We start from the raw sequence: 115343 nt of genomic DNA on the forward strand, positions 1-115343 counted from the left end.
GTTACCTCTGTTAAAAGAAGATCTAGAGTCACCTCTTCCAGAGTCACGTCTGTCGCTACCTCTGTCATAAGAAGGTCTAGAGTCACCTCTTCCAGAGTCACGTCTGTCGCTACCTCTGTCATAAGAAGGTCTAGCATCACCTCTTCCAGAGTCACGTCTGTCGCTACCTCTGTCATAAGAAGGTCTAGCATCACCTCTTCCAGAGTCACGTCTGTCGTTACCTCTGTTAAAAGAAGATCTAGAGTCACCTCTTCCAGAGTCACGTCTGTCGTTACCTCTGTTAAAAGAAGGTCTAGAGTCACCTCTTCCAGAGTCGCGTCTATCGTCTCCTCTGTCCACTCTACTGAATGAAGCTTTGTCGTCTCTGTTAAATTTTCTGTTGGAATCGCCTCTGTCTCTGTCGTTAGATGGACGAGAATCTGGTCTGTCGGTTCTATTTTCTCTAGAACCCTCATTATCGGATTTACCGAATTTTCTAAAATTTGCCATTGCTTTGCAACATCGCTGCTGTAATTATTTGATATTCTGAATATAAGCAAAGGTAATTCTATTTTATCAATACTTTTAAGAAATGCTTAATATGGCTGAGTTTTGACATGCTAATACTTGTTTTAAGACAATTTATCTTAAGATATGAGGTCTTTATTTTCCGTTTGACCTTTATTTCTCACCATTCCTCAGACCAAGGATTTATTTATACCAATTGCCTTGCTAAACCAAGGGTATAAAGCTAATTTGCTTATAAGATTTAAGTCAATTTAAACTTAGGTCAAAACAAAACTATAATACATATATGATAATTGTATCCGCTGTTGTTCTTCTGGTCATCGTAGTGGTGATGATGGGTGTTAAGGTGGTGCCACAACAAAGAGCTTACATCGCCGAACGTTTGGGGAAGTATTATGCCACACTTCAGCCAGGAATAAATTTTTTAATTCCTTTTGTAGACCGTGTAGCTTATAAGCATGGTCTTAAAGAACAAGCTTATGATATTCATGAGCAGGTGTGTATCACACGAGACAATGTTCAGGTTAGGGTAGATGGTGTGATTTTTTTACAAGTAATAGATGCTCATAAAGCTTCTTACGGGGTAAATGATTACGTTTTTGCGGTAACGCAATTGGCTCAAACCACTATGCGTTCAGAAATTGGTAAAATTGATTTGGACAAAACATTTGTGGAAAGAATGGCTATAAATCAAGCAGTGGTGCAAGCCATTGACGAAGCAGCCATTAGCTGGGGTGTTAAAGTTTTACGTTATGAAATAAAGAATATTTCGCCGCCTCAAACGGTACTAATGGCTATGGAAAAGCAGATGCAAGCCGAACGTGAAAAACGTGCAGTAATTCTAGAGTCTGAAGGAAAGCAACAGTTTGCAATAAACACAGCCGAAGGTCAAAAAGCACGCGTAGTATTAGAGTCTGAAGCAGAGAAATTAAGACAAATTAATAGAGCAGAGGGTGAAGCAGCAGCAATTTTGTCTGTAGCTGATGCCACAGCGGAATCAGTAAGGAAGGTAGCAGCTGCCATCAGTGAAAAAGGTGGAATGGAAGCCGTACAGCTACAAGTGGCCGAACTCTACATTGAACAGTTTGGTAACCTTGCTAAAGAAGGGAATACCTTGATTTTGCCTGCCAATTTGGGCGATATGGGTTCCATGATTGCTTCTGCCATGACCGTAATTAAAGAAACAACACCTAAAAAGTAATGGAATATGGAATTATCAAGTTTAGAAATATGGGTTATTCTCGGCGTGATTTTTCTTATTGTTGAGATTTTCTCGGTTTCATTTTTTGCTGTTTTCTTTGGCGTGGGTGCTTTAGTCACGGCATTGTTAACTTACCTAGAATTGACCAATGATTTGATTACCCAAGTAATCGCCTTCTTGGTAGTTTCTGCGGGTTCGCTTGTTGTTTTTAGAAAACAAATTTTAACGGCTTTTAATAAAAGTGGAGAAAATTATACAGAGCTGGTAAATGAAAGAGCAAATGTTTCTGCTGCTATTCCTGCCAAAGGAGAAGGGAAAGTTTTTTACAGAGGCTCTGACTGGATAGCGGAAGCCGTTACGGACATTGCTATTCCCAAAGGTGCCAAAGTTTTGATTAAGAAAGTAGACGGTATTCGTCTAATAGTAGAGGCCGAATAGGTTTATATTTTCGCAAAGTCTTTTGTGTTATTCAGCTTGCTCTGAATACTAAAAGGCTTTGCGTTTTTTTTGCGTAGCTTGTCAATCTTTAATTCAACCCTTACTTATTTATGATGTTCAAAAGAATAATTCTACTAGTTCTATTATTGCCAGTTCTGGTCAAAGCCCAAGAAAGTCCGAAAGTCATTCACTTATGGGAGAACGGTGCTCCGGGTTTTGAGCATTTGGAAAATGAACAAGAAGAAGCAAAAGAGTATTGGGTTAAAAATGTCCATAATCCATCTATAACAGTTTATGCCCCTGAAAAGGGTAAAGCTAATGGCGTAGGTGTTTTAATATTTCCGGGTGGTGGTCATAGACTTTTGGTGATTGATGCCGAAGGCATTGATGCCGCCAAGTTCCTTAATCAATATGGCATTACGGCTTTTGTACTAAAATATAGAATGGCAAGAGAACCAGATTCTCCATATGAATTAGGCGTACACGCCAAAGAAGATGCACAAAGGGCTATGCGATTGATTCGGTCAAAATCAAAGGAATTTGGAGTTCATGAGGCTCTTTTAGGTGTCATGGGCTTTTCGGCAGGTGGTGAAGTAGTGCACTGGATGGCCTACGAAGATGGCAAAAGTATCATGAACGAGGTGGATGAAATAGATAGCCAAAATGCCAAACCAACTTTTCAAATATGTATTTATCCTGGACCTCTAGGTGTACCTGAAGTTGTTCCTACTGACGCCCCACCGGCTTTCGTTTTAGCTGCCAATGATGATGAATGCTGCTCAGAACCCACTTTTAAATTACTTCAAGGCTATAGAAAAGCAGGAGTACCTATAGAAGCACATTTTTATACGGCAGGTGGTCATGGTTTTAATATGGGAAACAGAAGCGATTTGAAAAGTATAAGTAAATGGCCAGAAAGGTTAGGCGATTGGTTAGTTGATACTGGTTTGGGGATGGAAGTGGATTAAAGGGTTCTTTATTTAAAAATGTCTATTGAAAACACTCATTTTCAGATTCACAAAATACTTGTTGATTCAAAACGTTTCTATTATTAACAATAAGCCTTAAATTAGGGCAAATTCCTTAAGCTGAAGCCGATTTACGAATGAGAAAAAGCTACCTTTTACTAATATTTCTGTCCATTTTTTCCCTTGCGGCCTCTGCCCAATTGCAAGCTTATAAAAAAGGTTTGGCAAGTTTTGAGAAGGGTTATTATGATTTGGCAGTAAACGACCTTCTAAAGGTTAAAGAGATTGATGCTTCACAAGAAGCTAAACTTAACTATACCATTGCGGAGTCTTACAGGCTGTCTAACAGGTGGATTGAATCCATTTCATATTACGCGGAGGCTATAGCCAAAGGAGTAGATGACCCAGACGCAGTTTTTCATTATGCTTATGCTCTCAAAGCAAACGAGCAATATGATTTGGCTTTAGCCCAATATAGAAAATACATAGGTCTAAAGACTTCAAATAAGACGTATAATGAGTGGGCAAACAGAGAAGTTAATACGCTTCAAATAGTTGACTTGCTTAAAGAGAAGAATACTGAATTAAACTTCAGAAACCTAAAAGAGATAAATACTGAAGGTTCAGAGTTTTCACCACTTGTTTATAAAGGTAAACTAGTTTTTTCGGCTTCTAGAAAACAAAAGACTTATTCAAATGGCCTTCCATTCTTAGGGATTTATGGAGCTCAGGTTAATGCTGATTTGACCAGTATTGGTGATGTGAGTTTATTTAGCGATGCCATTTTTGATTCTGAAAGAAACGAAGGAACACCCGCTTTTTCGCCTGATGGTAAAACGGTGATTTTTGCTAGAAGTAACTCTGGAAAACGAAAGGATGTTTCGCCTGATGTAGATTTGTATATAAGTAGATTGGCACCGAGCACAGGTTGGACAGAGCCTATTTTAGTTTCGGCTTCAGATTCTGCCAGTTGGGATGGTTGCCCAGCTTTTTCAGGTGATGGTAAAACACTTTATTTCGCTTCCAATAGGGCAGGGGGCTCGGGAGGAATGGACCTTTATAGGGTTAATATGGATGCATCTGGAAGGTTTGGTAATCCTGCTAATATGGGTAAAGCACTAAACACACCTGGTGATGAAATGTTTCCTTATGTATCAAGAGATGGGAAATTGTTCTTTGCTTCTGATGGCCATCCAGGCTTAGGTAAGTTAGACTTGTTTGTGGCAGAAAGAAGGTCGGGTAAAATTTCGGTAGAAAATATGGGACTTCCTTATAACTCATCTATGGATGATTTTGGGCTGTCTTCTGATGATAATGGCAATGTGTTTTTCTCTTCAAATAGGAGAGGAGGTATGGGAGATGATGATATTTATTTTTATCAAGCTCCGCCAAAAGAGGAATTGGCTGAAAACGTAGATCCATTAAAAGGAGGTTCTGACGAAGAAAACGGAGAGAATGAAATTACCATGAAAACGGTCAATTACTTCTTAGAAGGAACTATTAAAGAAAAGGAAGCTTCATTAGTGGCAGATGCCAAAATATCTATTTATAAAATTAGTGGAGGTTTTGAAGAATTAGATACGGAAACAAAAAGCGACGCTACGGGTACTTTTGGGCCAATACGTTTATCTGAAGATACCGACTACCTAATTATAGTGGAGAAGCCTGAATATTTGACGAAGAGAGAGGGCTTTACCATGTATGGAAGAACTATTCCTCAAATATTATTAAGAAAACCTGTAACAGATACCACGTTCACTACCGAGATAATAGTGGATAAGCTATTCATTGGCAAAACCTTTGTTTTGGAAAATATCTATTACGATTTAAATAAAGCAGATATTAGAGCGGATGCTGCTGTGGAATTAGACAAACTAGTTCAAATTCTAATTGATAATCCTAAGATAAAGGTTGAGTTAGGGTCGCATACAGATGTGAGGGGAACAGATATGTATAACTTACGTTTATCTCAAAGAAGAGCAGATTCGGCGATAGAATACATTATATCTAGAGGTATAGAAAGAGGGAGGTTGACCGCTCAAGGATATGGGGAAGAAGAACTTATAGTGGAGTTTGCGAAAACCGAGGAAGAACATCAGGTGAATAGAAGAACTGAATTTAAAGTGACAGACCTAGGTACTTCTACCGAAGAAGTGAACTAATTCTATTTAAAATATTGTAAATTGAGCCTGATTAAATCAGGCTTTTTTTATGCAAAAAATATTCATTCTATTATTATTAATTTCAATTCAAGGTTACGGACAATCTATGGAAGTACTGTTATATCCTGATGGGGTACCGGGAGCTATTGCAGGCCATGGTCTCAAAGAGGCCGATGTTTCAGAAAGAGATGATGGTGTAATAAGATTAAGAAACGTTACAGACCCAAGTCTTACTATTTATCCGGCAAAGAAAAACAAGAGTAAAGGTGCTGCAGTTATAATATGTCCAGGTGGAGGTTATCATATTTTAGCCATTAATAAAGAAGGCTATAAAATAGGGGAGTGGTTTGCCGAAAGAGGTATTACGGCTTTTGTCTTAAAAAGTAGGTTGCCACAGCCTGAAATGTTTACCGAAAAACAAATAAGACCACTGGAAGATGCTCAGTCGGCCATAAAGTATGTAAGAAAGCATGCTAGTAAATATGGCGTTAATCCTGAAATGATAGGTATAATGGGTTTTTCTGCTGGAGGTCATTTGGCCGCTTCGGCCTCTACGCATTTTGACAAAGGTGTGGGCGTAAATGAAAATAGTGAAGTTAGTCTAAGACCTGACTTTAGTATTTTAATGTATCCTGTTATATCATTTAGCGATAAGTTATCTCATTCGGGTTCTAGGGCAAATTTGATTGGTCCAGAGTTAAGAATTGAGGAAATGGAACATTTTTCTAATGAGCTTCAGGTAACGCCAAATACACCGCCTGCGTTTTTAGTACATGCATATGACGATGGCGTAATTATGGAAAATAGTTTAGCTTATGTTAAGGCCTTACGCCAATTCAAAATACCAGCAGAGCTACATTTATATGAAAAAGGTGGACATGGCTTTGGATTGGCCTACGACCAAGAAAATCCTGTTTCTACTTGGTCTAACAGACTTCAAGATTGGCTAAAAAATAATGAGCTATTAAAATAAAGTAGACTTCGAGCGTAAAAAGGTATGATAATTGTGTTTTGCAATATTGCTTTACATACCAAACCATTTAATAAAAAAGGTGATTAGCAGTTTCTGATGTCAATAACTCTCGTTACTTTTATATCAGGAAAACAAATAAATACTACATTCTTATGAAGAAAGTAATCTATACATTAAGTGCCGCCCTTATAGCCGGTTCTGTTTCAGCACAAATGGTGAGTGGAACACAAATTCATGTTTCAGAAGGAGCTGTCCTTAGCATAGGTCAGGATTTTCAGAACAATGGAGAATTGACAAACAAAGGTCAATTACATTTACGTCAAAACCTTACTAACGATGGTACATTATCATCAGATGGTAATGTTGTTTTTGACGGTTACACAAAACAGACTGTTTCTGGAACGAACGATGTAGTTCTTTCTAAGGCTGTTATTGAAAACGATGTTGATTTGAACACAGCATTAGTTATCAATAAAGAGCTAAACTATAATCAAGGTATAGTTTCTTCTTCAGAAAATAACCCTTTAGTTTTTACTGAAGATGCACGTTATAACGGTGCTTCTGACTTTTCTCACTCTAGAGGTGTAGTAACTAAAGTAGATGCTAACAATTTTGAGTTTCCAGTAGGAGATGGTACTAACTACAGAGGTTTTGTAGCTACAAGTAATAAAAGAAGTGCTCTTTCTGCAGAGTATAAATCTCAAAATCCATCAGAAGTTTCTGGTGAATTAGCGAATGGTGTAGAATCAGTTAATAATAACGAGTACTGGGTAGTAAAAAGCTCAGACGAAAATGATATAGCTAGCGTAAGGCTTCAAGGTACTTACGAAAGCAACGTTGCTTACTTAAAAAAAGGAACATGGAATATTTCTGAAGATGCTGCTTTTGACAAGAAAAGTGGTATTGAGAAAGGTGTAATGTTCACATCGGGTAGAGGTCAGTTTGTTAAAAAGGACATTGGCGTATGGCCAAACCCTACGCAGGGTGACTTCAACCTGAAACTTACAGGTATGAATGACAGTGATGCTGTAACAGTAGATGTTACTAATCAAGATGGTCGTAGAGTATTGAGCATGAAAGGTTCAGTTAACGACTTAAGAAAAGTTTATTCGCTTCCTACTAGTTTAGTAACTACAGAGCTTACTGTTAGAGTAATTAACGGTGACGAAGTGATGACTGAGAAATTAATCCTTAACAGATAAGGATTTAGAATATAGTATTTGAAAAAGGCTTCCAAACGGAAGCCTTTTTTTATGCCATTTTTTCTAAATAAATCATGATAGGATTCGGAGGTAGACTTTCTCTTTTGAATTCGGTATAGCCTAGCTTTTGATACAAATAGAGGTTCACTTTTGTATGCAGTAAATAGCCAGAATCGGTTGGCCTTAGGGAATCTACTTTCTATGTCTAGCATGAGCCTAGAACCGAGTCCTTTATTTTGGAAGTCTGGATGAACAATCAATTTACCCACTAACACACTACCGTTCTCTTCAAAGCCTTTTATAGAGCCAATTATCTTAGAATTGAAAGTCGCTTTTATGAAAGTGTTTGTCTTAAAATCTGCTTGTAGCTCTTCTATGCTTTGTGTGAGTGGCGTTATCTCATAATTATTATAAATCTCTGCTTCTTGGATATACGCTAGTTTTTGAAGTGTTAGGATTTCTTCTAGATCTTTTTCTTGGGCTATTTCGATTTTAAAATTCACTAAACTTTCTTTTTAGATTAAATCATCTTTGCACTTTCAATGGAATCCACACCTTTCCTAGAAAGAGCCTTCACACCTTCTATCAATCCTGCAAAACGCGGGTCTTTGGTTAGGCCTTTTTTATATCTGGCGTAAATCTGCTGAATAATCACGGCATTTTTAAATAAGCCAAAAACATAGTAAAAAAGAATGTTTGAAATATCTCTTCCTGATTTTTCAGCATAGAGGTTGGCGTATTCTTGTCTGGTCAAGTTTCCTGGCAACCAAGAAAGGTTAAAAGCTTTGCCGAAGTCGGCGTCGCCAAACTCTACCCAATAGGCCAGGGTGGTTCCCAAGTCCATCAAAGGGTCTCCAACAGTGCACATTTCCCAGTCTAAAATAGCGAGTATCTCTTCTGGTTTTTCAGGATTCAATATGAGGTTGTCATACTTATAGTCGTTATGTATTAATGTGGCCTCAGCAGGTTCAGGGATGTTAGTATCTAGCCATGCTGCCACAGAAATCATATCTGGTAAATCATCCGTTTGCGAAGCTAAATAACGCTTATGCCAACCTTTAACTTGCCGGGTTACATAAGCTTCTGGCTTGCCAATATTTACCAAGCCTGTAGTATTAATATCAATACTATGAAGTGCTACCTGATTTAAACAGATTGCCTGAGAGAGCGTTTTGAATAAGGCACTATTATCTTCCTTTAAGAATGTTCTGGCGTCCGCTGCTCTAAGGATACTTCCTTTAACTCGTTCCATTACATAGAAAATAGAACCAATTACGGCTTCATCTTCACAGAGCAAAAGCGGTTTAGGGATTTGTTTAAAACCAGCCTTATCAAGAGCATCCAGAATCCCGAATTCACGAGCCATATCATGGCCGCCTTTTATGTCTTTCGCTCCTTTTGGTGGTTTGCGTAATACATAAGATGTATTCTTAGCCTCTAGTAGATAAGTGAGGTTTGAGTAACCACCTGAAAATTGTTTGACACTAATAATTTTGGCTAAACTGTTTTCTTGTAAATGTTTATTTAGAGCCGATAAGGGTAGTTCTTCTTCGTTTCTAACCTGATTGGCTTGGTCAAAATCAAGCATTTCTATAAGGTTTTAAGATTTGTTTCGCTAAGGAGGCTTTGTGCACTTCGTCTGCTCCGTCATAAATTCTAGAGGCTCTCTCATGAGCGTACCAGTAAGACAGAATGATGTCATTTGTCATTCCCAAGGCTCCATGTGTTTGAATGGCTCTGTCAATTACGCGAAGCATCATGTTTGCGGTGAAAAACTTAATGCCTGATATTTCTGCTCTGGCGGCTTTGCTGCCAACTTTATCTATTTTGGTGGCAGTGCTTAAAACCATCAGACGGCAAGCGTCAATTTCCACTCTACTTTCCGCTATGAATGTTTGAATGCTTTGTTGGTCGGCAAGCGTTACGCCATCTTTTAATTCTCTATTTACGGCATATTTGCACATCAAGTCAAAAGAACGCTCTGCTATACCTATGAAACGCATACAGTGGTGAATTCTACCTGGCCCAAGTCTTTCTTGAGCTAGAAGAAAACCTTCGCCTTCTGTACCAATTAGGTTACTCTGCGGCACGCGTACATTATTGTATTTAACTTCGGCATGACTAGCCCAGCTGTCACCAGAATGTCCCATGATTGGAATATTACGTACAAACTCGTAACCTGGAGTATCCAGTGGAACTAAGATTTGTGAAGCTCTTTTATGAGGTGCGGCATCAGGATTGGTTACCGCCATAACCACAGCAAATGCTGCCCCATCAGCAGAGGAGGTAAACCATTTATGCCCGTTTATGACATAATCGTTACCGTCTTTTACTGCGGTGGTTCCCATTCTGGTAGGATTAGAACCTGCATAAGCTGGCTCTGTCATAGAGAAACAGCTTCTTATCTCTCCTTTTGTCAGCGGTTCTAAGAATTCTGGATGAAGGCTTTTGTCGGCATGCCTGTGTAAAAGCTCCATGTTGCCAATGTCTGGTGCTTGGGAATTAAAAACAAAGTGGCCAAATGGAGAACTTGCTAATATTTCACTTACCTGTCCGAACTCACAAAGTGTCAGCCCTTTTCCCCCTAAACTTTCAGGGAGGGCTAGTCCCCATAAATCCATTTGTTTAACTTCCTCTCTTAATTTGTTTAGGGTAGGTTCTATCTCAGAAAAATTACCATTTAAAGTCTCTGGACTTTCAAGCGGATAAAGCTTGGTTTCTATAAATTCCTTGATGACCGGAAGCAGTTTTCTGGTCTTATCTGTAGTGAATAGGGTTTCCATTATTTTTTATTGATGAATGTGAAATATTATAGGATGTAAGTTAATAATCCTATTTCATAAGACGTCAATAATTAGCGAATGCTTCGTGAAAATAATTGGATCTGTTCTTTAAAATAGACATAGTAGAGGATGGTTTGTCATGATTTTGATTGAAAATCACGCCAAATGAATTGTGTTTTCTTCTTTGTAGGAGGTGTTTTCACCCCTCCCTAGCAATATGTTGCTCCTTTGGAGCTTGCGGTGTCTTTCTAAGGGTTTGACTTAGATATTATAAAATCGTTGGGCGTTTAACCCAAAGATGTCATCTTGCTCGTTTTGGCTAAGTTTAGAGAAATAAGACTGTACTATGTCTAGCTGTTCTTCGTATTCTCCTGCTACCAAACAGACAGGCCAATCTGAGCCATAAACTATTCTCTTTGTACCGAAAGAGCTCAATACATTGTCCAAATAGATAGAAAAATCTTCTTTTTTCCAGTTTTGTGGATCTGCTTCGGTGACCATACCTGATACTTTGACATATACATTTTCATGTTCAGAAATGGCATTCATATAATTACTCCATTTGTTTATAGACTGATTTTTAATATCAGGCTTGGCTATATGGTCTATGATTAATTTGTTATCGGGTAGCTTTCTGATGAATTTTAGGGCTGCATTTAGTTGCCTTTCGAAAATGAGAATGTCATACGTGAAGTCTAATGGAGCCAGTTTAGCTACACCCTTGGTAAAGGTTTCATCTAGAAGGAAATCATCAGGTTCGCCCTGCACTATATGTCTAAAGCCTTTGAGTTTTGGACTGGTGGAATAGTAGTGCAATCTGTTTTTAAGATCAGGAGACTTTAAGTCGACCCAAGATACCACCGCTTTTATGAAATCATTTTCATCAGCATATTGAAGGAATTCAATATTTTCTTCTTCGTTTTGATTTACCTGAATTAATACGGAACCATCAAAGCCATTTTGCTTCAAAATTGGTTCTAAATCGGCCGGAAGGAAGCTCTGTCTGATTTTAGACATAGAATCATCAATCCATGCATAATCTTTATCATTATAATTCCAGAAGTGTTGATGGGCGTCTATTCTCATTTTTCGCTTTTATTTCGAGGGTTTTGGACTCATACGAAGATATAAAGCTTTTAAGGAATAGCCTGCTTTTTATTTGGCAATAAGCAATACTATTTCTTCAGCCTAGAAGTTTATTACTATTTTTCCTTTATGTTTTCCCTCTCCAAAATACTGAATTAAACCAGGTATTTCTTCTGGTTTATAGGGGCCATCAATGTATGATTTGATGCTAAATCGGCTGTTTAATTCTTCTAAGCCTTGATTAGGTTTTAATGCGAGTATCTCGAGCTTCTTTTTATTGAATAAAGAAAGAACTTTACCCCAAAATAGTATGCCGATTAACTTCGTCAAATCTCCACCAACACTTACATAAGTACCTTTTGGCTTAAGTGCTTTTAAATAAGAGAATGCCGATTTTTTACTTTTACAGTCTAAAATGAAATCATATTGTTCACCAGTTTTCGTGAAATCGGTTTGTTTGTAATCTATGACATGGTGAAAACCTAAATCTTTCATCATCTGTGATTTTGCTTGGGAGTCAACGCCAGTTACAAAACAATTATGATGTTTGGCTATCTGTAAGGCAATAGTACCTACGCCACCCCCTGCACCATTAATTAATACTTTTTGGTTTTCTTCTAATTTGTCAAGTGCTTGATAAGCCAAAAGTCCTGCATGAGGTATGGCAGCGGCTTGTTCAAAGCTTAGTTCTGGAGGTTTTACCTTGACCGTTTTTTCATTTACAGCTATGAATTCAGCAAACGTTCCGAAACCCAATTCCGAGATATCACCGTACACATGGTCGCCAACTTTTAGCATTGTTACCTTAGAACCAATTTCCTCTACTATGCCAGATAGTTCCATGCCAGGAATAGTATGTTTTGGTTTAAAGAGACCGAACATGAGTTGGTAAAGTTTGGGTCGCCCTCTCACCAAGCTCCAGTCATAGTCGTTAATAGTGGTCGACTTTACTTTAATCAGAACTTCGTTTTCCTTGGGTATTGGTTTTTCAATTTCAGTGAATTTTAAAACCTCTTTAGGGTTTCCGTATGTAGTAAAGACAAGGGCTTTCATAGCTTTCAAATGGTGTTACATCTTAAAAATAGATGGCTAAACTGATTATTTGAAATTCTAGTGAAGAATACTCATTGAGTATTTTATATGTGGTTTTTAGGGCAGATGGATGGAAATGAAAAGGGTCTTAGTATGAATTATGGCTTTAATTTAGCTCCAGCGGAGCGGAATATTAATAGCGAAGCTTAATAAGCCCCACTAATTTATGTATTCCGTATAAGAGGTCTGGTAATCTCCTACAACTTCCCCTTCAAAAAGTCAGCAGTATAATTCCCCTCAATTTTAACCATTTCTTCGGGTGTGCCTTCAAAACATAGGTTTCCACCACTTTCACCACCTTCTGGACCCAGGTCTATAATCCAGTCGGCAGACTTAATCACCTCCATATTATGCTCAATGATAATGACCGAATCGCCCTGTTCTATCAAGGCGTTCATAGCTTTCAATAATTTCTGAATATCATGAAAGTGTAGCCCTGTGGTGGGTTCATCGAAAATAAAGAGGGTTTTTCCTTTGTCGGAATTTCCTTTGCCTAAGAAGAAAGCAAGCTTGACACGTTGTGCTTCACCACCAGAAAGCGTGTTTGAAGATTGTCCTAGTTTGATATAGCCTAAGCCCACATCCTGTAGCGGAAGCAGTCTTTCATAAAGCTTCTTTTGGTTATCCTCAAAAAAGGCAAGAGCTTCGTCAATGGTCATATTCAGAATGTCAGAAATATCCTTTTCCTGATACTTTACTTCTAAAACCTCTTGTTTGAAACGTCTTCCTTTACAGCTTTCACAGGTGAGTTTGACGTCGGCCATAAACTGCATTTCTATGGTTTGCTCTCCTTCTCCGGCACAGGCTTCGCATCTTCCTCCGTCTACATTAAAAGAGAAAAAAGCAGGTTTATAATCACGCTGTTTTGCCAAAGGCTGGTCTGCCATTAGGGCTCTTATGGCATCATAGGCCTTAATGTAAGTTACTGGGTTTGACCTGCTGGACTTCCCAATAGGGTTTTGGTCTACCATTTCCACCTGATTTATTCTGCTCAAGCTTCCAGTCAATGATTCATATTTTCCGCCATCTTGCGAGTATTCCCCTTTTTGTCTTGAAATAGCAGGATAAAGAATTTTTCTTATCAGTGTTGACTTCCCTGAGCCACTAACGCCTGTTACCACGCATAATACGCCAAGTGGGAATTTAACATCAACATTTTTAAGGTTGTTTTCTGTTGCTCCAGATAGCTTTAAAAAGTCAATTGCTTTTCTTCTTCTTTCAGGTACTAAAATATTGTCTTGACCTGAAAGGAAATTGATGGTGTGAGATTTGCTGCTTTTTCCTTTATGGGCTTTAATGCTTTCAAATGTTCCTTGAAAAACTAATTCGCCACCTAGATTTCCTGCATTTGGGCCAATGTCAATAATCTCATCGGCTTCTTGCATGACCTCTTCTTCATGCTCTACCACTATAACGGTATTGCCAATGTCGCGTAGCGACTTTAATACCGAAATAAGTTTCTGTGTATCTCTTGGGTGCAAACCAATGCTAGGCTCATCCAAAATGTACATGGAGCCTACTAAAGCGGAACCCAAAGAGGTAGCCAACTTTATACGTTGAAACTCACCACCAGAAAGGGTAGAGGTTAATCTATTTAAGGTAAGATATCCTAAACCCACTCTGTCAAGGTACTCTAAACGGTTTTTTATCTCTATTAGAATTCTTTTTGAAATCTCTACTTTGTTGCCTTCTAATTTGAGTTTGTCAAAAAGTGTTCTAGCCTTGTTTATTGGCATTAGCACCAAATCGGTAATAGAGTAACCATCTATTTTGACATACGAGGCGTCTTTTCTAAGCCTAGAGCCACGGCAGTCCGGGCAAACTGTTCTGCCTCGATACCTACTAAGCATAACACGGTACTGTACTTTGTAAGTCTTAGTTTCTAGGTCTTTAAAGAATGCGTTAAGTCCTTGAAAGTGCTCATTTCCTGTCCATACTAATTGCTGTTCTTCTTCCGTAAGGTCTTTGAACGCTCGGTGAATAGGGAAGTCGAAGTGGATGCCATTTCTTAATAAGGGAGCAAGCCAATCACTCATTCTTTCTGAACGCCAAGGGGCTATGGCTCCTTCAAAAAGTGAAAGAGATTTGTCTGGAATTACGAGGTCTTCATCTATTCCTAAAACCTTTCCAAAGCCTTCACAAACTCTACAAGCCCCATAGGGATTATTGAAAGTGAAGAGGTTGACACTAGGCTCTTCAAAAACAATTTCATCTAGTTCAAATTTATCAGAAAAGTACTTTTGCTCTTTCCCCATGATTTGAACAATACAAACTCCATTACTCTCAAAAAAAGCTGTTTGGATAGAATCTGACATTCTAAAAAGATTGTCTTCGTCAGGTTCTCCGTTTTCGTCAAACTTTACAGCGGCTCTGTCAATTAATATCAGAACATTTTCATGAGCTGCTTTTAATAAGGCCTCACTTTCTAAAACATCTTCTATCTGATGAATATCTTGATTTATCGAAACTCTGTTAAAGCCTTTTTTTAGAAGTAAATCAAGCTCAATAGGTAGGTTTCGGCCTTCAGCAATATTTAGTGGAGACAGAATCATTAATTTCTGACCTGCATCAAAACTGTGTATAAAATTACTTACGTCATGCACGCTGTCTTTTTTGACCTCTTTTCCTGAAACAGGGGAGTAGGTGGTTCCAGCACGGGCAAAGAGTAATTTCAAGTAATCATAAATCTCGGTAGTGGTTCCTACAGTAGAGCGAGGGTTTTTAGTACTTACTCGCTGTTCAATGGCAATGGCCGGAGAAACGCCTTTGATATAATCTACCTCAGGTTTTTCCATTCTGCCCAAAAACTGTCTGGCATAGCTACTGAGGCTTTCCACGTACATTCTTTGGCCTTCTGCATACAAAGTGTCAAAAGCCAATGAGGACTTTCCACTTCCAGATAAGCCAGTAACTACGGTAAGCTTATTCCTTTTAAAGGCTACATTAACGTTCTTTAGGTTATTAACTCGAGCTCCTTTGATGATAATATGCGTTCTAGGATCTAAGGCTTCAATATCTTGAAATTCAGGCATGCTTTTTTTGCAATAAAAATGAGGTCATTACCTATCTTTTGACAGGATTTGCAAATATAGGGATAACAAAAACTTGAAGTAAGGTATTGCTAATTATCTCCTCTACATTTAAACTATTAATTTACTTTTGTGACATGGAAAACAAAGCAGTTATTTTTGACATGGACGGTGTCATTTGCCACACAAACCCTTTTCATTCTAAAGCTTTTAGAGTGTTTTTTGAAAAAAGAGGCCTAAATCCTACTGATGAAGAGTTTGCCGAGCACATGTTTGGTAAAAGCAATAGCTATATTTTAAAGCACTTTCTTGGCAGAACTATAGAGGGAGAAGAGTTTACTCAAATGGAAGAAGAGAAAGAAGGTCTCTTTAGAGAAATATATGCAGACCACATAGAAACTATTTCAGGTTATATGGACTGGTTAAAAATGCTGAAAGCCGAAGGTTTTAAAACTGGGGTGGCTACTTCTGCACCAAAAGCAAACCTTGAATTAATAATGGGAAGGCTCGGCTTTGAACCTATGATGGAGTCAATTTTAGCTTCAGAAGATGTGACAGCTCATAAACCAGACCCACAGGTTTATTTAAAATCAGCAAACAATTTAGGCGTTGAACCAACGAACTGTGTTGTTTTTGAAGATTCATTTTCAGGGGTTTCGGCAGCTATAAATGCAGGAATGAAAGTGGTGGGCGTTTTAAGCAGCCATACCAAAGAAGAATTACCTCCATGTGATTTTCATATCAATGATTATTCAGAAATCAGTCTTGATATTTTAAATAAAATACGCTAATGCCTTCTATCCAACACATAGCTTTATACTGTTCTGACATTGAAAAAATGAGGGCTTTCTACCAAAAGTATTTTGATGCCAAAAGCAATGAAAAATACATCAATGCTAAAAAGGGATTCGAATCTTACTTTTTGAGTTTTGAGGAAGGTGCTAGTTTAGAAATTATGACAAAGGTGGGAATAGCTTCTGCCAATGAAGTGCCAGCTGAATATCTAGGTCTTACACATTTTGCTTTTTCTGTAGGTTCAGAAGAAAAGGTCAATGACTTGACCGAAACTTTACGTAAAGATGGTTTTGAAGTAGCGGGAGAGGTGAGATGGACAGGTGATGGCTTTTACGAAAGTGTAGTTTTAGATCCTGAAGGAAATAGATTAGAGATTACGATTTAAGTATCGATTAAGAAAAACAGTTTGCTAAACCACCTTACAAAAGACTTTTTTGGAAACCGACAAAGCCGAGCTATAGCTGTTGCTTTTATAGCAGTAGGGCTTTTGTTTGGTACTTGGGCTACTTTTATTCCCTTTATAAAAGAGAAATTTGCTCTCAACGATGCCGACTTAGGTTTGATTTTACTGAGTATGCCAATAGGCTCTGTCACCATGAATTTGGTAGGAGCGTGGTTGGTAGCTAAAATTGGTATGAAAACCACCACTATTTTAGGAATGATAGCCATGAGTTTAGCCTTTCTTATTCCATTAAATAGTTCGTCGGTTTATATGCTGCCTATCGGGTTATACTTGTGTGGTTCGGGTATTTCTATCACTAATATCGCCATGAATATGGGCGTAACCTGTATTGAAGCACATCATGATGTTAAAATTATGAGCACTTGCCATGGTATGTTTAGTGTGGGTTTGATGTTGGGCTCTATGTGTGCCAGTTTGGCCAGAGGTTTTGAATGGAACCCTGGTTTATATATGATAGGATTTTCTGGCATGATTATCATCTTCGCATTGTTGATTCGCCCTACTATTTTCAAAATTCAAGACGAAGTGGTTTCAGAAACAGCTATGCAATCAAAGTTTGTATTACCAAAAGGGACTTTCCTAGTCATGATTTTGATAGGTGTTTGTGGTAATATATCAGAAGGCACCATGGCCGATTGGTCTTCTGTTTTTATGAAAAATGTAGTGAATAGTAGTCCTTACTTTGTAGGTTGGGGTCTGGCTGGATATTCACTTTTTATGGCTTTGGGTAGGTTTTTTGGAGATAGTTTAATTCCAAAATTTGGAGCTAATAAAATTCTAATATATGGAGGTTTTATGGCTTCATTTGGAGTGGTAATTGCCATACTTTTCCCTACCACTTTATTTACAATTATTGGTTTTTCTATAGTAGGTGCGGGGGTTTCTTGTGCTGCACCTATTCTTTATGGAGCTTCTGCCAGAGTACCAGGGGTTTCTAAAGGTACTGGGTTAGCGGTGATGAACACTTTTGCTATGGGCGGCTTTATGGCAGGTCCGGTTTTAATAGGTTTTGTATCCCAAGCCACCAGTTTAAGTTGGGCTTTTTCTATTGTGATAATATTATCACTTGTTTCTGCCTATTTATCTTCGAAAATTAAGTTTTTCTAATTAGCGTAATTCAGTGTAAGCAAATTGATAACCTTGCTTTATTACCTCTTTAATATCATGCGAGTTGAAACCCGTTAGGTTGATATTGATAGGCTCTACAGGTCTAATCACTTTAAGTGATATTTTCTTATTGAGGGTGAAACCCGCAATAGAAACTAAACTTTCATTATAGTTTTCAGCCCACTCTATGTCGTTGTTTTCAAACTGATTGACAGAAATATCTTTGATTCTTTCAATCATAGAAAAGAAAGAACGATAGTTAATCGGCTCTAATTCTCGTGTTTTTGGGTGCGTTGCAATTGCATAAATCTCTGTAGCACCATCTTCAATTGCCTTTTTTAAAGGAACTACTTCACGCAGGCCTCCATCGAGGTAGGCTTGTCTGTGGTCACCACCAATCTGAATGGCGGGCATCATAATGGGAATGGAACTGCTGGCTCTTAGGTAATCTAAGAAATGCTGCTCCATGGGGTCGGCATAGTGCATTTTGCCCGTATTTACATTAACAGCACCTACTTTAAGATTTACTGGGCTACGTCGGAGGGTTGTTAAATTAATGTATTTTCTGAGCTTCTCGTGAAGCGGGTTTGTATCTAAAAGTCCGTCAAAACGACTTAAGAGCGTATCAATTCCTAACTGAAACCTAGACTTTAAAAGACCAATGTCGTCCGGCTTTGTAATATTTTCAATCCAGAACTGAATCAATTTTTTGTTTACTATATCCCAGTCAATTGTGCTAGTGTCAATATGCTGGCGTCCTGCTTCGTTAACTATAAACCCAGCGTTAAGAGCTCCTGCGGAAATGCCGTAAATCATCTCCGGTTTAAAGCCAGTTTCTAAAACAGCTTGGATAGCTCCTGCCTGCCAAGCCCCTTTTAATGACCCTCCACCAAGTACCAATGCCCTCATATTATAACTTTGCTATTAATAGGATTAAGAGAAGAAAAAATTGTACCAATTGACTGCTGTCTGTTTAAAAAATAAGTCTACCCGTAAAATTAGACTTTTGAATTGTAAAATTGCAATGCATTGACTTATATCGAACCATCCCATTCCGTTGAAATCTCATAAATGTCTATAAACATCAAAGACATCCAGGCCCCTATTGCTAGCGAAATGAAGGAATTTGAAAGCAAATTCCGGAATTCGATGAAGACCGACGTGATGCTTCTTGATCAAATCATGAAGTACATCATTCATAGAAAAGGCAAGCAAATAAGGCCAATGTTTGTATTCCTGACTGCAGGAATGTGTGGTGGTATTCAAGAAGCCACTTACAGAGGAGCCTCTTTAATAGAACTTTTGCATACAGCCACTTTGGTACACGACGATGTGGTGGACGACTCTAACTACAGACGTGGTTTTTTCTCTATAAATGCACTTTGGAAAAATAAGATAGCGGTGTTGGTAGGTGATTACCTATTATCTAGAGGTTTGCTTTTAAGTGTTGATAATGGGGATTTTGATTTGTTAAAGTTGGTTTCTACAGCTGTCAAAGAAATGAGTGAGGGAGAACTGCTTCAAATTGAAAAGGCTAGGAAATTAGATATATCAGAAGAAATTTATTTTGATGTAATACGTCAAAAGACGGCCTCACTTATAGCTTCCTGCTGTGCTGTAGGTGCTGCTTCTGCCGGTAGTTCATCAGAGGTAGTAGAAAAGTGCAGACTTTTAGGTGAGAAAATTGGTATGGCCTTTCAAATTAAAGATGACCTTTTTGATTACGGAAATGCTGAAATAGGTAAACCAACAGGTATTGATATCAAGGAAAAGAAAATGACGCTTCCGCTCATTTATGCTTTAAATCATGCTGATAGAAGTACTAAGAATAAGATTATCAATTTAGTAAAAAGACACTCAAATAAACCCGCTAAGGTGAGTGAGGTTATAGAATTTGTGAAACAAAGTGGCGGAATAAGCTATACGCAAAATGCCATGATGAATTATATGAATGAAGCCAATGATATTTTAGCTTCTTTTCCCGATTCTGACTATAAAACCGCTTTAATTGGTCTAGTTAGATTTACAATTGAAAGAACTAAATAAATTGGTAGTTTTGAACTTTCAATAATTAATGAAAGATATGTCTACACATTTAAGCCTATCAATTACTTAATAGATATAGTCACGGTGTTTTTTTTACATTTGCAGAAAAAAATAATCATCCGTGAACAAACTAGTTACCCTTTTCGCATTCCTTGTTTTGAGTAGTTGTGCTGCTCAATCTCCTAAGATATCCTCAGCTGAAAATTCTAAACCAAAGTTGGTAGTAGGAATTGTGGTTGATCAAATGAGGTATGAATACCTCTATAGATTTCAAAAGCAATACGGAGAAGGCGGTTTTAAACGATTAATGGCAGAGGGTTTTAACTGCAAAAACAATAATTATCATTATGCATCTACTGTAACGGGTCCAGGTCACGCTCATGTTTACACAGGTAGCGTACCAGCTGTTTCTGGAATAGTTGGTAATGATTGGTTTGATAAAGCAAGTGGTAAAGACATGTATGTAGCTGCTGATAGTACTGCTTCTACTGTGGGAGAGGGTTCAGAAAGAGCGGGGAAGATGTCTCCTAATAATTTAAAAGTTACTACGGTTACAGACCAATTAAGGATATCAAATCAGTTTCAGTCTAAAGTAGTGGGAGTAGCTATAAAAGATAGGGGAGCTATTCTGCCAGCTGGCCATACAGGTGATGCTTATTGGTACGATTCTTCCACTGGAAACTGGATTACGAGTACACATTACGGAAATAAATTACCAGCTTGGGTACAGGCCTTCAATGATAAAAATGTGGCAGAAGAGTATGCCACTAAAACATGGGAAACATTATATCCGATAGAAACTTATACAGACTCTGAGGAAGATAAGCAGCCTTATGAAAACCGTTTAAATGGTCAAAAGGAAGCTATTTTCCCTCATACTTTTACGGTGGGTTCTATAGCTTCTACGCCATGGGGAAACACCATGACTCTTGATATTGCTTTAGAGGCATTAAAAAATGAGTCGCTTGGGCAAGATGAGATTACAGATTTCTTGGCTATTAGTTTTTCTTCACCAGATTACGCTGGACACGCTTTTGGACCTCAGTCAAAAGAAATTCAGGATATGTATATCAGGTTAGACTTAGAAATGGAACGTTTGCTTAACACTTTAGATGCCGAGGTGGGGAAGGGGGCATATACTTTATTCCTTTCTGCTGACCATGCGGTGGCTGAAATTCCTGCATTTATGAAAAAGCATGATGTACCTGCTGGTTTATTTTTAGGTGGTGAAGTTACTAAAGAGGCTAATGCTATAATTTCAAAAGCTTACGGAGAAGGGGAGTGGATTTTGAGTTTGAAAAACTATGAATTCTACCTTAATAGAGTTTTAATGGCGGAAAAAAATATTACGGTAGACCAAATTAAGAATTTGATAGCTCCAGTGTTAAGCATGCAAGAGGGTATTTACTCTGTAATTAACTTAGAAAGTTTAGGTAATGATAATATTCCTCCTTTTTATAAAGAGAAAATTCAAAACATCTACAACCCAAAAAGAAGCGGTGAGATTATGGTTTTGGTAGAGCCAGGTTGGTTTCACGGTTACGGAACGCGTGGAACTACCCACGGAACTATGTGGGCTTATGATACGCACGTGCCTTTATTATTTTTTGGGAATGGTATTAAACATGGAGAAACTACAGACCCTACTTATATTTCCGATATAGCACCTACAGTTAGTCAGTTATTAAATATTCAGGAGCCAAACGGTTCTGTAGGAACACCTCTGAAGGCGGTTTTAAAATAAATGGGCGTTTCTTTAAATCAAATAGCATTGGTAGTGGCTGATTATGATGACGCCATTCAATACTATACAAATGTTTTAGACTTTGAACTTTTGGAAGATACAGTCCTATCTGAAACTAAAAGATGGGTAACTGTTTCTCCAAAAGGGGAGAACTCGTGTAGATTGTTGCTAGCTAAAGCTTCTAATGAGGAACAATTAAAGGCTATTGGAAATCAAACTGGAGGAAGAGTGTTTCTGTTTCTTTACACCGATAATTTTGAGGTGCAATACGAAAAGCTAATGAAGCATCAAGTCAAAATCACTAGAGGACCTATTGAAGAGCCGTATGGCAAAGTATTGGTCTTTGAAGATGTTTATGGCAACCTTTGGGATTTGATAGAGCCTATTGAACGGAATTGATTTTACACAGTTTCTGCATCTTCCTAAATTTAGCAACTATGACTTGGATATACTTTTTAGATTTATTTGGTACTTGTGTTTTTGCTATTTCAGGAGTTTTAATGGCCATCGAAAAGCGTTTTGACTTAGTTGGTACACTTATCATTGGTTTTGTGACCGCGGTTGGTGGAGGTACACTCAGAGATTTGTTGATAGGACGCTCGCCAGTGGGGTGGCTTAATGACCGGAATTACATGCTAGCCATATTGATAGGTTATGTTATTGCCTATGTTTTTTATAAACGAGTCTTAAGGTTGAAAAAAGGGATGTTTCTATTTGACACCTTGGGAATAGGTGTATTCACTATTATAGGTGTTAAAATAGCTGCCGAGTATAACCTCAGAGTAGAAACTTGTATTATGATGGGCGTAATTTCTGCTTGTTTTGGTGGTGTTATTAGAGACGTTTTGACTAACGAGATTCCATTGATTTTCAGAAAAGAGATTTACGCTGCGGCTTGTTTACTTGGGGCCGTTATTTACATCATTATGCAGCAATTCTGTCCTATTGAGAACGTGAATGTCATGGTTTCTATGGCCATCGTTTTTATAGTTAGATATTTATCCTTTAAAAACGGTTGGACTTTAAACTTAAAAAAGTTTGATGATTTAAATGGTTTTGGAAGTGGCGATAAATAGTTAGTCAAAAAAGGGTTGTGTTCTTTCTATCATTATTTTTTTATCTCTTATATGAGATCTGTGTTCTATCAGAAAATCGCGGAAACTTTCCATCTCTAAGATCATACTGTCAAAATCATAGGTGGAAGCTTGGTAGGTTTCCACGTATATGTTTTCAAAATCACAGATGATATATTCCATGCTCTTAAATCCTGCGTCAATCAAACTGTAGAGGTAAAGCGTTTGATAATTGAAATCATGCCTGCCAGCTTTATGATTCGCTGTAGACTTTAGGTCAATCACCCTCGCTTCCCCCAGTACATCGGCATAGCCATAAAATTTGATGTTTTTATGCTGGAAAGATAGTAATTGTTGCGTTTTGCGTCTTTTTGGAAGCAAAGAGGCAGCTTCTTCTATGAGCTGTGGCTCAAAATTTCCTGGTTTATTTTTAACCACAGCACTCTCAAAAGAAATACCTTTTTTGAACTTTGCCAATATAATAGGGTCAGTTTCTGGAACTCTATTGATTCTGTTCAGAAGCTTCGTTTTATTTTCTTCTGATGGGTATTTAAGATATCTGTGATACTCGTTTAAAAGCGTGGGGTAAAAGTTGAAGTTAAGCATTATCGAACTAGCTCAGCGGCTCCAAAAACACCCGCACTGTCGCCTAGTTTAGGTTTTAAGAAAACCGTTTCTACCTTTCTTTTATTAAAAATGAAATTCTCAATCTCCTTTACACCTTCCGTATAAATTTCTTCAATGTTACTAACACCACCACCTAGTACCACCACATCTGGGTCAAGTACATTTATAATATAGTGAATAGCCTTACCAAAGGACTTAAAGAGCCTTTGAAGCGTAGCTGTGGCATGTTCATCAGTATTTGCTCTATACCTATCTACTATCTCTTTTAAGCCCCTTTTCTCACCAGAAATACTGGCATAAAACCTTTCTAAGGCTGGGCCAGAAAAAATATTTTCATTACAGCCCACTTTACCACAGTAGCACGGTGTTTGGTCATCTCCTAAAACGTTATGTCCCCATTCCCCACCAATACCATGCTTGCCACCAATGATTTTTCCATTGACCACCACGCCACCGCCAACTCCCGTACCCATAATTACACCAAAAACTACTTGAGCATCTGGATATTTATCAGGCACTATACCCATGGTAGCTTCTGCCAGGGCAAAACAGTTGGCGTCATTTGCCATTTCTATTTTTACGCCTAGTAGAGCGGCTAAATCCTTTTTCATAGGCTGTTCATTCATGCAAGTGGTGTTGCAGTTTTTCATGGTTTGAAGGCCAGGGTCTAAGGTGCCGGGTGTACTGAAACCAATAGCTTCAGGGTTTACGCCAGTTTTTTTACTTAAACCATCTATAAGCTTTTTGATTTGAGATAAAATATGGTCGTACCCTTGGTTGGCTTCTGTAGGAACTCGTTCTCTAATTAGAATTTCGTCTGTTTTAGCATTTATCACAATGCCCTCTATTTTAGTACCTCCAAGGTCAACACCCCATACATATCTTTCCATCTCCTTATTTTTCGTCTGTTTTTGAATAAACAAACATAATATTAATCTTCTAAAATCTAAGGTTTATGTATGCTGCAAATAAGATTTTACTTGAGGGTAGGGCGTTTTTGTTTCGAAGAAAGGCAGGGTGTTATTCCAAATACCTAAGAATAATGAATGAAATCTAGGAGAAAATAATTGTAGACTTTGAAATGATTAAAAACATTTCAATCTTTAGCCACGATAAAAATAAACCCAATGAAACGAATAGCTTTTTTTCCTGGTTCTTTTGACCCGTTTACTAAAGGTCACGCAGATATTGTTGAAAGAGGATTGAAGCTTTTTGATGAAATTGTTATTGGCATTGGCTATAATCCTGCAAAGAAACGGTATTTTCCTTTGGATGTAATGGTGGGCGTTATAAAGGGTGCTTTTAATAATGATGAACGTATAAAGGTTATTAACTATAATGACCTTACGGCTAAAGTTGCCAAAAACTATGGAGCCCAGTACTTAATAAGGGGTTTGAGAAATACCACCGATTTTGAGTATGAGAATACTATAGCACAAGTTAATAGACAAATAGTAAACGGTTTGGAAACTGTTTTCCTTATTACCTCACCTGAGTTGGCTCCTATTAGTTCTAGTATTGTGAGAGAGCTACATTCCTTTGGAGTAGATGTAAGTAATTATGTTCCCTATCCTTTAGAAAAGCTCAACTCCTGAGAAAGCATGTTTTTTGCCACATTCAAGATAGAAGGGTAGCTTTTGAAAAGTGCCTTGTACATTTCAGAGGCATTCATCCATTTGACATCGTCTATTCCCTCATTTTCTTGGGGAGCCATATGTGCATCAGAAATTAAACGCATTTCATACCAATAGGTACGTTTTAATACACGTTGATTTTTATGTAAGTATGTGTGATAAGAAATGTAGTATTTATCTATTAAGGCCACTTTAACGTTGCATTCTTCTTCTACTTCTCTTAAAGCAGTTTCTCTTATAGTTTCACCTTTTTCAGCTTTGCCTTTAGGAAAGTCCCATTTTCCAAGTCTGTGGATCATTAGGATTTTATTTTCCTTATTAAGGACTAGACCACCAGCAGCGTTAACTATTTTGTATTCGGCAAAAATAGTCTCTTTAGCATCTTCTATATTGTTGACAAGAAAGGTTACACTTTTAAAGTCGAATTTTTTTATTTCTTTAATTGCTCTAAAGAAAGCAGTTAGTATTTCCGCTTTGGCATCAGGAATTAGCACTTTTTTTCGCCATTCTTTTAGGCCGCTTATCATGCCGATATCGCTAATAATTGTGTCAAACTTCTTGTTGACACCCTCTTGACCGTCTACTAAATGTATTGGTCTGTCATTGATAAATATGACCATTGTTCCTTTTTGTTTGGGTGCAAAAATAGGGTTTGGTATATTAGTGCAAGCTTTATTTCTAAAATATTTAATTTATATCTAGTAAAGCGGTTCACATTTGTATTATTTTGCAATTCAATAACAGAGCATTACGCCCCCAAAGGGCTTCATGAAGCTTAATGGAAATAGTAATTTTATTAATTCTGATTTTAATCAATGGGGTATTTTCGATGTCGGAAATTGCCTTGATTTCTTCCCGAAAAACTAAATTAGAAATAGCCGCAAAAAATGGTGATAAAAGGGCAGAATCTGCCCTGAATCTTGCTAGCTCACCAAATAAATTCTTAAGTACAGTTCAGATAGGCATCACCTTGATCAGTATCTTCACTGGTATTTATTCTGGTGATAGGTTAGGTGCTTATATTTTACCTGTATTAGAGCAGATACCGGGAGTAGCTACTTATGCAGATACCATTGCAGTAGTAATAATTACCATATTGGTAACCTTTCTTTCTCTAATTTTAGGGGAATTAGTGCCTAAGAGAATTGGATTAGCAGCCCCGGAAAGTATTTCTATGACAATGGCTGCTCCTATGATAGCTCTTTCTAGAGTGACCTCTCCATTTATTTGGTTACTTAGCAAAACATCTAAATTCCTTTTTGGTCTTATCGGAATAAAGGAATCAGATAATTCTATCACTGAAGAAGAGATCAAGTCAATGGCTAAAGAAGGTGCCACAGGTGGTTCTATTGAAGAAATAGAGCATGAGTTGGTTCAAAATGTTTTTCATCTTGGCGACAGAAAGATTACTTCTTTAATGACAAATACCAATGAGGTGACCTTTTTAGACTTAGATGATACACCACATGAGAACAGAAAGAAAATTATAGCTTCTCGTCATTCGGTTTATCCTGTGTGCAATGATGGTATAAACAATATGGTAGGTCTACTTTATGTGAAGGACTTATTAGGGAAATCATTAAGCACAGAGCTTAAGAATTTAGAATCAAGCCTTAGAGAGTGTCTTTTTATACCTGAGAATAATCTGGGTTATCAAGTTTTAGAAAAATTCCAGCAAGAAAGACGTCATTTTGGGGTGATTGTAGACGAATACGGTAATGTTCAAGGTGTGGTCACGATGAATGATATTTTGGACGCATTAGTAGGAGATATATCAGAAACAAACGAGTTTGAATTTGAGATCTTTAAAAGAGATGATGGTACTTTTTTAATTGATGCCTCACTGCCATTTGATGAATTCTTACAAGAGTTTGAGGTGGAGATAAATAATAGGAAAGACTACCAAGGTTTCGATACCATGGGTGGTTTTGCTTTGGAAATATTACAAGAAATTCCAGAAACGGGAGACCATTTCGATTGGGAAAACTTCCGTTTTGAAATTGTTGACATGGATAAAAACCGAGTTGACAAGATTCTTGTCACTTTAATAGACGAAATAGAATAGAACTACTGAATGACTACTGCTAGAAAAATTGCCAATATCTTATTAGAAACAGAAGCTGTAAAACTTAGCCCGAATGCACCATTCACATGGAGCTCAGGGTGGAAATCACCAATTTACTGTGACAACCGTATAACGCTTTCTGATGTAGAAGGACGTACTTTTATTAAGAAAGCATTAGCTAAAGCCATTAAAAAGCATTTTCCTGAAGTGGATTTGGTAGCTGGTGTGGCTACAGCGGGTATTGCTCAAGGTGCTTTAGTGGCAGATTATTTAAAAATTCCTTTTGCCTATGTTAGGCCAAAACCTAAAGAGCATGGCATGGGAAATCAGATAGAAGGGAAGATAGTTAAGGGACAAAAAGTAGTAGTCTTAGAAGATTTAATATCAACGGGTGGCAGTTCGCTAAAAGCGGTAGAAGCTTTAAGAGCGGCGGGTATTGAAGTAATAGGAATGATTTCTGTATTTACCTATGGCTTAAAAATAGCTGGGGTAAACTTCCAAGAAGCTGATGTACCGTTAATAACATTGAGTAATTATAACTTCTTAATAGACGAAGCTCGCAAGCAGCAGTATGTTAAAGAAGAAGACATAGCTTCTCTAAAAAAGTGGAAACGTAGTCCTGAAAAGTGGGGTAACTAATTCTTAGAGTTTTAGTACAAACTCTTCGGCTAACTTCTTTAAACCTTCAAAAGTATCGTTTCTAAGCCTCAAGCCAGACTTCATTTGCTCTGTTTTAAGGGTTAGTCCTCTTTCGCCTGGCATTCTTACGGGCTGATTGGGGTGTGCAGCTTTGCTTGCCAAAGATTGTTCTTTTAAATGCTCCATTTCTCGTTTGAAATAACTGTCGCCTGAAAATTTCTTTGGGTTAATAACCTGAATAAAGGCTGATGCACCCCATCTACCAGGTTCGCTGCTTCTTCCATGTCCGCCAAGGGCCGATGTCATGGCTTCTATCATTATTCCTAAAGCAAATCCTTTATAGCCAGAGTCTAGTCCGCCTAAAGGTAATATAGTGGACGGTTCATCTTCAAAGAATGTTTTGGCATCTGTAGTGGCTTTACCATCTGCTGTGATAAGCCATGGATACTCTAAAGGCTCATTAGTTTTGTTTTTTTGATGAATTAAGCCGTTTGAAGTGGCAGACATACTTACATCAATAATAAGTGGCTGCGTTTCGGTAGGAATGCCAAGAGCTAAAGGATTTGGACTATAAACACCTGTGGTTCCACCAAAAGGAGCAACGGTTTTATTATCTGGGTCAGAGCAGGCTATAATAGCCATATTGCCGTTTTGGGTAGCCTCTTCTAAATATGCTGCCAAACATCCAATGTGAGAAGATTTTTGAATAACCACGGTACCTACACCATTTTCTTCAGCCATTAAATCGGCTTTCTGAATTCCTTTTTCTATCAACCAAGGACCTGTTAAATATTTTCCATCCCAAAGTTCAGAACTCGCTGCACTATTAAGTATATCATAACTACCATTTATTTCCATGCTTCCACTTTTAATGTGCTCTATGTAGGGCATAGTAAGCTGTAAACCGTGCGTTCTATGACCTAAAAGCTCTCCTTCTAAGAGTATTTTAGTCGTAGTTAATGCTTTGTCGTTTGGAAGGTTTACCTTTTTGAAAAGGCTTAGTAGGAAGTTCTCTGCTTGGGTATAGGTCAGGGTTGAATTCATAGCCCGAAATTATAAATAAGTAAGCAAAAGGCACAAAAAAAGTCAGCCGATAATCGACTGACTTTAATTTTATAAGATAATTATCTTACTTATTTCGCAACTTCAATGGCCGCTTGACGAGCATTGATAGTTTTGCCGTCCATGCCAGAGATAACTTTATTTACATCTCTTTCTGGTACTTCCACAAAACTGAATTTGTCATACATATCAATTTGACCAATCACTCTACCAGGTATTTTTGCTTCGGCTGCTAAGGCTCCCACTATGTGGTTTGGTGATACATGGTCTTTCTTTCCAAGGTTGATGAACAAACGAACCATTCCTGGCTCTCCAGAACCATTAGCACCTCTGTGAGGTCTACGGCCACCTTCTCTTTCACCTCTATCTCTATTTCTTCCACCACGGTCTCTGCTTTCAAAATCACGCTCACGACCGCCTCTTCTTTCAAAACGTCCGCCGCCTCTTCTGTCGCCGCCACGGTCACCTCTGTCTCTGTCTCTTCCGCCTCTGCCACGTCCGTCAGAAAGGTCATCGCCTCCTTGGGTTGTTTTGCTAAGGTCTAATTGCATTTTCATTAAGGCAGTAACTACCTCAGCCGTGCTATGTCCGTTTTCTGTAAGTGCATCTATAATAGCTTCGTATTCTTGATTTCCTTCTTCAGAAATATGAGAAACTATTTTCTCCATGAAATTCTTCGTTTGAATTTCTTTCATGTCTTGCTTCGTAGGCACTTTACCTTCTGTAATAGGCACTTTAGTGTATCTTTCTAGCTCTCTTAGTTTATTTCTGTCTCTGTTAGAAACAAATAAGAAGGCTTTACCTTTATTACCCGCACGACCTGTTCTACCAATACGGTGAACATAGTATTCTGTATCTAAGGGAACGTCATAGTTAAAAACGGCATCCACATCATTTACATCAATACCTCTGGCTGCTACATCAGTAGCACAAAGGATAGTGCAATTTTTGTTTCTGAATTTATTCATAACCTGATTTCTAGCCGATTGGCTCAAATCTCCATGAATAGCTTCAGCTTTATAACCTCTGTCTTGAAGTTCCATAGTTACTCTGTCTACCATCGCTTTGGTATTACAGAAAACCAACATCAATTGCAGGTCATTTACATCAATCAAACGACACATTAACTCAGTTTTTGAGTCACGTCTTACGTTATAGTAAGTTTGCTCAATATTATCGTTTGTAACCTCTTTTTTAGTTATCTTGATAATTTCAGGATTGTTCTGAAATCTCTTTGTAATGCTCATGATATCACGAGACATGGTAGCAGAGAATAAAACAGTTTGTCTTTCTTCTGGAGCAAAAGATAATATTTTTTCTATATCATCTCTAAAACCCATGTTAAGCATCTCATCTGCTTCATCTAAGATAAGCATTTTCAATGTTTCCAACTTAAGCGTTTTACGCTCAATGTGGTCCATGATTCTACCAGGAGTACCTACTACTATATGTGCACCTTTTTTTAGGTCACGAAATTGTCTTTCATAAGACTCGCCACCGTAGATAGAGGTTACTAAAAGTCCTTTCTTGTATTTTGATAATTGATAAATCTGCTCCTTAACTTGCAGTGCAAGTTCTCTAGTAGGACACATGATCAATACTTGTGTGAATCTATCTTCAACATCAATGGCTTCAATAGCCGGAATACCAAAGGCAGCTGTTTTACCAGTACCTGTTTGTGCCTGACCTATCATGTCAGTACCTTTCATTACCACCTCAATGGCGGCTGATTGAATTGGGGAGGCTTCTGTCCATCCCATTTCTTCCACTGCCTTTAATATATAATCAGACACAGGAAGTTCGTTAAACTTTACAGTTTGCATACGCTTTTTGCATGACTGCCCAGCTAGCAGCCTATATTTTTAATTGTTTTTTGGAGACGATTGCGACACGCCCTTTCGTGAACATCACGGTTAAACCCGTTGCCTGCTCTGAAAGGAATTTTTGGACGAAAATAGGTACATTAAATGTGTACTGCCGCTGTCAGAGAACTCGAACGAGTCTTAAATCGAGTGCAAAAGTAAGGTTTTAATTTTTCTCTTGCAAACCTGTAGTGAAAGACCTTGCTTTAGTGCAGTTCTTTTATTTTTTAATCCAATTAAAACCATTTTCTGGTAAATTGGTGAAGTTGATATGCTCTAAAGACTTAGTTTCTAATGTGAAACCTTTTAAAACCATAGCATCGCTGTTATAGTAGCTTTCTTCATTTAATTTGACCGCTAGGCTTTCAAAATAATTATTTCCATCAAGCTGAATATTGCAAAGCCCCTTATTAAGTATGTCTAGGTTTTGGATTCTACAATTATATAGTCTTAAAGCATTGCTGTTATTCTCAATGGTCATGTCTCTTTGTTCAAAGTCAGCCATGATTATTTGAGAAACATTACTTCTTATATACTTCAGAGAAGGTAAAAAGAGGTTGATGTTTTTCCTGACACGTAATTCGTCTGTGGTACGAGGCGTTTTATCTGTATAAATAAAGAGTGTATCTTCTCTAGGCTCAAGGTGTACGTATTTCTGATAGGTTTTATGAATTTCAATGCTAGGCTTAATGTACTGTCTGATATTGACTTTCATTCTTCCTAAATCACACTTTATAACTACGGCTTTAATATCTTCCAAGTCAAATTTAGTGTAGGGCTCTACCAATTTGACCGGAGGCTTTTGACCAGTTTCGGGTTGTTCTAATCTTCCACATGCCTGTAGTGACAGAATTAGGAGAAAAAGTGCAGACTTTGAAAAAAAAAGTTTCATATAGAATAGATGCGTTTCCAAAGCTAAGGATTTAAAAAGTAAGATGCCTACATTTGCTGCCTATTGATACATTTATAATTGCATGCAAAAAGTACTATTTATTGACCGTGACGGTACCATCATAAAGGAACCGATAACTGATTTTCAAGTGGACTCGCTAGAAAAGCTTGAGTTTCTCCCTAAATCACTTTCTAATTTAAGAAAAATCGCAAATGAGACCGATTTTGAATTGGTGATGATTACCAATCAAGACGGCTTAGGAACGGATTCTTTTCCAGAAGATACCTTTTGGCCAGCACATCAAAAAATGATGACCACTTTAGAGGGTGAAGAAATCCACTTCAAAGAAGTTTTCATCGACAGAACTTTTGAGCATGAAAATGCTGAAACTCGCAAGCCAAGAACTGGGCTTTTGACGCAGTATATTGATAATCCTGATTATGATTTGGCGAATAGCTACGTGCTAGGCGATAGACTATCTGATATTCAATTAGCCGTAAACCTAGGTGCAAAAGGTATTTTGATAGCGGATGAGGCGAAAGAAGAAGCTACGGATGGTCAAAAGAATGCTATAGCTTTAATAAGTAGCGACTGGGATAAAATTCATGAGTTTTTGAGACTGCCTCAGAGGAAAGCAGTTATACAGAGAGATACTAAAGAGACTAAAATTTATGTCAATCTGAACCTAGACGGAACAGGTAAGGCTAAGATGGATACAGGCTTAGGTTTCTTTGACCATATGTTAGACCAGCTGGCGAAGCACTCAGGTGCCGACATTGAAATTACTGTAAAAGGAGATTTACATATTGATGAGCATCATACCATAGAAGATACGGCTTTGGCTTTAGGAGAAGCTTATTTAGAGGCACTAAAAGATAAAAGAGGTACTAACCGTTATGGTTTCTTATTACCTATGGATGAGGCCTTAGCTCAGGTAGCTATTGATTTTTCAGGAAGACCATGGCTGGTTTGGGATGCTGACTTTAAAAGAGAAAAAGTAGGTGAAATGCCTACGGAGATGTTTATGCATTTCTTTAAGTCTTTTTCCGATGCATCTAAATGTAACCTAAATATTAAATGTGAGGGTGATAATGAGCATCACAAAATTGAAGCTATCTTTAAAGGATGGGCAAAGGCCATAAAGATGGCGGTAAAAAGAGATATTAATGCCATGGATAGCCTGCCAAGTACTAAAGGTGTATTGTAAGAATTAGTCAATTAAATCATAAAGTAAAAATGGAATTATTTAAGATACTGACCATGCTGGTGGTTATTTCAGCACTTTTCGGTTACATCAATGTTCGTTTTTTGAAGTTGCCTACTACCATCGGATTGATGATAATGGCTTTGGTATTTTCATTAATTATGATTTTGCTTCAGTTTATTTATCCTGATTTGGTTCATTATGCACGAGACATCATGGCCGAAATTGACTTTACTACCGTCCTCATGGATGTCATGCTTTCCTTCCTGCTTTTTGCAGGAGCACTGCATACTAATGTAGGCATGATAAAACAGGAGAAGGGAACCATTGGGATGTTTGCTTTAGTGGGAGTTTTTATCTCTACTTTCTTAATCGGAGGTGCCGTATATTACCTGTCAATGGCTTTAGGTTTACACACTGATTTGGTCTATTGTTTGCTTTTTGGAGCTTTAATTTCGCCTACAGACCCAATTGCGGTTTTAGGAATTATGACAAAAGCCAACGTGCCTAAAAAGATAGAAATCAACATAGTAGGGGAGTCGCTTTTTAATGATGGTGTAGGTGTAGTGATATTTTTTACCATATTAGAAATTGCAAGACTTGGGGTAGATAATGTTACCGCAATGGATGTGGCTACGCTATTTGTTCAAGAGGCCGTTGGTGGTATATTGTTTGGGTTGGGCTTAGGTTTCCTAATGTTTAAATTGCTGAAAAGTATTGACGATTATGAGGTAGAAGTAATGATTACACTTGCCTTAGTGATGGGTGGCTATTTCTTAGCTCAGCAGCTCCATACTTCTGGACCTCTTGCTATGGTAGTGGCAGGTTTGTTTATGGGTAGTAGCGGAATGAAACAAGATTCTATGAGTGAGACTACAGAGCTTTATGTTGACAAATTTTGGGAGTTGGTCGATGTTTTGATGAACGCCGTTCTTTTTGTTTTGATAGGTTTAGAGATATTGATTTTAGAATTCCATACTAACTATTTTATTGCAGGAGCAGCTTCTATTGTTATTGTACTTTTAGCTAGGTATCTTATTATTACAGTTTTATTGAAATTCTCAAAAAACTGGGTCTCAGTAGATAAAGCTCCCTTATTGCTTACTTGGGGAGGCTTACGTGGTGGCTTGTCTATAGCTATGGCACTATCTTTACCTTCAGAATGGGAGGCCAAACCGTATATTGTTTTCATAACTTATTGCGTTGTATTATTCTCGATTATAGTGCAAGGGCTAACCCTTGAAAAGCTTGTGAAAAGAATCTACAAAGCGTAAAAGTTTGTATTTTGCATAATAATTATTGAAAGTAACCAGTTAGTAAACCAACTCTTAAAAATCCTTTTTAAATGCTGAAAATGCTTTTACTTCAAATTCCGGCGGAAGTAGGAATGGACTCTACACTTACGGCTTCTGTCGATAGTATCAATTATTTTGAATTACTTCTAAAAGGTGGGGTAGTTATCTATCCTATTATGATATTGCTTTTTGCTACTTTTTATCTGATGGCAGAGCGATATTTATTTATCAAAAGTGCCTCCAAGATAGACTTTGGTTTTTTGAGGTCGCTTAAAGATAATATACTTAGAGGCGATATGCGTTCAGGTATTTCTCTTTGCAAAAGTACTAATCTACCTATTTCTAGAATTTTAGAAAAAGGAATGTCGAGAATAGGAAGACCTGTTAAGGATATCGAAAGTGCGATGGAAATTCAATCAAACTTAGAGATTTCTAAAATGGAGAAAAACATGGGCTATTTAGGACTTATAGCTGGTGTGGCTCCTACCTTAGGTTTTGTGGGTACTATCTCTGGTATTATTAGAATTTTCTACGAAATATCTGTTACAGGAAATTTCTCTATTGAAACCATATCAAATGGTCTTTATGAGAAAATGATTTCAAGTTTCTCTGGATTGGTGGTAGGTTTAATAGCCTATGCTGCTTATCACAGTATTAACATGATGACAGATAAATTCAGTATTAACCTTCAGGCTACCGTAATGGATTTCTTGGATACACTGAACGAGCCTGCATCTTAAAACACTGACAACATGAAACTAAAAAGACAGCGAAGATTTCATGCCGAGGTTCAAACTTCTGCATTAAATGATATCATGTTCTTCTTGTTATTGTTCTTTTTAATTGTGGCCACATTGGGTAGTCCTAATGTAATTAAGCTTATGCTTCCGCAATCCGACGATTCTACGCATGATGTAAGTAAAGCACCCGTAAATCTGTCAATAACAGAAGATAAATTATATTATATAGACCGACGGGCCGTTCCGTTTCCTGCTCTAGAGCAAGCTCTTTTAGAGTCAACCGAAGGAATGGAAGAACCAACCGTAATCTTAAGAGCGGCATCAAGCCTTACTATTCAAGACTTGGTAGATGTTATGGGAATGGGAGCGAGGCTCCGGATAAGGATGGTACTAGCAACAGAGCAGAATTAGCGAGCCAATTAGAATATATTAAAAAACCGAATCGTCTCTGATTCGGTTTTTGTGTTTTGCGAACTCACATTTAAATAAGTTTACTCCTTTATTAAAGGCTCATCAAATCCTTAAACTTAATAGCCTGCCTTCTTGAAATCTCTATTTTTTCCCCACCTGGGCCTATTTCTCCTCCTTTTAAGTTGACCAGTAAACCTCCAGAAAACCAAGGTTCTATTTTGTCAATATAATTGAGGTTAATAATATGTTTTCTGTTTGCTCTGAAATAGACTTTAGAATCAAGGCGTTCTTCTAGACTATTTAGTGATTTGAGAATCATAGGTTTTTGGTCATCAAAGTGTAATCTGACGTAATTCCCCATAGACTCAAAAAGTCTCACCTTTCCCAATCTTACAAACCAGCATTTTTCACCATCTTTAACAAAAACTTGGTCGTGTACAGTTAATTCAGCCTCCGTTTCTCTAGAATCTTCCTTTTTACTCTTTTCTATAACCTCTTCAATCTTTTGAATAGCCTCTGCCAACCTTGGGCTGTCAATAGGTTTCATGATATAGTCTAAGGCATTAAATTCAAAAGCTTTTAATGCATACTCGTCATAAGCGGTGGTGAAAATAACTTCGGGAACGCTGTCTTCAAGGGCTTCCAAAAGTTCAAAACCGTTTTTACCAGGCATCTGAATATCTAAGAATAATAAGTCAGGATGCATTTCTTCTATCATAGGAATAGCCTCGTCGGCATTCGCTGCTTCACCTATTACAGTGATTCGCGGAAACTCTTCTAGTAACCTTTTTAGCTCGTTACGTGCTAGTCTTTCGTCATCTACTACTATTGCCCTCATATTTTTTATAATTGATGGTCTAACGGAATCCTTATTTCGGCATTCACCGTCAAATGGTTTTCTTGAAATATTTTAAAGTCGCTTTTGTTACCGTAAAGCAAATGAAGCCTTCTTTTGGTGTTTTCCAAACCAAAACCTCCTGAAGAAGATTTTGAATCTGTTCCTTCTAGCTTACCGGTATTTCTAATTCTAATGATTAATACTTTTCCTTCTAATTGAGATGAAATTTCTATAAAACCCCATCTTAGAGCCTTTTGAACTCCATGCTTAATCGCATTTTCTACCAATGTCTGAAGCATCATGGGTGGTACCTGTATACCCTCGGTTTCTTTGGCAATATCCCATTTTATTTGAAGTCTTTCTTCATACCTGATTTTCTCTAGACTCAGATAGTCTTGAATAGTTTTTATTTCTTCTTTTAGACTCACGGTGGTTTTTCTATGTGAAACTAAAGAGCTTCTAAGCAAATTTGAAAGCTGCGTAATGCCAGACATGGCTTTTTTAGGATCCTCGGTAATTAAGGCTCTAATGCTGTTTAGTGCATTAAAAATGAAATGAGGATTCATTTGGGCTCTTAGAATTTTAGCTTCAGTTTCTTTAACAGAAGCTTCTAGCCTAACACGTTCTACGGCATCGTTTTTACGAAGATCGGCTACACTGTAAAAAACGTATAAAAGCACCCAGATTAATACAGGTTTGGTAAGGTTAGTTAGGTAAGAAATATCTCTTAAAGCCCAGTTCATCTTTTCTGTATTGATAATGTCTCTATCCATTGGGATATTGATAGCGGCCAATACAAAAGTGATTATTCCTACTACGGCGGCACATCTAATAATTAGCTGAGTTACCGGAAGTTTAATCCACTCGTATCTCTTAAAAATTATTCTAAAAATATGTGTTAGAGAAATACCAGCTGCTACATTGACTATTAAGTTGCCAATGAGTTTATTGAACTCCTCAAAATCAAATGAAAAAATAGTAAAATAATTGAGGAGATCGGAGAAGAAATAGAGCGACCACCCTAAAATTTGATAAATCCAATACGACTTTTTTGTTTCCATTTCTTAGAATTGAAAATTAAGGTATATGAAATTGGCCACAAAAAGTAATTAATTACACCATTGGAATTATCTCTTCATGAAAGGATTATTCTTTATGCAGAAATTAAAGCAAGATGGTCGGTTAGGTTATGCTCCAAGATCTTAAAACGTTTTGTAAGATAAGAATACTCTAATTTATAAAGGCAGAGGTTTGAATGTTTGAAATTATCCATTTCTGATACAGGAATTTCAGTTAATAGAGTTAGCAAAATTCTTATAGCTCTGCCATGCATGGCTACTAAAATGAGGTCTTCGTGATCTTGATTAATAATGTGCTCAAAAGCAATTTTTTGTCTCCGAATAACATCTTCTGGACTCTCTCCACCTTCCATAGCTAGGTGTGTTTCGCCACTTTTCCATTTTTTGATAACATCCCAGTAAAAGCTATCTTCTACAGGGTTAGGCTTTTTACCTTCTGTTTTACCCCAAGAAATTTCATTTAAACCAGGTAATATTTTATGCGGAATCCCATCTTTAATGAAATTCGCAACACTTTGATGCGTTCTTTGGAGAGCTGAGGTGTAAACTTTGTCAAAAGGAGTATTAGCATATCTTTTATAGAAAGCTGCTGCCTGACTGTGTCCATTTTCATTTAATTCAGAATCTATGCCGCTACCTTGTACTATACCCTGCTTATTATAGTCGGTTTCGCCGTGTCTTATTAAATAGATAGTTTTACTTTTCATTTAAATACCTTTGTCCTCGTTTCAAAAATCGACCAAAAATAGAATATTCAGTATGAAATTGACAGCTAAACCTGAAAACTTAAATAAAATGGGGCAAAACACCCTTAGTGAGCATTTGGGAATTGAAATAACGGAAGTTGGCGATGATTACATAAAAGGTACAATGCCTGTTGATAAAAGAACGAAACAGCCAGCCGGTATTCTTCACGGTGGTGCTTCTGTGGCCTTCGCAGAAACTTTAGGGAGCGTAGCTTCATACTCTATGGTGGCATCTTCAGGAAAACAAATAGTAGGTTTAGAAATTAACGCTAATCACTTAAGACCAGTTACGGAGGGATTGGTTTACGGTATGGCGAAGGCAATTCACCTAGGAAGGAAAACACATATATGGCAAATTGATATTACAAATGAGTCAAAGAAACTGGTATGTGTTTGCCGATTTACGGTTATGATAATAGAGCCTTTGGCTTAATTTTTGAAACAAAATTTGGGATGAAAAACTTACTTACTTTAATATTCTTTTGCTCATTTTTAGCGGTGAAAGGACAAATCATGGAGGCAGATACTGTGGATAGTAAACCTGCAATTCCAATAGATAAATCACTTTATAAAAAGAATAGGTTTCAATTTTCTTGGGGAGTAAGGGGCGGTATAAGTAAAACTAGAATAAATACCACCAGCGGAGATGTAATTCAAATAACCGCTAGTGGTACACCATTAATAGCTAATGGTAGTGTAGTTAGGGATGGATTAGTGTCAAATTCGGCCTTTGGGAATGGTTATCAAGGAGCCATATTTGGAAGGTTTATTAGTGGGTCGTTTTATTTGCAGCCTGAAGTAGTTTATGGTTTGAAAGGAGGTAAGTTTGATTTCCTTGATAAGACTGGAAACTTATTAAACAGGGTTGATGCAAAATTTACAGCGATAGATTTTCCTGTTTTACTGGGGATAAGGTTTAGAGATGCAAGGCTTTTTGCAGGGCCAGTGGTTTCTTATGCACTAAATAAAAATGATGCTTTCGAAACAGGATTAGCACCTTATACCAATGAGAACCTTTCAAAGGATTTTCTTGAAAAACCTATTGTCAATGGCATAGTGGGTTTAGGGTTTGAGTTCAAGTATTTTTTCTTTGACTTTAGGTATGAGGCAGGTATTCAAAACTATGCCCAAACAAAATTAGGACCATCTAATAATCCGAAAGTTTTCAATTTCACCACAGACCAGTTTATACTCTCTATTGGATTAATTAAATAATATACTGTATTTATTAACTAATTGTTAAAGTGGGGTTTAAAAGATTTAAATAGTCTCTTATCTTCTTTCTTTCGGTTCTTTTTGCATATTTTGTGGCTTTGAAACTTTAAACCAATAAAAATGGCTGGAATATTAGATTTATTAGGTAGTGATTTAGGCAAGCAGATTATTTCTGGAGTAAGTGGACAAACTGGTGCACCTACAAATAAAACTGCGGATGTCTTAGGAATGGCATTACCTGTTTTAATGGGTGCTATGCAAAGAAATGCAAACACACCTGACGGGGCTGCTGGCCTTTTAAGTGCTGTGACAGGCAAACACAATGGCGGAATTTTAGACAACCTTGGAGGTCTTTTTCAAGGGGGTGTAGATGATAGCGTAGTGAATGACGGTGCTGGAATTTTAGGACACGTTTTAGGAGGAAAGCAAGCTGGAGTAGAAAGTGCATTAAGCCAAAAATCAGGTTTAGATATGGGAACTGTTTCTCAAATCTTAAAAGTAGCTGCTCCAATTTTAATGGGCGTTGTAGGAAAGCAAGTAAGTCAATCAAACGTTCAAGACAGTAATGGCCTTGGAAACGTACTTGGTGGTTTATTAGGCGGCGGTACTGGTAGTAAGCAGCAAAGCCTTATTGAGTCTTTCTTAGATGCTGATGGAGACGGTAGCATTGTAGATGATTTAGCAGGAATGCTTCTTAGTGGTGCTAGTGGACAGAAGAAAGGTGGCCTAGGCGGATTGCTTGGTGGTCTTTTCGGTAAGTAAAACCCCAATATTTATCATTAAAAAAGCCGATGTCGTTTAAAACGCATCGGCTTTTTCAATTTAAGACTAACAGAATTTTAGTTTTTCAACTCTTCTGTTTCATCTGACTTAAGGTCTGTGGTAGAAGTGCTTCCATTTGCACTAAGAGCTGTTTCAATATTCTCTGTAATAACCTCAGGTGCATCCCCTTTGTCCATATACTCTTGATAAGTAGTTAAGGTTTCAAAAGGTCTTTCTCCAATTAAGCCTACTAAGTCACTTTGGAAGATAATTTCTCTTTCTAATAAAGCCTTAGCCAATATGTCTAACTCTTTACGCTTAGAGCTAAGTAATTCCCTAGTCATTTTATATGCTCTATCTACTAGTTTCTTAACTTCTTGGTCAATCTTTTGAGCAGTATACTCAGAGTAAGGCTTAGTAAATGCATAGTCAGATTGTTTTGAATCATGGAAAGAGATATTTCCAATTTCTTCATTAAGGCCATAAACAGTTACCATGCCATAAGCCATTTTGGTAATTTTCTCTAAATCACTTAATGCTCCTGTAGAAATTTTTCCAAAAACAATATCTTCAGCCACTCTACCACCAAGAGACATACACATTTCTTCAAAAAGCTGCTCTGTTCTATACAAGAACTGCTCTTTTGGTAAATATTGGGCATAACCCAATGCCGCTGCTCCTCTAGGTACTATACTCACTTTCACGAGTGGATTAGCATGTTCTAAGAACCAACCAGCTACTGCGTGACCTGCTTCATGATATGCTACTATTTCTTTCTCTTCAGGAGAAATCAATTTGTTTTTCTTTTCTAGCCCTCCAATCTCTCTATCGATAGCATCCATGAAATCTTGCATTTCAATGGCTTTTTTGCCCCTTCGTGCGGCTAGAAGAGCTGCTTCATTACAAACGTTCGCTATTTCAGCTCCTGCAAAGCCAGGAGTTTGGGTAGCTAGTTTTTTAGCATCTACTTCGTCGGCAAGTTTTAAAGGACGCATGTGCACTTTGAAAATAGCCTCACGACCATTAATGTCAGGAGCATCTACGCTTATTTGTCTGTCAAAACGACCTGGTCTAAGTAAAGCTTGGTCTAACACATCAGGCCTGTTGGTAGCGGCTATAATAATAATACCAGCATCAGAACCAAAGCCGTCCATCTCTACTAATAATGAATTCAGAGTATTTTCACGCTCGTCGTTTCCGCCTGGCATGCCACCTTTTCCTCTTGAGCGACCTACTGCGTCAATTTCATCAATAAAAATGATACAAGGTGCTTTTTCCTTAGCCTGTTTGAAAAGGTCACGTACTCTAGCAGCACCTACACCCACAAACATTTCTACGAAGTCTGAACCCGATAATGAAAAGAAAGGAACACTCGCTTCTCCTGCTACAGCCTTCGCCATAAGGGTTTTTCCAGTACCTGGAGGGCCCACTAAAAGAGCACCTTTAGGTATTTTACCTCCTAGTTCGGTGAACTTCTCTGGCTTTTTTAGGAACTCAACTATTTCTGTAAGCTCTTCTTTTGCTTCTTCTAAACCCGCTACATCTTTAAAGCTAATTTTTACCTTATTATCTGTATCAAATAACGATGCTCTTGATTTTCCAATATTAAAAAGCTGACCACCTGGGCCACCACCACCAGCCATTCTGGTCATTAAGAAATACATTAGACCAAAGAAAAGTATCAAGGGTAGCCAGTTGAATAAAGAATTCAAAATGTCTTCTCTGTGAATAGGCTCTGGATAAAGAGCAGCTTTCTTTTTAGCGTCTAAAGTCGAGTTTTTAAGAAAGTTAGTGAACTCGTCCATGAAGGCGTATTCAGAAACTATATCCACTTTCATGTGTGGACCTGACGTAAATCGGTTATTTCCTAAAAGGTTTTTGTATTCATCTTTTTGGAGAGCTTCGCTAGATAAGGTTACCTCGGCCACATTGGCGTCAGTTACCACTGATACGGTCTCTACTTCTCCTTTAAGAACCATTTCTTCTAGGTTCTTATATTTGATTGGAGAAAGCGATTTGTTGTTAGAAAAATACATTACTCCAACGATTCCTAGAATCAAGGCGGCTATTATCCAACCTTGAAAACCTGGACCGTTTCCAATCGGTAATTTTTTCTTTTGTTTAGGTAAAGGACTCTTTTCCTCTGGCATATTGATAAGGTTAATTCTTTAATTTCTATTAATTGACCAATTCTTTGGTCGGTTTCATGTCGTCACCAAAATACGTGATGTCTGCATCGCCCCAGAGTGATTCAATATCATAAAAGCCTCTTTTATCACTTTTAAAAACATGAACTACTACATCCACGTAATCTAAAAGAATCCACTCTCTTTGAGTTTTTCCTTCTCTATTCCATGGGTCTTGACCGGTTTTTTGATAAACTAGTCCTTCTACAGATTTGGCGATAGCGTCAATCTGCGTGTCGGAATTACCCGAACAGAGGACAAAAAAATCGGTTACGGCGTTGTTGATTTTACGTAAATCCATTAAGACAACTTCATTTGCCTTCTTTTCGTGCATCCCTTCAATTATAAATTGACTTAGTTCAGTGCTTGAAAGTTGCTTAGTTTTTTTCATTCAGTATATTTTACGATAGTTTTGCATTCCTTTAAAATGCTCTTTAACAAGCCATTTAGTAATTGCGTTTTTCAAACAGCTAAATTATAATATTTTGAACAAAATTCAGCCCAAAACACTTTTTACGGGCAAAAATGCCATTTACCTGCCAACTTGTCACTCAACTAACGAAACCGCAGCTGAAATAATTCAGAAAGGCGAGATTATGGAGGGTACCATTGTCATAACTGACAATCAAACAAGGGGTAAAGGGCAGAGAGGTAACACTTGGATTTCAGAAAAAGGGAAAAATTTAACGTTTACTTTAATTTTAAAGCCAGACTTTATTCCTGTGAATGAACAATTTAGGTTAAATATGGCTGTATCTTTAGCGGTATACCATACACTTAATGAATTCTTAGATGAAAAACTAAAAATTAAATGGCCAAATGATATTCTTTATGGGAGTCAAAAGCTTGGAGGGATTTTAATTGAAAGTTTAATAGCTAATAGAATTATTAACTATAGTTTTATAGGTATAGGTTTAAATGTAAACCAAAGAAATTTTGAATTGGCAAATGCCACTTCGCTTTCTAATTTGACAGAAAATGGCCTTTTTGACCGAGAGGAGTTATTAACAAGTTTGCTAGAAAACCTTGAGGAGCAATATTTGAAGATAAAGCAAGGAAAAGACGTATTTTTAAAAGATAAATACACCGAAAACTTATTTAGAAGAGACGTTTGGAGTGAATATAAAGACTCGGAAGGCGTGTTTGAAGGTAAAATAGTAGGGGTTAATGAGGCTGGTAACTTAATAATGGATACCAAATTTGGACTAAAGCAATTTGGAACAAAAGAATTTGAATATATCTATTAAAAAGTGAAACCTTATAGAAAGCTAGGTAAGTGAATTGGATATTTTTGCGAAGGACCTAATTGTAGTTTATGCAAGATACTTTAGAGAAGAAAAGACTGGAAGAAAGGCCAGATAATAGAGGTTGGAAAAAATGGGGTCCATATCTTTCTGGTCGTCAGTGGGGTACTGTAAGAGAAGATTACAGTGTTTACGGTGATAGTTGGAATTACGTAAGTCATGATATTTCAAGAAGCCGAACCTATAGATGGGGGGAAGATGGCATTGGTGGAATTTCTGATAATAAGCAACATATATGTTTCGCTTTTTCTTTTTGGAATCATGCAGATCCCATTTTAAAGGAAAGGTATTTTGGTCTCACAGGGGCTGAGGGTAACCACGGTGAAGATGTGAAAGAGCTTTATTACTATTTAGATAGTACGCCTACGCACTCTTACATGAAAATGCTTTACAAATATCCTATCAAACTTTTCCCCTATGAGGAAATTCTTCAAGGAAATCGTGAAAGAGGAAAAAAAGATAAGGAATTTGAAATTCTCAATACCGAAGCGTTTAATGATAATCAATACTTTGATATTTATATTGAATATGCTAAAAAGTCGGAGAATGATATTCTAATTAAGCTGACGGCTCATAATAGGTCTGGTGCGGCAGCTAAATTAGCGGTTTTGCCTACACTTTGGTTTAGAAATACATGGTCATGGGGTTATGAAGATTTTGCTCAAAAACCTATGTTGACAGGTATAGCTGGTAGTCAAGTAGAAGTAAGGCATAAACTTTTTGATAACATGAAGTTGTACCTAGAGGGTGCAGATGAACTGTTGTTCTCTGAGAATGAGACAAACATGAAACGTGTTTTTGGAAAGAAGAATGACACTCCTTTTGTAAAAGATAGTATCAATGATTACGTAGTTGATGGTGTCAAAAAAGCCGTTAATAAGAATAATATAGGGACTAAAATGGCAGGCCTCTATGATAAAGAGATTCCTGCTGAAAGTAGCGTAGAGATAAGGTTGAGGTTTTCTAATGAAACGCATTTAGCCGATGCCTTTGCAGACTTTGATGAAATTTTCGAGCAATCAAAAAATGATGCGAACGATTTTTATGGTGAGGTTCAAAAAGAAGTAAAATCAGAAGAGCAAAAGGAAATTCAGCGTCAAGCATTCGCTGGTATGATGTGGAACAAACAATTCTACTATTATAATATAGACCAGTGGGCAAATGGTGACCCTAAAATGCCTTTCAAATTCACCGGTAGAGCATTCACTAGAAACGACACGTGGAAGCATGCTTACATGCATAATATACTTTCTATGCCTGATAAGTGGGAATACCCATGGTTTGCAGCTTGGGATTTAGCTTTTCATACGGTCACATTAGCCAGAATTGATACGGACTTTGCAAAAAGACAATTAGCTGTAGTGTTGAGGGAGTATTACATGCACCCGAACGGTCAAATCCCTGCGTATGAGTGGAATTTTTCAGATGTAAATCCTCCAGTTCATGCATGGGCTACTTGGAAAGTGTATGAGATTGATAAAGAGCAGCGTGGAGGTAAAGGTGATGTGGTTTTCTTGGAAAGGATTTTCCATAAGCTACTTTTAAATTTCACTTGGTGGGTAAATCAGAAAGACGAAGAAGGTAATAATATCTTTGGTGGTGGTTTTTTAGGTTTAGATAATATTGGTGTTTTTGACAGAAATGCTCAAATTCCAGGAATTCAACTTCAACAAGCCGATGCTACTGGCTGGATGGCGATATTTACCTTAAATATGCTTCGGATTTCTTGTGAAATAGCTCTGGAAAGACCGGTTTATCAAGACATGGCATCCAAGTTTTTTGAGCATTTTCTTCATATTGCGGCGGCTATTAATAATAACCTCGAAGATGGGAATATGGGACTTTGGGATGAAGAAGATCAGTTTTACTATGATAAGATTCAGACTCCAGATGCCAGAACTATTTTCCTTAAGGTTCGTTCGTTAGTAGGTTTAATTCCGCTTTGTGCAGTAGAGGTGATTAATCAAGACCTGCTAGATAAACTACCAGAGTTTAAGAAAAGATTGGAGTGGGTTTTAAATAACAGGCCAGATTTAGCTTCTTTGATTTCTAGATGGCATGAGCCGGGTAAAGGTGAAACACATTTACTTTCTCTATTAAGAGGGCACAGGATGAAGATGGTTTTGAAAAAACTCTTTAATGAGGCAGAGTTTCTCTCAGACTATGGCATAAGGTCGCTTTCAAAATATCATAAAGAGCATCCATTTTCTTTTGACTTGAATGGCGAGCAATTAGAGGTGGCTTACAGCCCTGCAGAGACAGAGCTTTCTATCATGGGGGGAAATAGTAACTGGCGTGGGCCTATTTGGTTTCCGCTTAATTATCTCATAATTGATGCTTTGCATAAGTATTCGCAGTATTACGGGGATGATTATGAGGTAGAGTACCCTACAGGCTCTGGAAAAATTACGACGATTGCGAATGCCGCAAATGAAATTTCAAAACGTCTGATTTCTATTTTTAAAGAAGATGAAGAGGGGAATAGACCCGCACTTCAGATAAATGAACAGTATGATAAAGATGCAAACTTTAAAAATTTCCATCTCTTTTATGAGTACTTCAATGGTGACAACGGTGAAGGCTGTGGTGCCGCCCACCAAACTGGCTGGACTGGCCTTGTAGCTGATTTGATTGCGGAGGTAAATGTGTTTGAGAAGTAAGTTTATAAAGTAGCAAGTTTAATGTAAAAGGCTATCTCGTTCAAATGAGATAGCCTTTTTCGTTTTATTTCGGAGAAGTCATTAGTTCATCAAAGGTATAAGTGATGCCATTTTTGATGACATATTCTACATTTAATGCATCTGTGATTTCACTAAGAGGGTCGCCGTTTACAATGACTAAATCGGCTAGTTTACCTTTTTCTATTGAACCCAAGTCTTTGCTGACACCAACTGCTGTTGCCGCTCCAATGGTCGCCGCTTTTAAGGTGACATAAGGAGATATTCCTGAGTCGACCCAGCTATGAAGTTCAGCGTGTAAGCTATAGCCGTAAGGTATAAATGGGCTATCAGTTCCTGCGGTTACACTTGCTCCTTCGTTTATCAGTTTTTTAAGTGTCACTTGAATATTGGAGAAATTAGAAAGGTAGCCTGGGAAAATATTGGCTATTTGGCTAGCTCTAGCTTCCATATTATCTACATAACTCTGACCAAAGAAATTAATCAATTGCTTATTTTTATAGTACCACGGGTATTTAGCAGCCATGGCATAAAAACCACCTTGTAGGGAGGCAGTTGGCGTGATGTTCATTTGAGATTTAACCAATAATTGAATCACATCATCATAAGTGTGATTCATTTTAGTGATTTTTGGAGAGTAACCTCTTCGGCTAGTACCACCTATATGCTCCACTGCATCCACAGCATATCGCATAGCAGGGAAAATCTCATGTGAAGAAACCGGAATTCCATTTTTGTGTGCAAAGGCTGTGATTTTCCTTTGTAAAATGTCTGGCATTCTTACGTATGTTTTGATCAAATCATAACCTAATTCTACAGCTCTATCAAGTTCCAAATCAAGTTGGGCAGACGACTGAATACTGTTCGCTAAACCATAGTAAATTCTAGTTCCGTCGGTTAATCCACCGGTGAAAAACTCTCTTGGCCCCGTCAGCTTTCCTGTATTCCAAGACTCCTTCCTTTCTATAGCGTCATAAGGGTCAGAACCTGTTTCTCTTAAAGAGGTTATACCGTAAGAAAGCCATAAGCGTCCCAGTTTTTCGCCTGTCATAGCATGTTGATGCGTATGCATTTCGAATAAGCCTGGAATCACCGTTTTGTCAGATGCATCAATTAATTTTCCAGTTCGGCCGTCTTCGTGCTGCAAAATGGCTTCAATTCTGTTTTCATTTATTATAATGTCAACATCGGTGAGATATTTTTCAGAAATTCCGTCAAAAACTTTACCTGCATGAATTACCGTTTTGCCAGCTGGTTGGCTATAATCCCAGTTGAAATCCATAGGTATTTCTTCTATTAACATATCTTCTAGGCTCACTTTTTTTATATTATCGGTTGCCAAGTAAACTATGCTTTTAGAGTCTGAAGTCCAGCTTGGCACTTCGGACAGCTCGTTTGTCAATCTTACGGGAGGTCCTATTATGTTTCCTTTTTTGTCAACATTTATAACCCAAAGGAGGCCGTCCAAAACATAAGCTATCCACTTTCCATTCGGAGACCAAAGTGGGCCGTTTTTGGCTCGCATTCCTAATGAACGTTCCTCTACAGGAGAGATGAATTTTTCGGATTTGTCTTCCAGAGATATTAGCAAGATTTTGTTAATACCTTCCCTAAATCTGGTAGAATATACATCAAGTGCAGATAGGGCTATAGTTTTTCCGTCAGGAGACCAGCTAGGTTGGCTCGGTACAAAAAGTGCTTCATGTAGTTTTTCTACTTTCTTGCTTTTTAAATCTATAGCCTGTAAGGTTCCTTTGCCCCAGATATTTCTGGCATCTGCTAAGTAAAAGGCAATTTTTTGACCGTCAGGTGACCAGCTAGGGTAATTGATGTCTTCATCCAGTTTTAGGATTTGGGTACTTGTTGCGGTAGCAATATCGAATATCCATAAGTTCATATTTCCTGACTTATCGGTCAAATAAGCAATTTGCTTTCCGTCTGGCGACCAAACAGGATCGGAACAAATAAATGGAGATTCAAATAAGGGTTCAGGTTTTGACTTTCCGTCTTCTAAAATGTAGATATCACTAAAGGCGGTAAATAGATATTTTTTGCCATCAGGCGAAACCGATAAACCCTTTATTCCTTTAACTTTTTCTGGAGTTCCACTATCAAAGTCATAAGGCTTTCTGGTGTAAGTTGGTGTTACTACCATGAGTTCTGCCTCAAATTCTATGTTTGACGTAGATTTCATGCCTTTTGTGGCTTTTTTTATTTTTCCATTTGAGGTATAGATATATTCCTTTGAGTCTAGCCAACTTGTTCTGAAAGGAAATACATCAATTTCTGTCGTGGTTATTATGGTGGTTTCACCACTTTTTAAATCAATTTCGCCAAGACCACTATAAGAACCAGTGAATTCGGTGAAGTACATAAAGTCTCCTTTGAAATTCCAAGAAGGTGCAGAGAGGGCACCTTTACGTGTTGAAATCAATATTGATTTTCCTGCCTCATTTAGTTTGTAAATACCTGGTGCATCTTTCTGCTCCGACACGTAGGCAATTTCTTTACCATCAGGAGAATAGGCTGGGCAGTATTCATTGGCCTCGTTGCTAGTAAGTTGCGTGACCTCACTGGATTCTATATTTATTTTGAAGAGGTCGTAGTTCTTATAAACGTCACTAGAATATACTATAAATTTTCCATCCGGAGACCAGTCTGGCTCTCTTTCATCAAAAGCCCCAGAGGTAACTTGCTTTAAGCCGGTACCGTCTTTGTTTATCATCCAAATGTGATAATAACCATCCCTGAATGATTGAAAAGCTATTTTTGAGCCATCAGGCGACCATGTTGGTTGCCTGTCGTCTCCCATTCCGTCAGTAACTTTAATAGCCTTCCCACCAGTTGCGGGTAAGGTCCAAATAGTACCTTGTAAATCAATGGTAATAGTTTTCTTATCAGGTGATAATTCTGCCGCCATGTTAGTGCCCTCATTGATACTTACTATGGTGGTGTCACCTAATATTGAAGCTTTTGTTAAAGAGCTTGTTATAAGTACTAGAAGGAATGCCGAATAGAGCTTTAGTTTGATTGAATAATTCGTGGAGCAGGACTTTTGCTCCACGAATTTGTGATTTTTGTACATCAATTGTTTTTATTTTATGTATGTTATTTCAACTTATTGATTAACTGGAGTTGGCACAAATACCCCAGGTACTGGACTTGGTGCACTGGTGTTTGAGTTGATTTCGGCCTCACTATAAATCATTCTTTCTGGTAATACATCGCCAGAAGTAGGAGTAAGGCTTACACCAATAGCCTCATTTCTGGTTCTTCTAAGGTCATTGAACCCTAAAATTTGACCATTAAAGGATATATACCTTTCGGTCAGAATTTCTTTAAGTAAGGCGTCATTGGTACTTAATCCTGTGCTATTTAATATTCCTCCCGAAGCTAAATCATCAAGGTTATATGGCTCGTATTTATATGTAAAGCCACTAGAAAGGTAAGAGGGGTGTAAGCCACCACCGCTGTTTAGGTAAGCTCTGTAGGTATTTAGAATTTCCAAGCCTTCATCAGTTTTACCCTGTCTAGCTTTTGATTCAGCTATGGTTAGCATGTTTTCTTCAAAAGTTATTAAAGGGTACGAAGCCGTTTGCCCAAATAAACCTACCAAGTTACCAGTGGAATATACATTAGGCATTAAAACGTCATTTAGGGTAGCGTAATGATAATTATAACGTGCTGTTTCATCGGTTTTTAGGTTTCCCTTATATGTAGGTGATGCTGGGTCTAGCAAAGTAGGTGCTAGAGCACTCATAGCATTTACATCGCCCACCCTATTTCTTCCAATAAAGGCATACATTAAGTTCTCATTTACGTTTAGGGAGTTACCGTGTGGCATCACAAAAGAAGATGCTGAACTAGAAATCCCATTAAGGCTAGCAGCTTCTGCTAGAGCATATTCTTTAGTTTCCATGTAGAATCTGGACTTCAAAGTATAGGCTGTCTGAAGCCACTTACTTGCATCTCCATTAAAATGAATATCGGCTGCACCTGGGGAAGAACCAACTCCGCTTTCTAGGTCTGAAATGGCTTCATCAAGTAAAGTTTGTAAGCTAGCATAAACACTTACCTGTGACTCAAAAGCTGGATTTGGGTAAATGTCTATATTTGAGGCTTCTGTAAAAGGAATATCTCCGAAACAGGCAGCTGCAGTTCCTAGAGCATTAGCTTTGGTTATTTTGGCGATAGCTTGAATCAAGCGATTATTGTTTTGTTCTGATTTTTCAATAATTAGCTTGGTTTGTTCTACCACACCTTGATACACAAAGCCCCAAACATTGTTAAAGTCTGAACCTGTTACATTATAGCTGGCCATGTCTTTGTATTGCCTATCGCTTCCTGTGAAATAGCCAGACCACATGGAGGCTAATCTGGCCAAATGACCTTCTTGGACAGAAACGTTACCTAATTGGGCCGCTGTTAGTAGCAATGTAGCTGAGGCATCTGTAGGATTGTTTGGGTCTGTATTTAAATCGTCAACGAGTTTTTCACAAGAGAAACTGATTGATAATAAGCAAAGCAAAAGCGTTTTGATGTATATATTCTTTTTCATCTCTAATTTCTTGATTAATAGTTAACTCTTAATGAGAATATGAAAGATCGTGTTCCTGGAGAATTAAAGTAATCCATGTTTCTTCCAGCTGGAACACCCGAAATGTTAGTGTCAGGGTCAATACCCACCACTTTGGTCCATAAAAGCAGATTACGGCCAGTGAGTGTAAATTCTAATGATTGTAGTTTGGTTTTTTCTTTGAATTTGGCAGAGTTTAATGCGTAAGAAACGGATGCCTGTCTAAGTCTTGTCCAGCTGCCGTCATCCACAAATTGCTCTTTTAAAGAGCCAAAACCACTACCCAATGTAGTGTACCATGCTTGATCCAGTAAAACATTTCCTGCTCCAAAATCTTCTAAATTACCCCTAACAGTGCTTCCTGCTGGAATAATTTGCCCTGCATAATTTTTAGTGTCTTCTGTTAGTGTAACTTCATTACCGGTGTCTGCATGTGTTCCAAAAGTATACATGACACCTCTAGTTCCATTGAAATAATCTGCTCCTTGAGATGTCTCAAAAAGCACATTAAGTGATAAGTTTTTCCATTTGACACTTGTTCCTAATCCTCCTATCCAATCTGGGTTTGGGTTGCCTACCACTCCTGTTACGGGGTCAGCTGTTGGAAATCCGTTGGCATCTAAAACTCTTTCACCTGACTCATCTACGGCGTATTTGCTGCTCCAAAAAACACCTACAGGCTCTCCTACAACTGCTCTGGCATCGAAGAAGTTATTGATACCGCCTTGTAGAAAAAGAGATTGGGTTCCTGCTAAGTCAAGTACCAAGCTTCTGTTTCTTGTGAAATTGGCATTCATACTCCAGTCAAAACTTCCTTTTTGAAGGATGTCATAACCCAATTCCATTTCAAGGCCTTTGTTTTGAAGTGAAGCTGCATTTGTATACTTGGTAGAGAAACCAGTGGTGGGGGCAAGGGTTACCGGCACAAGTACGTCTTCCACTTTATTGTAGTAATATGTGGCAGACATTTTTAGTTTACTCTTTAACAATCTTAGGTCAATTCCTACTTCATATTCTGTTTTTCTTTCAGGCTTTAAATATTGGTCTCCCAATGAACTGCCTTGGCTAAATGCACCATTCCCAAACTGAGAGCCAACCAAGTTATCTCCCCAAGGGCTAGCAGAGAAAGACGTGGAGGAGAAGATTGTATTTGATAAGTAAGGTAATGGTTGCACGCCTACAATTCCGTAGGATGCTCTTAGTTTTCCAAAGTTGAGAAAGGGTACGCTTTTGGCGAAGTCATGGTTTGTAAATAACCAAGCCACATCAGCAGATGGATAATAAAAAGTTTTATCGGCCAATTTGCCAAAAGTGGAAGCAGATTCGGCTGCTGCAGAAAGGTTTAAGAAAAGATAATCTTTGTAACCTAAATTGGCTGTGGCGTATGCACGGGCTGTTTTAACAGTACTTCTACTATTTATAGGAGCCTTATTTGTGGCTACTGCATTTGAAAAATTAGGAGGGGCGTCTGCTATTAGGAAGTTTGATATAGTAGCACCAATGTTAAAGTAATCGCGACTATTATAATTGGCTCCAACAATTAATGTTGAAAACAAATCTGGAGTAAGTTCTCCTGATATTCTGGCTAAAAGGTCTGTGTTTAACTGTGTTTCTTTTGTGATTTGGTCTTGATAAGAACCATTTCCAGCACCTCTAATCTCATTTACCGGGAAGTATCCTATCTGGTTGTCGGTATAGGTGTCAATTCCCATTCGGGCTATTAAATTTAACCACTTTACAGGTTCATAATTTAACTCTGCACTGTTGATAAACCTGTCTACATCAGTTGAGTTAGTTTGTTCATATAATGCCCATAGAGCATTGTTATTTGCTGGACTCGCAAGTGCACCTAAGTAACTTCTGTATCCTCTTTGTCTATTTTCTATTGGGGAGGCTAAAGGGCTTGAGTAATAGCTCCCTTTGTAATCAGAAATGTCAAAGTCAGGTGAATTTCTTGCTAGGCCTACCATACCACCCGAAAGGTTGTTTCCTCTCTGAACTCTGTCAGAAAAGCTTTTAACATAAGATGCGTTTACGCTTAGCTTAAGTTGGTCAGTAAATTGACGTTCGGTGTTTAATCTAATTGATGTTCTGTTATAGTTGCTGTTACCTCTTTGGATACCTTTTTGGCGTACATCACCTATACTAAAGAAAAATGTTCCTCTTTGGTCACCTCCACTTATACTTATAGCATTATCCCAGTAAGTACCTGTCCTGAAAACCTCATTAAAATTGGCTTCGTTATAGGTTTCGGTTGAGTTTTTTGTGATTATGGGGTAATACAAAGTGCCATCTTCGGCTTCGAAAAACTCTCCACTGGTATCTACCTCATCTGCTCCGCCTGCTCTATCAGATATTTTATCTCCCCAGGATAATGAAGTGTTAGGGTTGGCAACACCAGAGGAACCTTGACCAAAGGTTTCTTGGAAAGGATGGTACTTATTTATTTTATCTAAAGACATGGTAGAACTAAATGAAACAGACATTTTACCTTCATCTTTTCCTTTTTTAGTTGTTATAATGATTACGCCGTTAGCTGCCCTAGAACCCCATAAGGCCGCAGCAGAGGCACCTTTTAAAATCTGCATAGATTCTATATCACTAGGGTTTATGTCGTTTAGCCTTGACTGAGGTACCACGCCTCCGGAGCTTCCACCTTCTGTGGTGCTGCTAATGGGTACGCCATCCACTACTACCAATGGCTGCGAGTTTCCCGTAAGGGTGTTTTGACCTCTAATTTGAATAAATGATGCAGCTCCTGGGTCACCAGCTGCCCTAGAAATTTGAACCCCCGAAGCCTTTCCTGCTAAGCCGTTTATAAAGCTTGATTCACCAGATTTGACTATTTTATCACCACTAACTTTACTACTAGTAGAGCCCACTCTGTCTGCTTTTTCTTTAAAGCCCAAAGCTGTAACCACTACTTCTGATAATGTTTTATTAGATTCTCTTAATTTAACATCTAGAATTGTTTGGCTTCCTATACTTACTTCTTGAGTTTCATAGCCAATAGATGAGAAAACTAGAATGCCAGCATCTACATTAATGTTTAGTTGATATTTTCCTTCGGCATCTGTTAGGGTACCTACAGAAGTACCTTTTAAAACCACACTGACACCGGGAACTCCAAAGTTGGAGTCTCCATCCAGTACTTTTCCAGAAATTGATTTGACATTTAATTTCTGTTTAGTTTTTGAAAAGTCTTCCTTTTCAAGGTTTGGGTGTCTTCTTTCTGATGCAAACACTCCAGGACTGGAACCCAGAAATGATATCGCAAATACGATAGCGTAAATTTTTTTCATACTCAGTTTAACTTTTACGGTTTAGAATTAAAGAATTTTCATGTAATGCCTGACAAATGGTAAAAGCTATGCGGAATATGCTCACTAATGCCTCTGGAAGAGAACACTGTAGCGGTCCAGTATTTTTCCGTAGGTCTGAAGTATAAATACGTGGTAAATGAAGAATATTAAGTTATTATAATCCAATATTGTAAATTATAATATCGCTTTTTATTTAAAACTTAAAATAAAAACACAGTATAAGTCAATTTGTGCAAACTAATATTCTGTCGCGTCGTATTGTGTGATAATGACGCTTGAAAGACTTTCAGGAATGGTGTAAGAAAAAAAGCCTTGAGGGAATCAAGGCTTTCTGGGAAGAGTTTAAAAGAAAGAGTATGATTTTATTCCAACAGTTTTTTTAGCTCATTAAGCTTTAGTAAAGCCTCAATCGGGGATAAAGTATTAACATCAATACTCTCCATTTTCTCTTTCAATTCCTGCATTTTTGGGTCAGGAGCGTCAAAGAAACTAAGTTGAAAATTATCTTTAGGAGCCTCTCTTATTTTCTCTTTATTTTTTTCTTTGATATTATCTTTTTCTAAGTGTAGTAAGATTTCGCTAGCTCGTAGCACAATAGATTGCGGCATTCCCGCTATTTGAGCCACATGAATACCAAAACTGTGTTCGCTACCGCCTTCTTTTAGTTTCCGTAGAAAAACAACCTTCCCATTAACTTCTTTAACCGCCACATTAAAATTCTTGATTCTATCAAAGTCTTCGGTGAGTTGGTTTAATTCATGATAATGCGTGGCAAATAAGGTTCGTGGCTTGAACTTTTGATTGTTATGTAGGTATTCAGAAATGCTCCAAGCTATACTTACACCGTCATAAGTACTAGTTCCACGGCCTATTTCGTCCATGATTACCAAGCTTTTTTCACTTAAATTATTAAGAATAGAAGCCGTTTCGGTCATTTCCACCATAAAGGTAGATTCCCCCCTTGAGAGGTTGTCGCTAGCACCTACGCGTGTAAATATTTTATCAACTAATCCTATTCGGGCTGCCTCGGCAGGAACAAAACTTCCTATTTGAGCCATTAACACTATTAAAGCTGTCTGTCTTAGTAGAGCCGACTTACCTGCCATATTAGGTCCCGTTACTATGATGATTTGTTGGTCATCGTCATTAAGTATCAAATCATTGGGTACATAGCTTTCCCCAGGAGGAAGCTGTTTTTCAATAACTGGATGACGCCCGTCTTTAATGTTAATAATACTGCTTTCTTCTAAATCAGGTTTGCAATAGTGGTTTTGATTTGCAATTACCGCAAATGAAGCCAAAGCGTCTAAAGCAGAAATAACTCTGGCGTTTTGTTGAATTTGCGATACAAATTCGCCCGCCGCAATAACAAGTTCATTATAGATCTTAAACTCGATATCAAAAATCTTACTCTCGGCAGTTAAGATTTTTTCTTCGTAAACCTTTAATTCTTCTGTAATGTACCTTTCGGCGTTTACTAAGGTCTGCTTTCTAATCCACTCGGCTGGAACTTTATCTTTATGAGCGTTTGAAACCTCTAAATAGTATCCAAAAACTTTATTATAGGCTATTTTTAGAGATGTGATTCCTGTATTGCCAGATTCTCTTCTTTGAATACCGAGTAAGAAGTCTTTGCCAGAAAATGCTATTTCATGGTATTCATCTAGTACAGGGTCAACCCCAGTTTTAATCATGCCGCCTTTGTTACTAACATGAGGAGCATCGTCTTTAATCTGGGTAGAAATTAAATCAACTAAGAATTTACAGTCGGCTAGTTGGTCTGCGTATTTTTTGAAAATAGGATTTTCTTTGCTGAGTTTTTCTAAAACTTCTTTTAGCGGAGCCATTTGTTTAAGAGCTCTGTTGAGCTGCACTATTTCACGAGGGCTAATTCTGCGTACAGCTACTTTAGAAATTAGTCTTTCTAAATCGCCAATGGGCTTTAGAAGAGCCTGAATTTCTTCTAGTTGCTCTGGCTCTTTCACAAAAACCTCTACCGTGTCTTGCCTATCTTGAATCGGTTTTAGTTCTTTTAACGGTAAGACTACCCACTTTCTGAGGCAACGAGCACCCATAGGGGTTATAGTTTGATCTAAAATGTCAATCAAAGGAACACCGCCTTCGTGCTGTGGAAAGACCAACTCTAGATTTCTTATGGTAAACTTATCAAGCCAAACGAACTTGTCTTCATCAAGCCTCGCTAAGCTAGAAATGTGATTGATTTCTCGGTGTTCTGTGTCTTCTAGGTATTGTAATATTACTCCAGCTGCCGTTACGCCATCTTTAAGGTTTTCAATTCCAAAACCCTTTAAAGTAGTCGTTTTAAAATGTTTGGTCAGAATAGGGAAGGCGAAATCATATGTATAGGCCCAGTCATCAAAAGTGTAGGTGTTAAATCTATCACCAAAAGTTTCTTTGAATTTTGCATTATTTTGCTTGCAATAAAGAACTTCGGCGGGTGCGAAGCTTTGCAATAGTTTATCAATATATGAAGCTGAACCTTCGGTACATGAAAACTCTCCTGTGGAGATATCTAAGAAAGAGATACCAAAGTTATCTTTTGAGCCAAAATGAATAGAAGCTAGGTAATTATTCTGTTTGGTTTCTAGTACGTTATCATTATAAGAAACTCCAGGTGTAACTAGTTCAGTAACACCACGTTTTACTATCCCTTTAACGGTTTTTGGGTCTTCTAGTTGGTCACAGATGGCAACTCTCTCACCTGCACGGACCAACTTTGGCAAGTAGGTGTCTAAGGAATGATGCGGGAAACCAGCCAACTCTTGATTCGCACCGCCGTTATTTCGTTTCGTTAAAACTATTCCTAAAATCTTAGAAGCTTTTATGGCGTCTTCGCCAAAGGTCTCGTAAAAATCGCCTACCCTAAAGAGCAGTAAGGCACCTGGGTATTTGACCTTTATTTGATTGTATTGCTTGTTTAATGGAGTTTCCTTTTTTGGTTTGGATTTGGCCATTTAGATTTTGAAAACAAATGTTTTATAGATTCACTAAGTTTCCAAAATTAGCTAAATTTTGATGGAATTGATATCAATTATTCTTCTTTTAAGGATTGACATAGCTCAATAAATCCTTGAAAGCTTTATTTGTCCATCAGTAAATATTTCTGAGCAAATCGCTTTCCCATTTCACGCTGTCCTTCTGAATTAAAGTGAATGAAATCGCCTTTGTGATTAAGGTCTTGGGTGTGAATGAAATCAGTATATTTGGCTGCAGCGGAATAGCGGTGAATTTTAGAGTTTATCTTTTGCCAATATTCGTTTGATTTTGAGTAGCTACCTATTTCACCCATAATAATCGGAATTTTTTTATTGCCAATTTCCTTTCTGAATTGTTTAAAAAGATTTTCAATCCTGCTACTATAATCAGGGAGGAAACCTTCATTGGCATCACTTTCGCCTTGGTGCCATATAATACCTTTGATGTTTCCATAGTTTTTTGCGAAAGCTACTTTTTCTTTGAAATTGGTAAAAAGCTGAACTCCTCTATAGGTTGAGTCGCCGAGCCATTGTGTAGTAGAGCTACCGCCAATAGCTACTGGAAGTATTAGAATGCTAACATCTTCCGGGATATTTGGAAGTAAGTTTTTTGCAAATGACATTCCGCAGTCAAGTCCAGTCAAATTAGGTTCGTACCAGTGAAGGGGTTCTTTGGCTTTAATTAACTGCCTATTTTTATTCAGGGTGAGAATTCTAGCATTACTTATAGTGTCTTGTGGTTCTACAAAACCCCTCCCTGCCATATTGGACTGACCAGCCATGATAAATACCCAGACTTTACTTTTGTTGGGTATTTTAGATACTTTTTCTTCCAGCTTTGGGAAGTTTTGTTTCCTATTATCCTGTGAAAAACAGTTTATAGAAAGTGTAAATAGGAGTAAGGTAAATGTCTTTTTCATTTAATATGGGTTGAGCTTATAAATGTAAGACAAATCAACTTTAAAGTCTAGCTATAAAAAAAGGAGAGCGGTTAAACTCTCCTTTCAAATATATGTTTTGAAAATAGCTTACACTCGAACTATTTCAGCACCGATAGCATTTAGACGGTCGTCAATGTTTTGATATCCTCGGTCAATCTGCTCTATATTGTCAATAATACTAGTTCCGTCAGCAGAAAGTGCAGCTATTAAAAGAGCAACACCTGCTCTAATATCAGGTGAAGTCATTCTGATTCCCTTTAGGTTATGAGAGCGATTTAAGCCAACAACAGTTGCTCTGTGTGGGTCACAAAGAATAATTTGCCCACCCATGTCAATAAGCTTATCCACGAAAAATAAACGGCTTTCAAACATCTTCTGATGTACTAGGAGTGTTCCTTTTGACTGTATGGCAGTGACTAAGATTATAGATATTAAGTCAGGTGTAAAGCCTGGCCAAGGAGCATCATAAATAGTTAATATCGAGCCGTCAATCAAAGTGTTGATTTCGTAGTTCTCTTGAGCAGGAATATAAATATCATCACCTCTAAATTCCATTTCAATACCTAATTTTTTGAAAGTGGCAGGTATGATTCCAAGTTCTTTTATTTGACAGTTTTTGATGGTGATTTCTGACTTTGTCATTGCCGCTAGGCCAATGAAACTACCAATCTCAATCATATCTGGAAGCATGGTGTGCTCACAGCCACTCATTTCTTCTACACCTTCAATAGTCAAAAGATTAGAACCCACACCAGAGATTTTAGCTCCCATGCGATTCAGCATTTTGCAAAGCTGCTGTAAATATGGCTCACATGCCGCGTTATAAACGGTGGTAGTGCCTTTGGTCATAACTGCGGCCATAACCACGTTGGCAGTACCGGTAACAGATATTTCATCCATCCATACATAACCACCTTCCATGTTTTCTCCTTCTACCGTATAGAAAGCGTCATCGGCTTCATACGTAAAAGTGGCTCCTAGCTTTTGGAAGCCTACAAAGTGCGTATCAAGAGGTCTTCTACCGATCTTGTCTCCGCCTGGTCTTGGTGCTTTTCCTTTAGAAAAACGAGCCAACATAGGTCCTAAAAGCATGATAGAGCCTCTTAAAGAAGAAGCTTTTTCTTTATAAGCATCAGTTTCGAAGTAATCAAAGTTAACCTCAGATGCTTCAAACCTATAAGAGCCTTCTCCTAGTTTTGTACGTTTTACACCCATGTCTTCTAAAAGCTCCATGAGTTTATTTACATCCCTAATATTAGGAATGTTATGAATTTCTACCGCTTCTTTGGTAAGAATGACGGCACAAAGAATTTGAAGAGCTTCGTTTTTTGCTCCTTGTGGTGTTAATTCTCCTTGAAGTTTTTTGCCACCTGTTATTTTAAATGAAGACATTAATTAGGAAAGATTAGTTAGCGATTAGTATCTACGGCGTTGTTTATACTTACCGCTTTTGTTTTTGTTGTTTTTGTATCTTTTACCACCGTTAGAGTTTCCGCCAGATTGATTTTTACGGAAAGTTTGGGCATTGTTAAACCTATTTGGAACGCGGTTGCCATCCTTAGGGTTTGCGTCAGGTACCAGACCATCTTTTCTTATGGCATCTACTTCGGCTTGAAGTTTAAAACCAGACATTTGGAGAATTTGCTGTAAAACAGTCTCCGTTTGAATATTGTCTTTATTCCATGCTAAGAAAGAGTTTTGCATCAACTTTACCAAGTAAGAAACAAAAGCTTTACGCTCGTCAAAAGACTCCGTAGCTACTGCTTTAAGCACTAATAGCTCAATATTTCTTCCGTAATATTTGTGTTTCAGATTGCTTTGTCTATAAGGCATTTTAGGTGGTCTTTTACCTAAAATTTCTTTTGGAGGAGGAGGAAAAGGGCTGTCCACATCAAGGTCAAAGTTTGCCATGATATAGAGGTCATCCCACAATTTTTTAGAATAGTCATTTCCATCTCTCATTTGAGGATGAATCTGACGCATTAGTTCTATTAATATATGTGCGTGTTTGGTGCGTTTGTCCTTGTCTGGTACAGAAATTACATGCTCCACCAGCTTTTGGATATTGCTTCCGTATTCTTTCATACTTTACTGTTGGGAAATTTTCGTTTGTTTAAAACGATAAAACTTTTTAGAGAGTTTGCTCTCTTATGTTAACGAAGCAAATGTAGCAAAAAATACTTTAATCATTCTTTTTGTGGTATTTTTAAGCCGAAATAAATAGTGCAATTGATGCCAAAACTGCTTGCTTCGGCTACATTACTCATCGTTTTATTTTATTCTTGTTCAAAAAAGCCTCTAGAATCATTTCAAAAAGAAGTGGAGGTACCTGAATTTAAGGCTGTCAATGTTAAAACCAGTATTCCTAAAAGAGAGTTTAGAGGTGCTTGGGTAGCCACTATTGCTAATATTGACTGGCCTAGTCAGAAAGGGCTTAGTTCAGAAGTTCAGAAAAAGGAGTTTCGGGATATTGTAAAACACCATAAAGGAAGGGGAATAAATGCTTTGATTGTTCAGGTTAGAGCAGCTTCAGATGCGTTTTATGCTAAAAGTAAGGAACCGTGGTCTGAATGGCTTATGGGTGAGCAGGGTAAAGGTCCTCAACCGTTTTATGACCCATTAGAGTTTATGATTGAGGAGGCTCATCAAGAGGGTTTGGAATTTCATGCATGGTTAAACTTAAATAGAGGAAAGCACCGTTTGGCGGGTTCGGTGATGAATAATCATTTGATTTATACCAAGCCAGAGTGGTTTATAGGTTATGGAGATTACCAACTTTATAACTTTGGATTGCCGGAAGTGCGATCATACATTATAGATGTAGTCATGAATATTGTAAGGGAATATGATGTGGACGGGATTCACTTTGATGATTATTTTTACCCTTATAAAGTCACTGGTTTAGAGCTAGAAGATCATGCCGCTTTTGCGAAGTATCCTAATGGTTTTAGAAATATAGAGGATTGGCGAAGAAATAATATTGACTTGATTATCAAGGGGATATCCGATGCTATAAAGCGTGAGAAGAGTTGGGTTAGCTTTGGGATAAGCCCTTTTGGTGTTTGGCGAAATAGGTCGGATGATCCTCTGGGCTCAGAAACTAAGGGTGGGCAGCCATCCTATGATTTACTATTTGCAGATACTAGAAAATGGGCCATAGAGGGTTGGATTGATTATATAGCTCCGCAAATCTATTTTCCTTTTGAACATAATTTAGTGCCTTATGGTACTTTGACGGATTGGTGGACTAAAAACCACGGAAAAGCCAAACTATATATAGGGCATGGGGTTTATAGAGTTGAGGGAAATTCTAGCACTAAAGCCTGGAAAGACCCAAATCAAATTCCACGACAAGTTGACTATAATAGGTATAGTTCAGGTGTAGACGGGAGTATATTTTACAATACAAATACTTTCATTAAGAATAACCTTGGTTTGGCAGACTCTATAGCCACCCGATATAAATATCCTGCATTGGTACCTGAAGTTAATGGCTTGGGTAAAGGGCAAGTTCAAACACCGAAAGGCTTATTACTGACTAATATTAAGGAAGGTGTAAAACTTTCATGGGAAAATGAAAAGCCTGTAGGGTTTAAAAATGTAGTTTATAGATTTAAAGAAGGGGAGGCTTTAAATGCGGGTGACCCTAAACATATTTTGGCAATAACTTTAAGTAGCGAATATATTGACAAAACAAGACGCACAAATACAGTTTATATTTATATGGTAACTACCGTCAATAGATGGAATAAGGAAAGCGAACCTATTTTTATTAGACATTAAGTCATTATGAAAGATAAATTAATTGAAAGCTTTAAGTCATATATTGAAAGTTTAGATTCATATTCTGACGAGGAATTTGCGTTTAAGTATTCGCCTGATATTTGGTCACTAGCCCAAATGTATGAGCACCTTCAAGTGACGGGGTTTGTGTTCTTTTTGGCCAATATAAATAGGTGTTTGGAACATCGCAAAGGACAATTAGGTGGAACGCCGAGTGAATCAGGTAATTTCGTTTTGAAAAATAATGGTTTTCCTCTAAAACAGAAGTTTAAAAGACCTGATGCCGAGATAAATCCTGTAATAACAGGACAAAGTATTGCTCATTATAAAGAAGGTTTTAAGAAGTTACAGGGAGCTCTTCTGGCTACTATAGAAGCTGTAGAGCAAGATGCCGGGGAGTATAGAACCAATCACTTTTATTTTGGCATGCTCAATGCGAAAGAGTGGTTATTGAATACTGAGTTTCATTTACGGCATCATTTAACTCAAAAAGAAGAACTGGAGTCTTATTTGAGATAGAATTGTTTATTTCATTTTTGCTCTGCGAGTCAAAAATGCAGCCATTACTTGATCAAAGCCTTGATTAATATCGGCCTCTACGAAGTCAATTTTATATTGGCCGCATTTTAATCTTAAGTCCTTATAAAAACTTTGAACGGCCGTTTTGTATTGGTCTTTTACTTGGGAAGGTTGTGCTCTTACTTTTTCACCAGTTTCTACATCAATAAATTCGTAAGGGCGTTCATCAAAGTTAAAGTCACGTTCTGTACTTTGCTCTGTTACATGGAAAATAAGCACTTCATGTTTGTTGTGTTTGAGATGTTGTAAGGCAGAAAAGATGGTAGTTAAGTCATCCATTTTTTCAAACATATCACTGAATATAACTACCAGAGAGCGTTTATGAATGGAGTCGGCTATTAGGTGCAAGGTATCTGCTACAGCGGAGGTTTTATTGGTCTGCTCCTGCGTCATGAGTTTTTCTAACTCCACATAAATCTGATGAATATGCCCACCCGTAGACTTTACTGCAGTTTGCACCTCAATTTTATCAGAAAATGCCGTTAAACTTACCGCGTCACGCTGCTTTTTCATGAGGTTTGCCAAGGTGGCAGCCGCCAAACAGCTGAAGGTTAGTTTGCCATTGTTTTTGGCTGGGTAATACATAGAAGAAGAGCTGTCAATTAGAAGGTGACATCTTAAATTAGTCTCTTCTTCATATCGTTTAACGAAGAGTCTGTCAGTTTTGCCAAATACCTTCCAGTCAATGTGTTTTGTACTTTCACCTGAGTTGTAAAGCCGATGTTCAGCAAATTCTACCGAGAAGCCATGAAATGGAGACTTATGTAAGCCGGTAATAAAACCTTCCACCATTTGTCTGGCTAAAAGCTCCAGATTACCATATTCTCTTACTTTTCCTAAATCTAGTTTCTCCATGTTATTATTTGAGCCAGTCAGCCACTTCTTCCATTACTTCCGAATTCAAAATTCTTGAAAATGGACTTGTAGACTTTATATATACTTTGCCGTTTTCACCCACCACAGTGGCCTCTATATCAATTACGCCACTATCTCTCATTTTTAAAGCTTTGGCGGCTCCGGCCGAAACGTCTAAAACTCTTCCTTTAACAAAAGGGCCGCGGTCATTAACTCTAACTACTACTTGCATTCCATTTTCAGGATTTCGGACTTCTAACATTGTACCGAAAGGTAGATTTTTATGAGCACAGGTAAATGCATTTTGGTCCATTTTTTCACCGTTTGCCGTTGTTTTTCCATGAAATCTTGGTCCGTAAAAAGAGGCCTTGCCCTTAAATTCGGTTCCTAAGAAAGGTTCATAGTTAACTGTCTCTGGTTCACCAGGAGAAAATAAGCTGAGTATGAAAATAAATGAAATGATTTTCACATTGTTAGGCATTGTTCCAAATACAAAGTTAAATAAATTGAGGGCGGTGGTTAATTATGGGTGCTAATATTTGTTAAAATGATTATTGAAAAATAAGTAATAGATTCTATAATGGCTATAAAAACGCCGATTATGAGTTTAGTTTGATGTTGTAGAATCTAATCTTGTCGTTGTTTTTTTTGGGTATATCGAATAAAAAACTATTTTTGACTTCAATATTAACCTTCAAACCCTACTTATAAAGTGCAAAACGAAGAGAGAGAAATGATATACTCAAAGCGAGTACGTGCAGGGAAACGCACCTATTTTTTTGATGTAAGAGCAACAAGAGCAAATGATTATTACTTAACGGTTACGGAAAGTAGAAGACAGCAGCGAGACGGAGACTTTTTTTACGAGAAAAGTAAAATGTTTATTTATAAGGAGGACTTTAACAAGTTTGTTGATGCTCTTCAAGAAACAGTAGATCACATCAAAACTGAATTATTGCCTGATTTTGATTTTGAACAGTTTGATAATAAAGAAGAAACTGAAAAAGTGGTAGAAATTGCTCCAGCCGTGGAAAAAGTAAAAGAAGATACAGTTATAGATTCAGATGCCTTTGGGGATTCTGAATTAAAGTGGGAATAGATTAATACATTTTGTCAGATTCAATTTCAGAAAGACCCTCTTTGGGTCTTTTTGCATATTCAAGCATTGCTAAGGCTACTTTGTCAACATGAATGGCTTTGTATTTCTTTGGGATAAGGAAATCGAAAACCTTCATAAATATTTGTCCTATTTTTTCTCCAATTCTACTTTCTTTTCTATTTCCTACTAGCATTGAAGGTCTAAAAATTCCAATATGTTGAAAATTAATATTTTTTAGTTCTTCTTCAAGCTCGCCTTTCACCTGATTATAGAAAAAACTGGAATTTTTATTTGAGCCCATAGAAGTTACTATGGCAAATAGTCTTGCACCATTATTAAAAGACTGGTTTGCTATTTGGAGCGGATATTCTTTGTCTACACGTTTAAAGGCCTCTTTAGATCCGGCGGTCTTTATGGTCGTACCTAATGTGCAGAATATATCATCAGCTTTTAACTCTAAGGTGCCTATTTTATCAAAGTTTATAACTTTTTGTTCTAACAACGGGTGTTGTAATTCTAATGGGCGTCTTACTAAAATTGTGATTTTGCTATATTCATTACTATTTAGGAGCTGTTGTAGTAGAGTTTGGCCGATGAGGCCCGAAGCACCTGCAAGTAAAGCTGTTTTTTTATCTGTTGACATATTGATTTAACTTAAGGGGTATTACTATTTAACTCCGAAGCTTGGTTTTTAGTTTGGCAAATAATGTAGAAAGCTAGTTTAGAGTTAGTTTAAGTCATTTTATCTTATATTTGTCTTAATAAAGACTTTCCATAAAAAAACCGAATTTGACACGTAACGCTATACGTCTGATCATAATTACTGGTAGTTTAGCTATTGCCGCCATAATTGGGATCCAAATATTTTGGGTCAAGCGGGCATATGATATTGAAAATGACCGTTTTAGGCAGTCAGCTGTGGAGGCCTTAAATGAGGTCGCGAATAATATCTCCAGAATTTACGAACTGAAAGAAATTGAGACTCCAGTAGAGAGGCTTGAAGATGATTATTATGTAGTTAATTTAAGAACTCCATTAGATGCTCCTGTTTTAGAACATTATTTGAGGCAAGAGTTCAAAAAACATGATGTGAATACTAGTTTTGAGTATGGTATTTATGACTGTGATACTGATGAGATAAGATATGGAGGGAGTGTAAATGCCAACTTTGAAATAGATCATATAGAGCCAACTATCTTACCAAAGACAGATAAATTTTTGAATTACTTTGGTGTTAGATTTCCTTCGAAAGGGAGTTTTTTGTTCCAAAATCTAGATTTTTGGATCTTGTCTTCGTTTATAACTTTATTGATTACTGGTTTCTTCGTTTATGCCATGTTTGTGATTTTAAGGCAGAAGAAGCTGAGTGAAGTTCAGCGTGATTTTGTAAATAACATGACGCATGAGTTTCAAACGCCTATCTCTACCATAAGGGTAGCTACAGATGTGCTGGCACAAGATAAGATTATGGAACAGCCCGAAAGAATGAAGAGGTATGTTCAGATAATCAAACAAGAGAATCTACGATTAAAAAACCAAGTTGAAACAGTTTTGACCACAGCCAAAGTGGGTAAAGGAAAGTTGGAACTTAACATACAGTTACAAGAACTTCACTTGCTGTTATCGGAGGTATTAGAGAGTGTTAAATTAGAAATAGGTAATGGTTTGACTTTAAAATTGAATGCCGTGCAGACTTCTATTTATGCGGATAAGGTTCACCTTTTGAGTGTTGTGCGAAACTTGGTAGAAAACGCTATTAAGTATTCTAAAAAGCCAGCCGACATAACTGTGGTTACGAGGAATGATGATACTGGTGTAGTACTTGAGGTTAGGGACATGGGTATAGGAATTCCAGAGGAATATTTAGGAAAAATATTTAATAAGTTTTATAGAGTACCAACGGGCAATGTACACAATGTGAAGGGTTTTGGGCTTGGTCTAAATTATGTAGAGCAAATAGTTAAAGCTCACAAATGGAAAATTAACGTAGAAAGTGAATACGGTGTGGGCACCGTATTCAGAATTAATATACCCCAAGAGAAATAATGGCAAAGATACTGTATGTAGAAGATGACCAAAACTTAAGTTATGTTATCAAAGATAATTTAGAGGAAGAGGGTTTTGAGATTTCGCATTATGCGGATGGAAAAGAGGCCTTGAAGAACTTTCAAAAAGAGAAATTTGATTTATGCCTTTTAGACGTCATGCTTCCAGAATTGGATGGCTTTTCTTTGGCTGAAAAGATTAGGGAACAAAATGAGCAAATACCTATTATTTTCTTGACAGCAAAGGTTTTACAAGAAGATAAAATAGAAGGGCTTAAAATTGGAGGCGATGACTATATAACAAAGCCCTTTAGCATAGAAGAACTTATGCTAAGAATTAAAGTGTTTTTAAAAAGGAGCACGGTTTCTGATATTGAAGATGAACAAAATGAGTATAAAATTGGAAAGTATAATTTTAGCTTTTCGCAACTGATTTTAGATTCTGACGATGGTATAAAAAAACTAACACACAGAGAAGCGGAAGTGCTTAAATACCTTTGTGATAGGAGAGATTCTGTTATTAAGAGAGAAGATATATTGACCAAAATTTGGGGTAGAGATGATTATTTCTTAGGAAGAAGTTTAGATGTTTTTATTACTAGATTAAGAAAAATGCTGGCACCAGACGAATCACTTAAAATTGAAAATGTTCATGGGGTAGGGTTTAGATTTGTAACAGAATAAGTTTTGAGTTGACAGCCTTTTTTTGGGCTGTTTTCTTTTCCGAAAAAATATGACTAAATTTGACATGACAAAATATGTCAAATATGATAAATGAAATTTTAAAAGAGCGGAGGATAGAACTTGGCTTAAAGATTCAAGAGATTTCAGCCAATACGGGTATAGACCAGGCACTGCTTTCAAAGTATGAGTCAGGGAAAAGAATGCCATCACAGAAGCATTTATTTGGTTTGGCAGATGGCTACAAAATCTCTTACCGTAAGCTGAAAAGAGAGATGATAGTGGATAAAATTATTGAAATGGTGAAGTATGAACCTCAGCCTATGGATATTTTGATGGCTTGTGAGTCTCGTGCAGAATACTTAAGCGGTGATAAAAGTTTGGAGGTGCCTGAATTGAGTGATGATATCAAGTCTAAGCTGGAGAAACTAGACCGTTTAAAGGATAAATGGGCTGAATCAAAACCTTTAAATACCACACAGCTTAGTAAACTGTTAGATTATTTCAATACTAAGTACACTTATGACAGTAACCGTATAGAAGGTAATACATTAAGTTTACAAGAAACTCAGCTCGTGGTGGCGGAAGGCGTTACTATTTCAGGGAAAAGCATGAAGGAGCATTTGGAAGCTATTAATCATTCTGAAGCTATTTCTTTTTTAGAGTCTCTAATTACGGAGAAAGAACGGCTAGATAGAAGAACGCTTCTTGATTTGCATAGATTGGTGTTAAAAAGTATTGATAATGAAAATGCTGGAAAGTATAGAAACGTGCCTGTGACTATAGGCGGTTCTGAATTTATGCCGCCACAGCCATTTCTTCTTGATAAACTAATGGAAGATTATTTTATTCATTATGACCGTCAAAAAAAGGGTATGCATCCTGTTATTTTAGCGGCAGAAATGCACGAAAGGCTAGTGAGTATTCACCCATTCTTAGATGGTAATGGTAGAACCTCGCGTTTGATAATGAATTTTATCCTTTTGCAGAATGGTTATACCATCGCCATTTTAAAAGGAGATCCTGATTCAAGAATCAAATATTATCGGGCCTTGGAGAATGTTCAGGTTAACAATAATCCTGAACCATTTTATCACTTGATTATAGATAGGTCAATAGCTTCTTTAGAGGAGCATTTGAATTTGGTATAGAGGCTCTGCCTCTATACCAAATCAATATTATTTATTCTTTTTTCTACCCATTTTCTAGCATTTACAAAACCTTCTAACCAAGGGGAAACCTTGTCAGATTCGCGGTTTGTAGGATAATGTGCCCAGTTCCATGGGAATGTAGAACGCTCAATGTGCGGCATCATAACTAAATGCCTTCCTGTGGCATCGCACATCATGGCTGTATTAAAATCCGAGCCATTTGGGTTAGCAGGATAGCTTTCATAACCGTATTTCCCTACAATGTTATATTTCTCTTCACCGTAAGGTAAATTGAATTTCCCTTCACCATGAGAAACCCAAACGCCTAGTGTAGCACCTTCTAATGTAGAAAGCATTACGGAGTTGTTCTTTTGAATTTGTACTGAGGTAAAAATGCTCTCATGCTTATGCGAGTCATTATGAATTAACTTTCCATGAACTTCATGGTCTGGATTAATCATTTCTAACTCCATCAGTAATTGACAACCGTTACAAATTCCTACTGAAAGCGTGTCTTCTCTTTTGAAGAAGTTTTTAAGAGCGGTGTTTGCTTTTTCATTATATAAAAATGCTCCTGCCCATCCTTTAGCAGAGCCCAAAACATCAGAATTAGAGAAGCCTCCTACAGCTCCAATAAATTGAATATCTTCTAAAGTTTCACGTCCAGAAATTAAGTCTGTCATGTGAACATCTTTCACATCAAAACCAGCCAAGAACATGGCGTTTGCCATTTCTCTTTCGGAGTTACTTCCTTTTTCTCTGATAATCGCTGCTTTTGGTCTTGCCGATTTAGAATCTAGGACTGGTGCAGCACCGTCAAATTGACTAGGGAAGGTATAGTTTAGTACTTGGTTTTTATAGTTTTTATATCTTTCTGCTGCTGTTCCGTTAAATGCTTGTTTTTGGTCTAATAGGAAAGATGTTTTAAACCAAGTATCTCTCAGTTCAGATACATTTAGGCTAAGTACTTCCTCATTGTTTTTGATTCTTACTTCATTGCCTTCTTTTGGGCTACCTATTTTGTGTAAGGCTATTCCGTTTGTTTTAAAAGTTTCTTCTACTCCACTACCGGCTTGGAAAACAACTGCAATGTTTTCATTAAATAGTGTTTTTACAAAATCAACCTCTCCTAAGTTTGTAAGGTCAAACTCAGCACCAAGGTTTACATCAGCAAAACACATTTCTAATAAAGTAGTAATTAAACCACCGCTACCAATGTCATGTCCTGCTTTGATTTTTCCTTCTTTAATAAGGTCTTGCAGTGTATTAAAGGCAGTTTTGAAATACGTAGAATCCGTAATGGTCGGCACTTCGGTTCCAACTTTGTTTAGAACCTGAGCAAAAGAGCTTCCTCCTAATTTGAAATTGTCTTTTGATAAGTTTAGGTAATAGATGTTTCCTCCATCTTTTTGAAGAACTGGCTCTACCACTTTCTTAATATCAGAGCAGGAACCACCTGCAGATATAATTACTGTTCCTGGAGCAATTACCTCATCATTCGGATATTTCTGCTTCATTGAAAGCGAATCTTTGCCCGTTGGAATATTGATTCCTAGTGCAATAGCAAATTCTGAGCAAGCCTCTACTGCTTTATATAAGTTGGCATCTTCTCCTTCGTTCTTACATGGCCACATCCAGTTGGCAGATAATGAAACTGATTTTAAACCGTCAGTTAAGGGTGCCCAAACTATGTTTGAAAGAGCTTCTCCTATGGAGTTTCTAGAGCCCGCATCAGGATTTACCAAAGCAGAAACCGGCGAATGACCTATAGAAGTGGCAATTCCTTCTTTTCCTTTGAAGTCGAGAGCCATTACGCCTACATTATTTAGGGGCAACTGTAAAGGGCCAGCACACTGCTGCTGGGCTACTTTTCCGCCTACACATCTATCTACTTTATTAGTTAGCCAGTCTTTTGAAGCCACAGCTTCTAATTGCAATACTTGATTTAAGTATTCTTCTATTTTATCATTTGAATAAGATAAATCAGCGTAGTTTCTTTTCACTGTTTTATCGTCCATGATAGTTTTTGGCGAACTGCCAAACATATCACTTATAGCAAAATCCATTGGCTTTGCTCCTGTAGTTTTGGACACAAAAGTGAAACGATGTTCACCCGTAACTTCACCAACGGTGTACATTGGAGAACGTTCTCTGTCTGCTATTTTCTTTAAGGTGTCAATATCTTTTTCACCAATTACTAAACCCATTCTTTCTTGAGATTCGTTTCCGATAATCTCTTTGGCAGATAGGGTAGGGTCACCCACGGGTAATTTATCTAGGTCTATCACGCCACCAGTTTCTTCTACTAATTCAGAAAGGCAGTTTAAGTGTCCACCTGCACCGTGGTCGTGTATAGAAACTATTGGGTTTTCAGCACTTTCTACCAATCCTCTGATTGCATTGGCGGCTCTTTTTTGCATTTCAGGGTTGGAGCGCTGTACTGCATTCAGTTCAATTCCTGAGGCCATTTCGCCCGTATCGGCAGATGAAACCGCAGCTCCACCCATTCCGATTCTGTAGTTTTCACCTCCAAGTATTACTACTTTATCTCCTTTTTCAGGAACAGCCTTAATGGCCTGTGATGCTTTTCCGTAGCCTATTCCGCCAGCCATCATGATGACTTTGTCGAAACCAAGCTTGCGAGAATTTTCAATGTGCTCAAACGTGAGTAAGGAACCAGAAATCAAAGGCTGGCCAAATTTATTTCCAAAGTCTGACGCACCGTTTGACGCTTTTATCAAAATGTCCATAGGTGTTTGATAAAGCCATGGTCTTTCGTCCATTGCCTTTTCCCAAGGTCTATTTTCTTCTAATCTAGAATATGAAGTCATATAAACCGCGGTACCTGCCAGTGGCAAAGAACCTTGCCCACCTGCTAATCTATCTCTTATCTCTCCACCAGCACCTGTAGCAGCACCGTTAAATGGTTCTACTGTAGTAGGGAAATTATGTGTTTCTGCTTTTAAAGATATTACAGAATCAAAGTCTTCTTCTTGATAAAAATCTGGTTTGTCCGCTGATTTAGGTGCAAACTGCGTAACTACCGGCCCTTTGACAAAAGCCACGTTATCTTTATAAGCGGAGACTATGTCATTTGGATTTTCTTGTGATGTTTTCTTTATCAGCTTGAAAAGTGAAGTTGGTTTTTCTTCACCATCAATGATAAAAGTACCATTGAAAATCTTGTGACGGCAGTGCTCCGAATTAACCTGAGAGAAACCAAATACTTCAGAATCGGTCAGTTTTCTTTCTAGTTTTTTAGATAACTCTACTAAATAATTAACCTCTTCTTCATTTAAGGCTAAACCTTCTGAAAGGTTATATGCGTCAATGTCTTCAATCTCTTTTATAGGTTCTGGTTTAACATTTATAGTGTAGATGTCCTGACCAAGGCTGCTATATTTTTGAGAAAGCATTGGGTCAAAAGCCGATTCTTCAGAAAGAACCTCTTTAAATTCTTCAATCCTAATTAAACCCTCAATACCCATATTTTGGGTTATTTCCACGGCATTAGTACTCCAAGGAGTAATCATAGCAGCACGTGGACCTATAAAAGTGGCATTTAGCACACCTTCGCTATCGTTGGTTTTGGTGTGTTTATGATCAATTTGGCTTTGAAAAAGCCAAAGCAACTTTTTGATGTCTTCGTTTGAAATATTGTTTTCTGTCTGAACAGCAAAAACGGTATTGGCTTGACCGCCAAAAAAATGAATCATTTGGACAAGGATTTATCTTTGGAATAAGAAAACACAAAGTTAAGGGAATTGCGAAAAGTATGGCAGTTTAAAGCTTAGAGTATTCTTAGTAAATATGGGATTGACGGTAGTTTGAAGTCTATAATTCCTCCACCTTTTCTAAGTATAGCTATCTTAAATGCTTTGGAAGCTGATTTTGAGCTGCACATACTGCCGTTTCTGACATTCTTTTTGCTTTGGTTTCTTCTCTCTTAGCTATGGTTACCCAGTACAGAATTATCTTTTTTTGTGACTTACTGAGGTTCTCAAAGAACTCTTTGGATCCTGAATGTTTAGCAAACTCTTTTTCTAAATCATCAGGAATTATGAGAGCATCTATGGCATCTAACATAGTCCAAGAACCATTTTCTTTTGCGATATCAATGCATTTTAGCCCTTCTGGGGTCATCAAACCCTTTTTCTCTAGGGTTTGAACTTTGTCTTTGTTGATTTTTGACCAAGTGCTTTTGGGTTTTCTTTTTGAGAAGAATTGGCGATAACTGAACTTGTCAATTGTTTGTTTCTTACTGTCAATCCAGCCGAAACATAGGGCTTCATCCACTGCCTCACTCCAAGTAATGGAAGGCTCTAGAGATGAGACCTTATAAAAAAGAAGCCAAACGGATTCCTGAGACTTATGATTTTCTAATAACCATGTTCTCCAATCTGCTTGACTTTTAGGGTAAAATGTTTCTATGTCTTTCTTCAAGATTTGCTTACTTAATTGTAATGGGAGGCAAATTACAAAATTAGAGTTTTATAAAATTACGGTCTTGTTTGACCTGCTATTGCAGCCTTCATCCATTAATAGTGGCTTTATATGAGTTATATATTAAAATATTTTAATAATGATGATTTGAAAGAGTCCAGAATTAATATTTTTGCTCTTATACAAATTTAATACTCCCATTATGTACAGGTTATTGACGCTTGGCTTTCTTGTTCTCTCTAGCTTGAGTTTTGCTCAGGATATTATTCCAAAACCACTTTCTTACATTGAAGGAGACGGTCAATTTGTACTAAATGAGAACACTTCTATTTTAGTTAAATCGGTAGATAAGGGCTTAATGACAATTATAGCCAATCTTCAGGAGGCGGTTAAAGAAACTTCCGGAATCGGTGTTCCGGTTCAGAATAAGAACGAAAATTCAATAGCCTTTTTATTGGATAGCAATTTAGAGAAAGAGGCGTATGAGATAAATGTTTCTATTGACCAAGTAATACTAAAAGCGGGCTCAAATACGGGTTTGTTTTACGCTTACCAATCATTGCTTCAGCTTTTTAGAGATGATATTTATGATAAAACAAGTCCGTTAGTAAAGCTTAGTTTACCGGTTTGCGTAATAAAAGATAAACCTCGTTTTGTTTATAGAGGTCTTATGCTAGATGTGGGGAGGCACATGATGCCCGTAAGTTTTATTAAGAAGTTTATTGACCTAATGGCCATGTATAAGTTCAATCAATTTCATTGGCATTTGACCGAGGACCAAGGGTGGCGAATTGAGATAAAAAAATATCCAAAGCTAACAGAAATAGGAGCTTTTAGAAAGGAGAGTCCGTTAGGACATGATAGCGAAAACAGAGGAGACGGAAAGCCTTATGGTGGATTTTATACACAAGAAGAGGTAAAAGAGATAGTAGCATACGCCACATCAAAGTTTATAAATGTGATACCTGAAATAGAAATGCCGGGTCATGCAGTTGCCGCCTTGGCGAGTTATCCAGAGTTAGGCTGTAGTGGAGGACCTTATGAAGTAAGAACAAGATGGGGTGTGGCAAAAGACGTTTACTGTCCTACTGAAAAGACCTTTGCTTTTTTGGAAGATGTGTTGACAGAAGTAATGACACTTTTTCCGTCAAAATACATTCATATTGGTGGTGACGAATGCCCAAAAGATAGCTGGAAGGCTTCGGAATTTTGTCAAGACTTGATAAAAAAAGAAGGTCTCAAAGATGAACACGGACTCCAGAGCTATTTTATCTCTAGAATCGATAGTTTTTTAACTTCAAAAGGTCGCAAACTGATTGGTTGGGATGAAATATTAGAAGGTGGACTTTCTCCAAATGCCACGGTTATGAGTTGGAGAGGAACAGAGGGTGGAATAGAAGCGGCTAGACAAAAGCATGATGTTATTATGTCTCCTAACTCCTTTCATTATTTAGACTATTATCAGGGTGACCCTATTTCTGAGCCTCTGGCCATTGGCGGATTTTTACCTTTAGAAAAAGTTTATTCGTACGAACCATTGGAGGAAGATTTAGCTCCAGAAGAGTTAAAGCATATTTTAGGTGTACAGGCTAATTTATGGACGGAATACATTCAAACGCAAGAAAAAGTAGAGTATATGCTTTTCCCGAGAGCATTGGCTGTGGCAGAAACTGCATGGTCAACTAAGGAAAATAAGGAATACGACAGTTTTGAAAGCAGAGTTAAGAGCCATTTTAAGAAATTAGATAAACTCAATGTTAACTATGCCCATTCTATTTATAATATCAAGGCTGAGTTAGCAACAACGGATACTGGGGAAGTATTGGTAAAGTTAAATAATATAGAGGCAGCACCTCAAATACATTATACTTTGGACGGCTCAGAACCTAGCAATACTTCTGCGGTGTATAATATAGACAAAGGCATTCTTATCACGGAAAAAACCAAGCTAATGGCTAGTTTGTATAATGAAAAAGGTAAGAAGTATGGAAATACCTTTGAAGCTGATATAAGAGTTAATAAAGCCACAGGGAAAAGCTATGATTATCGTTCTGAGAAAACAAAGTACACTGGAAATACCGAAATGGCTCTGACAGACGGGCAAATAGGTAATGAGAAGAACCTGCAGACCTGGGTTGGCTTAGAAGGAGGGACATTAGACCTTACTATTGACCTAGAGCAACTTAGTAAATTATCAGATTTGAGCATTGGGTTTCTACATTCTCCTGGTAGCTGGATTATGTTTCCAAGTATTTTAGAAGTAAGCATTTCTAAGAATGGTAAGAAGTTTAAGAAGCTGGTAAATCAGTCGTTTAGTAAAGGCGGTGAATTGGCTCAATTCGTAGAAAGGGTAAAAGTAAACCTCTATGGTAAAAAGGCAAGGTTTGTTAAAATTACCGCAAAAAGCTTCGGTAAACTGCCTGAATGGCATGATGGTGCAGGGGCAAATGCGTGGCTATTCGTTGATGAAATTGAGGTCAATTAGGCTTTGGTATAAAATAATTTATTAGGTGGGTTTATGACAGAAGGGTTCCTTCTTATGAAATGCCTCCTTTAGTAATTTGGGTCAAAACTGTCTCAGATAACTGACCTTGCTCGTGAAACTCTGATTCTGAATTGGACTTTCTTGGTAGCTATTCTCATTGAAAACCAGATAAAGAAAGCTCAATGGAGCAAACTCCCAACTGCCACGAATGTTAATGCGACCTTGCCTATCAAAAGAGTTATACTGATAAAAACTAGATAACTGTATTCTGGGGTTAGGGGCAATTCTTAGCCCTAAAGAGTATAAGTCAGTGGAGAAATTGGCATTTTCTATACCAAAATCTTTAAAATTACTATGCTCATAACTGGCCGAAATTGCTATGTGAGGAATAGGGGCAAAGCGACCTGAAGAGGTAAAAGTGTTGAGCTGACCGTTAAAATAACCACCAAACTCATACTTGGCCTCAAGAGAAACTTTTTTCGAGGCGTCTGTTTCATACCTGAAAAGCTGTCTCCAGAAGTTATATTTTCCTATTGGGATAGTTTGACCAAGAATGTTGAATTGGAAATTATAGGCTTGCCATGTTGGATAAAGGGCATACTCCAGTTGTCCATTGCTGGAAGTGATAATATAGATAGGAAAAATATAAAAGTTGGCTTCTTGTAATTTAAAGTCAGAGGCATTTTGATAATAATTCACAAAAACACCGGGATCCCATCGTCTAATAAGTTTACCCAATTTTCCTTTGGGTCTCCAAATGAAATATCCACCAGGACTATGATGAATAGTGTTATTCGCAAAGACAAAGCCCATTCCGGGTATATATTTCTTATCCACAAATTTAGTTATCCAACCCATATATGCATTCTGAGGGGCATATTTTACAGATAAATTACCTGCCATTCCCATTTTATCAAAGGAACTATCTATGGAAGCAGATAGTAAATAACTAATAGTCCAGCTGTCATTTGGCCTCATAAGGCCATCTAAAGTAAGCGTGGTGTTATTATGAGCAGAGAGGCCTTTTTCAATATTTTGCTCATCATACTTATTGGTAAGCATTACACCTATATTGTTTTGTTTGCCGTAGTTTTTTAGATACCTGAATACGCCAAAGTTTGCAGCTCCTTGTGCTTCAGTGGCTCTCTGCCTTACGTATAATCCTGCAATACTCCTTTCTTGTGTACGGTCAGTGAACCTTAGCCCCACATCAATAGGAACTGGAGGAGCGTTAAACTGTGAATTAGCTAAACCTATGGTTCTGCTGAAAAATGGGTTTAGGCCATTGACACCTGCCCCAGCATAAATACCTGAATTCTCTAAAAAGAATTGTCTCTTTTCAGGAAAAAGTACGTTAAAACGTGTAGTGTTATTAATGGCCCTATCAACATCTGCTTGAGCAAAATCAGTATTGAAAGTTAAATCAAGAACGGAATGTGGATTTATAGCCCATTTTATTTCACCACCAAGTTTAGGTGATTGCAAGGTGCTTAGGTTTCCTTCGCTATCAATATTTCGGTTATTTTGATATAAAATATATGGATTGACGCGGAGGTTAAGAGATGGTTTTGGCAATTTCAGGCCTCTTAATTCTGCGGCGTATGTCATTCTGTAAGGGCTGAAAGTTTGAGGAATGGCAGGGTACACCGATAGCTCATATTCTCTCCTCGCTAGTCTAGCAAAAGTGACTCCCCATGAACTGTTTTCGGTTCGTTTATCATATCGTAAAGATTTAAAGGGAATGGCAAATTCCGCAAAGTATCCATTTTCTACTATGCTCGTTCTGACTTTCCAGAGGGCATCCCAATCGCTATCAATAAAGGTGTCGTCAAAAGACTGAAGGTCTCGCTGGTTTCCGTATGGTGTGGTTTGAAAACTAACGCAAAAGCGTTTGAGGTTTTGAGGGTCTAATTGTAAATAAAAGATATCGTTCTGGCCAAAAAGAAAATCTCTGCGGAGGTCTTGAACACGAACTCCCTTTTTTCCTAGGCTATCCTCACAAAAGACTCCAAAGTATAAGTTTTTATCATCATATATTACCTTAACCTCGGTCTTGAAACTAACCTCTCCACCTTGTCTAGGTTCGGTTCGGAAAAAGTCATTGGTGAGGGGAGCGTTTTCCCAAACCTTTTCACTTAGCTTGCCATCAATAGTTATGGTTTCAGTAGTTTCTATTGCCTGAATTGTGGGAGCAATTAATGCAGGCTCAAAATTCCCTGTAGTGAGGGAACCTTGAGCTATACAGAACTGACAGGATAAAATTATGATAACTATTAGCTTCTTCATAGAAGGGGAATTTCTAAATCAAGCTTCTCACATTGCGTTTAGCCCATATGAAGCCAACTAGGGAAGCTAGGAGTAAAGGCAATAGTATTTGGAACCAATTTATATTGCTTTTCTCATTGAAATATTCTAGTTTAAAAGACTTCCAGTTCTCATTTGATGCGGAAGCTTCACTAAATATTTTAGGATAGAAATAGAGGCGTTTCTTCTCATGGAATTTCACTAGTTCGTCACCAAAGTCGAGGTAATTCTTTAAACCAGATTTACTTAAATTGCTCATAGTAATTCCTGTATGCATACTAGGGAAGATAGTGCCAACCGTAGAGCTAAAGGCTTCCCTTTGTCTTAGCTTTTCTTGTAAATTTTTAGAGGCCTCTGAGGCCATATCATCACCAGACTGCTGCATAGCGTAATACCATAGCCAGTTAAAATCTCCGGGAGGGAGTTTGTATTCACTGAATTGTGGATAATGGTCATAAAACTTTTGAAGCGTTTCCTCTTTGGGTTTATCCCACTGTGCATGGTAACCTTCTCGGCCGTCAATTAATGTTTTGAAAGTTTCGGAAACCGGGAGTTTGTAATTAATAACAGCGGTGAAAATGGCTGGAATAACAATAGCCAATAAGACCCATGAAAAGACTAAAATGACTGCATTTTGGCTTGAGGTCTTTTGAAAGCTAGCAACTAACCAGCCTAGACTAAACCAAAATAGGATGTATAACATAGAAACTAAAATGAAGGCAGAAAAAGCGGCATCTAAGGGAATGTCTAAATATACTTTAGCAATGGAAAATAACAGAAGAAGTACTGCTAATACACTCAAAAACCTTATAAATAACTTCATGCGAAGCATTTTCTGAGGGTTTTCAGACTGACTTAATATTAAACTCCATGTACCATCTTCCTTTTCTTCTGAAATTATGCTGAAGCAAAACGCTATAATAATTAAGGGGAAGAAGTAAATCAGAACAAAACTGAAATCCAAATTACCTAATAAGGAGTAGAGGGGATTGATTAAATCGGTATTGTACTTTTGTTCTTCTAGGTACCTAATATTTACGCTTTGCACGCTTGGATTTATATCTCGCTGGCCTATGGAGAGTCCAGCAAGGTTTGGCATCTCATTTACCAGTCCAAATTTTACATAATATAGTAAAAGGCCTAATTCTTGCGGGTGATTCTTTACGTTATTTTCAATACTTTCTTCTTGAACTTTGGCAGTTAGTTTTACATTTTCTTGGTATTTGTCAAGGAATTGCCTTCCGGTATTGATACCCAATAAACCCGTAAAAAACAATAAACCCAAACCCCAATGTAGACCCTTGGAACGAATGAAATTTAGAAATAATAATCGTGTCATATTACTTTGAATTTTGAGGTGAAGTTTTGGACATAAAACCCAAGGGCACAGAGCCATAATAGGATTGAAACTATAGAAATAATTTCGGCACTTATAGCTTCTTTTAAATCACTAAATTGATAATGGAAATCAGGGAATTCTTTCCAATGATTGTTACTAATTATAGCTGATTTATCAGAAGAGCTGGTGACATCATTGCTTATTAATTCTATTTGCAAATCATTCATTTTTTGAGCCAAATTATACCTGTATTCTTCAGCTTGATTTTGAAAGCTAGTATAGGTAATGAAATCAGTGCCGGCTAAAGCCATTGAAAGATTTTTGATGGCCAAATAGGGATTTAAAAGTGCTGTATACCGCACTATATCTTGCTGGTCTTTGTAAATATCAAGCAAATCACTTTGATGGCGGGCGTGGGTTACGGCACTGAGTTTTTCCCCTTCTTTCATCATAAAACCGCTATAATTGAAAGGCAATTCTTTTACCGTACTTACATTATATGCATTTAATAAAGAGTCTTTAAGAGCAGCATAATGCGGGTCATTAGGATTATGGCTGTCTCCTTGTTCTATAATTTCCGACTCCACCGCCATATCAAATACCATTTTTGATGGGGAAGGGTAGAGGTATTGACCTAAAATCAAGGCCATTTTTGGAAGAACCAGCGTAAAAATGAGCCAAATGCCTATTAGTTTTGTAAGTGATGATTTGGCCGTTGCACTTTTAGCAGAAACCAAAACAGCGAGCATAGCACAAATCAGGTAATAGGCTGTATAAGCAAGCCCTATCAGAAAATACCTAATTAGGGCGTCCGTCTTAACGTCTGCAAGTTCGGAAAATGCAATTATTAACAGACCCAAAACATAAGCAGGTAGAAAAACTATTAAAGCCATTTTTAATAGACCAAAGCTTTTGCCAATAATGATTTCAGGCCAAGTGATTCCTTGGATTGATAACATTTTCAGGGTGCCATTTTCTCGCTCTTTTGCAACGAGAGAAAAGCCCCAGAAGAAAAGTAGTAATGGCAGCAATAACTGAAGAACCATGGCCGCCGATATTTCGCCAAAGCGTAATAAACTACTTGATAAACTTGCTTCAGAAAAGTTGGTGGTGTTTTGCTTATGGGCTTCCAAAAAGATGGCGTTACCAATGAAGCTTTCCATACCAAAGTCAAAAAAACTTAAGGGATACTTATGCCTTAAAGCCACATAGCCGTAATGAGCCATTCTGTGGGGGTGCTTATCTGGGTTGTTTTCCCATTTTTCGCGTACCTCATGAGAGTAATGCTCAACTGTTTCTTTCTGAAAGGAATAACTATTTACCCCAGAAATAAGACTAAACATGAGCAAACCAAACATGACACTTACCAAGACTTTGGTAGTCTTGCTTTTTTTCAGGATTTCATCCCAAACCTGTTTTGAAAGTATTTTAACAATGTTAATTCTCATTAGCTTAGAATTTATAAGTAGTAGATAGCATTATGTTTCGTGGAGCTCCTGGAAATAATCTGAGATAAGTTTGAGCACCTGTCCAATAAGTAGCATTGGTCAAGTTGCCTACATTTAGTGCTAGCTGCATATTACCCTTGCTTGGTTTATAATATAAAGCAGCGTCAAGCAGCGTGTAGGCAGGAACCATAAAATCACGTGTAAACCAAGGAATTCTTTCTCCTACGTACTGTAAGCCAAAGCCAATTCCTAGGCTCTTTAGCTGAGACTTTGGACTGAAATTATACCTTGTCCAGATATTACCTGAGTTTTTAGCAGTATTCTCCTTACGCTCTCCTATGAGTGCCTCATTGGCGTCGTTCATAATTACGGCATCTATAAAACTATATGAAGCATTGATTTGCCAGTCTGGTGTAATGTAACCAGCAATATCCCACTCAAAACCACGACTTCTATCTGCACCTCGCTGTACTAAAAGGTCGGGCTGGGTAGGGTCATTGGCATTCATTAATATGTTTTTTTGATTGATCTCATAAATGGCCATGTTCATTGAAATTCTTTTGTCAAAGAATTCAGCTTTAGCTCCTAACTCTTTGAGGTCGCTGATAAGTGGTTCAAATCTCGCTGGTGAATTTGGATCCCAAAAGAATGCTCCAGTACTTGGCATTAACGTCACAGTATTAGACTGAGGCTGATAGCCTTCTAAATAAGTAGCATATATATTTATGTCTTTAGTAGCTTCAAAGGTCAAACCTATTCGAGGAATGAGAGCGGTGTTTGTGAATGATTGCTCATTGGCTGTTTCGTAATTTGTTATGTCTTTAAACCACTCATTTCTTAAGCTAAGTAGTGCCGAGAACCTACCAAACGTCAATTGTTCTTGTAAGTAAATAGCATTGGTAGTAGTTAAGGCGGTAGGTACTGCTATATTGACATTTAGGGCATAATCACTAACATTTCTGATGGTATATGATGGATTTGCTAAATCAAAATATGGAACATTTGGGCGAGGTAGTACTTTGTCATTTATTGTAATGGTTTGGTAATCTTCGGCATTTTCTTGTACAAAAGATCGTGCTACAGAACCATCATTTAATAGATAGCCTCTAGCAGCATTTTGGCCGCCACCTATTACTTTTTCCCAACTTTGTAAATCGTACCCTACTAATAATTTGTTTTCCAGTTTTCCTAAGTCAAAATCAAAATTGAAATAGGCGTTTAGATTGTCTACGTTCCAGTACTGCTGACGCTGAACAAATTGCATTACGGCCAGACTGGTAACTGGTGTATTGGTAATGTCTGGGGCAAAAGCATTGGTGGTGCGGTGCTCCTGAAGGTCTTCTGTCCAAGACTGCTTCATATACCTAGTATTGAAGCTTATATTCTCTGAAAACTTATGAGAGAGGTTTCCTGTAATAATGATTTCATTTGATTTGAAGTAATCTGTTGGCGAGCCTAAATTCAAGCTTTGCGGAGTACTATTAAGGTTTGTTTGCCCGGCTACTGCTCCAAAAATGGGCTGACCACGGTCAAGTGTACCAGTACCATTATTAAAAATCATTTCAGCATTGATAGATGTTTTGGAGTTTGGTAAATAACTGATGGAAGGAGAGATTAAAACGGCATTGTTCTGAACCAAATCACGGAAGGAACGAGCTTTCTGAATGGCTCCATTAAGACGGTACAGCAAGGTCTTAGATTTATTTAAAGGTCCTGTAAAATCTAGGCTGCCTCTGAAAGTGCTAAAGCTTCCAACAGCCATACTTACTTCTTTGCGGTCTACTGCCAGCGGCTTTTTAGTAACCATATTGATACTCCCACCAGGGTCAACACTCGAAAACGTAACAGACGCAGGCCCTTTCAGTACCTCTACACGTTCTATATTGGTAGTAAGTGGCTGTAAGAAATAGTATTGACGAGTCCGCATACCATTAATGATTTGCCCTTCTTCGTTTTGGTTTATACCTCTAATATTGTATTGATTATAATTACTAGAAGGTAATACACCGCTCGCTATTTTTACCGCATTTGCCAATTGAAAGGCTTGCCTATCGGTGATGAGTTCTTTTGTGATGGTACTTAAACCCTGAGGAAGTTCTTTGTTTTTGATGGCTATTTTGGTGGCTGAAAAAGAATACTCACTGTTATAATCTTTGGCGGCTCTTCCTACTATTTCTACCCCTTGTAAAGTAGTGGATTCAGGCGTAATTTCAATGTGTAATACCTCTCCATTTGTTACTATTTGGTAGGTCTTGTATCCAATGAAGCTTACCTGCAAAGTTCCCTCGCCTTCTATACTAAACGTGCCGTCAATGTCCGTGATGGTACCTTTATTGGTTTCTAATAATTTTATGGAAGCTCCTACAATTTTATCTCCTGTTATGGCGTCAGATACATGTCCTGTAGTAGTTTTCTGGGCATATATAAAAAAACTAGACAGTGATAATAGTATGGTAAATATTGATTTCATTTAAGTTTTGTATTTGAGTAAAGCACCTCTTATATAGGTGTTTGGTGTACTTAATCTAGGTTTATACAGTTTGTAAATAGAGTTTCTCCAATTCATTGGCAGAGATATCTTTGGCCTCTGTAACAGAGACCAGATTCCCTTCTTTCATAATGCCGATTCTATGAGCCACTTCCTTGGCACGGAAAATATCATGCGTGGCCATCAAAATAGCTGTACCGTTTTTAGATAGTTCTTTCAGTATCTCTGAAAACTCATTGGCGGTTTTTGGGTCCAGGCCGGAAGTGGGTTCGTCTAGTAGTAAAGCCTTCGCTTTTTTTGCAAGTGCTATAGCAATACCCACTTTCTGTCTCATCCCTTTAGAATAGCCAGCTAAGCGTTGATTATGGGCGGAGTTTTGCAAACCTGCTTTAGAGAGAAAACTGGAAAGTTCTTCGTTACTGTAAGAAAAGCCTGCTAAAGAAGAGAAGAATTCAAGATTTTCGATACCTGTGAGGTTAGGATACAGCATGACAGTTTCAGGAATATAGGCCAGATGCTGCTTGGTTTCGTTGGCATTATCTGCTACAGAAATATCATTAATACTAGCAGTGCCGCTGCTAGGCTCAATAAAGCCTAAAAAACAATTTATGGTGGTGGTTTTTCCAGCACCATTTTGACCAAGCAGGGCAAATATTTCCCCTTTGCCAATTTGTAAATTAAGCTTATTGAGAGCAGTATTAGTGCCGTAGGTTTTTGAAAGGTCTTTCGCTATTAGCATAGTTTATTATTTTTCATTTCTAACTTAAATTCTTGGAAAAGGGTCATTGAATTTTCCTTGAGCTTCCATTTTTTTAATTTCAGCTTCCGTACATAGGCATTGTTCAAATTCTTGGCAGATTGATTCCTTGTCAAGGTCTTGACCTATAATGACTAACTCGTTCATTCTATCGCCAAAACGTTTATTCCAGCGACTTTCAATAAGGGCTTGATTGTCTATAAATGCGGCATATCGTGAACGCTCACTAAAAGGCATGCTAGCCCACCAAACGCCAGCACCTTCGGCTCTAACAGAACCACCCGCCTGACTCCAGTTTAAGGCAGAGTCTTGGCGAGAAGCTATCCAGAAAAGACCTTTGGAACGAATAATTCCGGAATGCCAATCTTCCCCAATATATTTCCAGAAGCGTTCAGGATGGAAAGGTCTAGGGTCACGAAACACAAAACTGTTTATACCGTATTCTTCCGTTTCTGGCAGGTGTTCTATACCATTATTTTTATTCTCTAATTCCTGAATCCAACCAGCTGAGTTTTCTGCCTTCTCATAATCAAAAAGGCCGGTGTTTAGAATTTCCGAAGGAGCAACTTTTGAAAAAGAAGATTCAATAATTTTAGCCACAGGGTTAAGCGATTTAAGAATGGCTTTTAATTCGCCGATTTGAGACTTACTCATTAAATCTGTCTTATTCAGAATGATTATGTCGGCAAATTCAATCTGGTCGGTCAGAAGGTTTACGATGGTTCTTACGTCGCTGGGGTCTTCATTAAGTTCTCGCTGCCAAATATTGTCTGCAGAGCTAAAGTCTTTTCCAAAATTGAAGGCATCTACCACGGTCACCATACAGTCTATATAAGACCAGCGTGAAAGATCTATTCCGTTTTCTTCATCTTTAAAGCTGAAAGTTTGGGCTACAGGGACCGGCTCAGAAATACCAGAAGACTCTATTAATAAATAATCAAAACGGTTTTCTTTAGCTAGTTTTTCTACCTCTACCATGAGGTCTTCACGGAGGGTACAGCAAATACAGCCATTGCTCATCTCTACGAGTTTTTCTTCTGTACGGTGGAGGTTTCCTTCTTTTTCCACTAATGCAGCATCTATGTTTACATCGCTCATGTCATTTACAATGACAGCCACTTTCAGACCTACTTTATTATTGAGAACATGATTAAGCAAAGTGGTCTTACCAGCTCCGAGGAAGCCTGAAAGCACGGTAACGGGGAGTTTTTTATTCATGATTACATTTATTACAGTATCGAATGTTTATAATATGGCCTATGATAAGGCCTAAGCTGGCCACATAACCAAGCTTGTGTAAGGAGTGATGATAGTCCTCAAATATGATGGAAAGGGTCAGCAGAATAAGGCTTGACCATATAAACCAAAGGGCAGTCTTAGACGAACTAGGCTTATTTGCCTGAAAGGCAGAAATAAAACTTATCAATAGAAAAAAGTAGGCTACTTCATGCCACCAGGAAAAATTGGAGGCTATAAGGATAAGCACTGGTGTGAATAAGCAATGTATCACGCAAAGTGATGCACTGGCTATTCCGATATAATCTTGTTTGTTTTTCAAATCTTCTAAATGCAACATTGTTGCAAATATAAGAATGCGGAAAACCTAAATGCAACAACGTTGCAAAAATAAATTTAATCATTGCTCATAGAGGATGATACCATGATAAAAATGGAAGTCAGGAAGATTTAAAAGTAGGTTTACAGCAGTTTAGGCAAAGGAACAGGGAGGTGGTTTCTATTTATCTTTAAACAGAAACATAATCGGTTTTACCTATGATTACGTTAAGATTTTATAATAGGTCTACTTTCCTATACAAAACTTCCCAAAGATATTCTTCAGTAAATCGTCTGTGGTGATGGTGCCTGTAAGCTCTCCAAGGTGAACTAAGGCCAGTCTGATATCTTGGGCTAAAAAGTCACCGGTAATATTTAAGGCTAAACCGTTTAGGACTTCAGTTAGGGCTTCGTTAGTTTTTATAAGGAGGTCGTAATGTCGGAGGTTGGTGAGTACGGTGTCGCCTTGTGTTTTTATAGATGTAGAGTCAAAAAGGATATTTTCTAATTCCGAAATACCTTCTCCAGTTTTAGCTGAGATGCTTAAGTCGGCGTTGGCTGAAGTTTCGTTTAAGTCGGCTTTGGTTTTTACCCAAAATACTTTTTTACCTTTGGCCAATTCGGTATAATTTTCTTCCAGATAGGTTCGCTCAGCTTCAGAGTCAAATAAGAAAAGAACTATTTGAGCTTTTTGAAGAGCCGCTTTTGATTTTTCTATACCTATTCCTTCTACTATGTCTATAGTTTCTCTAATACCGGCGGTATCTATAAATCGGAATTTCATTCCACGAATCACCATGGTATCTTCTATGGAGTCTCTGGTAGTTCCGGCTATTTCGGTAACAATGGCTTTCTCCTCTTTCAAAAGTGCATTTAGCAATGTGGATTTTCCCACGTTGGGTTGACCAATGATGGCAACAGGAATACCTTCTTTGATAACATTTCCTGCATCAAAAGAGTCAATAAGTGGGTTTAATTGACTTTGAAGACTTTCTATCAATTTTTTCAAATCATCTCTATCTGCAAACTCCACATCTTCTTCCCCAAAATCAAGTTCCAACTCCACCATGCTGGCAAAGTGGATGAGCTCATCTCTAAGAGAAGTTAACTTATCTGAAAAACCACCTCTCAATTGATTTATGGCCAAATTATGAGCAGCAGAAGAATCTGCCTCAATCAAATCTGCCACGGCTTCTGCCTGTACTAGGTCAAACTGACCATTCATAAAGGCTCTTTGCGTAAACTCACCTGGTTTTGCCAGTCGGCAGCCATTATCCAGTAGAAGTTTCAAAATCTCTTTAATCACAAAAGAGCTTCCATGACAAGAAATCTCTACGGTGTCTTCTTTTGTAAAAGACTTTGGAGACTTAAAAACAGCCGATAAAACCTCATCAATCACTTTTTCACCCTTTTGGATAGTACCAAAATGGACGGTATGCGTTTTGACATTTTCAAGTTTTCGTCCTTTAAAAATAGTATCCACTATTTGGATGGCATTCAAGCCTGAAACACGAATAACGCCAATAGCACCCACTCCTGGAGCAGTGGCTAAAGCACAGATGGGTTCTTGATGATGAATCATAAGTTTGCAAGTTAATTCTTTCTAATTCTAAAACTGTGATGCTTGCATTCAAAACATAGAATTTTGATAGATATTCAGTGGAGAATTCTTAGTATTTTTGGGCTCAAATTGAATAAGAGCAACAAACAAAACCGGTCTTACTAAACAGCGTACATGCTTTTTAATTCCATTCAGTTTATATTTTTCTTCATTGTAGTCTCCATTTTGTACTACAGTTTAAGGCACCGTGGTAGGGTATGGCTCTTGCTTTTGGCTAGCTGCTACTTTTATATGGCTTTTAAGCCAGTTTACATACTAATTCTCGGTGTTACCGTTCTGGTAGATTATTATGCCGCTTTCTTAATAGACAGAGCAGAAGGCAAACGACGGAAATGGTGGTTAGGTTTAAGTTTGGTGGCGAATATTGGCTTTCTCGCTATTTTTAAATACTTCAATTTTATCAATGCTAACATTAGTTTTGCTTTGAATCTAATTGGTATAGAAAATCCAATTCCTAATTATGGTTTAGAGCTTCCTATTGGTTTGTCTTTTCATACTTTTCAGGCCATGAGTTATACCATTGAGGTATACCGTAAAAATCAAAAGCCAGAGAAAGACTTTATAATCTACTCGCTTTATGTGATGTTTTATCCTCAGCTGGTAGCAGGGCCTATCGAGCGTCCTCAAAACCTATTGGGACAATTTCATACCTATTTCAAGTACAATTTTGAAAACATAAAGCAAGGTTTAATACGAATAGCCTGGGGGCTTTTCAAAAAAGTAGTGGTGGCAGATAGACTCGCCATCATGGTAGATTATTGTTATAATAGCCCGTCGGAACATAGTGGTTCCACATTACTGCTGGCTACAATCTTTTACTCTTTCCAAATTTATTGTGATTTCTCAGGCTACTCTGATATGGCCATTGGTTGTGCTAGATTGATGGGCTTTAATCTCATGGAAAACTTTAATGTGCCATATATTTCTAAATCAATCTCTGAGTTCTGGAGCAGGTGGCACATTTCTCTATCCACGTGGTTTAAAGACTATTTATATATTCCCTTAGGCGGGAATAGAGTAGGGGAATATAGGCTATATCTTAATTATTTCATTGTCTTTACCATTTCTGGCTTGTGGCATGGTCCCTCTTGGAACTTCATAATCTGGGGAGCTATGCACGGTATATTTTTGGTCATGGCTATGTACTGGAAAAAGCATATTGGGTTTAAACTACCGAAAACTAGTTTAAGCACTATAGTTCAAGTGGTCTTTACGTTTACTTTGGTTACACTCAGTTGGGTGTTTTTTAGAGCTCAGGGGCTCACTAATGCTTTGACTATTCTTGGGAAGATTATTAATTTTGATACTTATACAGCTTTAAGTAGCCCTTTCTCGGTATCGGAATTATGGTTCTGTGCTTTTGTCATTTTAGTTTTAATGCTTAAAGAGATTTATGTTCCAATTATCGATACGAGTAAAACACCAGCCTTTTATGTCAAATTTATAGGCATCATGGTGGTTTGTTATTTCTTTGGCGTGTTCACTTCCAATCAATTTATCTATTTCCAATTTTGAAAATACTTAAATACATAGCGTTGGTTTTAGCAGCTTTCTTATGGTTGGAAGGCTGTTCTAGTGGTTTGTCTACTTGGCTTTTTGAACATGGTTTGGTCAAAGATGATTATCGATATGGTGATTTGTACCGACTATCTAACCTAGCCAAATTTAGAGAATTAAAGGAAACCTGTGCAACTCCAAACTTAGAGAAAGAACAAGGGGTACATCTGGTATTAGCAGGTGATAGCTTTACGGAGTTTGGCCGTATGGACTCTAGCAACTTTATAGCTTCTAAGTATAATTATATAAGGGTAGATGGAAATACGGATATAAGTTTAGATACTGCGGAGTTTAACGTATTGGTAATAGAAACCGTAGAGCGTCATTTTAGAGAGCGTTTTACAAGCGTTTGGAATGGCGTTAATGTGGTAGATGGCAATGGTTCGTCTCCTGTGGATGTAGTAAAAGAAAGCTTTTTCAAAAGAGCCGTTGATTTCGAATTACCATATTCTACAGAGCTTCATGAGGGGGTTCTTTTTGGTTATGATTTTATGATGACCATTAAAGATTGGAAGGCAGCCTTGAATTATAAATTATTTGATAGAGTAGACGATAATGTCCGTTTAAATAAAACCGGAGAGCATTTACTGTATTACTTGCCCTCAGAGCCGGGCATAAGTTCTGCTTTTGACAAGATAGGGGATGAGGAGATAGAGACTTTGGTAACTTATGTCAATGAAACCTCTCAAAAATATAAGGCTCGTGGTTTTGATAAAGTAATTTTAAGTATCATTCCTAACAAGACAAGTATTTTAGGAAGGGATTTGGGAAACTATAATCAACTTATTACGAGAGTGCATAATCACCCGAACCTCAGTGTAGAGATAATAGATGCTTTTGGTGCATTAAATAAACTCGGAGATTCTGGTTTTGCCAAAGGAGACACGCATTGGAACTGCAGAGGTAAGCTTGCTTGGGAAAATCTTTTAAACGATGCCTTAAGAGCTAAGGTAAGTCAAGAAGTGTTTTAACAAAGGCTTCTGTACCATGGTCTTTATAGTAAGCTTGTCCATCCATTTTCCATTTGTTTTCGGAGTTTATAAACTCAGCAAATTTCTTTGTAATAGCTGCTGTGTCTTCAGGGTTAACTTCGAAACCTAGTTTGTATTCTTTGGTTAAATCTGCTACTATGCCGTAATCAGAGACAAGAGAAGGTTTGTTATACTTTGCGGCCATTCCAATAATTCCGCTGCTAGCAAAGTAATTAACATTCATTCTTAGAATTAAGTCTGACTGAGCAAAAAGAGCTTCCATTTCATCATCACTCACAAATTTGTCGTTCTGTAAAATTTGATAAGCACATCTACTTTTTTCTAAGGCTTCTTCTAATGTTAGTTTGTATTCTGGAGCTACTTTGCCAATCATCAGAAGTACAATATCCGATTGCATTTCTTTAGGAAGAGCTTCCAGCGATTTTAAAATGTTTACTACGTTTTTTCTATTGTCAATATGCCCAAAAATCAGAAATATAATCTTTGACTTCTCAATGACGTATTTAGCTCTAATATCAATGCTTTCGGTGATATTGTAATCAAAAACAGGGTCAGGCAAGTAAAAGAGTCGTTCACCATGTTTTTCATTGATTGCGTTTACCGTGGCTCTATCATTCAGAACGAAAATTTGCTGTAAATTTTTGTTCCTAAGAGCTAACCTAAACATGGCCTGTTTTCTCCACTTAGCTATTTTAAACTTAGTGGTAGTAATGATTGATTTACTCAAAGAAACTTGTCTAAAATAAGGTCTAAACCATATCCCAGAAACATCAAAACCTGTTTTAGAATCATTACCTATGGCAACTTGATAGATATCAAATTCCATCAAAATTATCTTTTGAGCATCAAACTGGCTAGCTTTTAGTTTGATAAAATCCCATTGCTTTTTGTATTTCTTTAAGGCGGTTTTAGCTTCAAAATTAGCCGAAGTATGAGGTTTTATGACCTCTACTTTAATGTTAGCACTTTCAGGTATTTGCAGCTCTGCATTTACCAAAAAATGAAAGGTCCCTTTATGTTCTGGTTGATTTTTGGCCAGCCAGTTAAGTGTTTGCTGAACAAAACCTATTTTGTGGCCATCCAGTTGAATATTTAAATCTACTATTAAATAATTCATTCAGTAAAGAGCAATCGTTTGGAGTGTAATCTATAAAAAAAGCCTCTTTGATTTACTCAAAGAGGCCATAATTTGGGAGTGAGAATTAGTTTCCTTCAGTATCTTCAGGAGGCGTTACACCCATATGCTTAAACACTAAAACCGTGATGTTATCAGAATCTGGAGCTACTAAAATTACAGGAGTAGTACCATATCCAGCATCAGAGTTTAATACGTGTGTATATCCGTTTGCTTTAGCTACTTCGTCAATAGCAACTTGAATTTTGTCCATTACTGGAGCTAAAAGCTCACGTTGTTTGTTTTGGATAGCTACTTCAGAATTTTGTTGAAATTCTTGAATACCAGTTTGAGCAGTTTGAAGGCTCTTTTCTTTATCTTGACGAATTACCGGAGTCATAGTAGCGGCATTCTTTTGATAGTTTTCATAAGATTTTTGAAATTCTGCTACTTTTTCTTGAAGTAATTTATCGTACTGAGCTTTCTCAGTAGTCAATTTTTCTTGAATTTCTTTAGAATCTGGTAGGTTTGTAAGGATGTAATCAATATTAGTGTACCCAATTTTTACCTGAGCGTTGGCACCAATACCTGCTAGCATTAATGCTGCAAAAAGGGTTGCGAAAAGTTTAATCTTCATTTTATACTTATTAGATTTAATTAATAACATTTTATTTAGTTTCTAGAATTCCTAGTTCTTCTAATACATAGTCCGTGTAATCATGACGCGGGTCTGTGTAAATCATGCTGATGTCAGACGCTTTGTCAAACAAGAACATTAGTTTTTTATCTCGAGCAACTTTCTCACAAGAATTATAAATGGCGTCCATTATAGGTCGCATTATTTCCTTTTTCTTTAGAAAGAGCTGCCCTTCCAGCCCAAATATACTATTATTCAGTGCTTTTACTTCTTCTTCTTTAATCTTAATAGCTTTCAGTCGTTCTTTTTTCATGTCATCAGTCAATAGAATTTCTTCTTGCTGATAAGCCATTTTTAAATCTTCAACCTCGCTATATTTAACTTGTATGTCTTTTACCCATTGTTCCGAGTAAGAATTCATAGCTTCTATGGCTTCTTTATATTCAGGCATTTTCCCTGTAATAAACTCAGAATCAACGTATCCAAATTTCTGTGTGAAGCCAGAAACCGAGATTAGCGACAAAAATAGAAAAAATAATGTCTTCTTCATCTTAGAATATTTTTCAAATGTGACAATTTTATTCTTTGGTCTTTTCCTATTTGCCTTCTTTGACGAGCAAAAGAGAGAAAAGTCAATTTCAAACTGTCTAATTAACGACTGCTTAACATATTAACGTATTTGCTGCCCAATACTGAAAGTAAAGTTTTTCAAACCTTTATTCGCTACACCAGGAATTGGGTCAAAACCATAACCGTAATCAAAGCCAAGTAAACCAAAAGCCGCCATAAATACTCTAACACCTACCCCCGCAGTTCTTCTGAGTTTGAAAGGATTATAATCTTTATAACTTCCCCAGCTATTACCAGCTTCTAAGAAGGCTAGTCCATAAATAGTGGCTTGAGGGTTTAAAGATATAGGGTATCTTAATTCGGTCGTGAATTTATTATAAATGATACCACCTTGACGGCTTAGCTGTCCATTCGAACTACTTTCACCCGTAACATCTGCAGCTTGTTCTGCAAGTGTTTTTTCATGTACTATTCCTTCTTCGTAGCCTCTAAGACCTATAAGTTCCACCCCAATATTCTGTGTATTTTGAAGTCCCATACCCGCTCCTCCAACTACGAACCTACCAAATGGGCTATATCCAACACTTGGAGAATAACGGCCTAAGAAACCCATGTTGGCTTTAGCGTGGAAAATTAGCTTTCCAACTACTGGAGAGAACCAGCTAGCATCTAACATCCATTTGTGACCTTCAATCCACTTCACTTCTGCATCATCATTTTGGGCTCCAAAAGCAGAATAAGGTGGGTTAAAAGTGGCATTCAAAACTATTGAAGAACCTGTTCTTGTAAATTGTGGGTTGTCTAAACTATATCTAGATAGGTTTAAGGCTAATGCGATATCATGAGCTTGACCGTTTCTGAAGTTTGCCAATAGAAAGCTATTTTCGACATCATAGTATTGGTAAGATAAGCTACTACTGAAGCTAAAGTTTCTATCTGGCCAGTTAAGTCTTTTACCAAAAGTTACAGAGCCACCAGTGTTTTTAAAGAAACCGGAGTAAAAAGAGTTGGTACCTCCAAATCCAAGGCTACCGCCTAAGAGCCCTCCAGCACCGCCCCCGTATAATTTTTCGTACCTATCTAGCAGTTTTCCGTAATCTTGAACAGAGTGAAAGAAACTAACAGAGAACGAGTTTGGCTTTTTACCACCTAACCAAGGTTCTGTAAAAGAGATAGAGTAGTTTTGAAAACCACCGTTTGCTTGGAAACGTATTGCAAAACTTTGACCATCACCTTTAGGAAGTGGTTTATAGAGGCCTTGGCCGAATTTTAAAACATCTTTAATGGCAAAGTTATTAAAGACAATACCAAAAGTTCCAACAAAGCCTTGAAGGCCTCCCCATCCACCAGAGAGCTCTATCTGGTCGTTAGATTTTTCCTCCACATTGTATTCAATATCAACTGTTCCGTCAGCTTGGGGAATTGGTCTTGGATCTATCTTTTGGGGATCGAAGTATCCAAGCTTAGAAAGCATTTGAGTGGTTTCAATAAGGTCAGTCTTGCTAAACTTCTGTCCTGGTTTAGTAAGTAATTCCCTCATAACCACGTGGTCAGATGTCTTGGTGTTACCGTTAAGTATAATTCTATTAATGATGGCCTGCTTTCCCTCAAAGATTCTCATCTCAATATCAATAGAATCTCCTTCTACTGCCACCTCTACAGGCTGACAGCTGAAGTATAGATAGCCATCATCCATGTAAAAAGAACTTACATCATTTTGAGGAATACCATTGATTTTCTTATCAAGATCCTCGGGATTATATAAATCACCTTTTTTAATATTAAGAATCATGGCAAGTGTATCAGAAGCGTGCAAATAGTTTCCTGACCAAGTAATGTTTCTATAGTAAAACTTATGACCTTCATTGATGTCGATGTACACGTCAACATTTCCAGAAGGGTTTGCTACTACGGAGTCTGAGACCACTTGTGCATTTCTATAACCACTTTTGTTTAACCAAGCCACTACTGCTTTTTTGTCTTCCTTGTATAGTTTAGGAATATATTTAGATGGACTAAAAAGTCTCATCGGAGCCCTTTGTTTTGTTTTCTTTAGTTTAGATAGAAGTTTCCACTCTGGAACTTCTTCAACGCCAGTAACATAAATATTGTCAATTTTCACCTTCTCCTTCTTATCAATATCAAATATCAAGGTGGCATTATTAACTCTTAATGTATCGTCAATTTGCTTGACTTGAACAGCCGTATTAAGAAAACCTTTTTCTATATAATACTTCTTTATGGTAAGCTGAATATTTTTCACAAGTGCCTCGGTAATTACTTTACCTCGGTTTTCACTGATAGATTCTTCTACCGTTTCAATCTCACTTTTCTTTATGCCAGTAAGGGTAATTTTATTTAACCGAGGTCTTTCCTTAAGGTCTATTTCAAGGTAGACTTTCTTGTCTTCTATTTTTGTGACATTAATAGCGGCGTCTTCTATAATACCCTGATCCATTAATCTTCTTATAGCAGAACTGATGGCTTCGCCAGGAATGGTAATTTGGTCGTTTACACTTAAACCTGATACGGAGATTAGGGTATTTGGGTCAAGAAATTTAACCCCAACAACTGTTATTCCACCAATAATAAATTCTTGAGGATTGTCGTATCTAATCTCATCAATAGGATTAGTTTTTGGTGTTTTACTTCCTACACCAATAAATTGAGCGTAAGTAGTGCTTCCACAAAGAAGCATTAAGGCAATAACAAAACTGAATTTTATATTTTTGAGCATAAATGCTGTTTTAAGGCTTCTTAACCTGATCTCCTGTTTTTCCAAATCTTCTTTCTCTTTGCTGGTAAGTATAAACAGCATTAAATAAATCTTTCTTTCTAAACTCTGGCCAAAAAATATCGTCTAAAAATAATAACTCCGCATAGGCCGACTGCCAAAGTAAGTAATTACTAATACGATGATCTCCTCCAGTTCGCACCAATAGGTCCACTTCCGGACTTTCTTCTGTAGCTAAGTAACGACTAAATGAGGCTTCGTTTATATTATCAATATTAATTTCACCTTTTTTAACTTTTGAAGCTATCTCTTTTACCGCTTGAATAATATCCCATCTTCCACTATAGCTTAAGGCTAAATTTAGTGTCAAACCAGTATTATTCTCAGTGAGTTTTATACCTTTTAACATTTCCTCCCTCGCTGATGTAGGTAGAGATTCTAAATCGCCAATAGTTTTTAAGCGAACGTTATTCTTATTTAAATCTGGGATTTCTTTAGCTATCGTTGAAATCAAGAGCTTCATGATTCCATCTACTTCGATTTTGGGTCTACTCCAGTTTTCGGTAGAAAAGGTATAAAGGGTTAGGTATTCAATGCCTAATTCACCACAAGCTTCTACAGTTTCTCTAACTGCCTTAATGCCATGATGATGTCCGAAAATCCTCATAGCACCCTGTTTTTTAGCCCATCTACCATTCCCATCCATTATAACGGCGATGTGTTTGGGCAAATTGCTTTTATCTATTTTATCTATTGACACAGGTATCTAATAAGAATCTTGTTCTGAAAATGAACGCAAATGTAAGGAAATTAGAGAGTAATAGAAAGATAAGTCTTACCTTCTTGGATTAGGGCACTTAACACCAGAGAAAACATAACTTAAGGTCACGTTGGCATAGAAAAACCTATCTCTTATGTGTGCGTTTGGAGTTGAATATATCACGGGTTCTTGCACAACATCGGGATCTGGATAAGCGTTACTAAAAGGTTTAGATTCGTCATCAAGATATCCGAAACCATCAAAGTAATCACTATTGGATTTTTCCATAGCCAATTTGCAGCCGAAGGAGCCACTTATGTTCCATTTGGCATTTAACTCTCTTTTATAGCCAAATCCATAAGAGAGAGCTTTGCTAGGCGAATCTACTTTACTGGAGAAGGTAAGGCCATTTGCATGAAGGTTTCTTTTAGGCATTCTATACTGTTCTATGCCTAAAAAAAGGATTGGTGTCCATTTGGAACGGACAATAGTGCCGGAGGCTCGAAAGTTTAGAAAATTATATTCTAAATCTAATCCCCAATTCATTATTTGCCCATCAAAACTCCAGTCTCTAGCTTTATTTAAAGGGTTTGAGCTTAGTCCGTCATCTCCAGTTATAAAGCCATACATAGCTCTACCTTTCAATGAAAAAGCTCTTGAGAAATTATAGCGAACCATGACGTTAGCGGCAGGTCTAGCTAGTAAGGGATTGAAATTTGGATTAAGATCGCCTCTGTAAAATGTAGCACCCGTACCGAGCCCAGCCTCTAAAGCTTGCCCTTGACAGGCAATGGAAAAGAGAAAAAGTAAGCCGATTAAATAGGTTTTATTCAAGTTAACGATGCTAAATTATTTTAAAACAGGGCACTTTATTTTGTCACTAATAATATATGAGATAGTGATTTGGGTTGTACCGTACATATCTTTAAGTCTTCCTTTTGAGCCTCTTTGTTTACTAATAGAACCTTCAGGACCATAAAATGATTCTAGAGTTTTCAGAGGGTCAGGACCTTGGGGAGCACCTAGTTTAGAAGGATCCCCATAGATTTGCAAGATTTGTTCAAGTCTATTTATCTCTGTTCTGGAGCTGATGGCTTCGCCAGCCCTATACGAAAGTAATTTTGACATATTTCCACCATAGCTTTCCAACTGGTCTAAATTTGCATAATTAGCGGGCCCAACATCATCGAGATAATCAGTGTTAGTAATTCTTAGATTACCTTCAAAGGTAATGTCAATTTTATTGGTGACTTTCATCCTAATGCCTAGGCCTAATGGAATTACGGCCTGTACCAAAGAATAGGATTTTATACCACTGTTTGGTATTGCTTGCCCAGATGTATTGTATTGTCTTAAAGACTGCCATTTACTACCTGTGGTAGAACTTCCCACCGGTAAAATTGCCTTGGGATCATGTGCGATAAGACCTATCCCTATGGTAGCATAAGGCGTAAATTTACTCCTATATCTCGCACCACCTTTTCCTATATTCGGTATTAGATTAAATATCCCACTTAGTGCCACCTCCTTTACATCATTTCTGAAATGAAGATTTCTGATAAAAGATTGATAAAACAAGTCGAGGTTATCTACACCATATGAGTAATCATCTCCAAGTAACCTTACCCAAGATAGTTGAACACGTATTGCAGCGTTAGGCGTAAGGTACTTTGTATAATTTGCGTTTAAATTAAATCTCACGTTCTTATATAATGAACGGTAAAAGTGAGAGGGGAGAGCTAAATCGCCAATATAGTGGGCAGAACCTGCTCCAAAACCAACAGTAGTGTATTGGTTAACTACATTTTTGGGTGAGAATAGACCTTGCGAATTCGCAGCTCTACTTATCAAAACCATTGATAAGATTAGGAAGCCAAATGTTAATTTTTGAGACTTTGCCATGCTTTGAGTAAAATTCGTTTTCAGAACGTAATTTTTCGTTTTATTATTGCTAGGCAATCAAGAAGTCTCTTCTGAACTTGGAAGTTTGGTTCTATTTCTAACATCACTACCCCAGCCAAGTTTAGCTCTTAGTGTGTCTAGAAAGTCTGAACCGTCTAGTGTAATTAATTTAGCCTTAAAAGACTCTTTACTAATGGTAATTTCGCTATCTACATCGCCTATTACCTTTGCACGTGAGTCCATTGAAACTAAGTAGTTATTACTTCTACTTTCCACCTTCAAAGAAATGATACTTGACTTAGGTACTATCATTGGTCTTACGAACAAATTATGCGGACAAATAGGCGTAATAATAAAATTGTCCGAATGAGGCATTACTAATGGTCCTCCGCAGCTTAATGAATAACCTGTAGAGCCAGTAGCAGAAGCCACCATAAGACCATCCGCCCAATAGGAGTTTAAAAACTCCCCATTTATGAACGCATGAATAATAATCATAGAAGAAGTATCAGTCTTCGAGATTGCTATTTCATTCAAGGCAAAGTTCGTGCCTGATTCAAAAAGTTCGATTTCTGAGTCAGCATGAAGCATGCTTCGCTCATCAAGTTTATACTGTTTTTTAAGTAACTTTTGAACGGCAGATTTTATCTCAGTAGGCTGAATTGAAGTGAGGAAGCCTAGTCTACCAAAATTTACACCCAAAATTGGCTTTTCACTGGCACCTACTTTACTTACTGTTTCTAGAAATGTTCCGTCTCCTCCTAAACTTAAAACGATATCAATATCCTCTTTACCACTAAAAGAGACTGTTTTTTCGGTTAATGGTGAGATTTCGGCGGCGGAAAGTATTTTTCTGAAGGAGTCAGAAACCTGAACGTTCAATTGATTTTCTGCCAGTTCCTCAAAAAACATTTGAACTAAATGCTTGTCCTCAGGTTTGAAATCCCTTCCATGGACTGCGATATTCATAAATTTCTGATTTTAAATTTCAAGATATTTCATCAACTGCTCATAACGCTCTAAGTCGGGGTAAGAATTGTTAGCTCGTTCATTTATCTGAGCTACCTTATAGCCAAAGCGTTTTAGGCTGTTTATAGCGGGGTCTATCTCCTTTTTATTCAGTTTAATAATAAAGTGATAGTCGTTTTGGTTTTCTTGGGATAGGTATAGTTTCTCTATTCTCAAACCTTCTGTTTCTATAATTCGACTAATATCGGAAAGGCTGTAGTCTTTTTCGCTGATTTCTAGGCTCATTAAGCCTCCATTTCCAGAGAATTGACCAGCTATTACCTTTTTGTATATGTCTACAGTTTTTATGCTTCCTAGATATTTGTTCTCAAAATCAACAACTGGACATACTTCAATATCCCTATTGATACAATGTTCTGCTAATAGTAGAAGGTGCTGATTCTCTTTGACCTCTACATTGCTAAACTTAATAGGAACTAGAGAGAGTTTGGTTTCTTCATCAAAATTGAAAAGGATATCTTTTTCAATAACGCCTAAAACCTCTTTTTCATGGACGAGTACTAACTGATTAAGGTTTTCTTCTTCCATGTATATCAAAGCGGTGCCTACTTTATCATCAATGTCTAAAGCGGGTAAGTCTTTCTCTATGAGGTCTCTGGCAAGCATCTAGGCAATAACTGGTTTATTGATTTTGACTAAAAACTTTTCTAAAACCTGATTGAATTCAACAGGACGTTCCATCATCGGGGCATGGCAACATTTGTCAATAAAGTGCAGCTCCGAATTTGGTATTAACCTATTAAACTCATGGCCAACATGGGGAGGAGTAATAGTGTCATTTAAACCCCATATTAAGCAAGTAGGTACTTTGATATTGGTTATCTCGCTAGCCATATTGTTTCTTTGAGCCGATTTGGCAATTTGAACAATATTCATGCACTTTGGAATGCTGCTAGTGATTTCAAAACATTCATCCACTAATTCTTTAGTGGCTGTTTTTGGGTCATAAAAGGTATACTCTACTCTTTCTTTAATGTAGTCGTAATTTCCTCTTTTGGGGAAAGACCCCCCCATTGTGTTTTCAAAGAGTCCTGAGCTTCCTGTTAAAACTAGCCCTGCTACATCTTTTGGGTGAGCTAGTGTATAAAGTAAACCAACATGACCGCCTAAAGAATTACCCAAAAGAATCATGTCTTTTAGTTTTGTTTGCTCTACAAAGCCTTCTATGAAAGATAAAAGACCTTCTAGGCTAGCCTGACGCATAGGCATGTCATAAATAGGCATGAGCGGAATAATAACGCGGTAGTGTTCTTTGAAACCTTTAACTACGTCATTGAAATTACTCAATGCACCAAAAAGACCATGAAGCACCAGCAAAGTGGGGCCATTGCCTTCATCTACATAATTATATTTTCCTTCTGTTTTTATCTGGTATGTCATATAAAGGATTTAACCCTAAATGAAATGTTTCAGCGGTAAAGGTCTTGGTTATTATTGAATAATCAAACAAGAGAACTTTAACTTAGACTATTTGAACACTTTCTTTATTCTACAATCTATAAAAAATCTTTCTAAACTATGTAGAAAATGTACGTATAGTTTAACTACTGAATTTGTCGAGTTGCTTAATTAAGACCTCGAAATCTTTAGGGTAGGGAGCTTCTGCTTCAATCAGCTCTCCGTTTAAACCCTTGAAGGCTATTTTTTTAGCATGAAGAGCTACTCTTTTTATTAAAGGAAGTTCCTCGTCACTTTCTTTAAGATTGAATTTTCTTTTTATGTTAGAAAGGAAAATGTATTCCCCATTATAGGTAGGGTCACATACTATGGGAGCATCTAGGCATAATAAATGAACACGTATTTGGTGCATTCTTCCGGTAATAGGGTAACACCTCAATAGGGTGTGTTGATTGTATTTTTTTTCTGTAAAAAATACTGTTTCGGCTACTTTACCTCTTTTTCTATCAATCTTGACCCCCGTTTTATCTTTTAAAATTGCAATAGGAAGAAAAACTGAAATACTGTCTAAATCATGTACACCGTTTACTAAGGCATGGTATTCCTTTTTTATTTCTCTATGCTCAAATTGCATAGAGGCATTTCTATAAGCCTCAGGTTTTTTAGCCAACAACAAAATGCCAGAAGTCTCTTTATCAAGTCTATGACAAAGTTGAATATCATCAAAGTGTTCTTTGGCTAATTTTAAAATACTTAAGCTCTTATCGCCAGTTCTTTCTGGTAAAGATGAAACAAACGGAGGTTTGTTTATCAATAAATAGTCGTCATTTTGAAAAACTATGAGTTCTTCAAAGTTTATGTTTTTAGGAGCTTTTTTATACTTAGAAAGTTCTAACATTTATATTCCTTTAGATAAAGTAAATGAGAACCTAGTACCAGTTTCGGCGGTTGAGGTCACATTAATAGTAGATTTATGAGCATTTAATATATGTTTAACAATAGCCAAGCCTAATCCAGTTCCACCAGTTTCTCTACTTCTGCTTTTGTCTACCCTATAAAAACGCTCAAATATTCTTGCCAGGTGGTCTGCCGAAATTCCTGGGCCATCGTCTTCCACCACAATAAGATAATGTTCATCAAACTCTTGAAATTCAACGCTCACTCTTCCGTTCTCTTTGCCGTATTTTATACCATTGTCTATAAAATTAGTCAACACTTGATAAATTCTTTGGGCATCTGCCACTACAGCACACTCTTTTATTCCTTTAGGCTTTATTTTAAGGTGAATTCCTCTTTTATCTGCCTTGTTTTCAAGTTGTTCGAAAATGTCTTCTGTTATACTGACTATGTCAACAATCTCAAAGTTCATTTTAATGTCGCCAGTTTCTACCTGCGTAAGCACCACGAGGTCTCTAACTAATGCATCTAAACCATCTAAGCTTTTTGCTGCTTTTTTTAGGAACCTTTTTGCTACGGATGGGTCGTCTTTTGCTCCGTCTAAAAGTGTATGAACAAAGCCTTGTGCTGCAAATATTGGGGTTTTAAGTTCATGAGAAACATCGGCCAAAAATTCTCTTCTGAAAGCTTCCATTCTTTTTAATTCGTCAATCTCAGTTTGCTTTGCGTTTACATAATCTGAGATTTCGTTATTCAGCTTGTTAAAGGGGTTGAAGCTTCTAAAGACTGATTTCTTGTTAATGTCTAAGTCGCCAATTTTAAGCTTTTGAAGTGTATCATAAATTTGCTTAACCTCTTTAAGTAAGAGAATGTCTAGCATGACGTAAGCAGTAAAAAAAGCAGTGAGGAAAGAACCTGCACCCGCAACAAAAAGAATATTAGTGGTACACTCTGGTATAAAACTCAGAAATAGCATGGTGATAGAAGATACTATCCCTGCTAATAAAAACGCAATCCACCTTGGAGATAATTTCATTTTAGTTTAAGAGAAAAACAAAATTGATCATTTTATATGGCCTTTTCAAAAAAGCCACCTAAATCTCTAAGGATAATTTAGGTTTATTTAGAATTAAACATGTAACCAAGCCCCTTAAGGGTTTTGATTACGTTGTCGCCAAGCTTTTCTCTCACTTTTCTGATGTGAACATCCACTGTACGCTCCACCACATAAACATCAGCTCCCCAGATTTTGTGAAGAAGCTCAGTTCTAGAATGTACGTTGTCAGGTTTTTTAGCCAATTGAAAAAGTAATTGGAATTCTTTTTTTGGCAGTACTATTTCCTCTCCGTCTTCTTTTTTTACGGAGTAGTTTAATCGATTTATGACAAGGCCACCTATATCAAGAATGTCTTCCTCGTTATTTTTGTCAAAGCCTTTTCTAAAATGAGCTTTAATTCTACTAATAAGGGGTCTGGGTTTAATAGGTTTTGTGATGTAATCATCGGCACCAGCCTCAAAAGCTGCAATTTCCGAGAACTCTTCCGCCCTTGCGGTTAAGTAGATGATATGAATGTCTTTTAAATTAGGGTCTTCTTTTATTTGCCTTCCAGCCTCAATACCATCTAAAACGGGCATCATTATGTCCATGAGGATTACATCTGGCATAAAAGATGCTGCCTTTTCAATCCCCTTTAGACCATTATTTGCGGACTTTACCTTATAACCTTCTTTTTTTAAATTATAGGTTAAAAGTTCGATGATGTCTTCGTCATCATCTACTAAAAGTATTTTGCCTGCCATTAATTTCTTTGGTCTATGTTAATTGGATGCAAAGATAGAAGTTGAATATTAACTAATTGTTAAGAACCACTTTGTGGTCAAGTTTTATTCGAAAAAGCTCTCTTTGTTCGTTTGTAAATAAAATTGATTCATTTGTTTCAAAAATCACAGCTTCTGTCTGTTTTCTTTTGGTTTTAATGCAAGCTAAGGGATTATTGAAGTCAATGGTTTCATTTTCAATTCCAAAGAAAATTAGTTTACCATAGGTTAATAAGATGAACGATTGTTTGTCTGGGCTAATATCTGCTGCTGTGACCTGTTGTTCTATTGGAAATTCATTTTTAGGGCTTATAGAATAACTTCCTGCAGTGTCGGATAAAATATAATGTTTGGTAACACGGTTATTCTCTTCTCTGCTTTTAGAAAAAAGGTGAAGTTTCCCATTAAACCAAAAGAAAGCCTCACAGTCAAAGTTCTTTTTTAAAGCAGGAAACGCATTTTGGTCTTCGTATTTAAACCTTATTTCTTCTGTTTTTGTATTGTTTACCTTGTAAATAACTAAATCGGTACGGCTGTTTCCGTTATTGCCAAAATCTCCAATGTAAATATTGCCTTTGTCGTCTTTTGCGAGTTCTTCCCAATCTATGTTTCGGGCTTTTAAAACCTCCAAGCTGTCTACGATGTGTCCTCTGTTGTTTATTTTAAAGAGTTTATTGCTTCCACCGCTATCATTATGGGTCCAATAAGCATTGTTCTCTGCTTTCGCTAAGCCAGAGCTTTCGTCTACCTGCTGGTCAAGTTTTCCAATTTTGGTGATTTTACTTTTACCTCTATAGTTTTCAAGCCCTTTTTCTTTTTCTGGCATACAGGAGCATGTCGCTATTTTAAAAGCGAAGTATAAAAGAGCCAATTGAGATTTGAGCATAGGAGAAAGAGCTTTTTATTGGAAGATAAAATTACTTCTGAAAAAGTATTTTGGAAGTAAAAACCTCTATTTTTGACAAAAGAGCTATTAAAATATGTCAAACACAAAGACTTCACCCTCCGTAGTACTTGCAGCCAATCTACTCATTGGAGTTATTTTGGTTTTTATTCTTTGGGTATTAAAAGATGTACTGGTTCCGCTGGCTTTTGCTGGTATTCTAGCTATACTTCTTTTGCCTGTTTGTGCATTTTTGGAAAGGAAAAAGTTTCCAAGAGTACTGGCTATTACATTGACCATTTTAATAGTTTTTGGCTTAGTCATTTTAGTAATTACGCTAATGGTAGGGCAAATTAGGTCTTTGGACGAAGTTTGGCCGCAAATGCTGGAAAAAGGAGAAGAGTGGCTAAAAATAGGACAAACCCTATTGGCTGAAAAACTGAACATGCAGCAAGCAGAACAGCTCACTAAAGGAAGGGAGTATTTGACCGAGTTATTAAAAAGCAGCAGCTCGCTTATTTCTGGAACACTTTCTAACACCACTGGTTTTCTGGCAAATTTAGCTCTCATTCCACTCTATGTGTTTTTGATGCTTCTTTATCGCGACTTTTTTCAGGAGTTTCTTTTTAAACTTTTTAAAAAGGTAAGTCAAGAAGGAGTGAATACGGTGACGAACAAGATTAAGGATGTAGCCCAAAACTACATGTCTGGTTTGCTTTTAGTGATATTAATCATTGGAGCTTTAAACACTTTGTCGCTTTTATTATTAGGGATAGATAATGCATTTTTCTTTGGCTTTTTTGCGGCTGTATTAGTCCTAGTTCCCTATATCGGGGTGGCTATTGGTTCTGTTTTGCCTATAGTTTTGGCTCTTATTACTAAAGATTCGGCATGGTATGCGGTGGGTGTTGCTCTAAGTTTTGGTGTAATCCAGTTTTTAGAAGGTAACTTTATTACACCTTATATAGTGGGCTCTAAAGTTAGTATAAATAGCTTTGCGGCTATAGTCGCTTTAATTCTTTTTGGAAATCTATGGGGAATAGGTGGCTTGGTCTTGGCCTTGCCACTCACAGCTATTGTCAAAGTTATATTTGATTCGGTAGAGAAACTGAAACCTTGGGGCTTTTTATTAGGTGATGTAGAAGAAGATTAATTTATAAAGGAAAGAATATCTTCTAGAAACTCCCGGTTATTGCTCAATCTAGGTACCTTGTTTTGGCCACCAAGTTTACCTCTCTTTTCCATCCAACTGTAAAAAGTACCTTCATCCACAAAATGTACTTTAGGCAAACACAGAGCCAAATCACCACGCCTTTTGGCATCATAATCTGAGTTTACTTTCCGGAGTGTATTGTCAAGTTTCTCTATAAATATGGAAGGGTCTTTTGGTTTAGAATTACATTCAATAATCCATTCGTGCGAGCCCTTTTGTCTTCCTTGCATATAAACAGGACCAGCTGTAAAATCTTTAACAGACAAACCTGTGGCTTCGCAAGCTGCCGTTATTCCTTTCTCTGCATTTTCAATAATTAATTCTTCACCAAAGGCATTTATAAAGTGTTTTGTACGTCCTGATATTTTTATTCTATAAGGTGTTTTGCTCGTAAATTTGACTGTATCGCCAATTTTGTATCGCCAAAGTCCAGCGTTGGTAGAAATTAAAATTGCATAGTTTTTATCTAGTTCTACCTCATCAATGGTCAAAGTTTTTGGGTGCTCTTCTTCTATGTTCTCCATCGGGACGAACTCATAAAATACACCATAATCTAACATAAGCAGCATTTCACCTTCTTTTGAAAGGTCATCTTGAACTGCGAAATAACCTTCAGAGGCATTATATGTTTCTAAATAACGGACATCGCTGGATGGGAAAAACTTAGTTTTAAATAACTCACGGTAAGGTTGGAAGTTGACAGCACCATGAACGAAAAGCTCAAAGTTTGGCCAAAGTTCAAGCAAATTTTCGTGACCAGTTTCTTCCATAATTCGTTCCAAGAATACCACAGTCCAGGTAGGTACACCTAAAATGCTGGTGAGATTTTCGGTTTGACAAATCTCTATCATCTTAGAAAGTTTCTCTTCCCAATTGTCTAAAAGAGCTACTTCAATAGGAGGCGTACGCAAATACTCCGCCCACTGGGGTAGGTTTTGCATAATAATAGCGGAAATATCGCCTACTTCAGTTTTGCTATTGAAAGGGTTATCTTGTAATGAACCACCTATTGAAAGGCCTTTCCCTTCAAATAATTTAGCTTCGGGGTTTTCTGATAAATATAATGTAATGAGGTCTTTTCCTCCCTTATAATGGCAGCTTTCTAAAGACTCATCTGAAACTGGAATGTATTTACTTTTGGCGTTGGTGGTACCAGAGGACTTTGAAAAAAAATTGATGGTACTAGGCCAAATTATATTTTGCTCTCCTTTTAACACTCGCTCTATGTAAGGATAGAACGTTTCATAAGAAACTATCGGAACTCTGTTTTGAAAATCAGATACCTTGCTTATTTCAGTATAGCCGTGAAGTTTCCCAAATTCGGTTTTTCTGGCTTTATGAATTAAACCTTTGAATTGTTGAATTTGAGTATCATGAGGGTTGATTCTAAATTCATTTATACGCTCAATGCGTCTTTTGATAAAGAAACCTAGAATGTCATTTAAAACGCTCAAATGATTATTTTTTGTTCAAAGAAAATAGAATTTAAAGTCATTACAAACTTTTTGCTCTGTTTGGATAATCTGTGATGAGACCATCGCAGCCCATCTCTTTTACTGCTTTCATGTCTTTAAGCTCATTTACTGTCCATGGGATAGTCTTTATACCAAGCTGGTGCAGTTTTTTTACTTTAGATTTATTTAAATGATGGAAGTAAGGACTCCATATATCTGGACGAAAGCCGATTAAATTTAGGTTAAGATCTATGTCATTGTCATCATAAGGTTCTATTAAAGCAGACAAGGCTACTTTTTCATATTCACCAGCATTAATTCTAGCATACCAATACTTTAAAATATTAAAGTCGAAGCTTTGGATTGTAACTCTATTGGCATCTAGCTTTTCGAAGATTACGTCATAAACCAAGTCTGAAAACTCTGGTGCTTCGGGTTGAGAAACTCTATAGTCTTCCACTAAACTTTTAAGCTCAATATTATACTTCAATGGAGAAATACCTTTTTTCTTGGCATACTTTTCTGTAGCTTTTAATACGTCTTTAAGTAGGGGCTTGTGCACCGCTATTTTTTCTTGTTCCGGATATTCAGGATGCCCTCTAAGACCTACATCATAAAGTTTAATTTCTTTATATGTCAATTCGTATAAATTACCTCTGTTTTTCTGAGTTATTGGCTTACCGTTTGGGTCCGTGGAGATAGCTGGGTTAAAGAAGTTTTCATGGGAAACCACCACTTTTTTATCCTTAGATATAACAACATCTAACTCTAAAGTATGGACACCTTCGTCAATAGCTCTATAAAACGCAGGAATGGTGTTTTCTGGCATCAAGCCTCGAGCACCACGGTGTCCTTGAATTTCAAAATCATGCTGTGCCATAAGAATAGTGTTACCTAATAATAATAAGGAAGGGGCCAAAAGCCATTTTTTCATTTTAGACATGTCTATAAGTTCAGTAAGCCGATTGCCCGCAAGTTAATGATGCTTTTATGATTTTAGATGAAATATCTGTAATACCTTTAAATTCTCTAATTATAGTTTGAAAAGGATTAATACTTAATTTTGACTCACCGATAAAATCAACAATTAGAAGAGATGCAAATCAAGGAAATACTAGCTCTTACTCCAGAAGAGCAAAATATAGAAGTTAAAGGATGGGTAAGAACTAAAAGAGGGCAGTCTGCTCTTTCTTTTGTGAGTATTAATGATGGGTCTACCATTAATAGTATTCAGGCAGTTATGGACGGGGAGAAAATTCCAGAAGAACTGATGAAGGAAGTAAGGTGTGGGGCTTGTGTAGCTGTTAAAGGGAAATTAGTGGCGTCTGCTGGTTCTGGTCAAAATGTTGAGGTGTTGGCAGAAGAGCTTGTGATCTATGGCGAGGCCGACGAGTCATTTCCGATTCAACCTAAAAAGCATAGTTTAGAGTTTTTGAGAGAGAAAGCTCATTTAAGGTTCAGAACAAGTACTTTTTCTGCTGTATTTAGAGTAAGACATGCTCTCTCCTATGCCGTGCATCAATTTTACCATGAAAGGGGCTTCTTTAATCTTCATACACCTATTATTACCGCATCGGATGCTGAAGGTGCAGGGGAAATGTTCAGGGTATCTACTTTTGAGCCCAATCAAGCTCCAGTGACAGAGGAGGGAGTAGTTAACTTTAAAGAAGACTTCTTTGGAAGGGAAACGTCATTAACTGTTTCTGGTCAACTGGAAGGTGAGTTGGGGGCTATGGCTTTGTCAAAAATTTACACTTTTGGTCCTACCTTCAGAGCAGAGAATTCAAACACAACAAGGCATCTTGCTGAATTTTGGATGATAGAGCCAGAAGTGGCTTTTTATGATTTGAAAGATAATATGAACTTAGCGGAAGAATTTATCAAATATGTGATAAACGCAGCTATTAAAAATTGTAAAGAAGATTTAGCCTTTTTAGATACACGTTTTCAAAACGAAAATAAGACAAAACCCCAACTAGAAAGAAGCGAACATACGCTTTTAGAGAAGTTAGATTTTGTTTTGGAAAACGATTTTGCAAGAATCACTTATACCGAAGCCATTGATATTTTGCTCAATTCAAAACCTCATAAAAAGAAGAAATTCAAATTTCCGGTAGCGTGGGGGATTGATTTACAATCTGAGCATGAGCGTTATTTGGTAGAGAAGCATTTCAAAAAGCCTGTTATTCTGACGGACTATCCTAAAGACATCAAAGCATTTTATATGAAACAAAATGATGACGGTAAAACGGTGGCTGCTATGGATGTGCTTTTTCCTGGAATAGGTGAGATGATAGGTGGTTCTCAAAGAGAGGAAAGTTTGACAAAGCTTAAGACAAGAATGGCTGAAATGGATATTGACGAAGAAAATCTATGGTGGTACCTTGATACACGTAAATTCGGAACAGCACCGCACTCAGGTTTCGGTCTAGGTTTTGAAAGGTTAGTGCAGTTTGTAACTGGAATGGGTAATATTAGAGACGTGATTCCTTTTCCAAGAACGCCGGGCAATGTTGAGTTTTAGTTTTTATTTGGAACGTCGAATGAGTAATTATGAATATTAAATGTTGAATTAATTGAGTGGTAATCGAACGTATGACCTTGAGGAGCGACTGATAAATTATGCGGTTCAAATAATAGAAGTGGTTGAGAGTTTGCCAAATACTAAAACCGCGGTTCATCTTGGAGGTCAACTATTGAGCTCAGGGACTTCTCCTGCTCTAAATTATGGTGAAGCTCAGGCGGCAGAGTCAATTCGTGACTTTATTCATAAAATGAAAATAGTGCTTAAGGAGTTGCGAGAAAGTAAGATTAATTTAACTATTCTTGAAAGAAGAAACTTATTAAGCGACCTTAGTGCTATTAACGAATCAAATGAGTTAATAGCAATTTTTAACAAGAGTATAACAACTGCGAAAAAGCGAAGTACTACTTAATTTAGTATTCGATATTCGGTATTTAATATTCATTATTATTAAAGATGTTCATCCCATTATTAATATTCATTGCACTAATAGGTGCCAACGTAATTATCAGTGTTTATCTGGAACGGAAAGTGTCTGCTTTTATTCAGGATAGGCTAGGGCCTATGGAAGTAGGGAAGTGGGGGCTTTTGCAGTTGTTTGCTGATTTGGTAAAATTACTTCAGAAAGAGGATATTATTCCTGCGGCGGCAGATAAGCACCTCTTTAAACTTGCACCAAAGCTTATTTTCATGGCAATTTTCGCAGGATTTGCAGTTTTGCCAGTCACCTCTACTTTGCAAGGTTCAGCTGCTCAAACTGGCGTTTTCTTTATTCTAGCCATTGTAAGTTTAGATATTGTTGGAATTTTGATGGCAGGTTGGGCCTCTAATAATAAGTATTCGTTATTAGGAGCTATGCGTTCTGTAGCTCAAATAGTTTCTTATGAAGTTCCTTTGGGCTTAAGCGTACTTTGTGTAATAGTAGTTACGCAGACTTTGGATTTACAAGAAATCTCTTATCAACAAGGTTTGTTTTCATCTGAGTCAAATTATCTTTTTGGTATTAAGAAACTGGGTATTGATGTAAGTGAGGTAGGTGGTTTTTTGACATGGAACATTTTTAGAAATCCTTTCTTGCTGATAGTTTATGTGATATTCTTTATTACCACCTTGGCAGAAACCAACAGAGCTCCTTTTGATTTGCCAGAGGCGGAGTCTGAACTGATAGCAGGATATCATACAGAATATAGCGGTTTTAGATTTGCGGCCATTTTTTTGGCGGAATACGGTATCATGTTGCTTGTTTCCATTCTTGGTGCAGTCTTATTTTTAGGAAGTTGGAATTCAGCTTTGCCAAATATTGGAAGTTTTAAGTTGGCTTTATGGACTACTGGCGAGCCGGGAAGCATTGCATCTTATGCCTGGGGAGCATTTTGGTTATTTTCAAAAGCCTATGCGGCCATTTTTGTGATGATGTGGATTAGATGGACGCTTCCACGTTTAAGAATAGACCAATTGATGTACCTCTGCTGGAAGATATTGACCCCTTTCTTATTGGTATTGCTTCTTATTTCTACCATTTGGAGGGTGTTTATGGTTTACTGATTAGAGACAAAAGAAATTATATCGAAATGCAGACTAATGTCATATCGAACCACATGGTTCGAATACCAGAAGGAAGTATTGAGCTTAGGGATGATAGGATAAAACAAAAATGGACAGTCAAGCTTGAATCTTTTATGCTGTCAAAATTCCTTGTAAATCAGAAAGAGTATTTTGAAATGATGGGAAAGGAGCCTAGCAGTTTTAAAGGTGAAGAATTACCCTTAGAAAATATTACATGGAAAGAGGCTATTCTTTTTTGTAACGCTTTGTCTGCCAAAGAAAACTTAAAGTCTTGTTATTTAGTAGAATCAGGGAACGAAGAAATTAAGTTTGATTCATCAGCGGATGGATATAGATTACCCACTGAAGCCGAATGGGAATATGCTTGTAAAGCAGGTAGTGATTCTATTAGATATGGTGATTTGGATAAAATAGCTTGGTATAAAAATAATTCAGGTGGTAGAACTCATAGTATAGGAGAGAAGGCTCCGAATGCCTTTGGTTTGTATGACATGCTAGGCAATGTTTGGGAGTGGTGCTCCGATATATATGATGAAACAGTGTACGGTTCTTATAGGGTTTTCCGAGGTGGGGGATGGTGTGATGAAGAAAGAAGTGTAATGGCTACCACAAGAAGACGAAGCCACCCTTTAAAGTTTAAAATTGATGACCTAGGGTTCAGAGTTGCTAAAAACTAAATTTATCTATGCCTAAAAACATCTCCAAAGAATTAGAAAATGCAATACTTACGCTGACTCAAAAAGAGAAAGACAGGCATTTACTGCGTCTTATTGCCAAGAATCAACTTTTGAGAGAGCAAATGCAGTTTACACTGCTAGAAGATGAAAGTGATTTAGGCTGGCGAAGAGAGGAACTATCTGATTTAATGAGTCAAATGTTTGAAACACCTTATTCGTATACCGGCATTTTATTAAAAGATATAAGAATGGTGAGTGCCAAAATTACTTGGCACCGTAGGGTTACTAAAGACAAGTATGGCGAGGCCGATTTAGCTTTGACTTTATTAGAAAAAGCCCTGTCAAATCACCAAAACCAAATAGCAAAATCGCACAGGAAAGCGGAAAGTTTAAGGGTGTATTTAGTCAGAAAGGGAATAGCTGTAATAAAATATATCAATGCTCTTCATGAAGATTTTCGCATTGATTTTATAAAAAGAATGGATAAGGTTTTATGGCAATTGCATACTTTTGAAACCAAATACTCGGCCGCTCTTCTTAATTTACCTAAGGCCATGGATTAAGCAATGACAAAACCGATTCTCGTTATAAAGTTTGGAACCTCGGCCATTAGTAATAAAAATGGCGAGCCAGATACTAATATCATTGCTCAAATAGCCTCTGAGGTTAGTCAACTTCAAAAGACGAATCATATAGTTTTGGTATCTTCTGGTGCAGTAGGGGCTGGGAAGAAATTTATCCATAAATATGATGGCAGTTTATCAAAAAGAAAGGCTGCTGCTGCCATTGGGAATCCAAGATTGATAATAAAGTACAATGAAGCTTTTGATAAACATGGCATTCAAGTAGCCCAAAGTCTATGTGAAAGGCGGCATTTTGCCAACAGAGAGTTGTTTTTAGAACTTAAAGAGACCTATCAAGAGTTATGGGAGAATGATATTATCCCTATTGCTAACGAAAACGATGTGGTTTCTGATAGAGAGCTGAAATTTTCTGATAATGACGAGCTTGCCACGTTAATAGCCGCAGGTTTTGGAGCTTCACATTTAATGATAGCGACTGAGTCTGGAGGTTTACTAGACGGTAATAAATCCATAGTTAGGAAGGTGTCAAAAATCGACGAAAGTATCATGGAGCTGGTAGATACCAGTAAATCTTCCCTAGGTACCGGAGGAATGTCTTCCAAACTGACTTTTGCCAAATTGGCAAACAAAATGGGTATTAAGGTGACTATTTTTGGCATAAAAGAAGGGCAAGGCGGTATCTTGAAATCCTTCGAACAGAAAGAAGGAACTACTTTTGAGCCGGAGGCTATCAATCTTTCTGCTAGAAATAAGTGGCTGATGAGCGGTGGTCTTACCACTGCTAGCGTGAAACTAGACCAAGGTGCTGTGAAAGCCATAAAGAACCGAAAAAGTTTATTGGCTGTTGGTATAACTGAGGTTTTAGGCACTTTTGGAAGTGGTGAAGTAGTAGAATTGACAGATAATCAAGGGGAGGTAATAGCCATCGCTAGGTGCAGAGAGGCTTCTTTAGCACTTAAAAAGAAGGCTCAAAATGTGATAGTGGCTCATGCCGACGACATAGTCTTGGTTTGAAAATGAATAATTAGAAAACAGCATGGAAGCTTATAAAGAGCCACCCCAGTTTGATAAGAAATTACTGATAGAACTAGTTAAAATGAAGATGCCTTTTGGAAAATATAAGGGCGTTTTGATTGGTGACTTACCTATACATTATTTAGAGTGGTTTTTAAGAAAAGGTGGTTTTCCTGAAGGGAAATTGGGTATTCTAATGTCGACAACCTATGAAATAAAGAACAACGGACTTCAAGAAATAATTGTTAAACTTAAAATGCTGGCGAACAAAGACAGCCGATATTAATATGAAGAAATATAGTATACTTTTCTTTTCCCTGCTAAGCATAGGAGGGCTACAGGCTCAAAAGTTTAAGAAAGTACCTGAGTCAAAACTACAAAGCAGTGAAGTAGAAAAACATATTCGTTTTTTAGCGTCGGACGAGTTAATGGGTAGAGAGACTGGACATGCAGGGAATAATGCTGCCGCCAGATACATTGCCGAAGAGTTTAGAAGCTATGGCCTATCTGATGTCAATGCTGGTTCTTTTTACCAACAAGTACCTTTTGAGTTTTCTTATCAACCAGAAAATGCATTGATTACAGCAGGAGAAAATACACTAAAAATTGGCGAAGATTTCCTTTTGATGAACGGTGGAGGTGTGCACCAAAAGAATGTAGAAAAAGTACATTTACCTTACGGATGGGTTTCAGAAGATGGGGCCTACGATGATTTTGAAGGAATTGACGTTAAGGGAAAGGTTTTAGTAGTCAGCCTAGGCATGCCAGACGCCAAGGGCTTTAGAGAGATGCTGGGTGTGTCAAAAAGAAAAGAAGAAATAGCGAAGGAGAAAGGAGCTTTGGCTTTGATTGAAATATTTAGTGCACCCATTCCTTGGGGAGCTTTGGTTAATAACTTTGGTGATGGCAGTATTAGTCTGAAAGAAAAGGACGCTACAGATTTTACAAGGATTCTAGTTTCTTCAGAAACAGCAAAGAAGATTTCAAAAGGATTGGTAGACGAATTAGATATTGACATAAATATAATGTCTAAAAAATCTGCTGAGAGTCAGAATGTGATAGGTATGGTTCAGGGCTCTGACCCTGTTTTGAGTAAAGAGTTTGTAGTCTTGACAGCTCATTTTGACCATGTAGGTATTAATGAAAATGCAGAAGAAGGCGAAGATTATATTTTTAACGGAGCTAGAGATAACGCTATTGGAGTAGCAGGGCTTTTAAGTGCTGCAAAGAGTTTAGCTGCTAAGCCAGGTAAAAGGTCGGTGCTTTTTATAGCATACACCGGAGAGGAAATTGGTCTTAGAGGGAGTGGGTATTACGCCGAAAATCCTTTGATACCTTTGAAACAATGTGTTTTCAATCTGAATATTGATGGAGCTGGTTATAATGATAAAACCAAAGTTACAGGCTTAGGGATAGCTAGAACTGGGGCAGAAGCCGAAATTACTAAAGCTGTAGAGGCTGTGGGACTGACACTAATAGATGACCCCACACCAGAGTTAGGTTTGTTTGATAGGTCTGATAATGTACGGTTGGCCGCTAAGGGAATTCCTGCACCCTCGTTTTCACCAGGTTTTACATCTTTTGATGACGAGATAGCCAAATACTATCATAAAGAAGCTGACGAGGCGGAGAGTTTGGATTTTGAATACTGTACGCAGTTTTGTAAATCTTATGCTTTTGCGGCGAGGCTAATTGCCAACAAAAAAGATACACCTGTATGGGTTTCTGGAGATAAATATGAGCCGGCAGCCAAAGAGCTTTACAAAGACTAAGAGCTCATTTATGTAGTATTTGCTGCTTTTCTGATGATATTTCAACAAGATTCCTAGTGCTGTCTATATTTTTGAGAAAAAGTAGGAAAATCTCCTACACAAATTAAGTTTATACTTCAAATTATGCTGTTTATTTATTAAATTCGCAGCCTGATTTATGATTATCGAATTCATTTTTTTATAAAGAAAAACGCATAATGGCCGAAACTGCTAAGCTAATTTTAGGAGACAAAGAGTACGAATTTCCTGTATATACGGGCACCGAAAATGAAAGTGCCATAGATATTTCAAAGTTGAGAGGGCAATCTGGTTATGTAACTTTAGATTTAGGTTACAAAAACACAGGAGCCACCACTTCAGATATTACATTTTTAGATGGAGAGAAAGGTATTTTAAGATACCGCGGATATTCAATCGAAGAATTAGCTGATAAAGCAGATTTCTTAGGAGTTTCTTACCTATTGATATATGGTGAGCTTCCTAATCAAACTCAATACGACGAGTTTGTTCATGAAATTACCCACCATACAATGGTGAATGAAGACATGAGAAAAATATTTGACGGCTTCCCGGTTAATGCACACCCAATGGGCATTATGTCTTCATTGGTTAGTGCTATGAGTGGTTTCTATCCAGAGTCTTACGGAAGTAATAACGATAAGGATGCAGACCTTCATATTATAAGATTAATGGCTAAGTTGCCTACTTTGGCTACTTGGTGTTACAAAAAGTCTCAAGGGCACCCAATTAACTACCCGAAGAATAAATTAGACTATTGTTCTAACTTCCTTCATATGATGTTCGGCTTACCAGTTGAAGATTATGAGATAAATCCAGTAGTAGCTAAGGCTCTTAATAAATTATTGATTCTTCATGCTGACCATGAGCAAAACTGTTCTACTTCTACAGTAAGACTAGTAGGCTCTTCTCAAGCAAACTTATATTCTTCTATTTCTGCTGGTATTTCTGCCCTTTGGGGGCCACTTCATGGTGGAGCTAACCAGGCGGTAATTGAAATGCTAGAAGCTATTAAAGCTGATGGTGGAGGAGTTCAAAAATACCTTGACAAAGCAAAAGACAAAGAAGATCCTTTCAGATTGATGGGCTTTGGACACAGAGTTTATAAAAACTTTGACCCAAGAGCTAGAATTATCAAAAAAGCAGCTGACGAAGTGTTAGAAGCTTTAGGAATTGATGATCCAATTTTAGATATCGCTAGAGGTTTAGAAGAAGCGGCACTTAATGATGAGTATTTCATCAAAAGAAAGCTTTATCCTAATGTTGATTTTTACTCAGGTATCATTTACAGAGCATTGGGTATTCCTGTTAACATGTTTACAGTAATGTTTGCCATTGGTCGTCTTCCAGGTTGGATAGCACAATGGAAAGAACTTCGTGAGGCTGGGCAGCCAATTGGCCGTCCGCGTCAGATTTATACAGGTCCTAAAGAAAGAGCCTTTGTTGATATTGCAGATAGATAATATTTGAGCATAGAGTTCAACAAAAAAGCTTTCAAGTTAATTACTTGAAAGCTTTTTTTATGGTCTTTTAGTCAGAAGGTTAAAAACAAAAAAAGAGCAACCAAACGGGTCACTCTTCTTATTTTCTCATTTATCTAAGGTTCAAGTATTTAAGCTCGAGAACGCACAGCATCTAAAAAAGCATCTTTCCTTCTTCTGCTAATCTCTGCGTTTAAATTATTTATTAATCTAACCGTTTTTGTTCCACCATTCATCTGAATGCTGGCAATATGGTCTAGATTTATCATGTATGACTTATGTGTTCTGAAGAAAGAAAAGTGAGTAAAAGTTTTCTCCATTTCCTTTAATGTTTTAGAGATAATTATTTGCTCTCCGTCTTCTAAAGAAATCT

At 37.4% G+C, this 115343-nt stretch carries 99 protein-coding genes and 1 pseudogene (1 of these 100 running past the window's edge); 44 read left to right on the forward strand and 56 right to left on the reverse strand.

Going from position 1 to position 115343, the window contains the following annotated elements; translation table 11 throughout:
- Positions 1-489 (reverse strand): annotated as a pseudogene (locus AADJ06_RS14530) (hypothetical protein); the annotation flags it as partial.
- 304 nt (positions 490-793) lie between these two features.
- Here AADJ06_RS14530 and AADJ06_RS14535 point away from each other — a divergent pair.
- The 6 genes from AADJ06_RS14535 to AADJ06_RS14560 all read left to right on the forward strand — a co-directional run bounded on the left by AADJ06_RS14535 (position 794) and on the right by AADJ06_RS14560 (position 7451).
- Positions 794-1708: a stomatin-like protein gene (locus AADJ06_RS14535; protein WP_341227201.1), complete on the forward strand. Its 915-nt coding sequence runs from the start codon at positions 794-796 to the stop codon at positions 1706-1708.
- A gap of 6 nt (positions 1709-1714) precedes the next feature.
- Entirely contained in the window at positions 1715-2146 is a 432-nt protein-coding gene (locus tag AADJ06_RS14540; protein ID WP_341227202.1) for an NfeD family protein, read from the forward strand.
- A gap of 110 nt (positions 2147-2256) precedes the next feature.
- Positions 2257-3114, forward strand: coding sequence for an alpha/beta hydrolase (locus tag AADJ06_RS14545; protein WP_341227203.1), 858 nt, complete (start codon positions 2257-2259; stop codon positions 3112-3114).
- Between the two features lie 137 nt (positions 3115-3251).
- Positions 3252-5276: an OmpA family protein gene (locus AADJ06_RS14550; RefSeq protein WP_341227204.1), complete on the forward strand. Its 2025-nt coding sequence runs from the start codon at positions 3252-3254 to the stop codon at positions 5274-5276.
- A gap of 49 nt (positions 5277-5325) precedes the next feature.
- A complete protein-coding gene (locus AADJ06_RS14555; RefSeq protein ID WP_341227205.1) occupies positions 5326-6249 on the forward strand; it encodes an alpha/beta hydrolase in 924 nt (307 codons plus the stop codon).
- A 152-nt stretch (positions 6250-6401) separates the two neighbouring features.
- The gene (locus tag AADJ06_RS14560) at positions 6402-7451 is read left to right on the forward strand and encodes a hypothetical protein (protein WP_341227206.1); all 1050 of its coding nucleotides are present in this window, start codon (positions 6402-6404) and stop codon (positions 7449-7451) included.
- On the opposite strand, the gene AADJ06_RS14565 is transcribed toward AADJ06_RS14560, so the two are convergent.
- The 6 genes from AADJ06_RS14565 to uvrA all read right to left on the reverse strand — a co-directional run bounded on the left by AADJ06_RS14565 (position 7355) and on the right by uvrA (position 15444).
- Positions 7355-7954 (reverse strand): GNAT family N-acetyltransferase, encoded by a 600-nt coding sequence (locus AADJ06_RS14565; protein ID WP_341227207.1) that lies wholly within the window; start codon positions 7952-7954, stop codon positions 7355-7357. The genes AADJ06_RS14560 and AADJ06_RS14565 overlap by 97 nt on opposite strands.
- A 17-nt stretch (positions 7955-7971) precedes the next feature.
- Positions 7972-9039, reverse strand: a complete 1068-nt coding sequence (locus AADJ06_RS14570; protein WP_341227208.1) for a phosphotransferase family protein — start codon at positions 9037-9039, stop codon at positions 7972-7974.
- Positions 9032-10234 carry an acyl-CoA dehydrogenase family protein gene (locus AADJ06_RS14575; RefSeq protein ID WP_341227209.1) on the reverse strand — a complete coding sequence of 401 codons (1203 nt, stop codon included), beginning with the start codon at positions 10232-10234 and terminating at the stop codon, positions 9032-9034. The genes AADJ06_RS14570 and AADJ06_RS14575 overlap by 8 nt, the downstream gene beginning before the upstream one ends.
- A gap of 261 nt (positions 10235-10495) precedes the next feature.
- Positions 10496-11320, reverse strand: a complete 825-nt coding sequence (locus AADJ06_RS14580; protein WP_341227210.1) for an amidohydrolase family protein — start codon at positions 11318-11320, stop codon at positions 10496-10498.
- Between the two features lie 102 nt (positions 11321-11422).
- The gene (locus AADJ06_RS14585) at positions 11423-12373 is read right to left on the reverse strand and encodes an NAD(P)-dependent alcohol dehydrogenase (RefSeq protein ID WP_341227211.1); all 951 of its coding nucleotides are present in this window, start codon (positions 12371-12373) and stop codon (positions 11423-11425) included.
- A gap of 236 nt (positions 12374-12609) precedes the next feature.
- A complete protein-coding gene (gene uvrA / locus AADJ06_RS14590) occupies positions 12610-15444 on the reverse strand; it encodes an excinuclease ABC subunit UvrA (protein WP_341227212.1) in 2835 nt (944 codons plus the stop codon).
- A 134-nt stretch (positions 15445-15578) separates the two neighbouring features.
- On the opposite strand from uvrA, the gene AADJ06_RS14595 reads away from it, so the two are divergent.
- From AADJ06_RS14595 to AADJ06_RS14605, 3 genes are read left to right on the forward strand one after another with little or no spacing between them, the layout of a single operon-like run.
- On the forward strand, positions 15579-16232 hold the full coding sequence (locus AADJ06_RS14595; protein WP_341227213.1) for an HAD family phosphatase: 654 nt from the start codon (positions 15579-15581) through the stop codon (positions 16230-16232).
- Positions 16232-16621 (forward strand): VOC family protein, encoded by a 390-nt coding sequence (locus tag AADJ06_RS14600; RefSeq protein ID WP_341227214.1) that lies wholly within the window; start codon positions 16232-16234, stop codon positions 16619-16621. The genes AADJ06_RS14595 and AADJ06_RS14600 overlap by 1 nt, the downstream gene beginning before the upstream one ends.
- Before the next feature lie 21 nt (positions 16622-16642).
- Positions 16643-17806 (forward strand): MFS transporter, encoded by a 1164-nt coding sequence (locus AADJ06_RS14605; protein WP_341227215.1) that lies wholly within the window; start codon positions 16643-16645, stop codon positions 17804-17806.
- On the opposite strand, the gene AADJ06_RS14610 is transcribed toward AADJ06_RS14605, so the two are convergent.
- Entirely contained in the window at positions 17807-18715 is a 909-nt protein-coding gene (locus AADJ06_RS14610) for a patatin-like phospholipase family protein (RefSeq protein ID WP_341227216.1), read from the reverse strand.
- A gap of 162 nt (positions 18716-18877) precedes the next feature.
- On the opposite strand from AADJ06_RS14610, the gene AADJ06_RS14615 reads away from it, so the two are divergent.
- From AADJ06_RS14615 to AADJ06_RS14630, 4 genes are all read left to right on the forward strand, one after another.
- The gene (locus tag AADJ06_RS14615) at positions 18878-19852 is read left to right on the forward strand and encodes a polyprenyl synthetase family protein (protein WP_341227217.1); all 975 of its coding nucleotides are present in this window, start codon (positions 18878-18880) and stop codon (positions 19850-19852) included.
- A 121-nt stretch (positions 19853-19973) separates the two neighbouring features.
- Positions 19974-21596 carry an alkaline phosphatase PafA gene (pafA, locus tag AADJ06_RS14620; protein ID WP_341227218.1) on the forward strand — a complete coding sequence of 541 codons (1623 nt, stop codon included), beginning with the start codon at positions 19974-19976 and terminating at the stop codon, positions 21594-21596.
- Positions 21597-21995 carry a VOC family protein gene (locus AADJ06_RS14625; RefSeq protein ID WP_341227219.1) on the forward strand — a complete coding sequence of 133 codons (399 nt, stop codon included), beginning with the start codon at positions 21597-21599 and terminating at the stop codon, positions 21993-21995.
- A 38-nt stretch (positions 21996-22033) separates the two neighbouring features.
- Positions 22034-22672: a trimeric intracellular cation channel family protein gene (locus AADJ06_RS14630; protein WP_341227220.1), complete on the forward strand. Its 639-nt coding sequence runs from the start codon at positions 22034-22036 to the stop codon at positions 22670-22672.
- Here the strand turns inward: AADJ06_RS14630 and AADJ06_RS14635 are convergent, their stop codons facing one another.
- Positions 22673-23275, reverse strand: a complete 603-nt coding sequence (locus AADJ06_RS14635; protein WP_341227221.1) for a hypothetical protein — start codon at positions 23273-23275, stop codon at positions 22673-22675.
- Positions 23275-24186 (reverse strand): ROK family protein, encoded by a 912-nt coding sequence (locus AADJ06_RS14640; protein ID WP_341227222.1) that lies wholly within the window; start codon positions 24184-24186, stop codon positions 23275-23277. Before AADJ06_RS14640 ends, AADJ06_RS14635 begins: the two co-directional genes overlap by 1 nt.
- A 237-nt stretch (positions 24187-24423) precedes the next feature.
- Between AADJ06_RS14640 and coaD the strand changes: the two genes are divergently transcribed.
- Positions 24424-24891 (forward strand): pantetheine-phosphate adenylyltransferase, encoded by a 468-nt coding sequence (gene coaD, locus AADJ06_RS14645; RefSeq protein WP_341227223.1) that lies wholly within the window; start codon positions 24424-24426, stop codon positions 24889-24891.
- On the opposite strand, the gene AADJ06_RS14650 is transcribed toward coaD, so the two are convergent.
- A complete protein-coding gene (locus tag AADJ06_RS14650; RefSeq protein ID WP_341227224.1) occupies positions 24864-25550 on the reverse strand; it encodes an NUDIX domain-containing protein in 687 nt (228 codons plus the stop codon). The two genes, coaD and AADJ06_RS14650, sit on opposite strands and share 28 nt — an antisense overlap.
- A 158-nt stretch (positions 25551-25708) precedes the next feature.
- On the opposite strand from AADJ06_RS14650, the gene AADJ06_RS14655 reads away from it, so the two are divergent.
- Together AADJ06_RS14655 and pyrE are read left to right on the forward strand one after the other, a co-directional pair.
- Entirely contained in the window at positions 25709-26995 is a 1287-nt protein-coding gene (locus AADJ06_RS14655) for a hemolysin family protein (protein WP_341227225.1), read from the forward strand.
- A 9-nt stretch (positions 26996-27004) separates the two neighbouring features.
- Positions 27005-27634 carry an orotate phosphoribosyltransferase gene (gene pyrE / locus AADJ06_RS14660; protein WP_341227226.1) on the forward strand — a complete coding sequence of 210 codons (630 nt, stop codon included), beginning with the start codon at positions 27005-27007 and terminating at the stop codon, positions 27632-27634.
- Between the two features lie 3 nt (positions 27635-27637).
- Here pyrE and AADJ06_RS14665 read toward each other — a convergent pair whose 3' ends face one another.
- The 3 genes from AADJ06_RS14665 to AADJ06_RS14675 form a co-directional block, all read right to left on the reverse strand.
- Positions 27638-28678 (reverse strand): Ldh family oxidoreductase, encoded by a 1041-nt coding sequence (locus AADJ06_RS14665; RefSeq protein ID WP_341227227.1) that lies wholly within the window; start codon positions 28676-28678, stop codon positions 27638-27640.
- A gap of 89 nt (positions 28679-28767) precedes the next feature.
- Entirely contained in the window at positions 28768-30519 is a 1752-nt protein-coding gene (locus tag AADJ06_RS14670; protein ID WP_341227228.1) for a DEAD/DEAH box helicase, read from the reverse strand.
- A 259-nt stretch (positions 30520-30778) separates the two neighbouring features.
- Positions 30779-31450: a hypothetical protein gene (locus AADJ06_RS14675; protein WP_341227229.1), complete on the reverse strand. Its 672-nt coding sequence runs from the start codon at positions 31448-31450 to the stop codon at positions 30779-30781.
- 82 nt (positions 31451-31532) lie between these two features.
- On the opposite strand from AADJ06_RS14675, the gene hisB reads away from it, so the two are divergent.
- The 4 genes from hisB to AADJ06_RS14695 all read left to right on the forward strand — a co-directional run bounded on the left by hisB (position 31533) and on the right by AADJ06_RS14695 (position 35100).
- On the forward strand, positions 31533-32657 hold the full coding sequence (gene hisB, locus AADJ06_RS14680) for a bifunctional histidinol-phosphatase/imidazoleglycerol-phosphate dehydratase HisB (protein WP_341227230.1): 1125 nt from the start codon (positions 31533-31535) through the stop codon (positions 32655-32657).
- A gap of 29 nt (positions 32658-32686) precedes the next feature.
- Positions 32687-33928: a sodium:proton antiporter gene (locus AADJ06_RS14685; protein WP_341227231.1), complete on the forward strand. Its 1242-nt coding sequence runs from the start codon at positions 32687-32689 to the stop codon at positions 33926-33928.
- Between the two features lie 80 nt (positions 33929-34008).
- The gene (locus AADJ06_RS14690; protein ID WP_341227232.1) at positions 34009-34689 is read left to right on the forward strand and encodes a MotA/TolQ/ExbB proton channel family protein; all 681 of its coding nucleotides are present in this window, start codon (positions 34009-34011) and stop codon (positions 34687-34689) included.
- 12 nt (positions 34690-34701) lie between these two features.
- Positions 34702-35100, forward strand: a complete 399-nt coding sequence (locus AADJ06_RS14695) for a biopolymer transporter ExbD (protein WP_341227233.1) — start codon at positions 34702-34704, stop codon at positions 35098-35100.
- Between the two features lie 91 nt (positions 35101-35191).
- Here AADJ06_RS14695 and AADJ06_RS14700 read toward each other — a convergent pair whose 3' ends face one another.
- From AADJ06_RS14700 to AADJ06_RS14710, 3 genes are all read right to left on the reverse strand, one after another.
- Entirely contained in the window at positions 35192-35938 is a 747-nt protein-coding gene (locus AADJ06_RS14700) for a response regulator transcription factor (RefSeq protein ID WP_341227234.1), read from the reverse strand.
- A 5-nt stretch (positions 35939-35943) separates the two neighbouring features.
- A complete protein-coding gene (locus AADJ06_RS14705) occupies positions 35944-36999 on the reverse strand; it encodes a histidine kinase (protein WP_341227235.1) in 1056 nt (351 codons plus the stop codon).
- Between the two features lie 92 nt (positions 37000-37091).
- Positions 37092-37724: a histidine phosphatase family protein gene (locus AADJ06_RS14710; RefSeq protein ID WP_341227236.1), complete on the reverse strand. Its 633-nt coding sequence runs from the start codon at positions 37722-37724 to the stop codon at positions 37092-37094.
- 52 nt (positions 37725-37776) lie between these two features.
- On the opposite strand from AADJ06_RS14710, the gene AADJ06_RS14715 reads away from it, so the two are divergent.
- The 3 genes from AADJ06_RS14715 to AADJ06_RS14725 all read left to right on the forward strand — a co-directional run bounded on the left by AADJ06_RS14715 (position 37777) and on the right by AADJ06_RS14725 (position 39740).
- Positions 37777-38196, forward strand: a complete 420-nt coding sequence (locus AADJ06_RS14715) for a hotdog fold thioesterase (protein ID WP_341227237.1) — start codon at positions 37777-37779, stop codon at positions 38194-38196.
- 20 nt (positions 38197-38216) lie between these two features.
- Positions 38217-38978: an outer membrane beta-barrel protein gene (locus AADJ06_RS14720; RefSeq protein ID WP_341227238.1), complete on the forward strand. Its 762-nt coding sequence runs from the start codon at positions 38217-38219 to the stop codon at positions 38976-38978.
- Positions 38979-39098: 120 nt separating this feature from the next.
- Positions 39099-39740, forward strand: a complete 642-nt coding sequence (locus AADJ06_RS14725) for a DUF937 domain-containing protein (protein WP_341227239.1) — start codon at positions 39099-39101, stop codon at positions 39738-39740.
- A gap of 77 nt (positions 39741-39817) precedes the next feature.
- On the opposite strand, the gene ftsH is transcribed toward AADJ06_RS14725, so the two are convergent.
- Positions 39818-41890 (reverse strand): ATP-dependent zinc metalloprotease FtsH, encoded by a 2073-nt coding sequence (ftsH, locus tag AADJ06_RS14730; protein WP_341227240.1) that lies wholly within the window; start codon positions 41888-41890, stop codon positions 39818-39820.
- 28 nt (positions 41891-41918) lie between these two features.
- Positions 41919-42317 carry a ribosome silencing factor gene (gene rsfS / locus AADJ06_RS14735; protein ID WP_341227241.1) on the reverse strand — a complete coding sequence of 133 codons (399 nt, stop codon included), beginning with the start codon at positions 42315-42317 and terminating at the stop codon, positions 41919-41921.
- Between the two features lie 94 nt (positions 42318-42411).
- Here rsfS and AADJ06_RS14740 point away from each other — a divergent pair, with 94 nt between their 5' ends.
- Entirely contained in the window at positions 42412-43173 is a 762-nt protein-coding gene (locus tag AADJ06_RS14740; protein WP_341227242.1) for a biotin--[acetyl-CoA-carboxylase] ligase, read from the forward strand.
- Positions 43174-43241: 68 nt separating this feature from the next.
- A complete protein-coding gene (locus tag AADJ06_RS14745; RefSeq protein ID WP_341227243.1) occupies positions 43242-45890 on the forward strand; it encodes a glucosidase in 2649 nt (882 codons plus the stop codon).
- 64 nt (positions 45891-45954) lie between these two features.
- Here the strand turns inward: AADJ06_RS14745 and AADJ06_RS14750 are convergent, their stop codons facing one another.
- The 7 genes from AADJ06_RS14750 to AADJ06_RS14780 all read right to left on the reverse strand — a co-directional run bounded on the left by AADJ06_RS14750 (position 45955) and on the right by AADJ06_RS14780 (position 59829).
- Positions 45955-48993 (reverse strand): DPP IV N-terminal domain-containing protein, encoded by a 3039-nt coding sequence (locus AADJ06_RS14750; protein WP_341227244.1) that lies wholly within the window; start codon positions 48991-48993, stop codon positions 45955-45957.
- Between the two features lie 33 nt (positions 48994-49026).
- Positions 49027-50466, reverse strand: coding sequence for a SusD/RagB family nutrient-binding outer membrane lipoprotein (locus AADJ06_RS14755; RefSeq protein ID WP_341227245.1), 1440 nt, complete (start codon positions 50464-50466; stop codon positions 49027-49029).
- Positions 50467-50480: 14 nt separating this feature from the next.
- Entirely contained in the window at positions 50481-53786 is a 3306-nt protein-coding gene (locus AADJ06_RS14760; protein ID WP_341227246.1) for a SusC/RagA family TonB-linked outer membrane protein, read from the reverse strand.
- Between the two features lie 383 nt (positions 53787-54169).
- Complete coding sequence (gene mutS / locus AADJ06_RS14765) at positions 54170-56782, reverse strand: DNA mismatch repair protein MutS (RefSeq protein ID WP_341227247.1); 2613 nt, start codon at positions 56780-56782, stop codon at positions 54170-54172.
- A 125-nt stretch (positions 56783-56907) separates the two neighbouring features.
- Positions 56908-57723, reverse strand: a complete 816-nt coding sequence (locus AADJ06_RS14770; protein WP_341227248.1) for a sialate O-acetylesterase — start codon at positions 57721-57723, stop codon at positions 56908-56910.
- A gap of 108 nt (positions 57724-57831) precedes the next feature.
- The gene (gene murA / locus AADJ06_RS14775) at positions 57832-59136 is read right to left on the reverse strand and encodes a UDP-N-acetylglucosamine 1-carboxyvinyltransferase (protein WP_341227249.1); all 1305 of its coding nucleotides are present in this window, start codon (positions 59134-59136) and stop codon (positions 57832-57834) included.
- A 24-nt stretch (positions 59137-59160) separates the two neighbouring features.
- Positions 59161-59829 (reverse strand): DUF4290 domain-containing protein, encoded by a 669-nt coding sequence (locus tag AADJ06_RS14780; protein ID WP_341227250.1) that lies wholly within the window; start codon positions 59827-59829, stop codon positions 59161-59163.
- A 147-nt stretch (positions 59830-59976) separates the two neighbouring features.
- Here AADJ06_RS14780 and AADJ06_RS14785 point away from each other — a divergent pair, with 147 nt between their 5' ends.
- Both AADJ06_RS14785 and AADJ06_RS14790 read left to right on the forward strand, forming a co-directional pair.
- On the forward strand, positions 59977-61527 hold the full coding sequence (locus AADJ06_RS14785) for a family 10 glycosylhydrolase (protein ID WP_341227251.1): 1551 nt from the start codon (positions 59977-59979) through the stop codon (positions 61525-61527).
- 6 nt (positions 61528-61533) lie between these two features.
- On the forward strand, positions 61534-62046 hold the full coding sequence (locus AADJ06_RS14790) for a DinB family protein (RefSeq protein WP_341227252.1): 513 nt from the start codon (positions 61534-61536) through the stop codon (positions 62044-62046).
- Between the two features lie 6 nt (positions 62047-62052).
- On the opposite strand, the gene AADJ06_RS14795 is transcribed toward AADJ06_RS14790, so the two are convergent.
- Positions 62053-62961, reverse strand: coding sequence for a DUF58 domain-containing protein (locus AADJ06_RS14795; RefSeq protein ID WP_341227253.1), 909 nt, complete (start codon positions 62959-62961; stop codon positions 62053-62055).
- Positions 62962-62965: 4 nt separating this feature from the next.
- Positions 62966-63430, reverse strand: coding sequence for a septal ring lytic transglycosylase RlpA family protein (locus AADJ06_RS14800; protein ID WP_341227254.1), 465 nt, complete (start codon positions 63428-63430; stop codon positions 62966-62968).
- Between the two features lie 243 nt (positions 63431-63673).
- On the opposite strand from AADJ06_RS14800, the gene AADJ06_RS14805 reads away from it, so the two are divergent.
- Positions 63674-64060 carry a DUF3276 family protein gene (locus tag AADJ06_RS14805; protein ID WP_341227255.1) on the forward strand — a complete coding sequence of 129 codons (387 nt, stop codon included), beginning with the start codon at positions 63674-63676 and terminating at the stop codon, positions 64058-64060.
- Position 64061: 1 nt separating this feature from the next.
- Here the strand turns inward: AADJ06_RS14805 and AADJ06_RS14810 are convergent, their stop codons facing one another.
- Positions 64062-64703: an oxidoreductase gene (locus AADJ06_RS14810; RefSeq protein WP_341227256.1), complete on the reverse strand. Its 642-nt coding sequence runs from the start codon at positions 64701-64703 to the stop codon at positions 64062-64064.
- Positions 64704-64849: 146 nt separating this feature from the next.
- Between AADJ06_RS14810 and AADJ06_RS14815 the strand changes: the two genes are divergently transcribed.
- From AADJ06_RS14815 to AADJ06_RS14825, 3 genes are all read left to right on the forward strand, one after another.
- A complete protein-coding gene (locus tag AADJ06_RS14815; protein WP_341227257.1) occupies positions 64850-66106 on the forward strand; it encodes a HAMP domain-containing sensor histidine kinase in 1257 nt (418 codons plus the stop codon).
- The gene (locus tag AADJ06_RS14820) at positions 66106-66789 is read left to right on the forward strand and encodes a response regulator transcription factor (RefSeq protein WP_341227258.1); all 684 of its coding nucleotides are present in this window, start codon (positions 66106-66108) and stop codon (positions 66787-66789) included. The genes AADJ06_RS14815 and AADJ06_RS14820 overlap by 1 nt, the downstream gene beginning before the upstream one ends.
- An 83-nt stretch (positions 66790-66872) precedes the next feature.
- On the forward strand, positions 66873-67937 hold the full coding sequence (locus AADJ06_RS14825; protein ID WP_341227259.1) for a Fic family protein: 1065 nt from the start codon (positions 66873-66875) through the stop codon (positions 67935-67937).
- A gap of 11 nt (positions 67938-67948) precedes the next feature.
- Here AADJ06_RS14825 and purL read toward each other — a convergent pair whose 3' ends face one another.
- Positions 67949-71653, reverse strand: a complete 3705-nt coding sequence (gene purL, locus AADJ06_RS14830) for a phosphoribosylformylglycinamidine synthase (protein ID WP_341227260.1) — start codon at positions 71651-71653, stop codon at positions 67949-67951.
- Positions 71654-71801: 148 nt separating this feature from the next.
- On the reverse strand, positions 71802-72380 hold the full coding sequence (locus tag AADJ06_RS14835) for a YdeI/OmpD-associated family protein (protein ID WP_341227261.1): 579 nt from the start codon (positions 72378-72380) through the stop codon (positions 71802-71804).
- Between the two features lie 202 nt (positions 72381-72582).
- On the opposite strand from AADJ06_RS14835, the gene AADJ06_RS14840 reads away from it, so the two are divergent.
- The gene (locus AADJ06_RS14840; protein WP_341227262.1) at positions 72583-74865 is read left to right on the forward strand and encodes a family 20 glycosylhydrolase; all 2283 of its coding nucleotides are present in this window, start codon (positions 72583-72585) and stop codon (positions 74863-74865) included.
- 81 nt (positions 74866-74946) lie between these two features.
- Here the strand turns inward: AADJ06_RS14840 and AADJ06_RS14845 are convergent, their stop codons facing one another.
- The 8 genes from AADJ06_RS14845 to mnmE all read right to left on the reverse strand — a co-directional run bounded on the left by AADJ06_RS14845 (position 74947) and on the right by mnmE (position 86337).
- The gene (locus tag AADJ06_RS14845; RefSeq protein WP_341227263.1) at positions 74947-77151 is read right to left on the reverse strand and encodes a DUF5916 domain-containing protein; all 2205 of its coding nucleotides are present in this window, start codon (positions 77149-77151) and stop codon (positions 74947-74949) included.
- A 13-nt stretch (positions 77152-77164) separates the two neighbouring features.
- The gene (locus tag AADJ06_RS14850; protein ID WP_341227264.1) at positions 77165-78508 is read right to left on the reverse strand and encodes a DUF3526 domain-containing protein; all 1344 of its coding nucleotides are present in this window, start codon (positions 78506-78508) and stop codon (positions 77165-77167) included.
- The gene (locus AADJ06_RS14855) at positions 78505-79956 is read right to left on the reverse strand and encodes a DUF3526 domain-containing protein (protein WP_341227265.1); all 1452 of its coding nucleotides are present in this window, start codon (positions 79954-79956) and stop codon (positions 78505-78507) included. Before AADJ06_RS14855 ends, AADJ06_RS14850 begins: the two co-directional genes overlap by 4 nt.
- A 4-nt stretch (positions 79957-79960) precedes the next feature.
- Entirely contained in the window at positions 79961-82426 is a 2466-nt protein-coding gene (locus AADJ06_RS14860) for a TonB-dependent receptor (RefSeq protein WP_341227266.1), read from the reverse strand.
- 61 nt (positions 82427-82487) lie between these two features.
- Positions 82488-83183, reverse strand: coding sequence for an ABC transporter ATP-binding protein (locus AADJ06_RS14865; protein WP_341227267.1), 696 nt, complete (start codon positions 83181-83183; stop codon positions 82488-82490).
- Positions 83184-83207: 24 nt separating this feature from the next.
- Positions 83208-84419: a GTP-binding protein gene (locus AADJ06_RS14870; RefSeq protein ID WP_341227268.1), complete on the reverse strand. Its 1212-nt coding sequence runs from the start codon at positions 84417-84419 to the stop codon at positions 83208-83210.
- Positions 84412-84777, reverse strand: a complete 366-nt coding sequence (locus tag AADJ06_RS14875; RefSeq protein WP_341227269.1) for a MerC domain-containing protein — start codon at positions 84775-84777, stop codon at positions 84412-84414. Before AADJ06_RS14875 ends, AADJ06_RS14870 begins: the two co-directional genes overlap by 8 nt.
- 225 nt (positions 84778-85002) lie before the next feature.
- A complete protein-coding gene (gene mnmE / locus AADJ06_RS14880) occupies positions 85003-86337 on the reverse strand; it encodes a tRNA uridine-5-carboxymethylaminomethyl(34) synthesis GTPase MnmE (protein WP_341227270.1) in 1335 nt (444 codons plus the stop codon).
- A 153-nt stretch (positions 86338-86490) separates the two neighbouring features.
- On the opposite strand from mnmE, the gene AADJ06_RS14885 reads away from it, so the two are divergent.
- Both AADJ06_RS14885 and AADJ06_RS14890 read left to right on the forward strand, forming a co-directional pair.
- Positions 86491-87891, forward strand: coding sequence for an MBOAT family O-acyltransferase (locus tag AADJ06_RS14885; RefSeq protein ID WP_341227271.1), 1401 nt, complete (start codon positions 86491-86493; stop codon positions 87889-87891).
- Positions 87888-88904 carry a hypothetical protein gene (locus tag AADJ06_RS14890; protein WP_341227272.1) on the forward strand — a complete coding sequence of 339 codons (1017 nt, stop codon included), beginning with the start codon at positions 87888-87890 and terminating at the stop codon, positions 88902-88904. The genes AADJ06_RS14885 and AADJ06_RS14890 overlap by 4 nt, the downstream gene beginning before the upstream one ends.
- Here AADJ06_RS14890 and AADJ06_RS14895 read toward each other — a convergent pair.
- The 14 genes from AADJ06_RS14895 to AADJ06_RS14960 form a co-directional block, all read right to left on the reverse strand.
- On the reverse strand, positions 88879-90042 hold the full coding sequence (locus tag AADJ06_RS14895) for a glycosyltransferase (protein ID WP_341227273.1): 1164 nt from the start codon (positions 90040-90042) through the stop codon (positions 88879-88881). The genes AADJ06_RS14890 and AADJ06_RS14895 overlap by 26 nt on opposite strands.
- Before the next feature lie 85 nt (positions 90043-90127).
- Positions 90128-90676 carry an OmpH family outer membrane protein gene (locus AADJ06_RS14900; protein WP_341227274.1) on the reverse strand — a complete coding sequence of 183 codons (549 nt, stop codon included), beginning with the start codon at positions 90674-90676 and terminating at the stop codon, positions 90128-90130.
- 31 nt (positions 90677-90707) lie between these two features.
- Positions 90708-91226, reverse strand: coding sequence for an OmpH family outer membrane protein (locus AADJ06_RS14905; protein ID WP_341227275.1), 519 nt, complete (start codon positions 91224-91226; stop codon positions 90708-90710).
- A 120-nt stretch (positions 91227-91346) separates the two neighbouring features.
- Positions 91347-93983 carry a POTRA domain-containing protein gene (locus AADJ06_RS14910; protein ID WP_341227276.1) on the reverse strand — a complete coding sequence of 879 codons (2637 nt, stop codon included), beginning with the start codon at positions 93981-93983 and terminating at the stop codon, positions 91347-91349.
- Positions 93984-93993: 10 nt separating this feature from the next.
- Entirely contained in the window at positions 93994-94734 is a 741-nt protein-coding gene (locus AADJ06_RS14915) for an isoprenyl transferase (RefSeq protein ID WP_341227515.1), read from the reverse strand.
- Positions 94735-94815: 81 nt separating this feature from the next.
- Positions 94816-95574 (reverse strand): DUF6089 family protein, encoded by a 759-nt coding sequence (locus tag AADJ06_RS14920; RefSeq protein WP_341227277.1) that lies wholly within the window; start codon positions 95572-95574, stop codon positions 94816-94818.
- Between the two features lie 15 nt (positions 95575-95589).
- Complete coding sequence (locus AADJ06_RS14925) at positions 95590-96642, reverse strand: hypothetical protein (RefSeq protein WP_341227278.1); 1053 nt, start codon at positions 96640-96642, stop codon at positions 95590-95592.
- Positions 96643-96699: 57 nt separating this feature from the next.
- Positions 96700-97611 carry an NAD kinase gene (locus tag AADJ06_RS14930; protein ID WP_341227279.1) on the reverse strand — a complete coding sequence of 304 codons (912 nt, stop codon included), beginning with the start codon at positions 97609-97611 and terminating at the stop codon, positions 96700-96702.
- 12 nt (positions 97612-97623) lie between these two features.
- Complete coding sequence (locus AADJ06_RS14935) at positions 97624-98277, reverse strand: CBS domain-containing protein (protein WP_341227280.1); 654 nt, start codon at positions 98275-98277, stop codon at positions 97624-97626.
- A complete protein-coding gene (locus AADJ06_RS14940) occupies positions 98278-99051 on the reverse strand; it encodes an alpha/beta hydrolase (RefSeq protein WP_341227281.1) in 774 nt (257 codons plus the stop codon).
- Positions 99052-99211: 160 nt separating this feature from the next.
- Entirely contained in the window at positions 99212-99967 is a 756-nt protein-coding gene (locus AADJ06_RS14945; RefSeq protein ID WP_341227282.1) for an RluA family pseudouridine synthase, read from the reverse strand.
- Positions 99968-101002 (reverse strand): ATP-binding protein, encoded by a 1035-nt coding sequence (locus AADJ06_RS14950; protein WP_341227283.1) that lies wholly within the window; start codon positions 101000-101002, stop codon positions 99968-99970.
- Positions 101003-101085: 83 nt separating this feature from the next.
- Positions 101086-101766, reverse strand: coding sequence for a response regulator transcription factor (locus tag AADJ06_RS14955; RefSeq protein ID WP_341227284.1), 681 nt, complete (start codon positions 101764-101766; stop codon positions 101086-101088).
- Positions 101767-101818: 52 nt separating this feature from the next.
- The gene (locus tag AADJ06_RS14960) at positions 101819-102670 is read right to left on the reverse strand and encodes a hypothetical protein (RefSeq protein WP_341227285.1); all 852 of its coding nucleotides are present in this window, start codon (positions 102668-102670) and stop codon (positions 101819-101821) included.
- Between the two features lie 94 nt (positions 102671-102764).
- On the opposite strand from AADJ06_RS14960, the gene AADJ06_RS14965 reads away from it, so the two are divergent.
- On the forward strand, positions 102765-103820 hold the full coding sequence (locus AADJ06_RS14965; RefSeq protein ID WP_341227286.1) for an AI-2E family transporter: 1056 nt from the start codon (positions 102765-102767) through the stop codon (positions 103818-103820).
- Here the strand turns inward: AADJ06_RS14965 and AADJ06_RS14970 are convergent.
- Together AADJ06_RS14970 and AADJ06_RS14975 are read right to left on the reverse strand one after the other, a co-directional pair.
- On the reverse strand, positions 103817-105334 hold the full coding sequence (locus AADJ06_RS14970; protein WP_341227287.1) for a GH3 auxin-responsive promoter family protein: 1518 nt from the start codon (positions 105332-105334) through the stop codon (positions 103817-103819). The two genes, AADJ06_RS14965 and AADJ06_RS14970, sit on opposite strands and share 4 nt — an antisense overlap.
- A gap of 40 nt (positions 105335-105374) precedes the next feature.
- On the reverse strand, positions 105375-106268 hold the full coding sequence (locus AADJ06_RS14975) for a glycerophosphodiester phosphodiesterase family protein (protein ID WP_341227288.1): 894 nt from the start codon (positions 106266-106268) through the stop codon (positions 105375-105377).
- Between the two features lie 162 nt (positions 106269-106430).
- On the opposite strand from AADJ06_RS14975, the gene asnS reads away from it, so the two are divergent.
- The 9 genes from asnS to AADJ06_RS15020 all read left to right on the forward strand — a co-directional run bounded on the left by asnS (position 106431) and on the right by AADJ06_RS15020 (position 114952).
- Positions 106431-107858, forward strand: coding sequence for an asparagine--tRNA ligase (asnS, locus tag AADJ06_RS14980; protein WP_341227289.1), 1428 nt, complete (start codon positions 106431-106433; stop codon positions 107856-107858).
- A 52-nt stretch (positions 107859-107910) separates the two neighbouring features.
- On the forward strand, positions 107911-108270 hold the full coding sequence (locus AADJ06_RS14985; RefSeq protein ID WP_341227290.1) for a four helix bundle protein: 360 nt from the start codon (positions 107911-107913) through the stop codon (positions 108268-108270).
- Positions 108271-108314: 44 nt separating this feature from the next.
- A complete protein-coding gene (locus AADJ06_RS14990; protein WP_341227291.1) occupies positions 108315-109403 on the forward strand; it encodes a complex I subunit 1 family protein in 1089 nt (362 codons plus the stop codon).
- A gap of 53 nt (positions 109404-109456) precedes the next feature.
- A complete protein-coding gene (locus AADJ06_RS14995; RefSeq protein WP_341227292.1) occupies positions 109457-110101 on the forward strand; it encodes an SUMF1/EgtB/PvdO family nonheme iron enzyme in 645 nt (214 codons plus the stop codon).
- Between the two features lie 8 nt (positions 110102-110109).
- On the forward strand, positions 110110-110664 hold the full coding sequence (locus tag AADJ06_RS15000; protein ID WP_341227293.1) for a hypothetical protein: 555 nt from the start codon (positions 110110-110112) through the stop codon (positions 110662-110664).
- 3 nt (positions 110665-110667) lie between these two features.
- The gene (gene proB, locus AADJ06_RS15005; protein ID WP_341227294.1) at positions 110668-111699 is read left to right on the forward strand and encodes a glutamate 5-kinase; all 1032 of its coding nucleotides are present in this window, start codon (positions 110668-110670) and stop codon (positions 111697-111699) included.
- Positions 111700-111721: 22 nt separating this feature from the next.
- On the forward strand, positions 111722-111985 hold the full coding sequence (locus AADJ06_RS15010) for a DUF3820 family protein (RefSeq protein ID WP_341227295.1): 264 nt from the start codon (positions 111722-111724) through the stop codon (positions 111983-111985).
- Position 111986: 1 nt separating this feature from the next.
- Positions 111987-113471, forward strand: a complete 1485-nt coding sequence (locus AADJ06_RS15015) for a M20/M25/M40 family metallo-hydrolase (RefSeq protein ID WP_341227296.1) — start codon at positions 111987-111989, stop codon at positions 113469-113471.
- Positions 113472-113668: 197 nt separating this feature from the next.
- The gene (locus AADJ06_RS15020) at positions 113669-114952 is read left to right on the forward strand and encodes a citrate synthase (protein WP_341227297.1); all 1284 of its coding nucleotides are present in this window, start codon (positions 113669-113671) and stop codon (positions 114950-114952) included.
- 149 nt (positions 114953-115101) lie between these two features.
- Here AADJ06_RS15020 and AADJ06_RS15025 read toward each other — a convergent pair whose 3' ends face one another.
- Positions 115102-115343, reverse strand: partial view of a LytTR family DNA-binding domain-containing protein gene (locus tag AADJ06_RS15025; protein WP_341227298.1) — the 3' portion only. Its footprint extends 88 nt past the window's final position; only the last 242 of its 330 coding nucleotides appear in the window; its start codon lies off the right edge, out of view; the stop codon is at positions 115102-115104.

The sequence above is a fragment of the uncultured Arcticibacterium sp. genome, assembly GCF_964021845.1.
GTDB lineage: Bacteria > Bacteroidota > Bacteroidia > Cytophagales > Spirosomataceae > Arcticibacterium.

What these genes read in the sequence shown, in the direction of transcription:
- AADJ06_RS14965 (WP_341227286.1), top strand. Translation starts at nt 102,765, where the DNA reads ATGTCAAACACAAAGACTTCACCCTCCGTAGTACTTGCAGCCAATCTA.
- AADJ06_RS14955 (WP_341227284.1), bottom strand. Translation starts at nt 101,766, where the DNA reads ATGGCAGGCAAAATACTTTTAGTAGATGATGACGAAGACATCATCGAA.
- AADJ06_RS14855 (WP_341227265.1), bottom strand. Translation starts at nt 79,956, where the DNA reads ATGAGAATTAACATTGTTAAAATACTTTCAAAACAGGTTTGGGATGAA.
- rsfS (WP_341227241.1), bottom strand. Translation starts at nt 42,317, where the DNA reads ATGAAAAAAACTAAGCAACTTTCAAGCACTGAACTAAGTCAATTTATA.
- AADJ06_RS14820 (WP_341227258.1), top strand. Translation starts at nt 66,106, where the DNA reads ATGGCAAAGATACTGTATGTAGAAGATGACCAAAACTTAAGTTATGTT.
- AADJ06_RS14650 (WP_341227224.1), bottom strand. Translation starts at nt 25,550, where the DNA reads ATGGTCATATTTATCAATGACAGACCAATACATTTAGTAGACGGTCAA.
- AADJ06_RS14725 (WP_341227239.1), top strand. Translation starts at nt 39,099, where the DNA reads ATGGCTGGAATATTAGATTTATTAGGTAGTGATTTAGGCAAGCAGATT.
- AADJ06_RS14865 (WP_341227267.1), bottom strand. Translation starts at nt 83,183, where the DNA reads ATGCTAATAGCGAAAGACCTTTCAAAAACCTACGGCACTAATACTGCT.
- AADJ06_RS14560 (WP_341227206.1), top strand. Translation starts at nt 6,402, where the DNA reads ATGAAGAAAGTAATCTATACATTAAGTGCCGCCCTTATAGCCGGTTCT.
- AADJ06_RS14705 (WP_341227235.1), bottom strand. Translation starts at nt 36,999, where the DNA reads ATGGAAACAAAAAAGTCGTATTGGATTTATCAAATTTTAGGGTGGTCG.
- AADJ06_RS14635 (WP_341227221.1), bottom strand. Translation starts at nt 23,275, where the DNA reads ATGCTTAACTTCAACTTTTACCCCACGCTTTTAAACGAGTATCACAGA.
- AADJ06_RS14975 (WP_341227288.1), bottom strand. Translation starts at nt 106,268, where the DNA reads ATGAAAAAATGGCTTTTGGCCCCTTCCTTATTATTATTAGGTAACACT.
- AADJ06_RS14630 (WP_341227220.1), top strand. Translation starts at nt 22,034, where the DNA reads ATGACTTGGATATACTTTTTAGATTTATTTGGTACTTGTGTTTTTGCT.
- AADJ06_RS14960 (WP_341227285.1), bottom strand. Translation starts at nt 102,670, where the DNA reads ATGCTCAAATCTCAATTGGCTCTTTTATACTTCGCTTTTAAAATAGCG.
- AADJ06_RS14910 (WP_341227276.1), bottom strand. Translation starts at nt 93,983, where the DNA reads ATGCTCAAAAATATAAAATTCAGTTTTGTTATTGCCTTAATGCTTCTT.
- AADJ06_RS14940 (WP_341227281.1), bottom strand. Translation starts at nt 99,051, where the DNA reads ATGACATACCAGATAAAAACAGAAGGAAAATATAATTATGTAGATGAA.
- AADJ06_RS14895 (WP_341227273.1), bottom strand. Translation starts at nt 90,042, where the DNA reads ATGAATTATTTAATAGTAGATTTAAATATTCAACTGGATGGCCACAAA.
- AADJ06_RS14770 (WP_341227248.1), bottom strand. Translation starts at nt 57,723, where the DNA reads ATGAAAAAGACATTTACCTTACTCCTATTTACACTTTCTATAAACTGT.
- AADJ06_RS14610 (WP_341227216.1), bottom strand. Translation starts at nt 18,715, where the DNA reads ATGAGGGCATTGGTACTTGGTGGAGGGTCATTAAAAGGGGCTTGGCAG.
- AADJ06_RS14580 (WP_341227210.1), bottom strand. Translation starts at nt 11,320, where the DNA reads ATGAGAATAGACGCCCATCAACACTTCTGGAATTATAATGATAAAGAT.
- AADJ06_RS14810 (WP_341227256.1), bottom strand. Translation starts at nt 64,703, where the DNA reads ATGTCAACAGATAAAAAAACAGCTTTACTTGCAGGTGCTTCGGGCCTC.
- AADJ06_RS14675 (WP_341227229.1), bottom strand. Translation starts at nt 31,450, where the DNA reads ATGAAACTTTTTTTTTCAAAGTCTGCACTTTTTCTCCTAATTCTGTCA.
- pyrE (WP_341227226.1), top strand. Translation starts at nt 27,005, where the DNA reads ATGACTACTGCTAGAAAAATTGCCAATATCTTATTAGAAACAGAAGCT.
- AADJ06_RS14950 (WP_341227283.1), bottom strand. Translation starts at nt 101,002, where the DNA reads ATGAAATTATCTCCAAGGTGGATTGCGTTTTTATTAGCAGGGATAGTA.
- AADJ06_RS14550 (WP_341227204.1), top strand. Translation starts at nt 3,252, where the DNA reads ATGAGAAAAAGCTACCTTTTACTAATATTTCTGTCCATTTTTTCCCTT.
- AADJ06_RS14945 (WP_341227282.1), bottom strand. Translation starts at nt 99,967, where the DNA reads ATGTTAGAACTTTCTAAGTATAAAAAAGCTCCTAAAAACATAAACTTT.
- AADJ06_RS14900 (WP_341227274.1), bottom strand. Translation starts at nt 90,676, where the DNA reads ATGAAGATTAAACTTTTCGCAACCCTTTTTGCAGCATTAATGCTAGCA.
- ftsH (WP_341227240.1), bottom strand. Translation starts at nt 41,890, where the DNA reads ATGCCAGAGGAAAAGAGTCCTTTACCTAAACAAAAGAAAAAATTACCG.
- AADJ06_RS14745 (WP_341227243.1), top strand. Translation starts at nt 43,242, where the DNA reads ATGCAAGATACTTTAGAGAAGAAAAGACTGGAAGAAAGGCCAGATAAT.
- mutS (WP_341227247.1), bottom strand. Translation starts at nt 56,782, where the DNA reads ATGGCCAAATCCAAACCAAAAAAGGAAACTCCATTAAACAAGCAATAC.
- AADJ06_RS15020 (WP_341227297.1), top strand. Translation starts at nt 113,669, where the DNA reads ATGGCCGAAACTGCTAAGCTAATTTTAGGAGACAAAGAGTACGAATTT.
- AADJ06_RS14785 (WP_341227251.1), top strand. Translation starts at nt 59,977, where the DNA reads ATGCCAAAACTGCTTGCTTCGGCTACATTACTCATCGTTTTATTTTAT.
- AADJ06_RS14750 (WP_341227244.1), bottom strand. Translation starts at nt 48,993, where the DNA reads ATGTACAAAAATCACAAATTCGTGGAGCAAAAGTCCTGCTCCACGAAT.
- AADJ06_RS15000 (WP_341227293.1), top strand. Translation starts at nt 110,110, where the DNA reads ATGCCTAAAAACATCTCCAAAGAATTAGAAAATGCAATACTTACGCTG.
- hisB (WP_341227230.1), top strand. Translation starts at nt 31,533, where the DNA reads ATGCAAAAAGTACTATTTATTGACCGTGACGGTACCATCATAAAGGAA.
- AADJ06_RS14795 (WP_341227253.1), bottom strand. Translation starts at nt 62,961, where the DNA reads ATGGAGAAACTAGATTTAGGAAAAGTAAGAGAATATGGTAATCTGGAG.
- AADJ06_RS14885 (WP_341227271.1), top strand. Translation starts at nt 86,491, where the DNA reads ATGCTTTTTAATTCCATTCAGTTTATATTTTTCTTCATTGTAGTCTCC.
- AADJ06_RS14655 (WP_341227225.1), top strand. Translation starts at nt 25,709, where the DNA reads ATGGAAATAGTAATTTTATTAATTCTGATTTTAATCAATGGGGTATTT.
- AADJ06_RS14720 (WP_341227238.1), top strand. Translation starts at nt 38,217, where the DNA reads ATGAAAAACTTACTTACTTTAATATTCTTTTGCTCATTTTTAGCGGTG.
- AADJ06_RS14615 (WP_341227217.1), top strand. Translation starts at nt 18,878, where the DNA reads ATGTCTATAAACATCAAAGACATCCAGGCCCCTATTGCTAGCGAAATG.
- AADJ06_RS14755 (WP_341227245.1), bottom strand. Translation starts at nt 50,466, where the DNA reads ATGAAAAAGAATATATACATCAAAACGCTTTTGCTTTGCTTATTATCA.
- AADJ06_RS14840 (WP_341227262.1), top strand. Translation starts at nt 72,583, where the DNA reads ATGTACAGGTTATTGACGCTTGGCTTTCTTGTTCTCTCTAGCTTGAGT.
- AADJ06_RS14875 (WP_341227269.1), bottom strand. Translation starts at nt 84,777, where the DNA reads ATGTTGCATTTAGAAGATTTGAAAAACAAACAAGATTATATCGGAATA.
- AADJ06_RS14700 (WP_341227234.1), bottom strand. Translation starts at nt 35,938, where the DNA reads ATGAGGGCAATAGTAGTAGATGACGAAAGACTAGCACGTAACGAGCTA.
- AADJ06_RS14535 (WP_341227201.1), top strand. Translation starts at nt 794, where the DNA reads ATGATAATTGTATCCGCTGTTGTTCTTCTGGTCATCGTAGTGGTGATG.
- murA (WP_341227249.1), bottom strand. Translation starts at nt 59,136, where the DNA reads ATGTCTTCATTTAAAATAACAGGTGGCAAAAAACTTCAAGGAGAATTA.
- AADJ06_RS14845 (WP_341227263.1), bottom strand. Translation starts at nt 77,151, where the DNA reads ATGAAGAAGCTAATAGTTATCATAATTTTATCCTGTCAGTTCTGTATA.
- purL (WP_341227260.1), bottom strand. Translation starts at nt 71,653, where the DNA reads ATGATTCATTTTTTTGGCGGTCAAGCCAATACCGTTTTTGCTGTTCAG.
- AADJ06_RS14625 (WP_341227219.1), top strand. Translation starts at nt 21,597, where the DNA reads ATGGGCGTTTCTTTAAATCAAATAGCATTGGTAGTGGCTGATTATGAT.
- AADJ06_RS14600 (WP_341227214.1), top strand. Translation starts at nt 16,232, where the DNA reads ATGCCTTCTATCCAACACATAGCTTTATACTGTTCTGACATTGAAAAA.
- AADJ06_RS15015 (WP_341227296.1), top strand. Translation starts at nt 111,987, where the DNA reads ATGAAGAAATATAGTATACTTTTCTTTTCCCTGCTAAGCATAGGAGGG.
- coaD (WP_341227223.1), top strand. Translation starts at nt 24,424, where the DNA reads ATGAAACGAATAGCTTTTTTTCCTGGTTCTTTTGACCCGTTTACTAAA.
- mnmE (WP_341227270.1), bottom strand. Translation starts at nt 86,337, where the DNA reads ATGATTCATCATCAAGAACCCATCTGTGCTTTAGCCACTGCTCCAGGA.
- AADJ06_RS14555 (WP_341227205.1), top strand. Translation starts at nt 5,326, where the DNA reads ATGCAAAAAATATTCATTCTATTATTATTAATTTCAATTCAAGGTTAC.
- AADJ06_RS14780 (WP_341227250.1), bottom strand. Translation starts at nt 59,829, where the DNA reads ATGAAAGAATACGGAAGCAATATCCAAAAGCTGGTGGAGCATGTAATT.
- AADJ06_RS15010 (WP_341227295.1), top strand. Translation starts at nt 111,722, where the DNA reads ATGGAAGCTTATAAAGAGCCACCCCAGTTTGATAAGAAATTACTGATA.
- AADJ06_RS14545 (WP_341227203.1), top strand. Translation starts at nt 2,257, where the DNA reads ATGATGTTCAAAAGAATAATTCTACTAGTTCTATTATTGCCAGTTCTG.
- AADJ06_RS14595 (WP_341227213.1), top strand. Translation starts at nt 15,579, where the DNA reads ATGGAAAACAAAGCAGTTATTTTTGACATGGACGGTGTCATTTGCCAC.
- uvrA (WP_341227212.1), bottom strand. Translation starts at nt 15,444, where the DNA reads ATGCCTGAATTTCAAGATATTGAAGCCTTAGATCCTAGAACGCATATT.
- AADJ06_RS14570 (WP_341227208.1), bottom strand. Translation starts at nt 9,039, where the DNA reads ATGCTTGATTTTGACCAAGCCAATCAGGTTAGAAACGAAGAAGAACTA.
- AADJ06_RS14930 (WP_341227279.1), bottom strand. Translation starts at nt 97,611, where the DNA reads ATGAATATCGCAGTCCATGGAAGGGATTTCAAACCTGAGGACAAGCAT.
- AADJ06_RS14760 (WP_341227246.1), bottom strand. Translation starts at nt 53,786, where the DNA reads ATGAAAAAAATTTACGCTATCGTATTTGCGATATCATTTCTGGGTTCC.
- AADJ06_RS14925 (WP_341227278.1), bottom strand. Translation starts at nt 96,642, where the DNA reads ATGGCAAAGTCTCAAAAATTAACATTTGGCTTCCTAATCTTATCAATG.
- AADJ06_RS14670 (WP_341227228.1), bottom strand. Translation starts at nt 30,519, where the DNA reads ATGCAAACTGTAAAGTTTAACGAACTTCCTGTGTCTGATTATATATTA.
- AADJ06_RS14690 (WP_341227232.1), top strand. Translation starts at nt 34,009, where the DNA reads ATGCTTTTACTTCAAATTCCGGCGGAAGTAGGAATGGACTCTACACTT.
- AADJ06_RS14850 (WP_341227264.1), bottom strand. Translation starts at nt 78,508, where the DNA reads ATGACACGATTATTATTTCTAAATTTCATTCGTTCCAAGGGTCTACAT.
- AADJ06_RS14860 (WP_341227266.1), bottom strand. Translation starts at nt 82,426, where the DNA reads ATGAAATCAATATTTACCATACTATTATCACTGTCTAGTTTTTTTATA.
- AADJ06_RS14585 (WP_341227211.1), bottom strand. Translation starts at nt 12,373, where the DNA reads ATGAAAGCCCTTGTCTTTACTACATACGGAAACCCTAAAGAGGTTTTA.
- AADJ06_RS14710 (WP_341227236.1), bottom strand. Translation starts at nt 37,724, where the DNA reads ATGAAAAGTAAAACTATCTATTTAATAAGACACGGCGAAACCGACTAT.
- AADJ06_RS14575 (WP_341227209.1), bottom strand. Translation starts at nt 10,234, where the DNA reads ATGGAAACCCTATTCACTACAGATAAGACCAGAAAACTGCTTCCGGTC.
- AADJ06_RS14715 (WP_341227237.1), top strand. Translation starts at nt 37,777, where the DNA reads ATGAAATTGACAGCTAAACCTGAAAACTTAAATAAAATGGGGCAAAAC.
- AADJ06_RS14540 (WP_341227202.1), top strand. Translation starts at nt 1,715, where the DNA reads ATGGAATTATCAAGTTTAGAAATATGGGTTATTCTCGGCGTGATTTTT.
- AADJ06_RS14685 (WP_341227231.1), top strand. Translation starts at nt 32,687, where the DNA reads ATGGAATTATTTAAGATACTGACCATGCTGGTGGTTATTTCAGCACTT.
- AADJ06_RS14870 (WP_341227268.1), bottom strand. Translation starts at nt 84,419, where the DNA reads ATGAATAAAAAACTCCCCGTTACCGTGCTTTCAGGCTTCCTCGGAGCT.
- AADJ06_RS14640 (WP_341227222.1), bottom strand. Translation starts at nt 24,186, where the DNA reads ATGGAAAGATATGTATGGGGTGTTGACCTTGGAGGTACTAAAATAGAG.
- AADJ06_RS14695 (WP_341227233.1), top strand. Translation starts at nt 34,702, where the DNA reads ATGAAACTAAAAAGACAGCGAAGATTTCATGCCGAGGTTCAAACTTCT.
- AADJ06_RS14995 (WP_341227292.1), top strand. Translation starts at nt 109,457, where the DNA reads ATGGTTCGAATACCAGAAGGAAGTATTGAGCTTAGGGATGATAGGATA.
- AADJ06_RS14790 (WP_341227252.1), top strand. Translation starts at nt 61,534, where the DNA reads ATGAAAGATAAATTAATTGAAAGCTTTAAGTCATATATTGAAAGTTTA.
- AADJ06_RS14935 (WP_341227280.1), bottom strand. Translation starts at nt 98,277, where the DNA reads ATGCTTGCCAGAGACCTCATAGAGAAAGACTTACCCGCTTTAGACATT.
- AADJ06_RS14665 (WP_341227227.1), bottom strand. Translation starts at nt 28,678, where the DNA reads ATGAATTCAACCCTGACCTATACCCAAGCAGAGAACTTCCTACTAAGC.
- AADJ06_RS14905 (WP_341227275.1), bottom strand. Translation starts at nt 91,226, where the DNA reads ATGAAGAAGACATTATTTTTTCTATTTTTGTCGCTAATCTCGGTTTCT.
- asnS (WP_341227289.1), top strand. Translation starts at nt 106,431, where the DNA reads ATGCAAATCAAGGAAATACTAGCTCTTACTCCAGAAGAGCAAAATATA.
- AADJ06_RS14990 (WP_341227291.1), top strand. Translation starts at nt 108,315, where the DNA reads ATGTTCATCCCATTATTAATATTCATTGCACTAATAGGTGCCAACGTA.
- proB (WP_341227294.1), top strand. Translation starts at nt 110,668, where the DNA reads ATGACAAAACCGATTCTCGTTATAAAGTTTGGAACCTCGGCCATTAGT.
- AADJ06_RS14825 (WP_341227259.1), top strand. Translation starts at nt 66,873, where the DNA reads ATGATAAATGAAATTTTAAAAGAGCGGAGGATAGAACTTGGCTTAAAG.